Origin of the sequence: Haemophilus sp. UMB1048 (assembly GCF_030218125.1) — a bacterium.
Taxonomy (GTDB): Bacteria; Pseudomonadota; Gammaproteobacteria; order Enterobacterales; family Pasteurellaceae; genus Haemophilus_D.
This window is the reverse complement of sequence record NZ_JASOPB010000002.1, coordinates 1-115343: the sequence shown is the minus strand read 5'-3', so window position 1 is coordinate 115343 and position 115343 is coordinate 1. Positions and strand designations below refer to the sequence as shown.

General features: G+C 38.8%; 107 protein-coding genes, 5 tRNA genes and 1 riboswitch (1 of these 113 running past the window's edge). Of the genes, 35 read left to right on the top strand and 77 right to left on the bottom strand.

The window, feature by feature from the left end; all coding sequences use genetic code 11:
- Positions 1-1184, bottom strand: the 5' portion of a protein-coding gene (malQ, locus tag QP437_RS02340) for a 4-alpha-glucanotransferase (RefSeq protein WP_285266811.1). The gene continues 337 nt to the left of window position 1, outside the view; the window shows 1184 of its 1521 coding nt (coding positions 1-1184); its start codon is at positions 1182-1184; the stop codon falls past the left edge of the window.
- A 195-nt stretch (positions 1185-1379) separates the two neighbouring features.
- Here malQ and QP437_RS02335 point away from each other — a divergent pair, with 195 nt between their 5' ends.
- Positions 1380-2093: a UTRA domain-containing protein gene (locus QP437_RS02335; protein ID WP_285266810.1), complete on the top strand. Its 714-nt coding sequence runs from the start codon at positions 1380-1382 to the stop codon at positions 2091-2093.
- 78 nt (positions 2094-2171) lie between these two features.
- Here QP437_RS02335 and tehA read toward each other — a convergent pair whose 3' ends face one another.
- Positions 2172-3116, bottom strand: coding sequence for a dicarboxylate transporter/tellurite-resistance protein TehA (tehA, locus tag QP437_RS02330; protein WP_285266809.1), 945 nt, complete (start codon positions 3114-3116; stop codon positions 2172-2174).
- Positions 3117-3272: 156 nt separating this feature from the next.
- Positions 3273-4562 (bottom strand): serine--tRNA ligase, encoded by a 1290-nt coding sequence (serS, locus tag QP437_RS02325; protein ID WP_285266808.1) that lies wholly within the window; start codon positions 4560-4562, stop codon positions 3273-3275.
- A 238-nt stretch (positions 4563-4800) separates the two neighbouring features.
- On the opposite strand from serS, the gene QP437_RS02320 reads away from it, so the two are divergent.
- A complete protein-coding gene (locus tag QP437_RS02320; RefSeq protein ID WP_111315434.1) occupies positions 4801-5019 on the top strand; it encodes a YdcH family protein in 219 nt (72 codons plus the stop codon).
- A 51-nt stretch (positions 5020-5070) separates the two neighbouring features.
- Here QP437_RS02320 and QP437_RS02315 read toward each other — a convergent pair whose 3' ends face one another.
- Together QP437_RS02315 and QP437_RS02310 are read right to left on the bottom strand one after the other, a co-directional pair.
- The gene (locus QP437_RS02315) at positions 5071-5949 is read right to left on the bottom strand and encodes a DMT family transporter (protein ID WP_285266807.1); all 879 of its coding nucleotides are present in this window, start codon (positions 5947-5949) and stop codon (positions 5071-5073) included.
- Complete coding sequence (locus QP437_RS02310) at positions 5949-6749, bottom strand: hypothetical protein (RefSeq protein WP_285266806.1); 801 nt, start codon at positions 6747-6749, stop codon at positions 5949-5951. The genes QP437_RS02315 and QP437_RS02310 overlap by 1 nt, the downstream gene beginning before the upstream one ends.
- Before the next feature lie 132 nt (positions 6750-6881).
- On the opposite strand from QP437_RS02310, the gene QP437_RS02305 reads away from it, so the two are divergent.
- Positions 6882-7544: a trimeric intracellular cation channel family protein gene (locus QP437_RS02305; protein ID WP_285266805.1), complete on the top strand. Its 663-nt coding sequence runs from the start codon at positions 6882-6884 to the stop codon at positions 7542-7544.
- A gap of 15 nt (positions 7545-7559) precedes the next feature.
- Entirely contained in the window at positions 7560-8813 is a 1254-nt protein-coding gene (gene proA / locus QP437_RS02300) for a glutamate-5-semialdehyde dehydrogenase (protein ID WP_285266804.1), read from the top strand.
- Positions 8814-8879: 66 nt separating this feature from the next.
- Here the strand turns inward: proA and QP437_RS02295 are convergent, their stop codons facing one another.
- From QP437_RS02295 to seqA, 10 genes are all read right to left on the bottom strand, one after another.
- Complete coding sequence (locus QP437_RS02295) at positions 8880-9728, bottom strand: DUF808 domain-containing protein (RefSeq protein ID WP_285266803.1); 849 nt, start codon at positions 9726-9728, stop codon at positions 8880-8882.
- 40 nt (positions 9729-9768) lie between these two features.
- Positions 9769-11928 (bottom strand): DNA polymerase III subunit gamma/tau, encoded by a 2160-nt coding sequence (dnaX, locus tag QP437_RS02290; protein ID WP_285266802.1) that lies wholly within the window; start codon positions 11926-11928, stop codon positions 9769-9771.
- Positions 11929-11944: 16 nt separating this feature from the next.
- Positions 11945-12487, bottom strand: coding sequence for an adenine phosphoribosyltransferase (gene apt / locus QP437_RS02285; RefSeq protein ID WP_005698770.1), 543 nt, complete (start codon positions 12485-12487; stop codon positions 11945-11947).
- 113 nt (positions 12488-12600) lie between these two features.
- A complete protein-coding gene (gene lpxM, locus QP437_RS02280; protein WP_193451169.1) occupies positions 12601-13560 on the bottom strand; it encodes a lauroyl-Kdo(2)-lipid IV(A) myristoyltransferase in 960 nt (319 codons plus the stop codon).
- Positions 13561-13569: 9 nt separating this feature from the next.
- Positions 13570-14337 carry a TSUP family transporter gene (locus QP437_RS02275; RefSeq protein WP_285266801.1) on the bottom strand — a complete coding sequence of 256 codons (768 nt, stop codon included), beginning with the start codon at positions 14335-14337 and terminating at the stop codon, positions 13570-13572.
- A gap of 10 nt (positions 14338-14347) precedes the next feature.
- The gene (gene mepA, locus QP437_RS02270; RefSeq protein ID WP_014065622.1) at positions 14348-15220 is read right to left on the bottom strand and encodes a penicillin-insensitive murein endopeptidase; all 873 of its coding nucleotides are present in this window, start codon (positions 15218-15220) and stop codon (positions 14348-14350) included.
- 63 nt (positions 15221-15283) lie between these two features.
- Positions 15284-16357 carry a chorismate synthase gene (gene aroC / locus QP437_RS02265; RefSeq protein ID WP_285266800.1) on the bottom strand — a complete coding sequence of 358 codons (1074 nt, stop codon included), beginning with the start codon at positions 16355-16357 and terminating at the stop codon, positions 15284-15286.
- A 15-nt stretch (positions 16358-16372) separates the two neighbouring features.
- Positions 16373-19717 carry a mechanosensitive channel MscK gene (gene mscK / locus QP437_RS02260; RefSeq protein WP_285266799.1) on the bottom strand — a complete coding sequence of 1115 codons (3345 nt, stop codon included), beginning with the start codon at positions 19715-19717 and terminating at the stop codon, positions 16373-16375.
- Positions 19718-19730: 13 nt separating this feature from the next.
- Positions 19731-21083 carry an o-succinylbenzoate--CoA ligase gene (gene menE, locus QP437_RS02255; protein WP_285266798.1) on the bottom strand — a complete coding sequence of 451 codons (1353 nt, stop codon included), beginning with the start codon at positions 21081-21083 and terminating at the stop codon, positions 19731-19733.
- Positions 21084-21087: 4 nt separating this feature from the next.
- Complete coding sequence (gene seqA, locus QP437_RS02250) at positions 21088-21729, bottom strand: replication initiation negative regulator SeqA (protein ID WP_285266797.1); 642 nt, start codon at positions 21727-21729, stop codon at positions 21088-21090.
- A gap of 70 nt (positions 21730-21799) precedes the next feature.
- Here seqA and QP437_RS02245 point away from each other — a divergent pair, with 70 nt between their 5' ends.
- From QP437_RS02245 to fur, 3 genes are all read left to right on the top strand, one after another.
- Positions 21800-22585 carry an alpha/beta fold hydrolase gene (locus QP437_RS02245; protein ID WP_285266796.1) on the top strand — a complete coding sequence of 262 codons (786 nt, stop codon included), beginning with the start codon at positions 21800-21802 and terminating at the stop codon, positions 22583-22585.
- A 125-nt stretch (positions 22586-22710) separates the two neighbouring features.
- Positions 22711-23235, top strand: coding sequence for a flavodoxin FldA (gene fldA, locus QP437_RS02240; RefSeq protein WP_049383420.1), 525 nt, complete (start codon positions 22711-22713; stop codon positions 23233-23235).
- Positions 23236-23266: 31 nt separating this feature from the next.
- Entirely contained in the window at positions 23267-23701 is a 435-nt protein-coding gene (fur, locus tag QP437_RS02235; protein ID WP_197542205.1) for a ferric iron uptake transcriptional regulator, read from the top strand.
- Between the two features lie 96 nt (positions 23702-23797).
- Here the strand turns inward: fur and argG are convergent, their stop codons facing one another.
- The 3 genes from argG to QP437_RS02220 all read right to left on the bottom strand — a co-directional run bounded on the left by argG (position 23798) and on the right by QP437_RS02220 (position 26947).
- The gene (gene argG / locus QP437_RS02230) at positions 23798-25132 is read right to left on the bottom strand and encodes an argininosuccinate synthase (RefSeq protein ID WP_285266795.1); all 1335 of its coding nucleotides are present in this window, start codon (positions 25130-25132) and stop codon (positions 23798-23800) included.
- 51 nt (positions 25133-25183) lie between these two features.
- Positions 25184-26014: an SDR family oxidoreductase gene (locus QP437_RS02225; RefSeq protein ID WP_285266794.1), complete on the bottom strand. Its 831-nt coding sequence runs from the start codon at positions 26012-26014 to the stop codon at positions 25184-25186.
- 72 nt (positions 26015-26086) lie between these two features.
- A complete protein-coding gene (locus QP437_RS02220) occupies positions 26087-26947 on the bottom strand; it encodes a phosphoribosylaminoimidazolesuccinocarboxamide synthase (RefSeq protein WP_285266793.1) in 861 nt (286 codons plus the stop codon).
- Between the two features lie 331 nt (positions 26948-27278).
- Here QP437_RS02220 and QP437_RS02215 point away from each other — a divergent pair, with 331 nt between their 5' ends.
- The 9 genes from QP437_RS02215 to QP437_RS02175 all read left to right on the top strand — a co-directional run bounded on the left by QP437_RS02215 (position 27279) and on the right by QP437_RS02175 (position 35691).
- On the top strand, positions 27279-28172 hold the full coding sequence (locus tag QP437_RS02215; protein WP_285266792.1) for a YafY family protein: 894 nt from the start codon (positions 27279-27281) through the stop codon (positions 28170-28172).
- 2 nt (positions 28173-28174) lie between these two features.
- Positions 28175-28498 (top strand): hypothetical protein, encoded by a 324-nt coding sequence (locus tag QP437_RS02210; protein WP_285266791.1) that lies wholly within the window; start codon positions 28175-28177, stop codon positions 28496-28498.
- A gap of 8 nt (positions 28499-28506) precedes the next feature.
- The gene (locus QP437_RS02205) at positions 28507-30021 is read left to right on the top strand and encodes a hypothetical protein (RefSeq protein ID WP_285266790.1); all 1515 of its coding nucleotides are present in this window, start codon (positions 28507-28509) and stop codon (positions 30019-30021) included.
- Between the two features lie 8 nt (positions 30022-30029).
- Positions 30030-30917, top strand: coding sequence for a hypothetical protein (locus tag QP437_RS02200; RefSeq protein ID WP_285266789.1), 888 nt, complete (start codon positions 30030-30032; stop codon positions 30915-30917).
- A 21-nt stretch (positions 30918-30938) separates the two neighbouring features.
- Positions 30939-31943, top strand: coding sequence for a hypothetical protein (locus QP437_RS02195; protein ID WP_285266788.1), 1005 nt, complete (start codon positions 30939-30941; stop codon positions 31941-31943).
- 544 nt (positions 31944-32487) lie between these two features.
- Complete coding sequence (locus QP437_RS02190) at positions 32488-32811, top strand: hypothetical protein (protein WP_285266787.1); 324 nt, start codon at positions 32488-32490, stop codon at positions 32809-32811.
- Between the two features lie 30 nt (positions 32812-32841).
- Positions 32842-33501, top strand: a complete 660-nt coding sequence (locus tag QP437_RS02185) for a HEPN domain-containing protein (RefSeq protein ID WP_285266786.1) — start codon at positions 32842-32844, stop codon at positions 33499-33501.
- Between the two features lie 126 nt (positions 33502-33627).
- Positions 33628-35211, top strand: coding sequence for a peptide chain release factor 3 (gene prfC / locus QP437_RS02180; RefSeq protein ID WP_285266785.1), 1584 nt, complete (start codon positions 33628-33630; stop codon positions 35209-35211).
- A gap of 156 nt (positions 35212-35367) precedes the next feature.
- Positions 35368-35691: a hypothetical protein gene (locus QP437_RS02175; protein WP_111315454.1), complete on the top strand. Its 324-nt coding sequence runs from the start codon at positions 35368-35370 to the stop codon at positions 35689-35691.
- A 77-nt stretch (positions 35692-35768) separates the two neighbouring features.
- Here QP437_RS02175 and QP437_RS02170 read toward each other — a convergent pair.
- The 7 genes from QP437_RS02170 to gloB all read right to left on the bottom strand — a co-directional run bounded on the left by QP437_RS02170 (position 35769) and on the right by gloB (position 39169).
- Positions 35769-35843: transfer RNA gene (locus QP437_RS02170), tRNA-Gln, on the bottom strand.
- Positions 35844-35890: 47 nt separating this feature from the next.
- Positions 35891-35965, bottom strand: a tRNA-Gln gene (locus QP437_RS02165).
- A gap of 27 nt (positions 35966-35992) precedes the next feature.
- Positions 35993-36077 (bottom strand) — tRNA-Leu (locus QP437_RS02160).
- Positions 36078-36082: 5 nt separating this feature from the next.
- Positions 36083-36159 (bottom strand) — tRNA-Met (locus QP437_RS02155).
- Positions 36160-36282: 123 nt separating this feature from the next.
- The gene (locus QP437_RS02150; RefSeq protein WP_197542217.1) at positions 36283-37026 is read right to left on the bottom strand and encodes a phosphodiester glycosidase family protein; all 744 of its coding nucleotides are present in this window, start codon (positions 37024-37026) and stop codon (positions 36283-36285) included.
- Positions 37010-38332, bottom strand: coding sequence for a glutamyl-tRNA reductase (gene hemA / locus QP437_RS02145; RefSeq protein ID WP_285266784.1), 1323 nt, complete (start codon positions 38330-38332; stop codon positions 37010-37012). The genes QP437_RS02150 and hemA overlap by 17 nt, the downstream gene beginning before the upstream one ends.
- Positions 38333-38467: 135 nt before the next feature.
- Positions 38468-39169 carry a hydroxyacylglutathione hydrolase gene (gloB, locus tag QP437_RS02140; RefSeq protein WP_285266783.1) on the bottom strand — a complete coding sequence of 234 codons (702 nt, stop codon included), beginning with the start codon at positions 39167-39169 and terminating at the stop codon, positions 38468-38470.
- Between the two features lie 10 nt (positions 39170-39179).
- Here gloB and QP437_RS02135 point away from each other — a divergent pair, with 10 nt between their 5' ends.
- Positions 39180-39896: a class I SAM-dependent methyltransferase gene (locus QP437_RS02135; RefSeq protein ID WP_285266782.1), complete on the top strand. Its 717-nt coding sequence runs from the start codon at positions 39180-39182 to the stop codon at positions 39894-39896.
- Here the strand turns inward: QP437_RS02135 and QP437_RS02130 are convergent, their stop codons facing one another.
- Complete coding sequence (locus QP437_RS02130) at positions 39897-40235, bottom strand: YegP family protein (protein WP_049381360.1); 339 nt, start codon at positions 40233-40235, stop codon at positions 39897-39899.
- 179 nt (positions 40236-40414) lie between these two features.
- Between QP437_RS02130 and ycaO the strand changes: the two genes are divergently transcribed.
- Positions 40415-42178 (top strand): 30S ribosomal protein S12 methylthiotransferase accessory factor YcaO, encoded by a 1764-nt coding sequence (gene ycaO / locus QP437_RS02125; RefSeq protein WP_285266781.1) that lies wholly within the window; start codon positions 40415-40417, stop codon positions 42176-42178.
- A gap of 153 nt (positions 42179-42331) precedes the next feature.
- Positions 42332-44977 (top strand): DNA topoisomerase (ATP-hydrolyzing) subunit A, encoded by a 2646-nt coding sequence (gene gyrA / locus QP437_RS02120; RefSeq protein WP_285266780.1) that lies wholly within the window; start codon positions 42332-42334, stop codon positions 44975-44977.
- A 98-nt stretch (positions 44978-45075) separates the two neighbouring features.
- Here gyrA and QP437_RS02115 read toward each other — a convergent pair whose 3' ends face one another.
- The 6 genes from QP437_RS02115 to sstT are packed head-to-tail and all read right to left on the bottom strand — an operon-like array spanning position 45076 to position 50476.
- A complete protein-coding gene (locus QP437_RS02115) occupies positions 45076-45633 on the bottom strand; it encodes a molecular chaperone (protein ID WP_285266779.1) in 558 nt (185 codons plus the stop codon).
- Positions 45634-45657: 24 nt separating this feature from the next.
- Positions 45658-46263 (bottom strand): NAD(P)H-dependent oxidoreductase, encoded by a 606-nt coding sequence (locus QP437_RS02110; protein ID WP_070582177.1) that lies wholly within the window; start codon positions 46261-46263, stop codon positions 45658-45660.
- Positions 46260-46715 carry an NfeD family protein gene (locus QP437_RS02105; protein WP_070582176.1) on the bottom strand — a complete coding sequence of 152 codons (456 nt, stop codon included), beginning with the start codon at positions 46713-46715 and terminating at the stop codon, positions 46260-46262. The genes QP437_RS02110 and QP437_RS02105 overlap by 4 nt, the downstream gene beginning before the upstream one ends.
- 52 nt (positions 46716-46767) lie before the next feature.
- Positions 46768-47682: an SPFH domain-containing protein gene (locus QP437_RS02100; protein ID WP_049366068.1), complete on the bottom strand. Its 915-nt coding sequence runs from the start codon at positions 47680-47682 to the stop codon at positions 46768-46770.
- 45 nt (positions 47683-47727) lie between these two features.
- Positions 47728-49176, bottom strand: a complete 1449-nt coding sequence (gene modF / locus QP437_RS02095) for a molybdate ABC transporter ATP-binding protein ModF (protein ID WP_285266778.1) — start codon at positions 49174-49176, stop codon at positions 47728-47730.
- Between the two features lie 58 nt (positions 49177-49234).
- Entirely contained in the window at positions 49235-50476 is a 1242-nt protein-coding gene (gene sstT, locus QP437_RS02090) for a serine/threonine transporter SstT (RefSeq protein WP_285266777.1), read from the bottom strand.
- Positions 50477-50749: 273 nt separating this feature from the next.
- Here sstT and QP437_RS02085 point away from each other — a divergent pair, with 273 nt between their 5' ends.
- On the top strand, positions 50750-51199 hold the full coding sequence (locus QP437_RS02085; protein ID WP_075915980.1) for a LexA family transcriptional regulator: 450 nt from the start codon (positions 50750-50752) through the stop codon (positions 51197-51199).
- 79 nt (positions 51200-51278) lie between these two features.
- Here the strand turns inward: QP437_RS02085 and QP437_RS02080 are convergent, their stop codons facing one another.
- The 4 genes from QP437_RS02080 to aceE all read right to left on the bottom strand — a co-directional run bounded on the left by QP437_RS02080 (position 51279) and on the right by aceE (position 58164).
- The gene (locus tag QP437_RS02080; RefSeq protein ID WP_054418623.1) at positions 51279-51830 is read right to left on the bottom strand and encodes an NlpC/P60 family protein; all 552 of its coding nucleotides are present in this window, start codon (positions 51828-51830) and stop codon (positions 51279-51281) included.
- Between the two features lie 163 nt (positions 51831-51993).
- Positions 51994-53418, bottom strand: coding sequence for a dihydrolipoyl dehydrogenase (gene lpdA / locus QP437_RS02075; protein ID WP_285266776.1), 1425 nt, complete (start codon positions 53416-53418; stop codon positions 51994-51996).
- Between the two features lie 92 nt (positions 53419-53510).
- Positions 53511-55409 carry a pyruvate dehydrogenase complex dihydrolipoyllysine-residue acetyltransferase gene (gene aceF, locus QP437_RS02070; RefSeq protein ID WP_285266775.1) on the bottom strand — a complete coding sequence of 633 codons (1899 nt, stop codon included), beginning with the start codon at positions 55407-55409 and terminating at the stop codon, positions 53511-53513.
- A gap of 88 nt (positions 55410-55497) precedes the next feature.
- On the bottom strand, positions 55498-58164 hold the full coding sequence (gene aceE / locus QP437_RS02065) for a pyruvate dehydrogenase (acetyl-transferring), homodimeric type (protein ID WP_285266774.1): 2667 nt from the start codon (positions 58162-58164) through the stop codon (positions 55498-55500).
- 308 nt (positions 58165-58472) lie between these two features.
- Between aceE and mgsA the strand changes: the two genes are divergently transcribed.
- A complete protein-coding gene (gene mgsA, locus QP437_RS02060; RefSeq protein WP_285266773.1) occupies positions 58473-58931 on the top strand; it encodes a methylglyoxal synthase in 459 nt (152 codons plus the stop codon).
- Positions 58932-59004: 73 nt separating this feature from the next.
- Here mgsA and QP437_RS02055 read toward each other — a convergent pair whose 3' ends face one another.
- On the bottom strand, positions 59005-60507 hold the full coding sequence (locus QP437_RS02055; RefSeq protein ID WP_285266772.1) for a YdgA family protein: 1503 nt from the start codon (positions 60505-60507) through the stop codon (positions 59005-59007).
- Positions 60508-60776: 269 nt separating this feature from the next.
- Here QP437_RS02055 and dnaK point away from each other — a divergent pair, with 269 nt between their 5' ends.
- The 4 genes from dnaK to dnaJ all read left to right on the top strand — a co-directional run bounded on the left by dnaK (position 60777) and on the right by dnaJ (position 65929).
- On the top strand, positions 60777-62678 hold the full coding sequence (gene dnaK, locus QP437_RS02050) for a molecular chaperone DnaK (RefSeq protein WP_054418609.1): 1902 nt from the start codon (positions 60777-60779) through the stop codon (positions 62676-62678).
- Between the two features lie 120 nt (positions 62679-62798).
- Complete coding sequence (locus QP437_RS02045) at positions 62799-63197, top strand: GyrI-like domain-containing protein (RefSeq protein WP_054418607.1); 399 nt, start codon at positions 62799-62801, stop codon at positions 63195-63197.
- Positions 63198-63272: 75 nt separating this feature from the next.
- Entirely contained in the window at positions 63273-64541 is a 1269-nt protein-coding gene (locus QP437_RS02040) for an O-acetylhomoserine aminocarboxypropyltransferase/cysteine synthase family protein (RefSeq protein ID WP_285266771.1), read from the top strand.
- A gap of 251 nt (positions 64542-64792) precedes the next feature.
- A complete protein-coding gene (gene dnaJ / locus QP437_RS02035; protein ID WP_111315473.1) occupies positions 64793-65929 on the top strand; it encodes a molecular chaperone DnaJ in 1137 nt (378 codons plus the stop codon).
- Between the two features lie 100 nt (positions 65930-66029).
- Here the strand turns inward: dnaJ and QP437_RS02030 are convergent, their stop codons facing one another.
- From QP437_RS02030 to modA, 5 genes are all read right to left on the bottom strand, one after another.
- Complete coding sequence (locus QP437_RS02030; RefSeq protein ID WP_285266770.1) at positions 66030-67358, bottom strand: L-cystine transporter; 1329 nt, start codon at positions 67356-67358, stop codon at positions 66030-66032.
- 476 nt (positions 67359-67834) lie between these two features.
- The gene (locus QP437_RS02025) at positions 67835-68329 is read right to left on the bottom strand and encodes a hypothetical protein (RefSeq protein WP_285266769.1); all 495 of its coding nucleotides are present in this window, start codon (positions 68327-68329) and stop codon (positions 67835-67837) included.
- A gap of 99 nt (positions 68330-68428) precedes the next feature.
- A complete protein-coding gene (modC, locus tag QP437_RS02020; protein WP_285266768.1) occupies positions 68429-69484 on the bottom strand; it encodes a molybdenum ABC transporter ATP-binding protein ModC in 1056 nt (351 codons plus the stop codon).
- A complete protein-coding gene (gene modB, locus QP437_RS02015) occupies positions 69471-70187 on the bottom strand; it encodes a molybdate ABC transporter permease subunit (RefSeq protein ID WP_285266767.1) in 717 nt (238 codons plus the stop codon). The genes modC and modB overlap by 14 nt, the downstream gene beginning before the upstream one ends.
- Before the next feature lie 94 nt (positions 70188-70281).
- Positions 70282-71046, bottom strand: a complete 765-nt coding sequence (gene modA / locus QP437_RS02010) for a molybdate ABC transporter substrate-binding protein (RefSeq protein ID WP_285266921.1) — start codon at positions 71044-71046, stop codon at positions 70282-70284.
- Positions 71047-71180: 134 nt separating this feature from the next.
- Between modA and QP437_RS02005 the strand changes: the two genes are divergently transcribed.
- On the top strand, positions 71181-71948 hold the full coding sequence (locus tag QP437_RS02005; RefSeq protein ID WP_285266920.1) for a TOBE domain-containing protein: 768 nt from the start codon (positions 71181-71183) through the stop codon (positions 71946-71948).
- A gap of 51 nt (positions 71949-71999) precedes the next feature.
- Here the strand turns inward: QP437_RS02005 and yfbR are convergent, their stop codons facing one another.
- From yfbR to QP437_RS01960, 9 genes are all read right to left on the bottom strand, one after another.
- Complete coding sequence (gene yfbR, locus QP437_RS02000; RefSeq protein WP_041918286.1) at positions 72000-72596, bottom strand: 5'-deoxynucleotidase; 597 nt, start codon at positions 72594-72596, stop codon at positions 72000-72002.
- Positions 72597-72602: 6 nt separating this feature from the next.
- Positions 72603-73625 (bottom strand): outer membrane-stress sensor serine endopeptidase DegS, encoded by a 1023-nt coding sequence (gene degS, locus QP437_RS01995; RefSeq protein ID WP_285266766.1) that lies wholly within the window; start codon positions 73623-73625, stop codon positions 72603-72605.
- A 3-nt stretch (positions 73626-73628) separates the two neighbouring features.
- Positions 73629-74759, bottom strand: a complete 1131-nt coding sequence (gene ribD, locus QP437_RS01990) for a bifunctional diaminohydroxyphosphoribosylaminopyrimidine deaminase/5-amino-6-(5-phosphoribosylamino)uracil reductase RibD (protein WP_285266765.1) — start codon at positions 74757-74759, stop codon at positions 73629-73631.
- Between the two features lies 1 nt (position 74760).
- A complete protein-coding gene (nrdR, locus tag QP437_RS01985; protein ID WP_005695670.1) occupies positions 74761-75210 on the bottom strand; it encodes a transcriptional regulator NrdR in 450 nt (149 codons plus the stop codon).
- A gap of 77 nt (positions 75211-75287) precedes the next feature.
- Positions 75288-78647: an exodeoxyribonuclease V subunit gamma gene (gene recC, locus QP437_RS01980; RefSeq protein WP_285266764.1), complete on the bottom strand. Its 3360-nt coding sequence runs from the start codon at positions 78645-78647 to the stop codon at positions 75288-75290.
- A gap of 37 nt (positions 78648-78684) precedes the next feature.
- Positions 78685-78951: a DUF5374 domain-containing protein gene (locus QP437_RS01975; RefSeq protein ID WP_285266763.1), complete on the bottom strand. Its 267-nt coding sequence runs from the start codon at positions 78949-78951 to the stop codon at positions 78685-78687.
- Positions 78952-78964: 13 nt separating this feature from the next.
- Positions 78965-79645 carry a DUF2572 family protein gene (locus QP437_RS01970; RefSeq protein ID WP_285266762.1) on the bottom strand — a complete coding sequence of 227 codons (681 nt, stop codon included), beginning with the start codon at positions 79643-79645 and terminating at the stop codon, positions 78965-78967.
- Between the two features lie 2 nt (positions 79646-79647).
- Entirely contained in the window at positions 79648-80364 is a 717-nt protein-coding gene (locus tag QP437_RS01965) for a type II secretion system protein J (RefSeq protein WP_285266761.1), read from the bottom strand.
- Positions 80361-80879, bottom strand: a complete 519-nt coding sequence (locus QP437_RS01960; protein WP_285266760.1) for a prepilin-type cleavage/methylation domain-containing protein — start codon at positions 80877-80879, stop codon at positions 80361-80363. Before QP437_RS01960 ends, QP437_RS01965 begins: the two co-directional genes overlap by 4 nt.
- 200 nt (positions 80880-81079) lie before the next feature.
- On the opposite strand from QP437_RS01960, the gene suhB reads away from it, so the two are divergent.
- A complete protein-coding gene (gene suhB, locus QP437_RS01955) occupies positions 81080-81880 on the top strand; it encodes an inositol-1-monophosphatase (protein WP_049355386.1) in 801 nt (266 codons plus the stop codon).
- Between the two features lie 44 nt (positions 81881-81924).
- On the opposite strand, the gene bioB is transcribed toward suhB, so the two are convergent.
- The 9 genes from bioB to ompA form a co-directional block, all read right to left on the bottom strand.
- Complete coding sequence (gene bioB, locus QP437_RS01950) at positions 81925-82941, bottom strand: biotin synthase BioB (RefSeq protein WP_102704187.1); 1017 nt, start codon at positions 82939-82941, stop codon at positions 81925-81927.
- Positions 82942-83014: 73 nt separating this feature from the next.
- Complete coding sequence (gene thiQ / locus QP437_RS01945; protein ID WP_285266759.1) at positions 83015-83644, bottom strand: thiamine ABC transporter ATP-binding protein; 630 nt, start codon at positions 83642-83644, stop codon at positions 83015-83017.
- On the bottom strand, positions 83637-85241 hold the full coding sequence (thiP, locus tag QP437_RS01940) for a thiamine/thiamine pyrophosphate ABC transporter permease ThiP (protein WP_285266758.1): 1605 nt from the start codon (positions 85239-85241) through the stop codon (positions 83637-83639). Before thiP ends, thiQ begins: the two co-directional genes overlap by 8 nt.
- Before the next feature lie 5 nt (positions 85242-85246).
- Positions 85247-86245 carry a thiamine ABC transporter substrate binding subunit gene (thiB, locus tag QP437_RS01935; RefSeq protein WP_285266757.1) on the bottom strand — a complete coding sequence of 333 codons (999 nt, stop codon included), beginning with the start codon at positions 86243-86245 and terminating at the stop codon, positions 85247-85249.
- 35 nt (positions 86246-86280) lie between these two features.
- A riboswitch (TPP riboswitch) is annotated at positions 86281-86373 on the bottom strand.
- 145 nt (positions 86374-86518) lie between these two features.
- The gene (gene grxD, locus QP437_RS01930; protein WP_005699458.1) at positions 86519-86845 is read right to left on the bottom strand and encodes a Grx4 family monothiol glutaredoxin; all 327 of its coding nucleotides are present in this window, start codon (positions 86843-86845) and stop codon (positions 86519-86521) included.
- 75 nt (positions 86846-86920) lie between these two features.
- Positions 86921-87721 carry a YgcG family protein gene (locus QP437_RS01925; RefSeq protein WP_197542246.1) on the bottom strand — a complete coding sequence of 267 codons (801 nt, stop codon included), beginning with the start codon at positions 87719-87721 and terminating at the stop codon, positions 86921-86923.
- Complete coding sequence (locus QP437_RS01920; protein ID WP_014065676.1) at positions 87714-88163, bottom strand: TPM domain-containing protein; 450 nt, start codon at positions 88161-88163, stop codon at positions 87714-87716. The genes QP437_RS01925 and QP437_RS01920 overlap by 8 nt, the downstream gene beginning before the upstream one ends.
- A gap of 9 nt (positions 88164-88172) precedes the next feature.
- Entirely contained in the window at positions 88173-88754 is a 582-nt protein-coding gene (locus tag QP437_RS01915) for a LemA family protein (RefSeq protein ID WP_178164160.1), read from the bottom strand.
- 101 nt (positions 88755-88855) lie between these two features.
- A complete protein-coding gene (gene ompA / locus QP437_RS01910; RefSeq protein ID WP_285266756.1) occupies positions 88856-89959 on the bottom strand; it encodes a porin OmpA in 1104 nt (367 codons plus the stop codon).
- Between the two features lie 406 nt (positions 89960-90365).
- On the opposite strand from ompA, the gene QP437_RS01905 reads away from it, so the two are divergent.
- The 3 genes from QP437_RS01905 to hemH are packed head-to-tail and all read left to right on the top strand — an operon-like array spanning position 90366 to position 94840.
- Entirely contained in the window at positions 90366-93440 is a 3075-nt protein-coding gene (locus tag QP437_RS01905) for an FAD-binding and (Fe-S)-binding domain-containing protein (protein WP_285266755.1), read from the top strand.
- Positions 93441-93455: 15 nt separating this feature from the next.
- Positions 93456-93872, top strand: coding sequence for a hotdog fold thioesterase (locus QP437_RS01900; RefSeq protein ID WP_285266754.1), 417 nt, complete (start codon positions 93456-93458; stop codon positions 93870-93872).
- Positions 93869-94840, top strand: a complete 972-nt coding sequence (hemH, locus tag QP437_RS01895; RefSeq protein ID WP_285266753.1) for a ferrochelatase — start codon at positions 93869-93871, stop codon at positions 94838-94840. The genes QP437_RS01900 and hemH overlap by 4 nt, the downstream gene beginning before the upstream one ends.
- 70 nt (positions 94841-94910) lie before the next feature.
- Here the strand turns inward: hemH and QP437_RS01890 are convergent, their stop codons facing one another.
- From QP437_RS01890 to QP437_RS01845, 10 genes are all read right to left on the bottom strand, one after another.
- Positions 94911-95141 (bottom strand): hypothetical protein, encoded by a 231-nt coding sequence (locus tag QP437_RS01890; protein WP_285266752.1) that lies wholly within the window; start codon positions 95139-95141, stop codon positions 94911-94913.
- A 102-nt stretch (positions 95142-95243) separates the two neighbouring features.
- Positions 95244-96287 (bottom strand): porin, encoded by a 1044-nt coding sequence (locus tag QP437_RS01885; RefSeq protein ID WP_285266751.1) that lies wholly within the window; start codon positions 96285-96287, stop codon positions 95244-95246.
- A 314-nt stretch (positions 96288-96601) separates the two neighbouring features.
- Entirely contained in the window at positions 96602-99466 is a 2865-nt protein-coding gene (valS, locus tag QP437_RS01880; protein ID WP_285266750.1) for a valine--tRNA ligase, read from the bottom strand.
- 90 nt (positions 99467-99556) lie between these two features.
- Complete coding sequence (locus QP437_RS01875; protein ID WP_285266749.1) at positions 99557-99946, bottom strand: hypothetical protein; 390 nt, start codon at positions 99944-99946, stop codon at positions 99557-99559.
- Positions 99947-99948: 2 nt separating this feature from the next.
- Positions 99949-100272 (bottom strand): N(4)-acetylcytidine aminohydrolase, encoded by a 324-nt coding sequence (gene yqfB, locus QP437_RS01870; RefSeq protein ID WP_285266748.1) that lies wholly within the window; start codon positions 100270-100272, stop codon positions 99949-99951.
- A gap of 218 nt (positions 100273-100490) precedes the next feature.
- On the bottom strand, positions 100491-100817 hold the full coding sequence (locus QP437_RS01865) for a YceK/YidQ family lipoprotein (protein WP_285266747.1): 327 nt from the start codon (positions 100815-100817) through the stop codon (positions 100491-100493).
- Positions 100814-101119, bottom strand: coding sequence for a hypothetical protein (locus QP437_RS01860; protein ID WP_054418557.1), 306 nt, complete (start codon positions 101117-101119; stop codon positions 100814-100816). The genes QP437_RS01865 and QP437_RS01860 overlap by 4 nt, the downstream gene beginning before the upstream one ends.
- A gap of 24 nt (positions 101120-101143) precedes the next feature.
- Positions 101144-101452, bottom strand: a complete 309-nt coding sequence (gene yqfB, locus QP437_RS01855) for a N(4)-acetylcytidine aminohydrolase (RefSeq protein WP_285266746.1) — start codon at positions 101450-101452, stop codon at positions 101144-101146.
- Positions 101453-101527: 75 nt separating this feature from the next.
- On the bottom strand, positions 101528-102109 hold the full coding sequence (locus QP437_RS01850; protein ID WP_285266745.1) for a hypothetical protein: 582 nt from the start codon (positions 102107-102109) through the stop codon (positions 101528-101530).
- A 31-nt stretch (positions 102110-102140) separates the two neighbouring features.
- On the bottom strand, positions 102141-102572 hold the full coding sequence (locus tag QP437_RS01845; protein WP_049355404.1) for a DNA polymerase III subunit chi: 432 nt from the start codon (positions 102570-102572) through the stop codon (positions 102141-102143).
- Positions 102573-102810: 238 nt separating this feature from the next.
- Between QP437_RS01845 and fumC the strand changes: the two genes are divergently transcribed.
- Both fumC and QP437_RS01835 read left to right on the top strand, forming a co-directional pair.
- Positions 102811-104205, top strand: a complete 1395-nt coding sequence (gene fumC / locus QP437_RS01840; protein WP_285266744.1) for a class II fumarate hydratase — start codon at positions 102811-102813, stop codon at positions 104203-104205.
- A gap of 112 nt (positions 104206-104317) precedes the next feature.
- Positions 104318-104920, top strand: coding sequence for a chalcone isomerase family protein (locus tag QP437_RS01835; RefSeq protein ID WP_165816463.1), 603 nt, complete (start codon positions 104318-104320; stop codon positions 104918-104920).
- 36 nt (positions 104921-104956) lie between these two features.
- On the opposite strand, the gene QP437_RS01830 is transcribed toward QP437_RS01835, so the two are convergent.
- Positions 104957-105856, bottom strand: a complete 900-nt coding sequence (locus QP437_RS01830; protein WP_285266743.1) for a RimK family alpha-L-glutamate ligase — start codon at positions 105854-105856, stop codon at positions 104957-104959.
- 130 nt (positions 105857-105986) lie between these two features.
- On the opposite strand from QP437_RS01830, the gene QP437_RS01825 reads away from it, so the two are divergent.
- Positions 105987-106250: a GrxA family glutaredoxin gene (locus QP437_RS01825; protein WP_005695639.1), complete on the top strand. Its 264-nt coding sequence runs from the start codon at positions 105987-105989 to the stop codon at positions 106248-106250.
- A gap of 57 nt (positions 106251-106307) precedes the next feature.
- Here QP437_RS01825 and QP437_RS01820 read toward each other — a convergent pair whose 3' ends face one another.
- The 6 genes from QP437_RS01820 to rsgA all read right to left on the bottom strand — a co-directional run bounded on the left by QP437_RS01820 (position 106308) and on the right by rsgA (position 114551).
- Positions 106308-109334 carry a glycoside hydrolase family 2 TIM barrel-domain containing protein gene (locus QP437_RS01820; RefSeq protein WP_285266742.1) on the bottom strand — a complete coding sequence of 1009 codons (3027 nt, stop codon included), beginning with the start codon at positions 109332-109334 and terminating at the stop codon, positions 106308-106310.
- Positions 109335-109455: 121 nt separating this feature from the next.
- Positions 109456-110655: a mannose-6-phosphate isomerase, class I gene (manA, locus tag QP437_RS01815; RefSeq protein WP_285266741.1), complete on the bottom strand. Its 1200-nt coding sequence runs from the start codon at positions 110653-110655 to the stop codon at positions 109456-109458.
- A gap of 72 nt (positions 110656-110727) precedes the next feature.
- The gene (crr, locus tag QP437_RS01810) at positions 110728-111228 is read right to left on the bottom strand and encodes a PTS glucose transporter subunit IIA (RefSeq protein WP_285266740.1); all 501 of its coding nucleotides are present in this window, start codon (positions 111226-111228) and stop codon (positions 110728-110730) included.
- A 59-nt stretch (positions 111229-111287) separates the two neighbouring features.
- On the bottom strand, positions 111288-113015 hold the full coding sequence (ptsI, locus tag QP437_RS01805; protein WP_285266739.1) for a phosphoenolpyruvate-protein phosphotransferase PtsI: 1728 nt from the start codon (positions 113013-113015) through the stop codon (positions 111288-111290).
- Between the two features lie 78 nt (positions 113016-113093).
- The gene (gene ptsH, locus QP437_RS01800; protein WP_005695633.1) at positions 113094-113351 is read right to left on the bottom strand and encodes a phosphocarrier protein Hpr; all 258 of its coding nucleotides are present in this window, start codon (positions 113349-113351) and stop codon (positions 113094-113096) included.
- Positions 113352-113513: 162 nt separating this feature from the next.
- Positions 113514-114551: a small ribosomal subunit biogenesis GTPase RsgA gene (gene rsgA / locus QP437_RS01795; RefSeq protein ID WP_285266738.1), complete on the bottom strand. Its 1038-nt coding sequence runs from the start codon at positions 114549-114551 to the stop codon at positions 113514-113516.
- Positions 114552-114626: 75 nt separating this feature from the next.
- Here rsgA and orn point away from each other — a divergent pair, with 75 nt between their 5' ends.
- Together orn and QP437_RS01785 are read left to right on the top strand one after the other, a co-directional pair.
- Positions 114627-115175, top strand: a complete 549-nt coding sequence (gene orn, locus QP437_RS01790) for an oligoribonuclease (protein ID WP_049370207.1) — start codon at positions 114627-114629, stop codon at positions 115173-115175.
- 93 nt (positions 115176-115268) lie between these two features.
- Positions 115269-115341, top strand: a tRNA-Gly gene (locus QP437_RS01785).
- The last annotated feature ends 2 nt before the right edge of the window (positions 115342-115343 follow it).

Below are 115343 nucleotides of genomic sequence, written 5' to 3'. Positions count from 1 at the left end.
GTGCCGGTATAAACAATGGAATGCGGAATGCAATAGTGCGGGCTATCTAAGCTTTTTCCGCTAACATCTTCAAAGCCAAATTGCAGAATCTTCATGCCCGGATAATTACAATCTGCAAGTAGTTTTCTGGCTTTATCATCAATATTACCTAAATCTTCGGCAATGATCGGTAAATCACCTAATTGCTCTTTAACGGCTTTAAATAAGTCATAACCTGGACCTGGCTGCCAGCTACCATCTTTAGCAACCTCTGCTTTTCCATCTACTTGCCAATAATCAGAGAAACCTTTGAAATGGTCAATACGCAGTACATCATAAATCTTGAAGCTTTCTTCAATACGGTGAATCCACCAAGTATAGCCTTGTTTTTTATGTTCTTCCCAATCGTAAAGCGGGTTACCCCAAAGCTGCCCCGTTGCACTAAATTGATCGGCTGGAACCCCCGCAACAAAAAGCGGATTACGTTCTTCATCTAATTGGAAGAGTTCTGGTTTTGTCCAAACTTCTACACTATCTGCTGCCACGTAAATCGGCATATCACCGATAATCTGAATGCCTTTTTGATTTGCGTAATTTTTTAATTCAGTCCATTGTTTGAAGAAGAAATATTGCGTCACTTTAAAGTACTGGATTTGCTCCGCTAACATGCTGCGATATTTTTCCAATGCACTTGGATCACGAGCCACAGCTTTTTTATCATCCCATTTTTGCAATGCTTGATTGCCGAAATGCTCTTTAATTGCCATAAACTCAGCAAAATCGTCTAACCACAAGCGGTTGTTTTTTTCAAAATTTTGGAAATCCGCTTGGAATGATTGATTCGCTAAAAAATTTTTCACTGCCGTTTCTAAAATTGGACGGCGAGCATAGAAGATACGTTCATAATCCACACTAGTTGGATCTTCACCAAAATTGACTGATGCATAATCCGCTTCTTTCAATAACCCCATTTGGGTTAATAGATCAAAATCAATAAGGTGAGTATTACCTGCAATTGCAGAGAAAGATTGATAAGGTGAATCACCATAACTGGTGGTGGTCAGTGGAAGAATTTGCCAATAAGTTTGTTTAGTTTCAACTAAAAAATCGACAAAATCATAAGCCGATTGCCCAAAACTACCAATTCCTAATGCATTTGGTAGTGAGGTAATGTGCATAAGAACACCACTTGAACGAGTAAGCATAATATTTCCTCTAGGAAGTTATCATTTTGGCTCATTCTAACCTAAACGTATTTTTATGCAACAACTTATACGTAAAAGTTAATAACATTTTCGTAAATATGTGACTTTTGTCACATTTTATACGTATAACATTTATGATTTTATGATATGCTATGACGACACCTATGGAACGAACGGTCGATAAAAGGATTAAAAATGAGCAAGTACAAGCAGGTCTATAACGAGATAAAGACCCAAATTAACAATGGTAATTTCGTACCATTGCAAGAGCTCCCGAGTGAAAATGAACTCATGCAAAGCTATGGTTTTTCCAAAGACACTATTCGAAAAGCACTTTCTTTACTTGAAATTGATGGCTATATTCAAAAGCAACAAGGCCGAAATTCGATTGTTTTAGAACATGATTTATCTAAACCACAAATGCTTTCTGAAATTAAAACCGTTAGCGAATTAAATAGTGCCTCAACCCATCAAGTGAAAACCACATTAACCAGCTTGTATATTGTGCAAGGCGAAGAAGAATTGATGGATATCTTTAATGTCAATGATCAGATCGATTTCTACCGCATTGCTCGTCTGCGTGAAATCGATGGCGAAGCGGTTGAATATGAGGTTTCTTATTTTGATCGCCGCATCGTGCCGTTTATTAGTCGAGAAATCGCAGAACACTCTATTTATCACTACCTGGAAAACGAATTAAAATTAAAAATTAGCCACTCACAACGAAAAATTGTCTTTCGCTATGCGAACGAAGAAGAAAAAAATGCGATCGATCTTGGTGAGTATGACATGGTTGTGAATGTGACGAGCACCACTTATTTGGCTGATGGGCGACCGTTTCAATATGGGAGTATTAGTTATCGACCAGATAAGATTGCATTTACATCAACCGCAAAACGACATGTCTAGTTTTTTTGTAAATGACAAGTTGTGATTAAAAATTCATAAAAAAAGTGCGGTCATTTTTAACCGCACTTTTTGTTTAAACTACTTTAACCAAAATTGTCCTTTTAAGAGCTTTCCTAGCGTCATCAGTACTAACCCACCAATCATCAAGTTAGCAAAGATAAACGCACCGTTTGCCAACCCGCTCAGTACGTTATGATGAACAAAAGAAACTGCCCCGTTTGCTAAAGAGGCTAATCCGAATGAAAAAGACCAAAAACCAATATTCATCCCTTTTTCACTAATCCAAGGGAAAAGGCGAATTAAAAAGAACATTTGTAAAAAGCCGTATCCCCATAAGAGCTTAACGAAAAGATCTATCTCTCCCCCATTAAGCGATAAGTAAGCCGACGATCCCACAAATGCCGGTGCTAAAATGATCCCCATGGTTGGACGAAATTGAGGTTCAATCTGCAACACACGTAAACGCTGTAATAATGCCGGTTCATAAATAATCCAAGCAATCATCCCCGCCCCTAAGAACAAATAGCCTAGATCTTGATATCCTAATAAGGCTAATGATGAGGCACTGGTGAAATTAGTCGCGACAGAGGGTAAATAAAATGGTGGCAATGTCGATTTCTGCTCAAATGTGCCATCTTTCCATAATGCACTAATACGCACAGAAGCAAATAACAATTGCCCAATCGTCCCGATCCAAATTAATCCCTCACCAATGAGAGGATACCAACGATATAGAATATCCCCGCTTAACATCGTTGTAATCGGTATTAAGGCAAGAAAAGAAAAACGTATCGGACAGCAATATTCATCGCGTACTTCGTGAGAGAAATAAATCATTTTATAAATATAAAGCAAGACGAAAAGTGCCCATACTGAAACAGAAATTAATCCAATAATATCACTTACATTCCGAGAAAAAGAGAGCGTATCGCCCATATGCAGCCAGGCTAAAGACAAGGCACCCAAGCCTAATGGAATCGCAAAATACCCAGTTGGCAAAGGAAAAGGTCGTTTATCAGTCATTATTATTCTCCTAAAATTGGTACCTTATAAGATTACCCATAAATGCGTGAATATTGATGTGGATTTATCTCAAAGACTAGAATAAAAATCTCATTTCTCTAGATGAAAGAAAGGGCTAATAAACATTAGCCCTAAATTAAATTAATATATTGTTAATTATTTGCAGATCACTTCTAATCCGCCCATGTAAGGACGTAATACTTCTGGCACAGTAATTGAGCCGTCTGCATTTTGATAGTTCTCAAGCACAGCCACTAATGTACGGCCTACCGCTAAACCAGAGCCATTCAATGTATGCACTAAGCGAGTTTTCTTATCCCCTTTCGCTTTGCAACGAGCTTGCATACGACGAGCTTGGAAATCCCACATATTAGAGCAAGAAGAAATCTCACGGTAAGTATCTTGTGCAGGCACCCACACTTCTAAGTCGTAAGTTTTGCAAGAACCAAAGCCCATATCACCAGTACAAAGTAATACTTTACGATATGGTAGATTTAAAAGTTGTAATACTTTTTCTGCATGGCCTGTTAATTCTTCAAGTGCTTCCATAGATTTATCTGGATCCACAATTTGTACCATTTCCACTTTATCAAATTGGTGCATACGAATTAAGCCACGGGTATCACGACCATAAGATCCCGCTTCAGAACGGAAACATGGTGTATGCGCGGTCATTTTGATTGGTAAATCTGCTTCATCAACAATCACATCACGAACAAGGTTAGTTACCGGTACTTCTGCTGTTGGAATTAATGCGTAAGGTTGTTCGCCTTCTAGCGCTAAAGTATGGAATAAATCTTCACCGAATTTTGGTAATTGACCTGTTCCATAAAGAGTCGCATGGTTGACTAAATAAGGTACATAAGCTTCTAAATAACCATGCTGTTCGGTATGAAGATCTAGCATAAATTGTGCTAATGCACGGTGCATTTTAGCAATTTGACCTTTCATTACTGCAAAGCGTGCACCTGCTAATTTAGCTCCTGCTGCAAAATCTAAGCCATTTGCATCTTCACCTAATGACACGTGATCTTTGATCTCAAAATCAAATGTACGCGGTGTCCCCCAACGTAAAATTTCTTTATTTTCAGTGTCATCTTTACCTAATGGCACTTCATCCGCAGGGATGTTTGGAATGCTTAACGCGATTTGATTGATTTCTGCTAACACGGCATCAAGTTTAGTTTTCGCTTCGTTAAGCTGTTCACCCATGTTATCCACTTCGGCCAATAATGGCGCAATGTCTTCACCACGTGCTTTTGCTGCACCAATAGCTTTGGAACGCGCATTACGCTCTGCTTGTAATGTTTCAGTTTTTACTTGTAAATCTTTGCGTTGTTCTTCTAATGCGGTAAGTTTTTCCGTATCAAGAATAAAGTTACGTTTTACTTTTAATTTTTCTGCTACTTCAGCCAGATTATTACGGAGTAAATTTGGATCGATCATTGGAATTCCCTATTTTTCATTATGAAACAGATACCTTTATTCTAGCGCGCTTTCGCCAAATAAACCAGTTAAAAGCCTGATTTTTCTTTTATTAACTCTTTCAAAAACATCAAATTTTATGACCGCACTTTGCCATGATTTAATTTTGTGATCTCTGTCAAATTCTGAGAATGAGACACTAGAAACAGCAAAAAAAAGTTCTATAATGAAAATGAACGTTAACCAAGAGGAGTAACCTATGTTTCCTGAATTCCGCGATTTAATCACTAAGCTTAAAAACAAAGATGCTTATTTTGATCGCTTGTTTGAAAAGCACAATGCATTAGACCAAGATATCAAAAATAAGATTGATAACATAGAACTCGCAACTCATACGGAAATTGAGAACTTGAAAAAAGAAAAATTACGGATTAAAGACGAGCTCTATCAATACTTGAAAAAGAAAGCAGCTGAGTAATTGGTTTAATGTAAAGACAAAGTGCGGTGAAATTTACCGCACTTTTTTATTTTAAGCGGTTTTGTTTTTTTGAGAGCCAAGATAAATTGCGACTAATGTCAGCACTGTCCCCGCCCATTGCCAATGATTGATGGGCTTATCTAATCCAAAATAATCAATTACGAGCGCCACCACCGGTTCAGAAAGAAGCAACAAACCAGTTAAACCTAACGACAAATAAGGAATGGTATAAGCAATCATGCCCCAGGCGACACATTGCATCACCGCCCCATAAATAAACACCAATCCCCAATCGGTGAAAGTGGTGGGATAAAGACTATCAGGATTAAAAATTAGCGAAGGAATAATTAAGACGAAAGCACCACTTAAGCTCAGAATAAACATGAGTGAGAATAAAGCCGTTGGTTCTTCTTCGTGTACTTTTTTAATCATAACCATTGAGGCTGCAAGCAAGCCAGCAGAAATGAGCCCAATGATAATGCCATACATGCCTTCAAAATTATGCTGTAGCTCTTCCCCTGAGATTAAAACAACACCAACAACTGCTAAAAAAAAGCTTAATATTTGTAACTTACTTTGGCATTCACCAAAGAAAAAATAGCCAATTGCTGACAAAAAGAAAATCTGCAAGCTATTCAGCAACGTTGAAATACCCGGCCCTACGGCATATACACTTTCATGCCAAAAAGATAAATCAAAAGCTAAAAAAATTCCGGCTAATACAGCATACATCATCGCTTTACGACTTTTAGGAAAACGCTGTCTTTTTAATTTCATTAAAAACCAGAAAATAAAAGAGGCAATGAGTAAGCGCCAGAACGCAATGGCATAACCTCCCACTGGCACAAACTTAACAATTAGGCTTCCTAAACCGAATAGCACGCAGCCCACGACTAACATCGGGGCGGCGTAAGATTTTATTTTGTCCATTAAATAAACATCGCCCAGACTGGCAAGCTACTAGCCATAAAGAATAAAATGAGTAGGCTGTTATAGCTGAGTTTCCATTTATTTACACTGTGTAAGAGCAATACACCCGCTATCACTAAGTGAAGCAGAAAATAAATGCCGTATGCGAAAACGTTCGAATAAACGACCGCACTTGTGCCTTGATAAACAATAAAAATCAGTACTGCCAACGCATTAAGGGCAAGCAATAAAATCATCAATAATGGTAGTAATGCAATGAAACCTTGCAGACGATTACGAGAAACAGACAAACATAAATTCGCTAACAATACGCCCATTAAAGCTTGTGCCAGTGGGTTATATTGCACGAAATTCGGTGTTGGATTGCCGAAGAAAATCATCAAATAGGCAATGACACCAAATCCACTCACCAAAGATGCCATTAAGAGAAAACCACGACGAGCAACTTCATCTTTAGGTTGTTTCCATACTGCATATACAGCAGATAATCCGCATAAACTGACAATATCAGTCATCACGTAATGATGTGGTGAGGCCAAGCTCATCCCTAGCCAAACGAACCAATAAAGTGCAAAACAGACATTTGCTTTAATTAAACGTCCACGCTGCCCTGGGCAAATTTCGCCTTTAATAAAGGCAACTAAACAAAGCAATTGGGCAATCAGCACGCCAAAGGCTAAATGAGGAATCAATTTTTCAGCAAGTTGCAAAGATTCTATAAAAAAATCGACCATTAATAGCAACCCAATTGGCAATATCGCAAGAAATGCGGCCAAGGGTTTGGATTGTTCTTCTGACATAAAATTCTCGATTAGAAAAAGAAGGCGTCATTATGCCAAAATTTACGGCTTTTTTTAATGGCTTTCGTGCATTTTGCCTCATTCCCTTTTAAAATAAGCAAAATGATAACCGCACTTTAGGAACCACAAAAAATGCTATTAAGCGTACTTTATATTATTGGAATTACCGCCGAAGGAATTACCGGCGCATTAGCCGCTGGACGAGAAAAAATGGATATTTTCGGGGTAATTATTATCGCCTGTGTAACGGCGATTGGCGGTGGTACAGTACGCGATGTATTATTAGGGCACTACCCTGTTGGCTGGGTTAAACATCCTGAATATTTCATCATGGTAGCTGGTGCGGCAGTATTAACCGTTTTTATTGCGCCCTTCATCAAACATTTTATGCGCTACTTTCGTACCATTTTCTTGGTGTTAGATGCCTTAGGATTAATCGTGTATTCCATCATCGGTGCGCAAATTGCCATTGATATGGGTTATGGCTTTACCGTGACATCCATTGCGGCAACCGTGACAGGGGCATTTGGTGGTGTGTTGCGTGATTTACTTTGTAACCGCATTCCCCTTGTATTCCAAAAAGAACTTTACGCCAGCGTGTCATTCTTCTCCGCGGCTATGTATATGGCATTCCAACACATTCAATTAGATCATACATTTACAATTTTACTGACTTTATTCAGCGGTTTTTCATTGCGTTTACTTGCTGTTCGATTTGGTTGGGGACTACCCGTTTTCGATTTCCAAGAGCAAGAAGAGGAAACTCATGATAAATTACCGAAGAAAACGAAATAATTAAAAGGAATAATTATGTTAGAACAAATGGGCAAACAGGCCAAAGATGCAGCCTTTATTTTAGCGCAGTTAAATACCACTGAAAAAAATCATGCGCTCAGTATTATTGCGGAACAATTAGAACAACAAGCTGACCGTATTCTAGTCGCAAACCAAAAAGATATTGAAATTGCGAAACAAAATGGTTTATCTGAAGCCTTAATTGATCGTCTTTTATTAACCGAAGAGCGCCTAAAAGGCATTGCAAATGATGTGCGCCATGTGATTTCGCTCGCGGATCCTGTGGGGAAAATCATTGATGGTGGCACCTTAGATAGCGGATTAAAGATTGAACGAGTTCGTACTCCACTTGGTGTGATTGGTACTATTTACGAAGCACGTCCCAATGTCACCATTGATGTGGCGAGCCTTTGCTTAAAAACGGGCAATGCCGTAATTTTACGTGGTGGAAAAGAAACACAACATTCCAACCAAATTTTAGTAGAAGTGGTACAAAATGCCCTTGAACAAGCGGGATTACCACGCCATGCAGTCCAAGCCATTACGGATCCGAATCGTGAACTTGTGATGCAACTGCTTAAATTGGATCGCTATGTGGATATGATTATTCCTCGTGGCGGTGCGGGCTTACATGAGCTTTGTAAACAACATTCTACTATTCCGGTGATTGTCGGTGGTGTTGGTGTTTGCCATCTTTTTGTGGAAGAAAGTGCTGACCAAGAAAAAGCCCTTGCGGTGATTGCGAATGCAAAATGCCAACGTCCAAGCACATGTAATACGTTGGAAACGCTTTTAGTTCAACGCTCGATTGCAGAAACCTTCCTACCAAAACTCGCGAATTACTTAGCCGAGAAAAAAGTGAAATTCCATGCAAAATCGACCGCACTTTCGATTCTTCAAGCTGCAAATATCGATGTGCAAGAAGTGACTGAACAAGCGCTACGCCAAGAATGGGGCTCATTGGATCTCAATGTTGTGGTGGTTGAAGATATGGATGCGGCGATTGCTCACATTCGTGAATATGGCACACAACATTCAGAAAGTATCTTGACGGAAAACCAACGACTAGCCACACAATTTATCAATCAAGTGGATGCAGCAGCCGTGTATGTGAATGCAAGTACTCGATTTACCGATGGCGGACAATTTGGTTTAGGTGCAGAAGTGGCGGTAAGCACTCAAAAACTTCATGCTCGTGGCCCAATGGGATTAGAAGCCTTAACCAGCTATAAATGGGTTTGTGTTGGCGATTACACTTTCCGCAAATAATCTGTTCCATCCATAAAAAAACCGCACCTTGAAACAATCAAAGTGCGGTTATTTTTTATCTCGTTTTTAGTGTTTATCGAATAATTTCATTGCTGGTAATACAATTGCACAAGCAATCGCGCCTACAATCACACCTACGACTAACGTCGCCACATTACCTAATAAGCCATCTGCTAATTGATAATCAGCGAGCAAATGATGAATGAAATCGACATTATGTACGAAAATACCACCACCGACTAAGAACATTGCGAGTGTACCGATAAAACTAAGTGAACGCATAAATTTAGGCATAATCACTAAAATTGCGTTCCCGATTGACTTCGCTACGCCACCTCTTTTGATAAGGTATAAACCGAAATCATCTGCTCTAACAATCAATGCGACCAAACCATAAACAAAAATAGTGATTCCGATACCGACTATTGAAAGGGAAATAATGCGGGTCAGCAAGCTCGCTTCAGTTAATTCACCTAATGCAATAATGATAATTTCAGCGGAAAGAATAAAATCGGTACGAATTGCCCCTTTAATTTTAGCGGCTTCATTAAAGGTTGTTTTTTCTTCATGCTCTTCGTGAGCAATAAATTTATGTAGAATTTTCTCTACACCTTCAAAACACAAATACGCCCCACCAATCATCAGAAGCGGCACGATCAACCAAGGTAAAAACGCAGAAAGCAATAAAGCAATTGGAATTAAAATGATTTTATTGACTAACGATCCTTTGGTGACAGCCCAGACAATGGGTAATTCACGATCGGAAGATGCCCCTGTTACCTGATTAGCATTTAAGGCTAAGTCATCGCCTACCACACCAACGGTTTTCTTGGCTGCCATTTTGGTCATTAAGGCAACATCATCAAGAATCGATGCAATGTCATCAATAAGGGTAAAAAGAGAGCTAAACGCCATATTCTTTCCTTTATAAAGTTAAAATTTAGAGAAATGAGTTTTAGACTGGTCGAATGCTTTCGACATCCAACTTCGCATCAAACTCTTTTTGTAATAAAAGCAGTTTTTTATCTTGCTGCAAATCAGTACGTGCCTGTTCACGTAAGTCTTGATAAACTTTTTTACGGTAATCCATCGGTGTTAAAACATCGGAATCTTCAACAAAAATAGATAATTTGACTGGTTTTTCATATAAACGTTCAAGATGATCCACTAGATTTTTAATATTTCGATCTTGTTTTAAATGCGCTTTTTCAGAATGAAGCCCGAGTTGAATTTCATCTTCTGTTTGCGACTTAATGAAGCAATTTAATGCTAACTCTTTTGAAAAGCCAATCACACCAGAACGTTCGACAATATCCGTCCAAGGATCTTGTTTTTGCGTAATTTGAATAATTTTCTCACGCAATTCTGGTGTCACATCTTTCAACATTGCCTGTTTAATATCAGAAGGACGCACACCACTATCTACTTTGGCTAAATCCGGATTACTCCACTCCCAACGGTAGGTTTCCGCATCGAGAATTTCTTGCTCTTCCGCATCCATTTCAGCATTGTCATCAATGGTATTTTCAACCGTCTCAATACCTTGCTTTAACTCGTCAGCTTGTTGAGTCATTGGATTTAGTACCGCTACTTTCGTTTGCGTCGCTTTCGTTTGCGCAGCTTTCGGTGGTGTCATCTCTCGCACAGGAAGTGCGGTCATTTTTGGCGAATTTTTTTGCTCATCTAACTCTTGGAGGTAATGCAAGGTTTCTTCCACTGCGGCTTGCTGTTCATCATGATGATGCTGGCGCTCTGATTGCTCAATTTTCGTTAATTGATTCAATGCCTCTAGCGCAGCAAGGCTGGCTAAATTCAATGAAGATGAGGTTTGAGTGGAAACAGGTTGAGAAGTTGAAGAATGCATAGCCGCTGATTGAACCATTGGCTTTTGCACTTGTGCAGAATAATTTGCTTTGATGTTTTGCGACAGCACCGGCATATCCACATAACCAGAAACAGGCTGATTTTCAACCGCACTTTTCTGTGTATTTTGTTCAGGGGATAGCCCGCCTTGTTTAGGCGTTTGTGCTGCCGTAAGGAACTTTGGGTGGAATGCCAATGCCCTCAATAATGTCATTTCTGCACCAATTCGACGATTTGGTGCGGAGGCCAATTCTTTTCGACCCGATACAATTACTTGATAGAAGAATTGTACGTCTTCCGGTGAAATATGTTTGGCTAGAAAACCTAAGTGATCGTTTTCATCTGTCACACTTTTAGCGAGCAACTGCATTAATGCAATTTGATGTAATTTCTCAGCCGTTTCTGCCAGTAACTCATCCCAATCGCCCGCTTTTTCTGCCACCGTTTGGATGGTTTTCATTAAACGCTCACCGTTACCTTGATGTAAGGCGTAAATGATTTCAATCGGTTGGTCTTCATCTAATAGCCCAAGCATGGTATTCACCACATCGGTGGAAACTTTACCGTTGCCCATGGCTATCGCTTGATCCGTTAAACTTAAGCTATCACGAATACTACCTTGTGCCGCTTTGGCTAATTTATCTAATGCTGGCGCATCAAAAGGAATATTTTCGGCAGTAAGCACGTGATTAAGATGTGCTGAAATTTGCGGTTCATCTAATGCTTTAAGATGAAATTGCATACAACGGGATAAAATCGTAATTGGCAATTTTTGCGGATCCGTTGTCGCGAGTAGGAATTTCACATATTCAGGTGGTTCTTCCAAGGTTTTTAACAACGCATTGAAAGAATGGCGAGAAAGCATATGGACTTCATCGATAAGATAGACTTTATAACGCCCCACTACCGGCTTATATTGCACATTGTCTAATAGCTCACGGGTATCTTCTACTTTAGTACGAGAAGCCGCATCGATTTCAATTAAATCAATAAAGTTGCCCGCTTCGATCGCTTTACAGTTTTCACATTCACCGCAAGGATCGGCAGTAATACCATTTACGCAGTTCAAGCCTTTCGCAAATAAACGAGCAATGGAGGTTTTACCCACGCCACGGGTGCCGGAAAATAAATAAGCATGATGTAAACGGTTTTCTTTTAAACCGTTTTCTAAAGCAGTGAGCACATGACTTTGTCCCACTACTTCAGAAAAGTTTTTTGGTCGCCATTTTCTGGCTAAAACTTGGTAGCTCATCGCATCCCTTTAAAAATTAATGGCCTTCAAAATTCACTAAGGTGTAGCAATCAATGCCTAAATCACGTAAGCGTTTTTCGCCCCCTAATTCTGGCAAATTAATCACAAAGGCAGCATGTTTCACTTCACCACCTAAACGTTGAACTAATTTCACGGTAGCTTCAACTGTTCCCCCCGTTGCTAACAAATCATCAATGATTAACACGTTATCACCTTGTGAAATCGCATCTGTATGCAATTCAAGGGTGTCTTGACCGTATTCTAATTGATAAGACTGTGCGATCACTTCACGCGGTAATTTGCCCGGTTTACGAACGGGGATAAATGGCAAGCCTAATGCTAATGCAACTGGCGCACCAAAAATAAATCCACGAGACTCGGTACCAATTACTTTTGTGAGACCTTGATCTTTATACTTTTCAACGATCAAATCGATTGTCGCTTTGAAAGCCGCAGGCACTTCGAGTAAGCTCGTGATATCACGGAAAATGATGCCTTCTTTTGGATGATTTGGGATAGATTTGATAGAAGATTTGATTAATTCAAGTTGTTTGTTCATAAATAATTGCTCAAAAAAGAGTAAGAAAAAATCCTGTTTTTAGGCTCGCATTCTAGCATAGAAAAATACAAAAGTGCGGTGAATTTTGACCGCACTTTTGTAAATAAAATGAATTAATCTGGGTAAATATCTTCCCCGTCTTTTCGGGTACGAAGAAGCTGTAAAATCCAGACATATTGTTCGGGTGTTGGTGTAACGAAATACTCAATTTCCTCGTTCATCGCACGGGCTGATTGCTCAGGATCGTCGCTTAATTGCATCGGTGGACGAATTTCCATTTCATACTTGCCATTCTTAGCGTTATAGCGTGGGAACATCGGAATAACCACCGCTTTTGCCAATTTCGCCATTTTGTTTAGTCCTGGAAGTGTGGCTTTATAAGTGGCAAAGAAATCCACAAAGACACTTTGCTCTGCACCAAAATCTTCATCAGGAAGATAATACCCCATTTGACCTTGTTTGATGTGTGCTAAAAATGGCTTAATCCCATTTTGGCGTGCATGCATTTTTCCGCCAAAACGCTGACGCGCTAAAGTCCATAACCAATCCACCAACGGATTTCGGTGTGGGTTATACATTGATGTCATCGGCATGCCGTGTGTATGTAAAATAATGCCAGATGCATCAATCGCCCAACCATGTGGTACCATCAAAATAATGTTATGCCCTTCTGCTTTGGCCTGTTTGATATGCTCAAGGCCAATGAATTCGCTACGTTTTTGTAAATGTTTTTTTGAACGAATAGCAATTTCACCGATACCGAGCATTACTTGAGCAACCGTCACAAACATGTCTTCAATTACTTTGTTACGTTTCTCTTCTGTCCAATCTGGGAAACAGAGTTTCAAATTAATTTCTGCACGAATACGTGGTTTACCGATTTTTTTCGTGAGTGCACGAGCCAGTTTCTCTGCTAATTTATCGCGTAAACGAAACGGTACAAAAGCCAATAACAAAAGCACAAAAATACCAAGCCAAATCCCCCAATTTTTAGGGTGCAAATATGACCATGAAAAATGTGGTTCATAGCCCGTTCGTGCTGTAATACGTAATTTTTTTTGAGAATCTGTCATAATTAATTGTTAAAAATGAAACCAACCTTGATCATACGCCATTTTTATCGTCATGATAAATGACATAATCACCACCATCGGTCTGATCAGTTGTTTGCCTTTTGCCATCACCATTTTAGCCCCTAAATTGGCACCTATCAGACTTCCTGCCATCATCACTAAACCGACAGTCCAAATCACATGACCACCAATAAAGAAGAAAATTAATGAAGCAAAATTAGAGGTTAAATTCATCACTTTGGCATGCGCAGTCGCTTTAGTGAGGTTAAATCCAAGTAACGTCACACAAGCCAGATTCATTAATGAACCCGTCCCTGGTCCGAAAAAGCCGTCATAAAAACCCAGTAATGAACCAAAACATAACGCAAAAACAGCGTAAGAAATGCGTTGTTTACGATCACTTTCGCCCAATTTAGGCGTAAATAAAAAGTATAGACCTATCGCTAAAATGAGAAATGGAAGCCCTTTTTTAATTAATGACGCATCTAAACTTTGAATAAGCAAGGTACCAATCACCGAGCCGATAAAAATCACCAGTAAGATGAAAGAAAACTCCGATAAATTGACCGCTCTTTTACGCAGAAAGTAAATACTTGCCGACAACGCGCCACCAAACGCTTGTAATTTATTTGTACCTAACGCCATCGCAGGTGGCATGCCTGTCATTAATAAGGCAGGGATTGTAATTAAGCCTCCACCACCCGCTATCGCATCAATAAATGCGGCAATAAAGGCAGCAGCAAAAAGCATGGCTAATATATCAATCCCCAATTCCATTATTTCACTCCTACTCTAACCATTCGCTACTATTTGGCGAACTCAACACTTGTTGGCACAAAAACGGTTCTGGTGGTGTCACTTTTGGTTTAGAAGAGCCTGAACCTGGTTTTGCAGGCTCAAACCAAGAATAAAGTTCATCGCCACAACCATCGCCTGCTGGTACCGGTGCTTGATCTTCACAATAAGCGGCATCTTTCGGACAAGCAATACGCACATGGAAATGTGAATCATGCCCAAACCATGGACGAATTTTGTGTAACCAAGCACGATCGTCTCCCGCAGTTTGACAAAGTTTTAATTTAATCGCGGGGTTCACAAAAATACGCGTGACTTTTGGATCTTGTGCTGCCAGTTTAATTAACGTTGCATGATTGTTATTCCACACATTTTCATCAACACGTTGTGTTTGACGGTTTACAACAAGCAGGCCTTTTCCATCAGAATTTAACGCTTCACTGTCTGTCATAGTGCCCATACGCAACCAAATATCCGCATCTAACCCCATTTGATGGCTTGCATGTCCTGTTAAAAAGCGACCACCACCTGGCATAGCAATATCCCCAACTAACATCGTTGGTAAGCCTGCTGACTTCGCCTTTTGTCCAAGGCGCTGTAAATAGGCAATCATATCCGGATGACCATAGTAGCGATTTTTATTCATACGAATAACTTGATAGCCCTCACCTTTATAAGGCAATGGCTCCGCCCCGATAATACAACCATTTGAATAGCTGCCGATTGGATTCGCTTTACCGTCTGTTGCTGGAATTGGACGTTTAATTCGTTGCCAGTCTTGTGGCGAGGCCGTTGTTTGTAGCGAGAAAAAAACACTCCCTAAAACAACCGCACTTGAAAGTAATTTTGCTAAAGATTTATTCATAAGATTTCCTAAACGAATGACCTTATCTTCAATAAAAGAAAAAATAAGCTTAATTTAAAAGAGTTATCTACATTGCGCCTTAAAACGCAATAAATGGTCGAGTAACACAATCGCAACCATTGCCTCTGCAATAGGGACTGCTCGGATACCTACACAAGGATCATGACGGCCTTTTGTTACCACTTCAACAGGCTCACCTTCTAAATTAATCGAGCGTCCAGGAATAGTAATACTGGATGTTGGTTTTAGAGCAATGGTCGCAATAATTGGCTGACCTGAGCTAATGCCACCTAAAATCCCCCCTGCATGGTTGCTTTCAAAACCATTGGGTGTCATTTCATCACGATGTTCACTTCCACGCTGTTCAACCACGGCAAAACCATCGCCAATTTCTACACCTTTAACGGCATTAATCCCCATTAAAGCATGGGCTAAATCTGCATCAAGTCGATCAAAAACAGGCTCACCTAAGCCAACAGGGACATTTTCTGCAATCACCGTTAGTTTAGCGCCAATCGAATCCCCTTCTTTTTTCAATTCACGGATTAATTCATCGAATTTTTCGACCGCACTTTCATCTGGACAAAAAAATGGATTACTGTTGACTTTATCCCAATCAATTTTGCCGACAGTTTGTGGCGCAATCTTTACTTCGCCAATTTGGCTTAAAAAACCACGCACTTCAATGCCAAACTGCTCACGTAAATATTTCTTCGCAATCGCACCTGCAGCAACACGCATGGCGGTTTCTCGTGCAGAAGAACGACCACCACCGCGATAATCACGAATACCGTATTTTTGTTGATAGGTAAAATCTGCATGCCCAGGACGGAAACGATCTTTGATATCACCATAATCTTGTGAACGTTGATCACCATTTTTAATGATCATTCCAATGCTGGTACCGGTTGTTTTACCTTCAAATACCCCAGATAAAATCTGTACTTCATCGTTTTCACGACGCGGTGTGGTATAACGTGATGTACCGGGTTTACGACGATCTAAATCAGGTTGAATATCGGCTTCCGATAATTCAAGATTCGGTGGCACACCATCAACGATGCAGCCTAATGCAATACCATGTGACTCCCCAAAGGTTGTCACACGAAAAAGTTGTCCGATAGTATTCCCTGCCATATTTTCTCTCTTTAATTAATGATTTTGGGCTAATTTTGCCACATCAATAAATGGAATTTCTTCGCCTGTATCTTTATTCTTAATAAAGATATCTAATTGATTGAATGCAATATCAATATTATTTTCTGCAAATAACTCATTCACACGGCGATTGAGTGCATCAAGCGTATCATTTCGCTCAGATACTTGCCCTACATAAACACGTAATTCGTGATCTAATGTACTTGCCCCAAAGGTCAAGAATAATGCTCTTGGTTCTGGATCTTTTAAGACACTTGGTTGCTCATGCGCGGCTTGCAATAATAAGCGTTTCACCAGTTCTAAATCTGATCCATACGCCACCCCAACGGACACGACTAAACGAGTAACGGTATTAGATAATGCCCAGTTAGTCACTTGTCCAGTAACAAAAGATTTATTTGGCACAATTACTTCTTTTCGATCCGGATCAATCATGGTAATAGCGCGAATACGGATTTTTGCCACAGTACCCGTTACATCATTGATGGTTACGGTATCGCCCACACGAATTGGACGTTCAAATAATAAAATGATACCGGAAACAAAGTTCGCAAAAATTTCCTGCATACCAAAACCGAGACCAACGGAAAGGGCGGCAAATAACCACTGTAATTTAGACCATGACATCCCTAGCGTTGAAAATGCCCATGCGCCACCCACTGCAACCAAGATATAGGTTAATAATGTTGTAATGGTATAAGGCGTACCTTGCGAAAGTTTCACTCGCGAGAAGAGCAATATTTCTAAAATACCTTGAATGTTACGCACTAAAATATAGGTAATCACAACAATGATTAACGCAACAATCAAGTTAAAGAGTGAAATCGTTTCTGTCACCACGCCAGCTTCAGTTGTTGAAGTTTGTTGCCATAAAGTAATATCACGCAAATAGCTTACAACGGTCACTAAATCTGACCAGACATAATAGAAGATGGCAAAAAGTGCGGTCCAAATAAAGAGATCGGCAAAGCGTAGTAACTGGCTACGTACTTCATTTAAGGCTAATCCCTCTTCTTGTTCGGTAATCACGACCACATCATCAGAGGCTGAAGCATCACTTGAATCTTGTTGTTTTTGCTGACGCTTTTCTTGTAAACGACGATAAGCTAAACGTCTTGATGCAACAGTCACACCGCGATAAATCGTATGACGCACCAACGACCACACAACCCATGCAATGTAGGTATTAATAATATGCGTAATTAAATTTAAGGCGGTGTAATAATAGCCTAAAGCAATTAGCGCAATTAAAATAACAGGGACCAATTGCAATAAAACGCGCATAATTTTTAAAAGCGTTCTATCACGCTGATCCGTTGTGCTTGAACTCAAGGATTTTTCTGTACGAACAAAACGTGGTGCAATAATCACAATACAGAAAAGCAACGCAACAATGGTATTTATTTCACCCAATACGTCATTTGCTAAGCCTGTATCCATTACATTACTGAAAATTGATGTATTCAGTAATAACACAACAGAAACAATAATACGTTTCGTAACATCTTGTAGGCTAGCTGCACTCTCTTTAGCAAAACCAAAATGGCGCACTAAAATACCATTCGGACGAAGAATAGCTAAAACAAAACTAAAGAACCACCAATAGCCCGCCATGCTAAGCGACCACTCCCAAAACTCTTGTGGATTTTTCACAAAGAAAAAGCCTAAAAGTTGGCAAGTCGCTAAGAACCACAGGGTGCCTGATAACGATAAAAGCGCCGTATAAAATAACGCAAGTGGCGTATGCCATTGGCTATCCGAACGAAGCGTGTTAATCTCACCATTAATCACAGCTAAGCGTTGTTTAATCGACTCTTTAAATTTAAAAATCAATCCACCAATCACAAACAAAATAAAGACGTAAGTGAGTAAATATGGCAAATTATCAAAGTTTGTCGGAAAGCCGATTTTCTTTCCAATGCCATCAAATTGTGCTTTGAGTGACATCGGTAATTTCTTGAACCAATCAAGATTAATTGGATTATTACTTTTTACCCAGAAACTTTGTTGGTCGAGTTTAGACTGAATCTGATCACTGATTTGAGTAATTTGCTGTTGGGTTAACTCTAAGGAAATCGCCAAATTCAATTGGTTATTCAACGACTTAATTAAATCTGACCCTACTTTACGACGTTCAGTGAGTAAATTGGTTAATTGTGTTTTTTCTGCCGGTGTAAACGATTTATTTTCATCCTGCTCTATTTTACTGATGTAAGCATCAATATCATAAAGCTCATTACGTTTCTGCGTAATATCGAAGATCTGTACACGCAAATCCGCAATTTGCTTTGAAAGACCTTGAATATTTAAATTGGTCGGTAATTTTTGTTTTTGTTGCTGAATAATGCGAGAAAGCACCAACGTGCCTTGTAACGCACTGATTTGCTCATCAATGGTACGCTGTGTCTGCGTCAAGTTATCCAATACATTTCGCATGCGCAATTCATCTTGCGTTAATGTATTGGTTTTCTCAGTTTGCTCAAGTAAATATTGGCTAAGCTGTGCATTCAAATTCAATTCTTTCTGAATCAACGGATTTTGCTCAACATTTTGGCTTTGTTGTTGTGCTTGCTCAACTTGGTTTTGTGTTTTAGCCAAATTCTTTTGATTAATCACGTCTTGAATGGCGGCAATTTCTTTCTGTAGCGCTTGAACACGCGCATTCAATAGCTCATATCGACTTTGATAAAGTACTGTCAACTGATCACTATTTTTTAATAGCACTTGATTATAGATATTTTTTAGTTCTATCAGTTGCAATTCAAGCTGAATTTGCTGTTTTAATAGCGAACTAGTTGTTGGGTCAGCCAATTTCTGATTCAATTCTTGCGTACGTTTAACATTATCTGTTAAGGCTGTTTGGGCGCGTTCGGATACAGCGCTTTGCCCTGCAAGTTGTGCATTCACTGCACTTAATGCAGATTGAGCATCTTGTTGTTGATTGGTCAGTTTCTCAACCTGAGCCTGTAAAGTCGCTAAACTTTGCGAAGCATAATCGGTGTTATTTGGCGTGCTTAGCTGTTTTTTAAGATTTTGAAGATCGGCATTATTCTTCTGAATTTCAGAATCTGCATCAATAAGCGTATCTTGCAAATCGTTATTATTTTTTTGCTGTGTTTGAATTTGTTGCAAGAAATCAAGCGAAGCCTGGATTGTCGTGACGTTATTTGTTTTTTCATCACCATCTGGTAATTTTTGTGCCTCGGCTAATTCACTTTTTAGTGTTTTTTCCGTCGGTAAATCAGCATTATTATTCTCTGCCCAAACAGGCTGAGAAAGCGCCAGCGTAAAAACAAATGAAAGACCAAGTGCGGTCAAAACTCGAGAGATATTTTTCATTAAACTAACTTTCCTATTGTTGCGACAGCCAATCGGCGAGTGCTTTGCGAGAAATCTTTATTGCCTCTTGGATTAAATCCTGAGGGAGTTCATAGTAGGCAACGGGTTGTTTAAATCGCTCCAATCGCCCTTGTAAAAAAACGTTGAGAGATTCGACCGCACTTTCAGTAAACGGCATATGAAATTCCACCAACGCTACTGGGCGTTGACCAAATTCCTCATCATGTTTAGGTAAAACAAAGACTTGTTTCACCAAATCTGATTGTGCAATCACCTTTTCAATTTCTTCCGGCTGAATATTTTCACCGCCAGAAATAAACATATTATCCAATCGGCCTTGAATAACTAATTCGTCATCAAGCCATTGAGCTTTATCTTTTGTTTGGAACCAACCTTCGGCATTGGTGAGTGGAACAATATGTTCTTCTCGCCAATATCCCATGGCAAGTCCAGCACCTTTTAGCCAAACTTCTTCATTAACTAACTTGAACTCTCGCCCAAGTAAAGGTTGACCTACACCAATTTTTCCATCCGATTGTTTAGCGAATACGGTAGAAGCCATTTCTGTCATACCATAACCGGAATAGCTTCGAATACCTAATTCACTTAACATTTGGGTTAATTTTACAGGGATTTGTGTCCCACCTAATAACACGGCTTGTGTTTGAACTGGCTGAGGATGCTCCGTCAAATAATCAAACCAACGCTGTAATTGCGTTGGCACGAGAGAAACATGGGAAACTTCACCAATAGATTGATAAAAATCTTCTTTCGGTAGTACCAAGGTTGCTCCCGCATACAGCCAACGCCACACAATGCCTTGTCCGGAAACATGATAAATCGGTAAGGAAAGTAGCCATGATTGATCTTTGCCAAAATTCATTAAGGCACAAACGCCTTCCGCATTAGTTAAATGAGCAGAAACATTATGCACAACAGCCTTAGGCAAACCAGTCGAACCCGATGTTAAGGTCATCGTTGCCGCTTTTGTAAAATCCACTTTATGTTCGGGTAATGCTTTAACAGCTAAATAATGAATATCTTCGGTTTGATAACAAAAATCCACACCATACACTTGGCACAACTCTTCTCTTTTTTCTTGAAGAAATGCCGGATTGATACCTAAAATTTTTGCGCCTAGCTGAATAACAGCTAAATAAAGAAATAAGATCTGTTCTGAATTTTTACCACAAAAAGCAACCGCACTTTGAGCTGTCACACCTTGTTGTAAAAGAAAGGCTTCCACTTGATTAATTTTCTCAGCAAGTTCCCCCCAAGTAAAAGGATTGCCCTGCGAATTTCGCAACGCGATCTGATTTGCATATGCTGAATTTTGGGCAAATGCTTGCCAAGGGAATTTTTGCATTGACTTAGTTGCTAACGAAATAAGGGCGAACTTCGTCGATTAAATATTCCGGCAAATGCATAGATTGCATCGCCCCTTCTAGCATAAGCATCTTACGATTACTATTGGTATTGGTAATCACCCAATATGGTGTGTCAGGAATTTGTTTTGGTTTCGTGTGATTACCCGCCACTAGTAAAGTCCCTTCATCACGAGCAAAATACACACGAGTACGGCCTTGTAAGCTTTCAGTTGCCTGTGCAAAGCTTTCTGGATTGGTACGATAAAGCGTACGCAATATACTTAAAAAACGCACAACGGCTTTTGGCTCTTCTTTAAATTCAGCAGAATTCAAGAGTGCACGGACTTTATCAACAATATGATTAATTGCTTCGTCCGATTGTTTTTTCACTGCTTTTGGCGGTTCGACAGGTTCAACTTTTGGCTGAGATGCTTCGGTTGTTTTTTCCGCTAAAACAGGCTCAGAATGCACCGCACTTTTTGTGTTTTCAGTTGATACGTCTGATTCAAAGAAATCAACCTTGCTTGTTGCGTGAGCGGGTAAATTCAACAAACGGCGAAGAATATCAGAAGCACTTTCTCCAATAGACTGAGTTTGTGCAGCAATGTATTGATATAATTCTTCATCAACTTCAATTATCTTCATTTTTTTCTCTCCGTTTGCTAAAATTTTCACCCATTATAACGATTTCTAACCAAATTCTCACGCAAAATATATGTCATCTTCCCAATTATTAAACTATCAATTTCATCAAACAAAACAAGTAATTAATTCACCTACCTTAGTTTTTATTCACGGCTTATTTGGGGATATGAATAATCTTGGGGGTATCGCCCGTGCATTTAGCGATAACTATAACATTTTACGAGTAGATTTACGCAATCACGGACAAAGTTTTCATTCAGAAACAATGAATTACGATGTCATGGCTGATGATGTATGGCAACTTATCGATCATCTTAAATTAGATAAAGTGATCTTAATTGGTCATTCAATGGGCGGAAAAACAGCAATGAAAATGACCGCACTTCAACCACAGCGCGTGGAAAAATTGGTTGTCATTGATATTGCACCTGTGGCTAATAGCAGTGCGGGACATGATGATGTGTTTCGTGGCTTGTTTGCAGTGAAAAAAGCTCAGTCACAAACTCGTCAACAAGCTAAGCCTATTTTAGAAAGTGAAATTGCCGAGCCTAGCGTGGTGCAGTTTATGTTGAAATCTTTTGAACCGACTTCAAGCGAATATTTTCGTTTCAATTTGACCGCACTTTTTAAGCATTATGCGGAACTGATGGATTGGCAGGAAGTTTATGCTAATACGCCTACTCTCTTTATTAAAGGCGGGCTTTCCTCCTATATTAAAGAAGAATACACGGATACCATTTTAAAACAATTTCCCAATGCTAGCTCTTTCACTATCAATGGTTGTGGGCACTGGGTTCATGCGGAAAAACCTGATTTTGTGATACGTGCAATTGATAGGTTTCTAAATAAGAATTAATCGTTTTAAATGAGAATTATTCTATTCAAATGAGAATTCATTTGTGGTATAGTTCGCACAAATTGTAGGGCTTTGCCCCCTAATTTTTTTCTATTCACCTAATTTTATTTCAAAAGGAAAGAACAATGGCAGTTGTCGGTTTATTTTACGGTAGTGACACAGGTAATACAGAAAACATTGCAAAAATGATTCAAAAACAATTAGGCAATGAATTAGTCGATATTCGTGACATTGCAAAAAGCACGAAAGAAGATATCGAAGGTTATGATTTTTTACTTTTCGGTATTCCGACTTGGTATTACGGTGAAGCACAAGCTGACTGGGATGATTTTTTTCCTACCTTAGAAGAAATTGATTTTACTGACAAGTTAGTCGGTATTTTTGGCTGTGGCGATCAGGAAGATTATGCTGATTATTTCTGTGATGCGATCGGTACAGTACGTGATATCGTTGAACCACGTGGCGCGATTATCGTGGGCAATTGGTCAACTGATGGCTACACCTTTGAAGCATCAAAAGCATTATTAGACGATGGAAACTTTATCGGTTTGTGTATCGATGAAGATCGTCAACCAGAACTCACAGCAGAACGTGTAGAGAAATGGACGAAACAAATCTACGATGAAATGTGTTTAGCAGAATTAGCTTAACCATCTCTATTTAGCAAATTAAGGGAACATTATGTCTGAAGAAAACATCAAATTACTTAAAAAAGCCGGATTAAAAATTACTGAACCTCGGCTCACTATTCTTGCGTTAATGCAAGATCATAAAAACGAGCATTTTTCAGCAGAAGATGTGTATAAAATCTTGTTAGAACAAGGTAGTGACATTGGTCTTGCAACTGTATATCGCGTGCTTAACCAATTTGATGAAGCACACATCTTAATTCGTCATAATTTTGAAGGTAACAAGTCTGTTTTTGAACTTGCACCAACAGAACACCACGATCACATTATTTGTGAAGATTGCGGTAAAGTATTTGAGTTTACTGATAACATTATCGAACAGCGTCAAAAAGAAATCAGTGAACAACATGGTATCAAATTAAAAGCACACAGTTTATACCTCTACGGTAAATGTAGCGATATCAACAAATGTGATGAGAAAAAGTAATTCTTGCTAAAAAACGAAAACCTTAGGCTAAAACCTAAGGTTTTTTATTATCTCAATCAAAAGTGCGGTCAAAATCGACCGCACTTTTTACATAGATTATTTTTTACCTAATTGTGGCAAAACTGAATCTTTCCCTGCAGTTAATAGACCTACTTGAGAATAGATACTTAATTTTCCGCGCGTATCTGCTACGTCTAAGTTACGCATGGTTAATTGACCAATACGATCGATTGGATCAAATGGTGCATTTTCCACTTTTTCCATACTTAAACGTTCTGCCGCATAAGTTAAGTTTGGTGATTCAGTATTTAAGATTGAGTAGTCATTACCGCGACGAAGTTCTAATGTCACTTCACCTGTAATCGCACGAGCCACCCAGCGTTGTGCAGTTTCGCGTAACATTAATGCTTGTGGATCAAACCAACGTCCTTGGTATAACAAACGACCTAAACGTAAACCATTGATACGATATTGTTCAATAGTATCTTCATTGTGAATACCGGTGACTAAACGCTCATAAGCAATGTGGAATAATGCCATTCCCGGTGCTTCATAAATACCACGTGATTTTGCTTCAATAATACGGTTTTCAATTTGGTCTGACATGCCTAAACCATGACGACCACCAATACGATTTGCTTCTAAGAAAAGCTCTACTACGTTGTCAAATGTTTTACCATTTAAGGCAACTGGCACACCTTCTTCAAAACGAACAGTCACCACTTCTGGTTTCACTTGAACATTTTCATCCCAGAATGCTACGCCCATAATTGGTTTCACAATTTTAATGCCTGTTCTTAACTCTTCTAAGTCTTTCGCTTCGTGAGTTGCACCTAACATATTAGAGTCAGTTGAATAGGCTTTTTCTACTGACATTTTGTAGTCAAAACCATTTTCGATTAAGAATTTTGACATTTCAAAACGACCACCTAACTCATCGATGAATTGTTGATCTAACCATGGTTTGTAAATTTTTAAATTTGGGTTGGTTAATAAACCATAACGATAAAAACGCTCAATATCATTACCTTTAAAAGTTGAACCATCTCCCCAGATATTCACATCATCTTCTTTCATTGCTGCAACAAGCATCGTACCTGTTACCGCACGACCAAGTGGTGTGGTGTTGAAATAGGTTGCTCCACCAGTCGAAATATGGAATGCACCACATTGAATAGCCGCAATCCCTTCATGGGCTAACTGCGCACGACAATCCACTAAACGAGCTTTCTCCGCACCATATTCCATCGCTTTTTTCGGAATTGCATTGTAATCATCTTCATCGGGTTGACCTAAGTTTGCTGTATAAGCATAAGGTACCGCACCTTTTTGACGCATCCAAAGTAATGCCGCGCTGGTATCGAGCCCGCCTGAAAAAGCGATACCAACTTTTTGACCTTTAGGTAAATGTTGCAGAATCGTATTTGACATATTTTATTTCCTTCATTGTGGTTATGGTGAGTGAGTCTTTAAAAAGTGCGGTCAAAAATCACTGCGCTTTTCTAACATATCATCGGGATTTGGATAACGATAAGTGAAGCCTAAATCTCGACAAATTTTATCTGCCATAATGATTCGTTTCGGATCCGAATCACTACAATCGAATTGTGGTATGGATAAATCATAAAATACCGCTGCTTTTGTGTAATATTCTGCTCGAGTAGGATGAATTGGCGCGCAAAGATGGTAAGTTCGCAATCCATTTGGATTCATGAGTAAGGCAGTAATAGCTTGAATGCAATCCTCTAGATGCACCAAATTAACAGGTGAATTACCCTGTTTTAAATTGCGTTTTCCTGCTAAGAATTTAACCGGATGGCGTTGTTTACCAATTAATCCTGCAAGTCGAAGAATATCGCAATGAGATATTTCTGATTGGAATAAACACTGCTCGGCTTGTATCAGTGTTTTACCAATTTCTGTTTCAGCTGAAAGTTGAGAACTTTCATCAAATTGCCCCGAAATATCAGGAAAAACAGAAGTTGAACTGGTAAAAATCAAGTGCTGTACACCTTGTTTCTTTGCTTGATTAGCTAAAAAAGCAAGATGTTCACAATACTGTTGAGAAGAAAAACGGCTAGGTGGTAAGGTGATAATGAGAGCATCTACATTAAAAAGAGTGCAAATATGGTCTGGTAAATGCTTCATTTCATCAGAAAGAGAAAAAGGATAAGTTTCAATACCTAGCTGATGCAATTTTTGAGCATCCTCAGGGGATTGTTTTGATCCTTTTACACACCAACCAAGCTCTTTTAAGTGCAGCGCCAGCGGTAAGCCTAACCAACCTAAACCAACTATTGCAACAGATTTCATACTCTTTTATTCACAATATTTTATCCATAAAAATCCCTGCCATTCTAAAGCATAGCAGGGAGTTTGTTAATGTTATTTTGTTAATAAATCCAACGCCTCTTGATATTTAGCAACTGTTTTTTCAATCACTTCTTTTGGTACTTTAGGCGCTGGCGGTTGTTTATCCCAACCACTTTGCTCTAACCAATCTCGTACAAATTGCTTATCAAATGAGGGCGGATTTGTTCCTTCTTTATAAGTATCAACTGACCAAAAACGACTAGAATCTGGTGTTAATACCTCATCCATTAAAGTGAGCGTACCATTTTCATCTAAACCAAATTCAAATTTAGTATCACAAATAATAATGCCTTTAGTCAGCGCATATTTGGCAGCCTCAGTATAAAGTGCAATCGCTTTTTCTCTGACTTGTGCCGCTAACTCTGCGCCAATTGCTTTTTCACATTCTTCATAGCTAATATTGATATCGTGATTGCCCACTTCTTCTTTACTTGATGGCGTAAAAATTGGTTCAGGTAATTTGCTTGCTTCAACTAATCCTTCAGGTAATTTCAAACCACAAATGGTGCCCGTTTGCTTATAATCTTTTAGCCCGCTACCTGTTAAATAACCACGTACGATAGATTCAATTTTTATTGGTTTCAAACGCTTACATACCACTGCTCGATCTTTCACTAAATCAGCTTCTTCTTTTACTAACACATCATAAACTGAATCGCCAGTAAAATGATTCGGCATAATATGGGCTAACTTATTGAACCAAAAATTTGAAATTTGAGTCAGGATTTCACCTTTGCGCGGGATAGGATCATCTAAAATTACATCAAATGCAGACAAACGGTCACTGGCTACCATTAACATCCGTTTATCATCGATCTCATAAAGATCACGCACTTTTCCCGAATAGATTTTTTTTAGACTAAGTTGTGTCATTGCTTGCACCTTTTATTATAAGAATAAAAAATCGGCACGTATTATATCTCATTTTCTGCGCAAACGTTTGCTTTTTTTCATTTCAATGAGAGAATTTTTCTTAAACTATACGATTTAACAATAAATATATTCATTGTTCTTGTAAACGATAGCTTAAGTTGTTTAGCTATTCAACCTTATGCTGTATTTACACAAATTTACATTTTATTATATTGAAAATAAAAGTAATAACTCTATAATCCGAAAAATTTTTTTACTTTTACATAACCGAACCAACCGTGCAATTCAGCAATATAAACTATTATAAAACTTGCTGAAAGGGACAAAACAAATGACAAGTAAACATGAAAAGCTAGCCGAACGCTTAGCTTCAATCCTTATTGAACTAAATACGTACGGCATGGTTGATATTAAGGCGCTCATGGAGCGCTTTAATATTGGAGAGCGTACTTTACAAAAAGACCTTAATGAACGTCTTGCTTTCCTTAATTGGGAAAAGTCGGGACCACGCTACTACTCTCTTAACCGAAATCAACTCGGTATTTTCAATCAAGATGATATCAACCGTTTTGCTCGTTTTGCTAGCATACAAGATTTATTTCCAAAATTGGATCGTGAATTTTTTCAAAATAGTCTAAACGAAAGTATTAAAGTCAATGGTTTGCAATATGAATCTATCCACCATAGACAAACTGAATTCAAACAACTACAACAAGCCATTAAAAATCATCAAATCATTTCTTTTCATTATAGAAAATATAATCAAGAAACCGGCCAAAGAATCGTTGAACCTTACCTGCTAGTTAATAGAAATGGAATCTGGTATCTCATTGCTTTAGAAAATGGTAAAGAAAAAACTTTTTGCTTCAATCAAATCAGTTTTTTAAACATAACAAAGCAAATCTTTACTCCTAATGAAAATTTTCTTGCTGAAATCAAAAAAAGCGACAGCATTTCTCATGGCAATCAATTAGATGAAGTTATCATTAAAGTAAATGCCCAAGTTGCTCGCTATTTCACTCAGCGCGCCTTATTACCGAATCAAGAAATTATTCGACACATTGAAAATGGTGAACTACTTATCTCTTGCAAAAATATTCATGAAATGGAGATTATTCCCACTGTGCAATACTGGCTCCCATTTTTAACTATCGTCAGCCCAAATGATTTGCAAGAACGAATGATTGCGAAGTTGAAAGAGTATATGGCAAATACTGGAGCTTAACGATGGAAATCACCGCAAATAATTACCGCACTTATTACCAAAATTTAATAAATCAACGTGCTAGCTTTGAAATTTATCAAATATCACTCACCGATATGATTTACATCTGTGGTGAACTAGAAGAATATATCGAAAAACAAAACCTAAAATGCCGAATTTATACAGAAAAACGTATGACAAGCCTGCTATCATCTGTTCTGAATAAACGCTATGGCATTTTATCCGCCGCCTTTATCTTGGCGCATAATCTTTTAACGTGGAGTCCAGATTATGAGATTAGTCGAGATTTGGCAAATAATCGAATCAATGTAACTTATAAGAAATAAGCTTTTCTATGAAAAACAAAAAAACAAATTTAAAAAATTTTGCTATTGCTTCCGGATTGCAAGAGATAGTTAATCGTTATGGTTCAGCTGGAGCCGAATTTATCAAAGGTTATCGAGGAATTGATTATGAAATTCCATACAACAAAATTGAACGAGGATTAAAACAAATAAGTCAATACAAAATAGGAAATGAAAACAGTGTAAAACAACATGCTGGTTTTGCAGCAGAAGTGGCAAAAGTATCTAGAGGTAATGCAAAAAATATTATCAATAAATCTAATACTAGATTTAGCAGAAGTGAAGACTTAGAGGGATTTGGAAAAAATAATCCCATTGTTGATATTGTTGAATATTCTGATGAAAGAATAATTTCACAATCACAAATGAAATTTGTCAATAACCCTAAAACACTTTTAAGAAATATTGCGGAAGGTGAAAATGGGCGTTCAAAAGATTTATCTAGATATCTGGCTAACGATAAATTAGAGCTTCCAACTGAACAGGTTGAAGAGGCAAAGGTTTATTGCAGAAAAAGAGCAAAAGAATTTCTAGAAAATGCGGATGTAGTTGAGAAAAAAGGTAAACATGAACTAGCTCAACGCTATAGAAAACAAGCTAAAAATTATGAAAAACTTGAAACCCAAATTTCTGACGCAGGGATGACACGTGAACAAGCAGAAAATTACTTTAAAAACCCAAAATGGGAAACAACCAAAGACATTGCAAATGTAAGTCATAAAGCTGGTATTGAAGGTGCTAAGTTTGGGGCTGCTATCGGTGGTAGCATATCACTTATAACAAATTCGATTGCGATATATTCAAATGATAAGGATTTTTCGGAAGCATTGTTAGATACAACAACAGATACTTTGACATCTGCAGGTGTAGGATATCTTACATCTTTTTCAGGTTCAACAATCAAAGGTATTTTACAACAATCATCATCGCAAGTTATGCGCAATTTATCAAAATCAGGCTTACCGACTATGGTTGTATCAACCTGTTTAGCAGCGAGTAAATCTCTTTATCAATATTCATCAGGTAAGATTGAGTTAGAAGAATGTTTTACTGAAATAGGAGCAACATTAAATGGTATGCTTTCTAGTGCAACTTTTTCAATGCTTGGACAAATCGCAATTCCAATTCCGGTTATTGGAGGCTTAATTGGAGGTATGGTTGGTCATACGTTAACAAATTCATTTTATCATGAACTAATTAATTCTCGCTATGAAGTAAATTTAACTAAAGCAAGAAGAGAAATTATTGAAATGCAATGTGCTGCAGTTAAAGAACTTGCTGAAAAATATCAAAAAAATATTTCCAAACTTTTCACAAAAAAATTGATTCAACTTCATGAAGAAACAAAAAGTGTATTTGCTGCACTCAATAATCCAATGATTTCAGCTGATGAATTTGGGCAAAAAATGAATAAGTTTGCAGAATTACTAGGCAAAGATCTTCCATACAAAACTCAGGAAGAATTTGATAGTGCAATGTTATCCACTAAAACTTTAATTTTATAGGTGTACTTATGTATTTAAATCAACTTCAATACAACCAAGATGAGTTAAGTATTTTTTATTCTTTAGTAAGAATAATGGCTCTATCCGAGAATATAAACTCTATTGATCTTGTACAACAAAATGAAACTACCCATTCATTGCTAAAGTTTTCATCTTACCAACTAAGAATAATGGGTAGAGATATGCAAAACTCATTTAAAGAAATGAGAAAAGAATTCAACTCTTTATTCGAACCAAACTTTATAGATAAAGTAAAAAACATTTTTACTTCTGATGAGGATAATAAAGAAGAACATGAAGAAATACATCTAGATCTGTCTCAATCAGAAATTAATCAAACATTGATTCATTTTTACAAGAATATTCTTACAAACCAAGAATATAAGAAATTTAGTGATATAGTGTTAGAAACAAGTAATTATCCAATACCTGAACTTTCAGCTATCAATGAAACTAATCACTGGTTAGAATTAAGTATTAATACTATCTTTGGACTTTATAAAAATGATGCTGAATTTATAAATAACAAAATCCTTGAGGGAATGAGAGAAAATAAAATTAACGCACTTACTTTTGATAAAGAAAAAACAAAAGAATTTTTACTCTCATTATTTGATATAAAACATAAAATTATTATAGAGATGGTAAATAGCGTAAATAAATTAGAGAAATTTAATTCATTGAAATTACTTACAAAACAACAAAAGAAGATATTTATATTTAACTTGCAGCTTATTTTTTCATCAAAAGAAAAACTATCTGAATATTCTAATAGTATTCTTAAAGCTATTTGCAAAACAATGGAGCTTGACATTGACTATCTTGATGAACTTTGGGGTGCAGCTAAAAATCTGTCTATTTCTTTAGATTATGCTGATGAATTAATTTATGAATAACTTATAACGAGGAGAAATATTATGCCATTACCACTTATTCCTGTCGCGATTGGCTTAGGCGCAAGTGCATTATTTGGATTATACAAAGGAGGAAAAGCTGTTGTTGATAATAGCAATACCAAAAATTTAAATGAGGAATCAAATAATTTAATTAGCTGGTATGCAAATAAATTAGACAATGCTAGAGCTGTTTGTCAGGTTTCTTTAGAAGAACTAGGAAGGGGAAAATTCAATGCATTAACAGGAAATATTGATCGTTTTCTTCAAGTATTTAGTCAAATAAAAAATGTAGAATTTTCCCACTATTCCTCTTTAGATGAATTAAAAGTTGCTGAATTTAGTAATGAAATTCTTAAGGAATTAAAACAAGAGGTTTCAGTCCTTAAAGATGGTAGTCTTGGTCTTGCTGGTGGTGCTGCCGCTGGAGCAATGACAGCATTTGGTGCATATAGCGGTACGATGGCATTGGCTAGTGCAGGTACAGGTACTGCAATTAGTGCATTAAGCGGTGCAGCAGCCACCAATGCAACATTGGCTTGGTTAGGCGGTGGTACATTAGCAAGTGGCGGTTTAGGCATGGCTGGTGGAGTTTTAATGCTCAATGCTCTAGTTGCAGCTCCAGCATTAGCTATTATGGGTTGGTATATGGGTAACAAAGCCGAAAAAAATTTAGAAGAAGCCAAAACTAATAAAGCAGTTGCAGAAGAGTTTGTTGCAGATGCTGAAGCTAATATTACTTTAATTGACGGAATTACTGATATTGCATTGCAACTCATTGAACTCGTTTCTTACCTAAGAAAGCATTGTCGCAGACAAACTAACTCTTTAACTAAAATTATAGAAAGTTCAGGCAATGATTATTCAAAGTATAGCGATGAAGAAAAGGCAATAACATTTAAAACAGTAAAACTAATTCAATTACTTAAAGCTGTTATTGATACACCAATTTTAGATAAAGATGGTAATTTACTTGGAGATACAGCAAGCCGAATTACTCAATTACAGAAAGACGTAAAAGAAATTTAAGTTATAGGAGAACTTACTATCGGATTATTTGATTCTTTATTTTCAGCAGTTAAATCTAGTGCAGCTAAAGCAGTTGAGACTCAATTTGCAAATCAATGTAAAGAGCTCTCTCAAGCATCAGAAACTCATTTATAAAATGTTATTAAAATCAAACAATTAAACGGCATGATAGAGAAAATAGCAATTATTTTTCTATATCAGAAATATGGTTCATATAAAGTGCAAGAATGCTTATCTCAAAGCAATATTTCAGTCAAAGATGCGAATCAGGCCATGGCAAAAATGCTGAGAATGGATTCTATATTGTTAAGTAAAGATAGCTATGTCGTAATGGTTCGTGAAGCTAGAATAAAGTTTTTAGATGGAGTTAAATAATAATTTTTTAAAAACGAACCAACCTTGCAATCAGGTTCACTATAATCATCACCAATCTGATGTAATTCAGATTGAACTCCTTAGGTCTTGATAAAAGTGCGGTCATTTTCTGTAAGTTTTTTCAGGGGATGATCGCCTTTTTTATTATAAATTCAATAGGACAATAGTTATGTTAGGTAACATTTTAAAAATTGCTAGAGCTGGCGTGTTAGCTTTTGGTGCAAAGAAAATTTATGAATTAATTCAAGGTAAAAACAAGAATCTTCAGAAAGCGAGGAATATTGGGAAAATAATTGCAGAGAAAATTCAAGCTGATACTAAAAATTATCTTGAACAGTTTAAACACTTTATTATTGAAGAAGAATATAAAACTGCAATAGAGAAAATAATGGAAGAGGTACAAGCCAAATCAAAAAATCAAGCGAACTATTCAAACCGACCCAAGCGGTCGGTTTTCTTTTATAATTTACAAATTTTTCAGTCTATACCATAATGGCTGTATTTGATTATATTGGAGCCTATTATGTCACTAACAGAAAAACTCGAAAATCTGACCACTTATTACAAAGAAAATCGTGACAGTTTTAATGATAACTTTCGCTTAAAAATACACCGCACATTAAGTTGGTTAAAAAAAGCAGATGAAGAAGAAAATCTAGATTTCAAATTTATCGCACTTTGGATTGCGTTTAATGCGGCGTATGCCGATGAACTAAGTAAAGAGGAGGCGGAACATAAAGTATTTCGTCAATTTATTACTCGCCTTTGTGAATTGGACTCCGAGAATCTACTTTATGGGATTATTTGGGATGAATTTCCTAGTACGGTGAAAGCCTTACTAGATACACCTTATACATTCCAACCATTTTGGGATGCACATAATGGTTTGTTAGAGGGAAAAGAATGGAAAGCAATGTTTGCGGCAGCGAAGAAGAAAGCTAATTTTGCCTTTGAAGAGCAGAAAACAGCTGAGGTGTTAGAAGTGCTATTTCGTCATTTATACACACTAAGAAATCAAATAATACATGGTGGTTCAACGTTCAATAGCCAAGCGAATCGTAAGCAGCTACAAGAAGCCTGTACACTGCTTTCGCTGTTTGTACCCGCTATGGTAAAGATCATGTTACGTAATGATGCTGAACCAAGTTGGGGAAAACCTTTTTATCCCGTTATCAATCAATAATTCGATTCATATATTCATAAATCAACCTTGCATGTTTCCACCTAAACTATTTATCCAATTTAATTTGAGCTCAATCTGAAAATCAGCGACAATACAGCATTATTTAAAACAGAAGAAACGAGACAAATGAGTTATCCATTAGAAGAAGTGAATAAACGTCGCACATTTGCGATTATTTCCCACCCTGACGCAGGTAAAACCACCATCACCGAAAAAGTATTGTTATACGGCAATGCCATTCAAAAAGCGGGGTCAGTAAAAGGTAAAGGCTCTGCACAGCATGCAAAATCTGACTGGATGGAAATGGAAAAACAACGTGGTATTTCCATTACGACTTCCGTGATGCAATTCCCTTACAATGAGTGCTTAGTGAATTTATTGGATACGCCAGGGCATGAGGATTTCTCGGAAGATACCTACCGCACTTTGACGGCTGTGGATAGCTGCTTAATGGTTATCGACTCGGCAAAAGGGGTTGAGGAACGTACTATTAAATTAATGGAGGTGACCCGTTTACGCGATACGCCAATTATCACTTTCATGAATAAACTTGACCGTGATATTCGCAATCCAATGGAATTATTAGATGAAGTGGAAAGTGTATTAAAAATCCATTGTGCGCCAATTACTTGGCCGATTGGTTGCGGTAAATTGTTTAAAGGGGTTTATCATTTATATAAAGATGAAACCTATCTTTATCAAAGCGGCCAAGGCTCGACCATTCAAGAAGTACGTATTGTGAAAGGCTTAAATAGTCCAGAATTAGACGCAGCCGTAGGCGATGACTTAGCCCAACAACTGCGTGATGAATTAGAGCTAGTAAAAGGTGCAAGTAATGAATTTGATTTGGATTTATTCTTAAGTGGTGAATTGACGCCAGTCTTTTTCGGTACTGCATTAGGTAACTTTGGTGTCGATCATTTCTTGGATGGTTTAACCGAATGGGCGCCTGCACCACAAGCTCGCCAAGCAGATACTCGTAAAGTTTCAGCAGAAGAAGAAAAATTCAGTGGTTTCGTGTTTAAAATCCAAGCTAACATGGATCCAAAACACCGCGACCGCGTGGCTTTTCTACGCGTAGTTTCTGGCAAATATGAAAAAGGCATGAAACTTAAACACGTGCGTATCGGTAAAGATGTGGTTATTTCCGATGCGCTCACCTTTATGGCGGGAGACCGTACTCATGCTGATGAAGCCTATGCTGGTGATATTATCGGCTTGCACAATCACGGTACAATTCAAATTGGTGATACCTTCACACAAGGTGAAGAGCTTAAATTTACCGGTATTCCAAACTTTGCGCCTGAATTATTCCGTCGTATTCGTTTGAAAGATCCGCTTAAACAAAAACAATTGTTGAAAGGCTTAGTACAACTTTCTGAAGAAGGTGCTGTGCAAGTTTTCCGTCCATTAAGCAATAATGATTTAATTGTTGGCGCGGTCGGTGTATTACAGTTTGATGTGGTCGTTTCTCGTTTGAAATCAGAATATAACGTTGAAGCTATTTACGAAACGGTCAACGTCGCAACGGCTCGTTGGGTGGAATGTGCGGATAACAAAAAATTTGAAGAGTTCAAGCGCAAAAATGAGCAAAATCTAGCATTAGATGGTGGGGATAATCTCACTTATATCGCACCGACTATGGTAAACTTAAACCTTGCACAAGAACGTTATCCTGATGTGACCTTCTTTAAAACAAGGGAACATTAATTGCAATACGAAGTGCGGTCAAAATTTATAGTGAATTAAGTACCGCACTTTATGAGAAATAAAATGAAAAAACGACACTTCATCTGTATCGTTCTTATACTAGTTGGCGCATTAAGCTGGCGATGGCGTAATATTTGTCAAGATATGGAATATTCGATGAACTCGACTAATCATTGTGTAAACCACAGTTTTCCAGAATTCAAACGCAATATTTCTGTTTGTGCAGGTTTCATTCCTAATGGCTTTTCACTTAATTTGGGTTATCGTGCCACAGTTTTTGTGTTTGATCTTAATAAGAATTTACTTGGCTTTTACGATCTTGGCGAAGAATACATGGATGGAATAGGAGATAAGTCTGGTCCATATGTCGATGAAGATACTTTTGATCTTGGTTTACTTGGGCAAGGTAGTGAATTTGATACGACACCATGGTTTCATCGCCGATTAGAAGCAAAACTTATCGAGAGAATGTGTAAATAATATTTTAAACAAAAATAAAACAAAGTGCGGTTAAATTTAATCGCATTTTTTTATACAAAAGAAATTGAAAAATAAGATGGCTGGGGTACTAGGATTCGAACCTAGGTATGCCGAGATCAAAACCCGGTGCCTTACCGCTTGGCGATACCCCAACTGAAATTCTTTGATTTGAAATAAAGAAGATTTTATTTAGATAGTATGGCTGGGGTACTAGGATTCGAACCTAGGGATGCCGAGATCAAAACCCGGTGCCTTACCGCTTGGCGATACCCCAACTACTATTTGACTGCAAGCTGATAAATGGTGCGGGACGAGGGACTTGAACCCACACACCTCTCGGCGCCAGAACCTAAATCTGGTGCGTCTACCAATTTCGCCAGTCCCGCAAATTTGGTGGCTACAGCGAGATTCGAACTTGCGACCCCAACATTATGAGTGTTGTGCTCTAACCAACTGAGCTATGTAGCCATCATTTGCTTTACCTTATCGGCTTTGCGGGGCGTATTATCCTGATTTGACCTATTCTCGTCAATCATTTTTTTGCAAAAAACAGATTTTTTGATTTAGTTGATTATAAATAAAACGCTTTTGCTATTTTTTGTTCACATCAAGAACGGAGATCATTCCAACAAAACGCTTCCAATGCAAGGTGTTAAATTGCCCTGGAATGTACCAATTAGATATTGTTCCATCAAGATATAAAGCATCATGGCAACCAATTTTTAATAAACCTTGACTCAATGTATAAAGGTTAGGTTCACCTTTTATCGTCATCAAGAAAAGTAATTCATTTTGTTTCGTCAAACACACTGCATTACGCTTATGATAGCTTTCTAGGCTTGCTCGAAATTGCGGATTCATTTTTCCATGAATAATCAACATCGGGCCTGATTGCAACGCAAAGTCTGGCTTGAGTTTGCTTTTTTGATACGCGGCGGTTGTTAAAATGTAGGGTTTATTTCCAGCAATGGCGAATACCCCATTAGGCTGCACATGGAAATTACCTTTGCCTGATTTTGTATTTAACGCATTGAGCTCTTTTCCTTGCTCAATCCATAACCCTGCAGGCACATTATTCATGCTATAAATGCCCGCATTCATGATCATTTTCACGTTATAGCTATCTTCTAAGGCATTTTTGAGGCGCGTTAAACTTTGATAATCGTTACCTTCAACATCTTTCCAATGTAGCTGCACTTCTTCAGGTTTAGCTTGGAAAATCCCGTAAGTAATATTGCCATCATTAAAGGTTCGATATTCAGCTAGGGCTGATACACTCATCAATAGCGATAAGCCACCTAAAAGTGCGGTCAAAAATCTAATCGTTTTTTTCATTTAAAGGATGGGTTAAATGCAAAGCATTGGAAAAGGCATGCAAACCTTCCGCATTACCGGATTTCATCATGGCTTGCATAGTTTGGGTTGGCGCATGAATGAGTTTATTCGTTAATTTATAACTCAATTCTTGCAGAATTTTTTCAGCATTCTCACCTTGTTGAATTTGGTGTAAGGCTTTTTCGAGTAATTCTTGGCGAGTATTCTCCGCCTCATCACGATAATGACGAATCAAATTGGAGAACTGATGAACCTTCAACCACTCGAAGAAATCCGTGCATTCTTGTGTAATGATGTCTTGCGCTTGCTCTGATGCTTGCTCACGTTGAGAAAGATTGCGTTGAATAATATCTTGCAAATCATCTACGGTGTAATGATACACACTTTCTAATTCCGAGACGTTTTCATCAATATCACGTGGCACCGCAATATCCACCATCAAAGTCGGTTTAAATTGGCGTGCTTTTTCCGCAATTTCAGCCATTGCTTTGGTGATTAAAACATTCGGACTGCCTGTTGAGCTGATGACTATATCCGCTTGATTTAACGGTGTTTGTAACTCTTCAAGAGAATACACCTCAATCGGTGTATTGGAGGCTAAAGTCTCGACCAACTGTTCAGCGCGAGATAAAGTGCGGTTAGCAATCATCAATTTTTTTACACCATGGCGTAATAAATGACGGCTTACCAATTCAATGGTTTCTCCTGCCCCGACGAGCAAAATTTGTAATTCACGTAAAGATTCAAAAATTTGACGCGCCAAGCTACAAGCTGCATAAGCCACCGATACAGCGCTTTCACCAATATTAGTTTCAGTGCGTACACGTTTTGCCGTAGCAAAGGTTTTTTGGAACAAACGAGAAAGCGTGCTTGAAAGCGGAATATTCGCCGCTTGATAATAATCTTCACTGATTTGGAACGCTTGTTTCACCTGTCCTAAAATTTGCGGCTCGCCCAAAATTAATGAATCCAAACCACAGGCCACACGCATTAAATGATTTGCAGCTTGTTGATTTTGATGGGTGTAAATACTTTTATTTAATTCATCAACAGAAAGCTGATGAATATTAGCAAACCAATTTGTACAGTTCGTTTGCCATTGCTTACACTCTTGGGGGGAAATTTGACGATGGTGGAGATAAATCTCTGTACGATTACAGGTAGAAAGAATAACCGCACTTTCTGCCAAATCTTGTTGGTGAATTTGTTGTAAGGCAAGCTGCCGCTTTTCTTCAGAAAAAGCGACTTTCTCACGAACAGCGACAGAAGCTGTTTTATGATTAATGCCTAGAACAAGAAGGGTCATAAAAACCTAATAAAAACAACCGCACTTTTATGAATATGCGGCTTGAGTAGAAAGTAAAAGTTTTGCTATTTTAATGAATTGTTGAGAATTGAGCAAATTTCAAGATAAAAAACTCAAACAAATAACTAAAACGAGTTAAAACTTATCTTTAGCTAAACGCCATTGTGTAAATTCGTCTAAATTTTTTGCTTGTAAAAACGGGTTAATTTGTTTCTCTAATCCAATTGTTGTTGGCAAACTCGGTTTACCCTCTGCTCGATAACGATCCACTAAAACACGTTGATTTTTGACCGCACTTTTATCCGCCAATATGGTTTCCGCAAAAGCTAAATTACCCCGCGTATATTCATGAGCTGGGCAAACCACGGTTTCATTCGGTAATTGATTAAAACGTTGCATAGATTCAAACATTTGAGCAAAATTTCCCGTAAATACGCGACCACAGCCACCGGAAAATAACGCGTCACCGCAAAATAGATGCCCATCCACCAAATAGCTGACATGCCCTGCCGTATGACCACCGCTTGGCAAAACTTCAATATGATAATGTGTCGTATTAATCACACCACTATCCACGATATTGGTTGCCCCTTTATTTGCACATTCTGCTGGACCGAAAACAGGCACATTAGGATAATATTCCTTAAACTCCGCGACACCTTGCACATGATCATCGTGATTATGGGTTAATAACACCGCTTCTACGTCTAACTTATTCGATTCTAAATACGGAATTAAACGGGTTATTTCTGGGATATCGATCACAATTACGGGGAAATTTTCTCGTCTATAAAGCCAAATATAGTTATCATTGAGCGCAGGAATAGGAACTAGCATAAATTACCTTATGAAAATAGGATTAACATTGAATTGGAAAGCCAAATGGCACAAACCACTTCTTTCACCTGAAAGTTGGCAAGCGTTACCACAAGGTGAAGCCTATTGTAACGTATTAACACTTTATTTTGCCCAATGGACACCAAAAATTTTAGGCTATCAAATTCTGAAAGTCGGTGCATTAAGTGGCGAAATTGCCTTTGACTTGCCTTTACGTCATCAAATTGTATTATCTGAAAAAACAGCGCATTTTCCTACCGCACTTTTAAATGAAAGTGATAGCTTGCTCCAAGCATCGCCATTAACCTTACCTTTTATTGAAAAAGAAATGGATGCCTGCTTATTGGCAAACACCTTAAATTTTGCGCAAGACCCTCATCAAATATTACGTGAAGCACATCGTGTTTTAAAGGATGACGGCTGGATGTTCATCACGTTATTTAATCCGATGAGTCCATTACTTTTCAAATCTAAATTAGGTAACTTTAAATTCCGACAATATGCCACTTGGCGAGTCATTGACTGGCTATCGTTATTAAACTTTGATGTGATTGCAGAAGAAAGACTATCCATAAAACAAGAAAAGAGCACGCTCTGCTCTCCTCTCACCGTGATCGTTGCTCAAAAACGAACCTATCCGTTAACACTGAATCCTGAGAAAGCGCGGTCAAAAATGCCGGCGTTTTTAGAGCCGGCAGGTGCATTTAAAGAAATAAGAACAGAATGATTATTCTGTCACTTCTTTGATTACTGCAGAAGATGCATTATTCATTACAGACTCAACGCCTTTTTCTGCTGCAGCTTGAGAAGAATAATATTGGCTACGGCCAATTTCTTGGTGGTTAGCCGCTTTTAAAATGAAGTAAGGTTTATCATTTTTCGCTACGCGATATTCAAAGTTTTTCGCATCCACACCATTTTTTTGCACTGAAGCAATACCGTTTTCAGCTGATGCTTTTGTTTTATAAAGTTCGCTAGTTAAAATAACTTGTCCGTTTGCTGCTTTTAAGTTGAACATAAATTGTCCGTCTTTAGCCACTTTTAATTCATAAAATCCTTGAGCCATAATGTCTCCCAATTGATTGATTTGTTTATAATTTTACCTACACAGAAAATGCCTTTCTGCGCCAAGCTAATTTACCCTTAAAAATAAAGGAAAACAAGAGCTAAAGCGTATAAATTTTATGCTTGATTAGCCCACTAAACTCCCCTATGATGCGGGAGCTTTTTATAACAGGAATAATTATGACTGAACAAACATTTATTCTCGGCAAAGATGCCGCACTTGAAGACAGTATTTCAAAATTTCAACAAAAATTGACCGCACTTGGTTTCAATATCGAAGAAGCCTCTTGGCTTAATCCTGTGCCAAATGTCTGGTCTGTACATATTCGTGATAAGGATTGCCCACAATGTTTTTCTAACGGTAAAGGCGCGAGCAAAAAAGCCGCATTAGCATCTGCATTAGGTGAATATTTCGAACGTCTCTCTACCAACTATTTTTTTGCTGATTTCTATTTAGGGCAAGAGATTGCCAATGGCGATTTCGTCCATTATCCCACTGAAAAATGGTTTCCTATTGAAGATGAAGACCTTTTACCTCTAGGGATTTTAGATGATTACTTATGGGATTATTTCGATCCAAATCAAGAACTAACCCCAGAATTGCTTGTGGATCTGCAATCCGGTAATTACGATCGCGGTATTGTCGCGATGCCTTATGTGCGTCAATCCGATCAAGAAACCGTCTATATTCCACAAAGTATCATTGCGAATTTGTATGTCTCTAACGGGATGTCCGCTGGTAACACAAAAAATGAAGCACGCGTGCAAGGGCTTTCAGAAGTTTTTGAACGTTACGTAAAAAATCGCATTATTGCAGAAGCCATCAGTCTTCCTGAAATTCCAAAATCTGTGATGGATCGCTATCCATCCATTCAAGCCTCTATTGCAAAATTAGAGGAAGAAGGCTTCCCAATTTATGCCTTTGATGCGTCACTAGGTGGCAAATATCCTGTCATTTGTGTTGTGTTGCTTAACCCAAATAACGGCACTTGCTTTGCTTCTTTTGGTGCACATCCAAACTTTCAAGTGGCATTAGAGCGTACCGTAACGGAGCTTTTACAAGGTCGCAGCTTAAAAGATCTCGATGTATTCTCTCCTCCATCATTCAATAATGATGATGTGGCGGAGCATGCTAACCTTGAAACACACTTTATTGATTCTAGCGGTTTAATTTCTTGGGATTTATTTAAAAATACGCCAGATTATGAATTTGTAGATTGGGATTTCTCAGGTTCAACGCAAGAAGAATATGAAAACTTGATGGCAATCTTTAATGCAGAGGAAAAAGAAGTCTATATCATGGATTACAACCATTTAGACGTTTACGCTTGCCGCATTATCGTACCAGGCATGTCTGATATCTATCCTGCTGATGACCTCATTTATGCCAATAATAATATGGGTATGGATTGGCGTGAGATCTTATTGGATCTACCGCACCATCATCATGATGCTGAAACTTATGGAGAATTATTAGCAGAATTAGATGAGCAAGATATTGACGATGCCACACGCGTTCGCGAATTTATCGGTATCGTTGCACCAAAAGCAAGCGGTTGGACAACATTACGTGTTGGTGAACTTAAATCCATGCTTTACTTAGCATTAGGTGAATTAGAATTAGCCTTAGATTGGGCAAACTGGACGATGAATATGAACAGCTCGGTGTTTACACCAGAGCGTGCAAATTACTATCGTGCCTTAATCAGCATCATTGAATTACATTTAGACAATACTCGCGATCCACAACAATATCGCAGTGTATTTGAAAGAATGTATGGCAAAGAAGCCGTTCAACAAGCTTGGGCTGCGGTGGCGGAAAAAGGTAACCCGTTCTATAACTTGCCAGCCAGCGATGAAACGCTTGAAAACTTCAAAGAACACCAAGCTTTACTTGGTGCCTATGCTAAATTACAAAAAGCCAAACGAGAAAATTGGAAATAGACGATTTTTTCTCAATCATAAGGCGGACTTAATGTCTGCCTTATTTATTTCTGCATTAAAAAAACGCTTTAAAATCAACCGCACTTTTCACACAAAAACGCTTAAATTTATGCTATAATCCGTCGCAATTTTTTGATCAAAAAAGGAATAAAAATGACGGATTCAATCCATTCCTCTATTACCCCAGTCAATATTGAAGAAGAACTCAAATCTTCTTACCTTGACTACGCCATGTCGGTGATTGTTGGGCGTGCTTTGCCCGACGTACGTGACGGTTTAAAACCGGTGCATCGACGTGTGCTTTTCTCCATGGATCAATCTGGCATCACTGCCGGCAAAAAATACGTAAAATCTGCCCGTGTGGTAGGTGATGTAATCGGTAAATATCACCCACATGGTGATTCTGCAGTGTATGACACCATTGTGCGTATGGCACAGCCGTTCTCATTGCGCTACATGTTGGTAGATGGGCAAGGTAACTTCGGTTCAATCGACGGTGATGCGCCAGCCGCAATGCGTTATACCGAAGTCCGTATGCAAAAAATCACCCAAGCGTTATTAACTGACTTGGATAAAGAAACCGTGAATTTCTCGCCAAACTATGATGGCGAATTAATGATTCCGGACGTATTACCAACCCGGATTCCTGCACTTTTAGCAAACGGTTCTTCTGGTATTGCGGTGGGGATGGCAACGAACATTCCACCACACAACTTAAATGAAGTGTTAGATGGCTGCTTGGCTTATATTGATAACGAAAACATTACCATTGATGAATTAATGCAATATATTCCTGGCCCAGATTTCCCGACAGCGGCATTAATTAATGGCCGTAAAGGGATTGAAGAAGCTTATCGCACTGGTCGCGGCAAAGTGTATGTTCGCGCTCGCGCTAGCGTAGAAACCACAGATAAAGGCAAAGAGCAAATTATTGTGACCGAATTGCCTTATCAAGTGAACAAAGCCAAATTAGTGGAAAAAATTGCTGAGCTTATCAAAGATAAAAAAATCGAAGGCATCAGCAATATTATCGACCTTTCGAACAAAGAAGGGATCCGTATTGAAATTGACATCAAACGTGATGCCGTAGGCGAAGTGGTATTAAATCACCTCTATGCGCTTACCCAAATGCAGGTAACCTTCGGGATCAACATGGTGGCCTTGGATCACGGTCAACCACGTTTATTCAATTTAAAACAAATCATTGAAGCCTTTGTGATGCACCGTCGCGAAGTGGTGATTCGCCGTTCTTTATTTGAATTGCGTAAAGCCCGCGAGCGTACCCATATTTTAGAAGGTTTAGCGGTTGCAACATCAAATATCGATGAAATCATCGATATCATCCGTCAATCGAAAGAGCGTAAAGAAGCGGCAGAAAAATTAATTTCTCGCCCTTGGAAACTCAACGGTGAGATCTTAGGCTTACTTGATGCAGCGGCACGCCCAGCTGAATTAGCCGCTGAATTTGGTATTAAAGGTTCTGATTACTACCTTTCTCCAGAACAAGTTGATGCAATCTTAGAACTTCGCTTACACCGTTTAACCGGTCTTGCTACCGAAGAAGTCATCAATGAATACAAAGAGTTATTGGTTAAAATTGCAGAACTTCTCCACATCATCAACAGCCCTGAACGCTTGATGGAAGTGATTCGTGAAGAACTTGAACAAGTACGTGCACAATTCGCCGATGAACGTCGTACCGAAATTACTGCAGCCTCCGGTGATATTGATTTAGAAGATTTAATCGCTCAAGAAGATGTGGTAGTGACCCTTTCTCACGAAGGTTATGTGAAATATCAACCGCTTACCGACTACGAAGCACAACGTCGTGGTGGTAAAGGTAAATCTGCAACGAAGATGAAAGATGAAGACTTCATCGAAAAACTCTTAGTGGCGAATACTCACGATACGATTCTCTGCTTCTCGAGCCGTGGTCGCTTATATTGGTTGAAAGTCTATCAATTACCACAAGCGAGCCGTGGTGCGCGTGGTCGTCCAATTGTAAATATTCTACCGTTACAAGAAAACGAGCGTATCACCGCAATCCTGCCAATCTCTGCTTATGAAGAAGATAAATTCGTTATCATGGCAACCGCTGGTGGTATTGTGAAGAAAATTGCACTAACCGAATTCAGCCGTCCACGTTCCAGCGGCATCATCGCCTTGAACTTACGTGATGAAGATGAATTAATCGGCGTCGATATCACCGACGGTTCTAACGAAATCATGTTGTTCTCTTCTCAAGGTCGCGTAGTACGTTTCGCTGAAAGCGCAGTACGTGCAATGGGTCGTTTAGCAACAGGTGTACGCGGTATTAAACTTGCCCTCACTAATGATATCGCTGACGATGAAAGTGCGGTCGAAATTGAAGACGTTTCCGATGATAATGCGGAAGAAACCCTCGATCTCAACATCGATAAAGTGGTTTCCTTAGTTGTACCGAAAAATGATGGTGCAATTCTTACCGCGACACAAAATGGTTACGGTAAACGCACGCAATTAAGCGAGTACCCAACCAAATCGCGTAATACCAAAGGGGTGATTTCGATTAAAGTGAGCGAACGTAACGGTAAAGTCGTTGCAGCGACACAAGTAGAAGAAACCGACCAAATTATGCTTATCACCGACGCAGGTACCTTAGTGCGTACTCGTGTAAGTGAAGTGAACATCGTTGGCCGTAACACCCAAGGAGTTCGTTTAATTCGTACTGCTGAAGATGAGCATGTTGTGAGCCTTGAACGTGTTTGTGATGTGGATGATGAAGACGAAGGCACAGAAGATGTGACTTCTGAAGAATAATTGATCTTCCATTAGATAAAAGCCCCACGTTTTGATTCGCGGGGCTTTTTTATTGGCATCTAAAAATCTCTTTTAGAGATCTATTCTATTGATGAAAACTATTCGCCTTCTTCTAACTCATCAGCCATTGCAGCCAAGATTTCACGGGTTAAATACGCTAATGAACGATAGAAAGGAAGTGTTGCATAAGTTTCTACTTGGGTTAAGAATTTCGCTGCACAAGGTAATAAGAAATCACCGAATAAATCTTGTTGAGCAGATAGCGATTCCGTGTTGTCTTCTAACCAAGAAGCCGTAAGCAATAGCAAAGCGAAATGATCCACATCCTCTGCTTCAGGCACATTACGCGCACGACGAAAATCCACAAAACGTTGTACATCTATATCATAACTGGAAATAGCTGTCGGCACGTTACCGTTTGGGCCAAACAATTTTTGATATTCTTGATCAAGCAACGTTAAATCAATTTTCATTTGTAAATTATCAATGGCCGCTTCGCTTTCTTTATCCGTAGAAAGTGCCCACACTTGACTTAAACCTTGTTGCTGCAACCAATCAAATACCCCACTCAAAATGGGATCCGTAGGGCTGCGATAAAATAAATTGCCAAATAGGCGGCTTATTAAAGAAAAATTATTCACTTGAGTTTCTGACATCTGTTTGCTTTCCTATGATTGTGCTCACGATTGAGCTAAAAGTGCGGTCAATTTTGCCGTTGTTTTTTCGGCGGCTTCATCAAGCATCGCTTGGCGAGCAGCATTATCGATAATATGAATATCACCGAACAAAGTGTAATCCACATTCTCAATACCACAATAATTAAATAAACCATTGATCAAACAATGATTGAGGGACTTATCCACGCCGTATTCTTGATATTTTGCTACGCTGCTACCAATAGTGATAAATTGTTGCATCGCTTTACCTTGAAGCAGACCTTTGGATTCGCCATTTTCTGTTTTATAAGCAAAACCATGACTTAATACACGATCCAAATAGCCTTTTAGCATCGCTGGAAAACCCATCCACCATAAAGGATAAACCATCGTAATCAAATCTGCTTGGCGAATAAAATTATGTTCCTGCTGAATTTCCGCTGGGATAATCCCTTTATTCGCCGATTGTAATTCTTCAAAGGAAATAATCGGATTAAATTCCATGGTGTAAAGATCGCGCAAATGGGTTTCAACACCAAGTTGTTGGCTTGCTTTTACAACGCGATCTACGATAGCACGACCAAAACTTTTTTGGCTATTGGGATGTGCAAAAATAATTAAATGATTCATTCTGTTACCTTTTTAACTAACAGTGTAATGCCATCAACGCGTTCTACCACCACTAGATCATTCACCGCTAAATGCTCACCTTGAATACGCCATGTGGTATCGCCAAAGGCACCACGACCAATCCCATTAGAACCAATTTCTAATACCGTGCCTTTTTTACCTAACAAAGTATGATCTCGTTGGTTTAAAGTTGTACGTGATTGGTCCTGATTATCTTTGCTATGTTGATATTTCCACCAGAGCAACGAGAATATAATCGCTAAAATCGCATAAAAAACAGCTAACACGGTTAAGGATAAACTTGGCACCAACGCCATCACGCCTGCCGTCACAATCGCAGCCAAGCCCCACCATAATAAAAACACGCCGGGTACAAGGGTTTCAGCAATTAACAATACAAAACCTAATACCAACCAATGCCAAACCGACCAAGTTGTTAACCAATCTGCCATATCAACTCCTTGAGAGAAAAAGTGCGGTCATTTTTAACCGCACTTTAGGAAATTACGCTTTTTTGTCGCCTTTTAACAGTTCAGCAATGCCCGCTACCGAGCCGATTAAATTACCGGCTTCAAGTGGCATCATGACCACTTTGCTATTTGGTGAACCACCGATTTGTTTTAAGGCTTCTGTGTATTTTTGTGCGATGAAGTAATTGATCGCTTTGGTATCACCGCTGGCAATCGCTTCTGATACCATTTGAGTTGCTTTAGCTTCCGCTTCTGCTGCACGTTCACGTGCTTCTGCTTGTAAGAAGGCTTCTTGACGCTCCCCTTCTGCTTTCAGAATGCGGGCTTGTTTTTCCCCTTCTGCACGTAGAATTTCAGCTTGACGAATACCTTCCGCTTCCAAGACTTCCGCACGTTTATTACGTTCAGCTTTCATTTGTGCGTTCATTGAATCAATCAATTCACGTGGTGGACGCACATCGCGAATTTCAATACGGGTGACTTTAATCCCCCAAGGATTGGTCGCTTCATCCACAATTGCCAATAAACGACCATTAATGGAATCACGTTGAGAAAGCATTTCATCCAATTCCATCGAGCCTAGCACGGTACGAATGTTGGTCATGGTTAAATTGATAATCGCCTGTTCTAAATGATTCACCTCATAAGCAGCGCTACGGGCATCAATCACCTGGACGAAACAAACCGCATCAATGGATACGTTCGCATTATCCTTAGAAATAACTTCTTGTGAGGGAATATCTAATACCTGTTCCATCATATTAATCTTACGACCAACACGATCCACAAATGGTACAACAAAGTTCAAGCCCGGCATTAAGGTGTGGGTATAACGTCCAAAACGCTCAATCGTCCAGTTATAACCTTGCGGTACAGTTTTAAGTGCCGAAAATAGCACAACAACAACTAATACAATAAAGACGATTGCGGCAATAGATAAGCCTTCCATAGATTGCTCCTTAATGATGAGGAAATATGAGAAAAGTCTATCAAATTAGACCGCACTTTGTACATAAATATATTTATCGTTTTCTCTTATAAATTCAAAAAGATGCGTAATGCAATTCGGGGCATCTAAATCTTGATGAGAAACAAATAAAAGCTGCGTTTCACTATTATTAACGAGTTGTTCAATAAAATGTTTCACTAGCTTACGATTTAATCCATCAAGCCCTTGAAAAGGCTCATCTAAAATTAAAACAGGTGGATGCTTTACCATCGCTCGTGTGATTAAAAGCAAACGTTGCTGCCCCCAAGAAAGTGAACGAAATGGCGTTTTTGCTAAATGAGTCAGATTTAAACGAGCTAACCACTGCATGGCTTTCAAACGAATTGCTTCTGGTACTTGTTGATAAATTCCTATACTGTCAAAAAAGCCAGAAATAATCACATCAAGCACAGAACAATTCACACGATAATCTAAATGCAGTTGGCTACTTACGTAACCAATTTTTTGTTTGATATCCCAAATGGTTTCGCCTGAGCCTCGTTGTTTACCAAAGATCACCACATGATTCGAAAATGCTTGTGGATGATCGCCTGTAATCAAAGAAAGTAAAGTTGACTTTCCTGCACCATTTGGTCCTTTAATCCACCAATTTTGATGAGGTTGAACAACCCAATTTAAATGATCTAAAATCACTTTATCACCATACTGAACCGTGACATTTTTAAGCTCAAAGTGCGGTTGGTTTCCAGGCAGTTTTAGTAATGGTGACGCTGGTTCTGGCAAAGCCACATCAACAGATTGCTCCGCATAAACTAATTGTTGATAAATACTTTGTTGCTCAATGGATTGACGTTCACCTTCTAGTACTACTTCTAAATTTTCCAACATAGCTAAATGGGTCGCTTGTGCTGGAATATCCGCGAGACGATTAACGATTAGAACGATTGCACATTCTTTTTTCAGTTCGTTCAGCATCGCCATCCAATCTTGCACTGATTGCTGATCTAGCCCTTCAAAAGGTTCATCTAAAATCAATAGGTCGGGCTTTTGTAATAATGCTTGTGCCAATAATACTTTACGCGTTTCGCCAGTGGAAAGTTTGATAAAGAAACGATCTAAGAGATAAGTAATCCCTAATTTTTCTGCAATCTCTTCGCAAAAATCTAGCGATGAACTGCCATTTAAGATCATTTCCCTTGCGGTTTTACCAAAAAAATCTGGATCGGTATCATCATTATTTAAATTCTTTAATGTTGCTTCAAGAATTTCACGTTGTTTTTCAAAAGAGAAGGATTGAACCCGTTGAAAGGAATTATGATACTTCCCTTCCTGCAAAGACAATTCATTTTGCAAAGCGAGAGCAAATGCTGATTTTCCACTCCCATTACTGCCTACCACAACCCAATATTGTCGTGGCTCAATCGCAAAGTGCGGTAAGTTTAAGGTCTGTTTTTGATGAAGTTCAAATTTTGCTTGCTGAATTAAAAGTGTCATTCGCTTTCCCTTAAAAACAAAAGGCGAGCAATTTGCCCGCCTTGTCAGATTAATTTAATTAACCGTTTTTACGCTTTTCTTCCATACATACTGCCGCAGTAAATAATACGTCAGTTGAAGAGTTTAGCGCGGTTTCTGTTGAGTCTTGTAAGATACCAATCACAAAACCTACACCGATCATTTGTGCCGCGATGTCATCACTGATACCAAATAAGCTACAAGCTAATGGGATTAATAATAATGAACCACCTGCCACACCAGAAGCACCACATGCACAAAGCGCTGCCACAATACTTAATAACACCGCACTGATGAAAGATACTTCGATGCCTAATGTATGAACAGCTGCTAAGGTTAATACAGTAATTGTAATTGCCGCACCTGCCATATTGATATTTGCACCTAATGGAATTGCCACAGAATAGGTTTCTTCATCAAGATTTAAGCGTTTTGCTAATTCAATGTTTACAGGAATGTTTGCTGCAGAACTACGTGTAAAGAATGCCGTTACACCACTTTCGCGTACACAAGTCCAAACTAATGGATATGGGTTACGACGGATTTTCCAATAAACGAGAATTGGGTTTAGCACAAATGCAGTGAATAACATTGTACCGATTAACACGAATAGTAAGTGTACATATCCACCTAACGCCGCTAATCCTCTGTCAGATAAAGTTTCAGCCACTAAACCGAATACACCGAAAGGCGCAAAAGAAATAATGATATGAACAATTTTAGAAATGCCTTCTGCAAAATCAGCCACCACTTGTTTAGTTGCATCAGAAGCATGACGAAGTGCTAAACCTAAACCGATAGACCATGCTAATACACCGATAAAGTTTGCTTTGAAAATCGCATTTAATGGGTTATCCACCACATTCAATACTAAAGCAAGCATTACTTGGCCAACTGATTGAGGCGCAGAGCTCGCATCTTCTTTTACCGCAAGCGCCACCTCTGACGGGAATGCCATACTTGCAATTACCGCAGCAACAGCGGCTAAGAAGGTTCCCACAAGATAAAGCACAACAATTTCTTTCATGTTGCTTTTAGAGCCCACTTTCTTATTAGCGAGCGCAGCCATAACAAGGAAGAAAATCAAAATTGGTGCAACTGCACGCAATGCTTTAACGAAAATTTGACCCAGCACGCCAAAGCTAGATGCAAGATCAATGCCTGATGAATTCTTAACACTCTCATTCACCAATGCAACAAGGATCCCGAGTACCAAACCAACGGCAATTCGTTTTACCAAATTACCTTGGAAAAGAAAATGAAATAAACGTGATGTATTCATAATAATTTTAAATAAAGATTAAGTTGAACTTCAGATCGTTACGATCCACCGAAACAGAGTAAAGATAGCTTAAATTTTGTTTAAAAGAAAATTTTTTCTTTATTATTTTGCTAAAAAATTGAACTTTTTAAGCTAGGAATGAATTTTTTCTAAAATTTTCGCCTATAAAAAAATTTTTTCTATGCCCTATTGACACACTGTATCTAACCACAGTATATTACACCTGTATAAACAACCACTGATTAAAAACTCATTAACTAAAAGGAACACAAGATGATGAACTACGCAAATACAGTTGCACAAAATGATATGACGTTTTCTTATCATCCTATGCCATTTTTCAATGATGTTGAAAGTAAATCGACATTTAATAAAAAATTAGATCTCAACCTTTATTGCATCAAACGTCCACAACAAACTTGCTTTATTCGTGTTACCAATCCGAATATGCTTGCTTGGGGAATTGAAATGGGTGATATGTTAGTGGTTGAAAAAAATGACAGCCTTTTCATCGGTGATCTTGTAGTATTGGAAAAACAAGATGAATTCCATATTTATGAATTTGCCGGTGTAAGCGGTAATGAATTTGTATTCATGGCATTAGATTCCAAAGTGGAGAATATTAAAACAACACAATGGACAAGCCTACCATTGGTTGGAACAGTAACAAATACCATCCACCAAATGAAACCAAGAAGAGATTTAATGAAATTTGCGGCTTAATCCAATAAACAGATAATCTACGCAAAGAAAAAGTGCGGTTAATTTTAACCGCACTTTTTGTTGAAATAAAAAATTGTTATTACATCACTCGACGTGATTGTGTGTAAGTTCTTGCCCAGTAATCTTCATCTAATGAACTAATTGTTACACCTTGGCTTGAACTTGCATGCATAAATTGGTTGTTACCAATATAAACGCCTACATGGTTATTTCGACGGAAGAATACTAAATCGCCTTTACGTAATTCATGTTTTTGGATTTGGCGACCTAAATAGCGTTGTTCTGAAGTTGTACGAGGAAGTTCCACACCATAAGCATCAAGGAAAGCGGTTTGCATAAATGCAGAACAGTCAATACCACGTTTTGTGCTTCCGCCCATTCTATAACGTGTACCACCCCATTCGTTATAAACTTGAGCAAGTGCTTTATCACCAATTAAACCAGATTTAGGACGGTTTGTTCTTAATTTAGGGTGAAGTCCACCTTGTTTCCCATCTAAACCTGCAATTAACCCCGTTAGCTCCGCATCATCGCTCTCTGTAATGACTCCATTATGAGCCTGCCTAGAGCCATTAGAACAGGCTGTTGTCAACACTGCCAATCCTACAATAATCAAAATCTTCTTTAACATAGCTTTTAAATAATAAAAAAATATAAAAACAAAACTGTTCGGATTTTATCAAAAAGTCATTTTGACCGCCAGTTTTTATTGAATTTTTATGCAATTTTGTGAGTTATCTCTCAAAAAATAAAGGCCACTCATTCGAGTAGCCTTTATGGAAGATTTCAATCAATTATTTTTTCTTCGCTTTTGCGTTTGGAAGGTCAGTAATTGAACCTTCAAACACTTCAGCCGCAAGACCAACAGATTCGTGAAGTGTTGGGTGAGCATGGATGGTTAATGCGATATCTTCTGCATCACAACCCATTTCGATCGCAAGACCGATTTCACCTAATAATTCACCACCGTTAGAACCAACGATTGCCCCACCAAGTACTCGGTGAGTATCTTTATCGAAGATTAATTTAGTCATACCTTCAGCACATTCTGAAGCAATCGCACGACCTGAAGCTGCCCAAGGGAATTTAGCCACTTCGTAGTTTAAACCTTCTTGCTTACATTCTTTCTCAGTTTTACCTACCCAAGCCACTTCTGGTTCAGTATAAGCAATAGAAGGAATAACTTTTGGATCAAAGTAATGTTTTTTCCCTGCGATCACTTCCGCCGCAACGTGACCTTCGTGAACACCTTTATGTGCTAACATTGGTTGGCCAACGATATCACCGATTGCAAAGATGTGAGGCACATTGGTACGCATTTGTTTATCAACATGAATGAAACCACGCTCATCCACTTCAACACCGGCTTTACCTGCATCGATCAATTTACCATTTGGTGTACGACCGATTGCAACTAATACTGCATCATAACGTTTAGTATCGTTGCATGCTTTGCCTTCCATTGAAACATAGATACCATCATCTTTTGCTTCAACTGCAGTCACTTTAGTTTCAAGCATTAACTTGAATTTTTTCTCAACTTGTTTGGTATAAATACCCACCACATCTTTATCTGCTGCTGGAATTACTTGGTCAAACATTTCAACCACTTCAACTTCAGAACCTAATGCATCATATACGGTACCCATCTCTAAACCGATGATACCACCGCCCATGATTAAGAGTTTTTTCGGTACTTCTTTTAATTTAAGTGCATCCGTTGAATCCCAAACGCGTGGATCTTCATGTGGAATGAATGGTAATTGAATTGGGCGAGAACCCGCTGCGATAATCGCATTGTCAAATTTAATTGTGGTTGGTTTACCATCACGATCACGAGCCACTAATGTGTGCGGATCAGTAAACGCCGCTAAACCTTCAACAACGGTTACTTTACGTTGTTTAGCCATACCTGCAAGACCGCTAGTTAATTTCGCCACAACTGCTTCTTTACCTGCGCGTACTTCATCTAAATCAATGCGAGGCTCTGCGAAATACACACCATTTTTGCTTGCATGTTTCGCTTCTTCAATTACTTTCGCTACGTGAAGTAATGCTTTAGAAGGGATACAACCTACGTTTAAACATACCCCACCTAATGTTGAATAACGTTCAACAAGTACTGTTTCTAAACCTAAGTCCGCACAACGGAATGCCGCTGAATAACCTGCAGGACCAGCACCAAGTACCACAACTTGGGTTTTAATTTCTTTACTCATTTTTACCTCGTAAAAACGTTCAAATTTTTGACCGCACTTTGCGATCCTTTCTGTAAGATGTGAGCCTAATCACTCACATCTTACCGCGTTAATTACATCACTAAGCGACGTAAGTCAGCTAATACGCCATTGATATAGCTTAAGAAACGAGCACCATCAGCACCATCGATCACACGGTGGTCGAAAGATAATGATAATGGAAGCATTAAGCGTGGCTCAAATTCTTTACCATTCCATACTGGTAGCATTTCTGATTTAGATACACCTAAGATTGCTACTTCTGGTGCATTTACGATTGGTGTAAAGTGAGTTGTACCAATACCACCTAAGCTTGAAATGGTGAAACAACCACCTTGCATATCAGAACCTGAAAGTTTACCGTCACGTGCTTTTTTGGAGACTTCCATTAATTCACGAGAAAGTTCGATAATACCTTTTTTGTTCACGTTTTTAAATACAGGTACAACGAGACCGTTTGGTGTATCTACCGCTACGCCAATGTTGATGTATTTTTTAAGTGTTAATTTTTGTCCGTCTTCAGAGATAGAGCTATTGAAACGTGGGAACGCTTCTAATGCTTTCGCTACCGCTTTCATAATGAACACAACTGGTGTAATTTTCACATCCAATTTTTGTTTTTCAACAATCTTATTCTGTTCTTTACGGAATGCTTCTAAATCGGTGATATCTGTGCGATCAAAGTGAGTAACATGTGGAATCATTACCCAGTTACGATGTAAGTTCGCACCAGAGATTTTGTTGATACGGCTTAATTCAACTTCTTCTACTTCACCAAATTTGCTGAAATCAACTTTCGGCCATGGTAATAAGCCTAAGCCTGCGCCGTTTGCCACACCATTACCCGCTGCTGCAGAAGATACAGTGCCTGTTTCAAACGCTTTAACAGCGGTTTTTACGTAAGCTTGGATATCTTCTTTCACGACACGACCTTTACGACCGGTACCTTTTACGCGATCAAGGTTGATTCCATATTCACGCGCTAAACGACGAATCACTGGAGTTGCATGTGCATAGCCTGCGCTTGCGACAACTTGTTCTTGGCTTAAGCCAGATACATTACCTGATTGTGCTGCCGGCGATGCTGCAGGTGCTGCTTGAGGAGCAGGAGCTGCTGCCGCTGGAGCCGCTGCTGGAGCGGGTGCTGCACCTGCCACTTCAAATTTCATAATTAATGAACCAGTTGAAACTTTATCACCTGATTTCACTAAAATTTCTTTTACCACACCCGCAAATGGAGCTGGCACTTCCATTGAGGCTTTATCGCCTTCAACGGTGATTAAAGATTGCTCTTCAGAAACGCTGTCACCAACGGCAACCATGATTTCAGTTACGTTAACTTCATCGCCACCGATATCAGGTACATTCACTTCTTTAATCGCTGAAGCTGTCGGTGCTGCTGCAGGTGCCGAAGCTTGTTGAGCAGGCGCTGCGGCTGGTGCTGCACCTGCCACTTCAAATTTCATGATTAATTTGCCAGTAACAACTTTATCGCCCACGTTGATTAAAATTTCTTTTACTACGCCAGCAACAGGAGCAGGCACTTCCATTGAAGCTTTATCACCTTCAACATTGATGATTGATTGGTCAACTTCAACGGTATCGCCTACTTTCACCATAATATCAGTCACATTTACTTCGTCTGAACCGATATCGGGTACATTCACTTCAACGACACTTGCAGCTGTTGGTGCGGCTGCCGGTGCAGGTGCTGCTGCAGCAGGAGCAGGCGCTGCCGCATCCGCTGACTCTAAAACAAGCATTGGTGTGCCAGTTGTGACTTTATCACCCACTTTTACTAATACTTCTTTTACCACACCAGCTTCTGGTGCTGGTACTTCCATTGAAGCTTTATCACCTTCAACATTGATAATACTTTGATCAGCAGTAATGGTATCACCTACTTTCACCATCACTTCTGTTACGGTAACTTCATCACTACCGATATCAGGAATTTGAATTTGTTTTGACATGTTATCTTACCTTTAAAAAACGCAGTTAAAATCAACCGCACTTTATTTGTAGATGCTCCTGTGTGCTCTCACACACAGGATGTTTTTATTAAGCGTAAAGCGGATTTAAAATTTCAGTTTTTAAACCAAATTTCGCGATTGCATCAGCCACCACTTTCGCATCAAATTTGCCTTGTTTTGCAAGCTCATGTAATGCTGCAACCACAACATAACGTGCATCCACTTCAAAGTGTTCACGTAAGTTTTCACGGCTGTCTGAACGACCGAAACCGTCAGTACCTAATACGTGATAGCTTTGTGCTGGGATGAATGCACGAACTTGTTCTGCAAATAATTTCATGTAGTCAGTTGCTGCAACAGCTGGAGCATCGTTCATTACTTGTGCAATGTAAGGTACGCGTGGTGTTTCTGTTGGGTGTAACATATTCCAACGTACTGCATCCGCACCTTCACGAGCCACTTCAGTGAATGAAGGCACGCTATATACATCTGAGCTTACGCCATATTCATTTGCAAGGATTTGTGCTGCTTCACGAACGTGACGGAAGATCGCACCAGAACCTAATAATTGAACATGACCTTTGTTGCCTTTCGCTTCAACGGTTTCAAATTTATAAAGACCTTTACGAATACCCTCTTCTGCGCCTTTTGGCATTGCTGGTTGTTCGTAAGTTTCGTTTAATGTGGTGATGTAGTAGAACACATCTTCTTGTTTTTCACCGTACATACGGTTGATACCGTCTTGTAGGATAACTGCCACTTCATAAACGTAAGCAGGATCATAAGATACACAGTTAGGAATAACAAGAGATTGAATATGGCTGTGACCATCTTCGTGTTGTAAACCTTCACCATTTAATGTTGTACGGCCAGAAGTACCACCGATCATGAAACCACGTGCTAATTGGTCACCTGCTGCCCACATTAAGTCACCCACACGTTGGAAACCAAACATTGAGTAGTAGATGAAGAATGGAATCATCGGAAGGTTATTTACAGAATATGAGTTCGCTGCTGCTAACCAAGATGATGCCGCACCTAATTCATTGATACCTTCTTGTAATACTTGACCATCTTTCGCTTCACGGTAATAAGCCACTAAATCACGGTCAGAAGGCACATAGTTTTGACCATGTGGGTTGTAAATACCGATTTGACGGAATAAACCTTCCATACCGAAAGTACGTGCTTCGTCAGCAATAATTGGCACAATTTGTTTACCAATGTTCTTATCTTTCAATAAGGTATTTAAGAAGCGAACAAATGCCATTGTGGTTGAAATTGGACGCGCTTGCTCTTCCAACAATGGGGCAAACTCTTCTAATGCTGGCACTTTAAATTCAGTGGTGAATTTTGGTAAACGTTTTGGTAAATAACCGTTTAACGCTTTACGTCTGCCGTGAAGATAATTATACTCTTCCGAACCTTCTGGGAAGGTGATGTATGGATAGTTAGGAATATCTTCATCTTTAATATCTAATTGGAAATGATCGCGGAAAGATTTTAAGCTTTCAAGTGACATTTTTTTCGATTGGTGTGCAGTGTTTTTACTTTCTGCTTCAGGAATTTTATAACCTTTAACCATGTGCGCTAAAATCACAACAGGTTTGCCCGCAGTTTGCGCTTTCTGGAATGCCGCATAAAGTTTTTCTGAGTCGTGACCACCACGTCTTAATGCCCAGATTTCATCATCTGTCATATCAGCCACTAATGCAGCGGTTTCTGGATAACGACCGAAGAAGTGTTCACGAACGTATGCACCATCTTTAGATTTGAAGGTTAAGTAATCACCATCAAGCACTTCCATCATTAATTGGGTTAATTTACCGGAAGTATCTTTAGCGAATAATTTATCCCAGTTAGAACCCCACATAACTTTGATTACTTCCCAACCGGCACCAGCAAATAAACCTTCTAATTCTTGAACGATTTTGCCGTTACCCGTTACTGGACCATCTAAACGTTGCAAGTTACAGCTTACAACGAAGATTAAGTTATCTAAGCCTTCACGTGCGGCGAATGTTAAATCACCTTTTGCTTCGATTTCGTCCATCTCACCGTCACCAAGGAAAGCATACACTTTTTGATCTTTGGTGTCTTTTAAACCACGGTTATCTAAGTATTTTAAGAAACGAGCAGTACGGATTGCATTTACCGGGCCTAACCCCATAGATACGGTAGAGAATTGCCAAAATTCAGGCATTAATTTCGGGTGTGGGTAAGAAGAAAGGCCTTTACCTGGTTCACATTCCTGACGGAAATTATTCATTTGATCTTCAGTAATACGACCTTCAACAAATGCACGAGCATACATACCTGGTGCTGCGTGGCCTTGGAAGAAGACTAAGTCACCGCCGTTTTTATCAGTCGCCGCTTTGAAGAAGTGGTTAAAACAAACTTCATACATACTTGCTGCAGATTGATAAGTTGAAATGTGACCACCTAATTCAAGATCTTTTTTCTGGCCACGTAATACCGCCATGATCGCATTCCAACGTACAGCACTACGAATACGACGCTCAATAGCTTTATCACCTGGGTATGCTGGCTGCTCAGAAAGTGGGATGGTATTAACATAAGGGGTTGTTACGCCACCTTTTGCAATGTTCACGCCACCATTACGTGCCTGATCAATCACCTGATTGATGATGTAATGCGCACGCTCTGCGCCTTCTGCACGAATTAATGAATCAACAGCTGACAACCAATCCTGTGTTTCAATTGGGTCAATATCGTTTACTAAGGTATCTGACATAGTCTTTCCTTATTTTACTGAGTGAAAATGAAGTTTGGTCATAGCCAAACACGAAAATCAAGCTTGTTAATCAATGTTACAAACATTTAACAAATCCTGTAAATTTTAGAAGATTTTTTGCAAGAAAGATAGTAGATTTTCACCGTTCTCATGCATTTCTTCCTGTTATTGCAATAGTCTTCATTAAAAGTGCGGTCATTTTTAAAAGATTTTTAGGTTTAAGTTAAAGCATACTTTATATATTGCATTCCCTACCCGCTTTGATCTAAAGTGCTCACATACTTTTTTAGCTTTTTAGAGGATAAAATATGAACACGACAACTCGCCCAATCTTTTCTCATAAACGAATAGCGCTCGTTGCACATGATAGCTGTAAACAAAACTTGCTCAATTGGGTAAAGAAACATAAAGAAGCTCTCGCTCCCCATCAACTTTATGCAACAGGTACAACTGGCCATCTATTATCTAGAGAAACGGGACTTGAAATAGCCTCATTATTAAGTGGCCCGATGGGAGGAGATCAACAACTTGGCGGACTAATTGCTGAGAAAAAAATTGATATGCTGATTTTCTTTTGGGATCCGATGAATGCCGCGCCACATGATCCCGATGTAAAAGCCTTAATGCGTATTGCAACCGTTTGGAATATTTCGGTGGCGATTAATCAAAGCACCGCTGATTTTCTTTTAACATCAAGCTTATTTGAGCAAGAAATCAATATTGATATCCCCGATTATGACGGGTATTTAAAGGCACGTTTAGATTAAAACTCAAATAATCTCAACCTAATAAAAAAGGAGATAAATCACTTTATCTCCTTTCTAATTATTTCGTTGTTAATTACCGGCCCTGTGCCGCAGCTCCCATCATTAGCATAAATAACACGCCTTGAACTTGCTCTTCAGGAATCACTTGACCATTAAGTTTTAGTTCGCCCTTTTCAAGCACTAAGTTAAGCGTCACATTTTTATCATTATTCACCACAATATTTTGTGCTGCCGCTTGTTTAGCTTGCTCTTCAATTTGTGCTTTAATCAACGCTTTATCTTCTTCTGGATCTAATTGTGTCATAAGTTTTTCTACAGCTGCTTTATCCACATGAATATTCACTGCAAAATCTGTAAACTGTTTATATAAACTCCCCGCCATTAAATCAAATTTCGGATCTTTCGCTAACGCCACATTTAAATCTAATGAGACTTTACCCTGGCTATTTGAAATTGAAATAGGGTTGAGTTTAAATTGAGGTTGATTATTAAAAATAGCCATACCATGATTTTCAACCCATGAGCTTAAAATTTCAGAGACCATTTCCTGATTAGCATTTTCATCATCACTGACTGATTTGAAAGCAGTGAAAAATGCTTCAATCAATGCATTAGCTGCATTTGCTTCAATATGGTTTAATTCGCTATTGTTAGTTAGTTTTCCAAAATCCTTCCCATCAATAACTATCGAGTCTACCGTATTTTCACCTTTAAGATTCAAAAAATCACCATTAAGTGAAATATCAGATGTTCCTTTAGTCCCCTTGTAAATAATAGAAACCGTATCGTCTAAAGAATTAGTGTTAGTCATTTCGATACTTTCAGCTGAAGAAACGCTTTTTCCCGTATAAATATAAGCCCACTTGGTTGGGTTGAATGAGGTTTCAAATTTCAAGCCTTTCATTTTCATTGTTACTGATTTGGGCATAACAACATCTTTGCTCTCTTCTATTTCAATATTATCAAAGTTTGAATTGAAGCTTATTTCATCTGAAACCAGATCATATTTACCCGCACGATCTTTATCAACATCAAAACCTATATTGATATTTGACCAAGCTAATTTATTTTGTGGAGAATTTGGATCTGTCACTTCCCCAGCAGCTAGTTCAACTTTACCTTTTGTTGCTAAGCTATAGCTAGTAGAGGCTTGATATTGAACTGGCTTATCTGATTTAAGTAAATCAAATAAAGGTTGGGTTGTTTCATTTTTACCAATCACACCTTGTGCTGAAAACATAGTTGGAACAAAGTTGAATTTTTCTAGCTGATTAAGCGGAAATGGGCCATGATAAAGTTTAGTTGAAAGGGGAATAGTGAATACTTTCCCTTCTTTAGGTAAAGAAATAACCACTTCATCTTCTACTTGAGAGGTAAAGAAACCGCGTTCAAACTGTTTATTTTGATAAACAACTTTAAATGAATCAGATAAGCCTAAAGCTTGAGCTTGTTTATTTGCTAATTCAATTTGGCGTAAATATTCAGTTTGTGCTTTTTCCCCGGTAAACCAAGCCCCACCGACACCTACCGCACCGAGAGCCACAATCACACCTAATGCTACGACTGATTTTTTCATTTCGATTCCTTTGTTAAATTAATAGATGATTAAAATTGTCGACAATTTACCACAAAACACAAATTTTTTCTTATTTTTTCAAAATAATTTTATATTTCCCCCTTGAACTTTGTTCATCTGGACTTATTTTGTGAAACAAGAACGGAAATGACCGCACTTTAAAAGGAAGAAAAAATTTAAATCTTGCCTCTTGAAATGCGGAAAAGTATCCACATCTTATTCATCGTAATGATTTACAACGAATTTAAAATTTACTTAGGAGTAACAAAATGGGAAAAATTATTGGTATTGACTTAGGTACAACAAACTCTTGTGTGGCAGTAATGGATGGTGATAAACCACGCGTAATCGAAAACGCAGAAGGTGATCGCACTACTCCGTCAATTATTGCTTATACAAATGACAACGAAATTTTAGTGGGTCAACCGGCAAAACGCCAAGCAGTGACCAACCCGAAAAATACATTATTTGCAATTAAACGTTTAATCGGTCGTCGTTTTGAAGATGCTGAAGTAAAACGTGATATCGACATTATGCCATTTGAAATCACCAAAGCAGACAACGGTGATGCATGGGTAAATGTAAAAGGTGACAAACTTGCGCCTCCACAAATCTCTGCAGAAGTATTGAAAAAAATGAAGAAAACTGCAGAAGATTTCTTGGGTGAGCCAGTAACTGAAGCAGTAATCACTGTTCCCGCATACTTTAACGATGCTCAACGTCAAGCAACAAAAGATGCAGGTCGTATCGCAGGCTTAGAAGTTAAACGTATTATCAACGAACCAACCGCAGCAGCATTAGCTTACGGTTTAGATAAAGGTCAAGGCAACAAAACTATCGCTGTTTATGACTTAGGTGGTGGTACATTCGACTTATCTATCATCGAAATTGATGAAGTAGGTGGCGAAAAAACCTTTGAAGTATTAGCAACCAACGGTGATACTCACTTAGGTGGTGAAGACTTCGATAACCGTGTAATCAACTACTTAGTGGATGAGTTCAAAAAAGAACAAGGTGTTGATTTACGTAATGACCCACTTGCAATGCAACGTTTAAAAGAAGCAGGTGAAAAAGCGAAAATTGAACTTTCATCTGCACAACAAACTGATGTGAACTTACCTTACATCACTGCAGATGCAACAGGTCCTAAACACTTAAACATCAAATTAACTCGCGCTAAATTAGAATCTTTAGTAGAAGATTTAGTGGCGAAATCACTTGAACCTGTAAAAGTTGCATTAAACGATGCTGGCTTAAGTGCATCACAAATTGATGATGTTATCCTAGTGGGCGGTCAAACCCGTATGCCATTAGTACAACAAAAAGTAGAAGAATTCTTCGGTAAAGCACCTCGTAAAGACGTGAACCCGGATGAAGCAGTTGCTATCGGTGCTGCAGTTCAAGGTGGTGTATTAGCGGGTGATGTAACTGATGTCTTATTGTTAGACGTAACACCATTATCTTTAGGTATCGAAACCATGGGTGGTGTGATGACTACCTTAATTGAGAAAAACACGACGATTCCAACTAAAAAATCACAAGTGTTCTCAACTGCAGAAGATAACCAAAGTGCAGTAACCATTCACGTATTACAAGGTGAACGTAAACAAGCATCTGCGAATAAATCTTTAGGCCAATTCAACCTTGAAGGCATTAACCCAGCTCCACGCGGTATGCCACAAATTGAAGTAACCTTCGACATCGACGCTGACGGTATTATCCACGTTTCTGCGAAAGATAAAGGTACTGGCAAAGAACAACAAATCACCATCAAAGCCTCTTCAGGTTTAAGTGATGAAGAAATTCAAAAAATGGTTCGTGATGCAGAAGCAAACGCTGAAGCAGACCGTAAATTTGAAGAATTAGTACAAGCTCGCAACCAAGCAGATCACCTTGTACACAGCACACGTAAACAATTAGAAGAAGCGGGTGATAAAGTTCCAGCTGAAGATCGTGCAGCAATTGAAAGCGCATTAAGCGATTTAGAAACTGCAGCGAAAGGCGAAGATAAAGCAGCAATCGAAGCTAAACTTCAAGCACTTGCAGAAGTGGCTCAAAAACTTGCTCAAGCTGCACAACCACAAGCTGATGCACAACAAGCTCAAAGCAACAGCAAACCAAATGATGATGTTGTTGATGCTGAGTTTGAAGAAGTGAAAGATAACAAATAATTTCACTTGAACCAAAATTAAAGGGCGTAGCAATACGCCCTTTTAGCATATTCATTAAATGCCGTTTTTCCTGACTTTATTTAAAAAAGTGAAGTCAGGAAAAATAAACTAGGAGGATAAATGGCGTTAAAACTCTACCCAATCGTACAACAACGCTTAAATAACAACATAGCAAATGAGATAATCTCAACCCTTTGGCAAAACAATTTCGACAAACTACCACAAGGTCACTGTTGTTATGGTATCTATTTTAATTATGCTACGAATTACCAAGCAGACTATGATTTTGCGATTGCAAGTGAGGTTGTATTAGAAACAGATATCCCGGTGATTGAAATTGAAGATTTGAGTTTCTACGAAGTTTTTCATTGCAAAGTAGATGAAATTTATCAAACATGGCAACTGATCTGGGAAAAAGAACAACAAGGTTTACTTAAGCGGGCTTATTCGGTAGATTTTGAAAAATACCACCCTGATGGTTTGGTAGAAATTTATATCGCTGTTGAACCTCATTGCTAAACTCAAAGTGCATAAAATTTTATAAAAAACGACCGCACTTTATCCCCAAAACAAACACAACTAAAGGAAAAAACAATGAAATTCGAAACGAAATGCCTCCATGCTGGCTATAGCCCTAAAAACGGTGAGCCACGTGTTCAACCTATCGTGCAAAGCACAACTTATACCTACGATTCTGCAGAAGAAATTGGCAAATTATTTGATTTACAAGCAGCAGGTTATTTCTATACTCGCCTAGCAAACCCAACGACAAATGCCGCGGAAGAAAAAATCACGGCACTTGAAGGTGGCGTGGCAACAATGTGTACAGCTTCTGGTCAATCTGCGGTTTTCTATGCGATGTTGAATATTTTAGAAGCAGGCGATCATTTCATTTCCTCTTCTTATGTGTATGGCGGTTCCTACAATTTATTTGCCCACACATTCAAAAAAATGGGGATTGAAGTGACTTTTGTAGATCAAGATTTACCACTTGAAGAACTCAAAAAAGCAATCCGTCCAAATACAAAAGCGGTCTTTGCTGAAACCATTGCAAACCCCGCTTTACGTGTGTTAGATATTGAAAAATTTGCTGCCTTAGCGAAAACTGCAGAGGCGCCATTATTAGTTGATAACACCTTCGCTACCCCCTATTTTTGTCGTCCAATCGAATTTGGCGCGAATGTGGTCATTCACAGCACATCTAAATATTTAGATGGTCATGCTATTGCCCTTGGTGGTGCAATTACAGACGGTGGTAACTTTAATTGGAATAACGGTAAATATCCGCAACTAAGCACACCTGACCAAACTTATCATGGTTTAGTTTATACAGAAACCTTTGGTCCTGCAGCTTACATTGTCAAAGCGCGTGTTCAATTAATGCGTGATTTAGGTGCAACGCCTGCCCCACAAAATAGTTTCTTATTGAATGTCGGTATGGAAACCCTTGCACTTCGTATGCAACGTCATTATGAAAATGCACAGGCCGTAGCCGAGTTTTTAGAAAAACATCCGCAAGTCGCTAAAGTGAATTACCCTGGCTTACCAAGCTCACCAGATTACGCTCTCAAACAAAAATATTTACCTAACGGTTTGTGTGGTGTCATTTCCTTTGAGATTAAAGGTGGCAAAGAAACCGCGGCAAAATGGTTAAACGCGTTACAAATGACCTCACGTGAAGTACACGTAGCCGATATTCGTACTTGTGCGTTACATCCAGCGACTTCAACACATCGCCAATTAAGTGAAGCTGAACTAGAACAAGCTGGTATTTCTGCAGGGCTTATTCGTCTTTCTTGCGGTATTGAAAATATTCAAGATATTTTAGCTGACTTAGAGCAAGCATTCGCTGCAGCGAAATAAGTATTATAAGGCAGGCAAATTGCCTGCCACTTTAAATAGAGAGATAAAAGCGTTCAGCTTATCGCTTATTTTTATTTGTTTACTTATCTTAATAGTAAGCAAACAAAAACAAGTATAAATTAACGTATTTACCCTTGATATTTCTGCCTTCGGCATCATTTTTATTGTTAGGTATGTTGTTAATGCAGTACCACACAATAACAAAATAAAATTTTTTAAATTTATATTTTTAAACGGAAAACGAAAACATTATGGCAAAGAAAGATTATTACGACGTTCTTGGTGTTGAACGTGGCGCAGATGAAAAAGCAATTAAACGTGCTTACAAAAAACTCGCCATGCAATATCACCCTGATAGAACCAAAGGTGATAAAGCCAAAGAAGAAAAATTTAAAGAAATCCAAGAAGCCTATGAAATCTTAGGCGATAAAGAAAAACGTGCGGCTTACGATCAATACGGTCACGCAGCCTTCGAACAAGGTGGCATGGGAGGCGGTGGCTTCGGTGGCGGATTCAGCGGCGCTGATTTCGGTGATATTTTTGGTGATATGTTCGGCGATATCTTCGGCGGTGGCGGACGTGGTCGTCAGCGCGTAGTGCGTGGTGAAGATTTACGTTATGACATCCAAATTACGTTAGAAGAAGCCGTAAAAGGTACAACCAAAGACATCCAAATCAATACGCTTGCTCACTGTGATAGCTGTGATGGCTCTGGTGCAGAAAAAGGATCAAAAGTTGAAACATGTCCAAGCTGTCATGGTTCTGGTCGTGTTCGTCGTCAACAAGGCTTCTTCGTAACTGAAGCGGTTTGTCCGACTTGTCATGGTTCTGGTAAGAAAATTGAAAAACCATGTAAAAGCTGCCATGGCGAAGGTCGTGTTCACAAGAAGAAAAACCTTTCCGTTAAAATCCCAGCAGGTGTGGATACCGGCAACCAATTACGTTTAAGCGGTGAAGGCGCAGCGGGTGAAAATGGCGCGCCAGCAGGCGATTTATATGTGGTGATTCACGTTAAAGAACATCATATCTTTGAACGTGATGGAAACAACCTCTACTGCGAAGTGCCAATCAGTTTCTCAATGGCAGCGTTAGGGGGTGAAATTGAGGTCCCAACCTTAGACGGTAAAGTGAAACTCAAAATTCCTGCGGAAACCCAAACAGGCAAACTCTTCCGTATGCGTGGTAAAGGGGTAACCTCTACACGTAGCGGCTACGCAGGTGATCTCATTTGTCGCGTGGTGATTGAAACACCAGTCAACTTAAATAAAGAACAAAAAGAATTATTAGAAAAACTGGAAGAAAGTTTGAAAGGGCAAAAATCTCATAGCCCGAAATCTTCAAGCTTTTTAGACGGTGTGAAGAAATTCTTTGATAACTTAGGTAAGTAAGCCTAAACAGAAAGTGCGGTCAATTTTAAAACTATTTTGAAATTGACTGCACTTTTTTATTGATAAAAAAGGACCTATCCATGGGTCCTTTTTCTCTCTATTATTCTTTAAGCTTTAACCATTTGCTGGACAATGTTCCGGCTGTCATTGCACCATTCACATTCAGTGCTGTTCGTCCCATATCAATTAATGGTTCAATTGAAATCAATAAACCGACTAATTCTAACGGGAGATTTAAAGTCGATAACACCACAATCGCAGCAAAGGTTGCGCCACCACCCACTCCAGCAATACCGAAAGAGGAAATCGCTACCACTAATACTAATGTTGCAATATAGCTCACCGTAAATGGATCAACACCCACCGTTGGTGCCACCATTACCGCTAGCATCGCAGGATAAATCCCCGCACAACCATTCTGTCCGATTGTTGCCCCAAAGGTAGCAGAAAAGTTTGCTACAACAGGATTATTACCCAGTTTATCTGTTTGAGTTTCAATGTTTAATGGAATACTCGCCGCACTTGAACGAGAGGTAAAGGCGAAACTCAATGTTGGCAATGCTTTTTTGAAGTAAGTGATTGGGTTAATACCAGATAAACCAAGTAATACGCCATGCACAATAAACATCAAGATAATCGCAATATAGGATGCAACAATAAAGCTACCTAAATTCAGAATATCTTCCCATTTTGATGTAGCCGCCATTTTAATCATTAACGCAAACACACCGTAAGGAGTTAAACGAATGACAAAGCGCACTAAACGCATGACTAATTTATTTAATGTATCAACCCCTTGTGCGATACGATCACCGAGTGATTGATCTTCTTTGCGTAAACTTAATGCTGCTACACCTAAAAAGGCAGAGAAAATCACGGTACTAATAATCGAGGTTGGATTTGCTCCGGTTAATTCTGCAAATGGATTTTTAGGAATAAAGGAAATCAACATCGCTGGAATAGAAAGGTTGCTGACTTGGTCAACTCGTCCTACAACTTTCGCCTGTGCTGCTAATTCACGCTCACCTGCCACTAAGTCTTCTGCAGTTAAACCAAATACTTGTACCATAATGATACCGATTAATGCGGCGATAGCGGTGGTGACTAAAAGCACAGAAAGTACGCTAAAACTGATTTTGCCTAATGAGCCGGCTTGATTTAAACGCGTAATCGCAGAAAGGATCGACACAAACACCAACGGCATTACAATCATTTGGAGTAAGCGAACATAGCCACCGCCGACTAAATTGATCCAATCTAAGGCTGTTTTCACGGTTTCTTGCTCACCTAAGGATTGTAGCAATGCACCGCCTACAAGCCCTAATAACAAACCAACAAATACCGTTTGACCTAATTTTTGTGTGCTACGATAGAGATAATTGAGCCCTAAAAGCACTGCAACAAAAAGTACTAAAGTAAGAAATAACATTTTTGTTCCTTAAGAAGTTGATAACTAAGTCTATTTAATGGTTTTTATCAAAGGAAATAAAATGTTTTTTAGGAATGAGATATAACTAAATGGAATTTAGTAAAAATGTTACTCTATCCGTAATTATTTTAGCTATAAAAGAGTGAAGAACAGCATTTAATTCTTATTTTAGTATGAAGATAAGTATTACAAGTTTATCTCATCATATTAATTAGTTATAGTAATCATAGAGACTTATAATGAAACGAAGAGTGCCCAGTAAGATTCTATTATAACATTTAGATGCCTCAGAAACTTTTCATTAGCATTCCAATTTAGAGTCAATAACTCTATATCTTTCCCCTATTTAGTTTCACTAGCCAAATGATATTTGAAACAGTAAAGAGTAAGCCAGTAATTAGGATAATAAAAATTAAATGGCAAAAAAGCATAATGGAAAAGATGAGCGATTAAGAAACCTAATCGCCAATTCATCTTTAATTAGACTTCTTAAATCTTTTAATAAAATCTCTCAATTTTAAGACATTTTCAAAAACAAATTTATGAAATAGAAATAACCATAGCATAAACTCAGCGACTGAATAAGAGATATCCCCCTTCTCCCCTATAAAAAAGCCAGAGATATCGTCAAACATACTTCCTCTAATAGAGTTTGATAGACCCTCTATAATTTTAGTATCAGGCATAATTAAAACGATAAATATTAAAATGGAAAATACCACACTTATAACAAACTCAAAAATATCATACACTATACCATTGTTATTATTATAGAAATGAAAACAAAGAAAACAATACAACACAATAACTACTAAACACAAAAACCAAGCACCACATGGAAGTAACAATAAAGGAAAAACAATACTAATAAAAAGACGTATTCCAGATATAATATTTCCATTATAAATTTTATCACCCTGTTCAAGCAAAGCTAAAAACATAGATTTAATAGATTTAATACAATTAATCACAAGAAACCCCCATTCAGTTTTAAACTTAACGCATTATTTTAAATATTAAATATAAATTTATTCAAGTAAAAAATGTAAATATACTTCAAGAACTCTTCTCTATATCACCGAAATAGCTTTTATTTGTACATAAACATCCATTCCTTGAGCAAAATGCAATTCATTAAACGCCCATTTACTGATACTTGCCCAAACTTTATGTCCTTCCACCAACACCGCAATGTCAATGCGATTCTCTTTTGGAACGATTTGTACAATTTGCCCTCGTAAGATATTACGAATACTCGTTTGCTCTGGCTTACTGAGTGTAAGTGACACATCGGAACTATAAATACAGACACGCACTTTTTCATTCGCTTGATGATGTACTTCGTTAATCCAAAGCTGTTGTTCGCCCAAAGAAAGTGCGGTCATTTTATAGGTTGGATTATGTAAATATACTGGCAACGCCAACACACTACTCTGCTCCGATTCGCCTTTCCAAGGGGCAAATAACGGACTGTTCCACACATTTTCTAAGGTGTCATAGGCTTTCACTTTGCCATTTTCCATCAGCACAACACGATCGGCCAAACGCAATAATTCATCTAAACTGTGCGTCACATATAAAATCGGCACATTAATTTCCTTGGATAGACTTTCCAGATATTGCATAAGCTCACGTTTGCGAGGCACATCTAAAGCTGAAAGCGGTTCATCCATTAACAAAATATCAGGATCTATTAATAAGGCTCGCCCAATCGCCACACGTTGTTTTTCGCCACCCGATAAAGTAAGTGGATAGCGTTTGAGTAACGGTTCAATACCAAGTAGCTGAACAATATAGTCAAAGTCTTCACGGCTGACATGCTTCATGCCATAACGTAAATTGCCTTTGACGTTGTAATGCGGAAATAAACGGGCATCTTGGAATACATAGCCAATTTTGCGCTGATGCACGGGGAGATTCTCACCGTTCTCCACGTCCACCAAAGTGCGGTCATTTAAACGAATAAATCCTTGATCGGGATGAGTTAAACCACTCACCAAATTAATCAATGAGGTTTTACCCGAACCTGACAAACCAAAAATAGCCGTCACACCTTGAGTTGGCAGTTGCAGATCCGCACGTAAGGTCAAGCGACCTAATTGTTGTTGTACATTAATGTGTAGCATCGCCCTGCCCCAATTTTTTCTGCATCCGTTTGCTCAATGCTTCGGAAAGCAATAAAGAAATTAATGAAAGGATCACCGCAAACAAGCAAAGGCGTGCAGTTTGTGCTTCTGCGCCTGGTGTTTGGATAAACGAATACATTGCTAAAGGAATGGTTTGAGTTTCCCCCGCAATATTAGATACGAAGGTAATGGTTGCGCCAAATTCCCCTAAAGAACGTGCGAAACCTAATACTAAACCCGCCAATACGCCAGGTAAAGAAAGAGGCAACGTGATTGTAAAAAAGACTCGCCAAGGCGAAGCGCCAAGCGTTTGTGCAGCTTGCTCTAACTTAAAATCGATGCTTTCTAAGGAAAGACGAATTGCCCGCACAACCAACGGAAATGCCACCACCGCTGAAGCTAATACCGCCCCCTTCCAACTAAAGCCGAAGGATAAGCCAAACCATTGATATAAATACTTGCCAATAAAGCCATTACGCCCCATGGCGACTAATAATAAATAACCGATTACCACTGGCGGTAACACCAAAGGCAGATGAATAATTCCTGTAATCATCGATTTACCGTAAAATTCCTTACGAGCCAGTAACCAAGCAATAAAAATTGCGAAGGGCAAACTCCAAAGCATAGAACTCAATGCGACACTCATGCTTAAGTGAATCGCATCCCATTCCATCGGGCTTAATTGAAACCAAGAGAGCAAAATATTTCCTTGTGTATATATCGATATGACGAAATTTCTTTAGAGATAACAAAAAGGACAGTTGCCTGTCCTTTCTTTATAAAGTCTGAGCTCATTATTTCACAGAGAAACCATATTCAACAAATATTTTTTTCGCTGCGCTCGATTCTAAGTAATTAAGGAAATCACGGGTATCCGCGTTGTCATGATCTTTTAAAATCGCAACGGGATATTCAACTGGTTTATAACTGTCTTTCGGGAATATGCCGACTGTTTTCACTGAGCTACTCACTTTCGCATCGGTGCTATACACAATACCATAAGGGGCTTCAGCGCGTTCAACTAAGGCTAATGCACCACGCACGTCTTTCGCACGCGCTAATTTATCTTTAACTTGATCCCATAAATTTAATTTGGTTAATGATTCTTCTGCATATTGTCCTGCAGGAACATGTGCAGGATCACCTACAGATAAATAGCTGTCTTTTAAACCTTTGATCCATTCACCTTTTACAATATCTACTGAATTAGCGGCACTTTTAGCTGGTGCAATTAACACTAATTCGTTGCCAGCTATAACCTTTTCAGTCTCTTTAACAGTAAGATTCTTATCAGATAAATATTTCATCCATTTGTTGCTTGCTGAAATAAATAAGTCTGCAGGTGCACCTTCTTCAACTTGTTTTGCAAGGGTGGAAGAAGAAGCAAAAGAGAAAACAACGGTATTATTTGGCTTTTCAGTTTGATATTGATCCGCAATTTGTTTTAACGCATCAGTCATTGAAGCTGCAGCAAACACAGTCACTTTTGCTGATGCAGCAAAAGATACCCCCATACCCGCAATTAAAAGTGCGGTTGCAAATTTAGTTAATTTCATTATTTATCTCCTATATAAATGAAACTATATATAAAAAAATATACTGCGTATAAATTATAACTTGAATTTTTAAATAAGCATACAGAAAAACTTAAAGATCAAGTAAAATAAACAGAATTGTGTATTAGGAGGAGATGATGAAACAAACTGAAATTTTACTGACGATCAAACTTCATCAAGAATTATTTATTGATCCAAAACGTGTTCGCCTCTTAAAAGAAATTAAAGAATGTGGCTCAATCAACCAAGCAGCCAAAAACGCAAAAGTAAGCTATAAAAGTGCTTGGGATCACCTTGAGGCGATGAATAAAATCAGCCCCAAACCGCTTTTAGAACGTAATATCGGTGGAAAAAATGGAGGGGGGACTTCATTAACTACTTACGCAGAACGTTTGCTCCAGCTTTATGATTTGCTCGAACAAACACAAGAGCACGCGTTCCATATTCTGCAAGATGAGACGATCCCGCTAAACAGCCTACTTTCAGCAACGGCAAAATTCTCCTTACAAAGTAGCGCACGCAATCAATTTTTTGGTAAGGTGGCAAGCCAACATATCGTGGACTCCCGCTGCATTGTTGCAGTAAATATTCAGGATTTAGCTCACCCATTACACGTTTCGATCACAATGCGCAGTGCTGAGCGTCTCAGACTCATTACTGAAAAAGAAGTGATGGTCATGTTTAAAGCCCCTTGGGTGAAAATTAGTGCCACTACATTAGAAGAAAAAAATAACCTCTTCCAAGCGACTATTCTTTCAATGGAAAACGAAGAAGCCATTGTGCAATTAAAGGACAGCTCAATTGAATTTTGCGCCAGCATTCATAGCAAAGATGGTTGGAAAGTGGGACAAGATGTGTGGTTACACGTGGATCCAGAACAGATTATTTTGGCAACATTGAAATAATCCTAGAAACGAAAAGTGCGGTCAAAATTAACCGCACTTTTTTATTTTCGCTTATAACGCAATCTCATCAATCGAGCGCCCAAAACTTGGCAAAAAGACTTGTAAAAAATAATCCATTTCTTGGCTGTGCCATTGTTCCATTAAATTTTCTAAGCGTTTCTTCGCTGTTTTAAATTCATGGTTACCGTGCTCTAATTCAAATTGAGCTTTAATATACGCACAAATCAAATCCGCTTGTTTTACTATATGCTTTTCTTCTGGACTAAATTGCTCACTATCTAAATATGGTGCAAAACTCTCTTGCAATTCAGTCGGGAGCAAACTAATTAAATGTAATTCAGCTGCCGCTTCAATATCTTTATAAGCATGCGTTATTTCAGAGTTGAAATACTTAATTGGGGTCGGCAAATCACCAGTAAAAATTTCAGAAGTATCATGATACATCGCCATCACTGCAATACGCTCAGGATTCACTTCCCCACCAAAAAATTGATTTTTAATAATGGCTAAGGCTTGTGCCACAAAGGCAACTTGCAGACTATGCTCCGCCAAGTTTTCCTTTTCAATATTGCGCATCAATGACCAACGCTGAATTAAGCGAAGACGATCTAAACAGGCAAAAAAGTGACTGGTTTTAACTTCCACAATATATCCTTAGTTAGATGGCAACTCTTCAATAATCACGGGAAGATCAATTATTTTACCTAAACGCGAAATTGTGATGATGACTTCTGTATTCGGTTTAGTATCACTAATAATTTGCATCATTTCACGGATAGAGAGGTTATCTTGTTTATTTAAACGTAAAATCACATCCCCCACTTGGATGCCTGCTTTCGCTGCAGGGCTATTGGCGGTCACGCCTGTAATCACGATACCACCGTTTGAGTTAGCGGTGATTTCACTTTGTACCCCAAAATAACCACGAATCACGCGTCCATCGCGAATAATTTTATACAACACATCATTGGCAATACTGATTGGAATCGCAAAATTCAGACCTTCTGCAATTTCATTGGCTGTTTTACCAATACTTAACGTGCTGATCCCGACTAATTCGCCTGCTGAGTTAATCAACGCGCCACCAGAGTTACCGCGGTTAATCGACGCATCTGTTTGAATAAAGTTTTGACGACCTAAAGAATCCCCTACGGCACTACGCCCTACCGCACTGATAATCCCTTGGGAAACACTTTGACCGAGGTTATACGGGTTACCAATAGCCAAAGCTATATCCCCAACTCGTACTTGGCGTTCTTTATTTTGTGGAATGGTAGAAAGATTGGTTGCTTTGATTTTTAATACCGCAAGATCCGTCAAATTATCCGAACCGATTAAATTCGCTTCATAAATATTGCCGTTTTGCAGTGCGACTACAATTTGATCGGCATTTTGGATAACGTGTTTATTGGTGAGAATATAACCGTCTTTGGTCATAATCACGCCAGAACCTAAGTTATTTACCTGTAATTGATCGCTATCATTAATGCTGGCAGAAGAAAAAGATCGGTTGTACACGTTAACCACAGCAGGCGAAGCAATTCTCACAGCACTATTAAACGAAACGATATCATCCGCAGAGAAAAGGCTGCTGTTATTGAGCTTAGGAACGGCAAATAAAATAACGCCTGCCGCAGCAAGCCCCCAAAGGGCGGAGTGGAAAAGTTTTTTAAACATTTTTTATTCTTTTATTAATAAGTTAGGTAAATAACTGAGCTTTAAATCATCCCCAATTCTTTCACATTCTTGCAATTGCCACAATGGGGCATCCGCAAGTTTTTCCAAATGTGGGAGTTTGCATAATCCTCGAGCGTTATCTCCCAAGAGTTTCGGGGCGACATAAATGATTAATTCATCTACAGCATGTTGTTCAATCAAGCTACCCGCTAAATTGGCGCCGGCTTCAACCCAAACAGAATTCACTTGTCTCTTGCCTAATTCTGTCATCAATAGATCAAAATCATAGTTTTCTGGCAGTAACATTTGCTCACAGAAATCAGGGAATACAGACATATCTCGTGGAATTGAACCCACAAGCCAAACTGGCGAATGGGTATGGAATAATTGATGGTTTGGTTGAACTCGATTTTTAGAATCTAAGATTATGCGAATAGGCTGACGTACAGTATCTTCAGCATATTCCGCTTTTAGATCATCGGGAAATTGATTCCAACGCACGTTCAAGCTTGGATCATCGGCTAACACGGTAGCACTTGTTGATAAAAGTGCGGTCGCTTTGGCTCGCATTTTTTGTACATCTGCACGAGCTGCTTCACCCGTGATCCACTTGCTTTCACCGCTTGCCATGGCTGTTCTGCCATCTAAACTCATGGCTAATTTTAGCTGCACATAAGGCTTGCCAGCTCGCATACGTTTGAGAAAACCTTTATTTAAAGCTTCTGCTTGTTCATTCAATAAATTGACCGCACTTGGTATGCCTGCATCGGCTAACATTTTTAAGCCCTTGCCTGCCACTTGAGGATTAGGATCTGCCATGGCTGCGACAACTCGACTGATACCAGCTTCAATTAAACCTAATGCACAAGGCGGTGTGCGTCCATAATGAGAACAAGGTTCAAGTGTCACATAAGCAGTTGCGCCTTTCGCTTTCTCACCGGCATCTGCCAATGCCATTCGTTCTGCATGAGGCTGACCGGCTTTAAAATGAAACCCTTTCCCGACAATTTCACCGTTTTTAACTAACACACATCCTACGGATGGATTAGGCGTAGTGGTGTACTGCCCTTTTGCCGCAAGCTCAAGAGCGAGTTGCATAAATTTCACATCATCAGGGGAAAAGGTATCACTCATATTAATCCTTTAAGCTTTCAATTTCTTTGGTGAATTCATTAATATTATCAAAGCTCAAATAAACGGACGCAAAACGGATATACGCCACTTTATCTAATTCTTTCAGCTCATTCATGGCTAATTTACCTACGAGATGACTTGGCACTTCACGCTCACCCGTCGCACGTAATTGGATAATAATATGGCTGATGGCTTTTTCCACATCATCCGAACTTACAGGGCGTTTTTCTAACGCATGTTGAATACCGCTACGCAATTTATCTTCATTAAACGGCTCGCGTGACCCATCATTTTTAATAATTTTTGGCACCACTAATTCGGCCGTTTCAAAGGTGGTAAAGCGTTCATGACAATTCCCGCATTCCCGACGACGACGCACTTGATACCCATCAGAAACCAAACGGCTGTCAATCACCTTAGTTTCTTCAGTTGAACAAAACGGACAACGCATTTTAGATCCTTTTCAAAATTATTCTTAAGCCAGTATCTTATCAAAAATCCAGGATCTTTTCGATCTGAAGATCCGCTTTAAGACAACATTTCTCCAAACCAAGAGGTGGTTTGTTTCACCAACTGCAAGAGACCATCCTGCGATTTAAATTGTTCTGTTTGACCCAACACCCTAGCCCAATAAGGATCAGCTTTTCTATAACCATAGTTATCATCTTTCGCAAGGGATTCAATATTCGTCAAAACATTGTCAAAATTGACTGCACTTTCATCTTTTTCAATAAACTTCGCGATATTTTCCGTTGGAATGAGCTGAATTTGTTGCTGGCTTTGTAAATAAGCCTCGACATACATTTTCAGTTTCTCAAGTGCGGTTGATTTTTCTATTGTTTTTAATGTTAAATCCTTATCTTTAGCAATAATGCGTGGTGGCAGTGCGTTCTCTTTTGTCGCAAGCTGAATAAGATAATAAAGCCATGGGCGAATACGATAACGATCTTTATATTTTGCAAATCGCCATTCGATTATCTGATTTTCATCACCAAATAATGGCTCCATATAGCCAAACAAGCGAATGTTGCCTTGTGCCGTTTCCACCACAAAATCAACACTCTCACTATGTGGTGAAGAATAATCCTTAATTTTCTCTTTAAAAGCCAATACATCAGCACGAATATCTTGTTCACAAACCTCCGCAAACTCGCCGCGTGGCATGATGCCTTTCACTCGCTGTTTGGCAAAATAATCGTTAAATTGCGCTTCCTCTAAATGCAATAACTCATTATTAATGCGATAACGATCCAAGCCATTTAATGTGAAGTTTTCACTTTCTTCAATGCGATCGTCTTCATCTCGGAAATACACACCAAGCTGCTTTTCAAAAAAGAATTTCACTGGATTTTCAACAAAACTCACAAAACGATCGAGTTCAATTTCCGTTATTAGTTCTTGATTTTCGCCCATCGGCACAACAAATTCATGACATTTTCTTTCTTGGAATTGGGCAATTGGTAGCCATTTTTTCGCAAAAGAGCGGTTAATTTTCCCTTCATTTTGGAAATTACTTGGACTAAACGCCGTCATTGGATGTTGTTCAATCCTTAAACCATTTTCTGAATAATGATTAATATAATCAATTAACTGACTCACCAATACTGAAGGTTCTTTAGGTTGATTATCAATAATTGAAGAGCCCACATAACTCACATAAAAATGGGATCTTGCGGCCAGTAAGGCTTCAAGGAATAAGTAACGATCATCATCTCGACGAACACGATCGCCTTTTTGATGATGATATTGCATTAAGTCAAAACTATTTGGTGTATGACTGCGTGGGTAATCCGCCTCATTCATCCCAAGCAAACACACCACTTTGAAAGGAATGGAACGCATTGGTAAAAGTGTGCAGAAATTCACTTTCCCCGCTAAGAAACGAAGGCTGTTTGGTGTTTCTTCTAAACGTGCAGACATCACTTCCGCAATCACATCCGCTTGCAAGGTTTCTTCAAAATTGACGGACTGCAAATCATCGGCAAAGGCATTGATACAATCTTGAATATAAAATAAGGTATCTGCAGTTTCTTCATTTTGCACAAAGAAATCCGTCAAAAGTGCGGTCAATTTTTCACGCCATTTTTCAATGCTGTGTGCCTTTTGCAAATCTTGATGCCATTTATTTAAGGCCGTAAAAAATTGATTCACCGCACCGACTAACTGTCCTTTCAATCCATAGCTACTATCAAGTCCAAGACTGTCTTGCCAAACGCCTTGTTCTTCACGCATCGCATAGCCTAAAGTCATACGTTCAAGCCCCGCCTGCCACGCGTTAAAATTCAGTGTATTCTGCAATTTTTCTAAACCAAAGCGAATACCCGACTCTTTCACCCATTCGCGAATTTGTTCGAGATCTGCAAGCGCAATATTAAAACGTTCACGAATAGCGGGAATATCCAATAAAGCCAGTACTTCTTCCGCGCCAAACTGACTTTCTCTTAAATTTAACAGGGAAAGATAGCTCGACACGATCACATCACTTTCAGACAATTTACTGTCAGAAATTGAGAACGGAATAACGGGTGCATCCGCACTATTCGCACCAAAGACCGCCTGAATATAAGGCGTATATTGGTTAACATCGGCCACCATGACCACCACATCTTTTGGTGTAATCTGTTCTTCTTTTGGCTTATGCTGATTTTGATTGAATAAATCCAATAAATAATCATGCAGCACTTCAACTTCTCGCATCGCGCTATGGCAAGATTTCACAATCAAAGAGCGGTCATTTTTCGCTACATTTAATGCACCATGGCTTAACGTCAAAATTTGATTTTGAATCTGTCCTAACAACGTTTTTTCGGGAAGTTCTGCATAGTAATCACGGGAAATGGCTTGAATATTCTCCTCATCTCGTACTAATTGATAGAGAAAATCCCGCCCCATTTTTCCCCAAGAGGCTAAAAGCGGATTCCCGCTGAACAATTCTTCTTGTTGATTGGTGTAATCAAGGTCGGCGGGTTCCCATGACACTTGCTCGGCTGAAATTAAAGGCTTCACATCATCACTTTCTTGCACGAAACGCTGTCTTTCTAATAAATAGGATTTACTCAGATCTCGCAAGTCGCCCCAATATTCTTGACATGGATTGTTGAAGAATAAATGTACATCTGTTTTAGCTGAAATACCTTGGAAAATATTGAGATAAACCGTTGGCAATGCTGGAATACCAAAAATAAAAATACGTTCTGGTAAGTTGAGTGTCGCATTGGGATCACGACATAATGCTAAAAATTGTTGATTGAGTGCAGCACGATGTTTTGCTTTTCCACCGAAATCACGTTGGACATCATCCACTAAGGCTCGCCATAAAATTCCCTGCCAGTGAATATTGCCTTTAATTTGAGAAAGAAAGGTAGGATTTAACGCCGAAAGCCCCTGCTTTTGCTGATTAATTTGAGCCAAGATCTTTTCATCGTTATTTTCTTCCCATGCGGCAATCCATTCGGGACGATAGACGAGATATTGGTCAAATAAATCGGCAACTTTTAGGCTTAATTGATAAAGTTTTTGCTGTTCTGATGCTGGCGAGGACGCTAAATATTTTTTTAACGGTTCAAATTCTTTTTGCTGTAAAAAGGTTGGGATTAATCGCATTAATCGCCATAACGTTGAATCTTTTTCAAAAGGGTTTTGCGTGGAAACATTCGGCAAATTATCGGCGTAAAGTTTCCAAATAAAACTGGAAGGCATGGGGAATTGGAAATTCGCTGCAACACCGCGTTTTTTAGCAATTTCCATTTGCAACCATTGTGCCATACCCGGACTTTGCACCAACACAATGTCAGATTGAAACGGATCATGTTGCGGTAAATTTTCCAACAGCGAAACTAAAATATCCTTTTGAATTTCTGGTTGGTTTGAATAATAAGTAACGAACAAAATAACGCCCTTTTGAAAGCAAAAACAATGCGTTATTTTACTCGGTTTTCAATAAAAATTCACCTTGAGGATAGCGTATATTCACCTGATGATGACTGCATTGAATTGCAAATTGAATGCCATTTTGTTCTACGCTATTTTCACAAGACAAGCCTAAAAACTGACGTTGAGCCTGATTTTCAGCAATTTGAATCGCCTGAAATTCTTGAAAAACGCTGACCGCACTTTTCCGTTGCTCAGTCGTCCATCGGTTAAAGATCAAAAATAACCCGCTGAAAATCGATAAGGCTAATAAAAGTGACATTAACGACATGCCTTTATTCACTTTGCTCTTGCGCACTTAAATCACTCCAACTTTTATCCACCAAATGCCATTGGCTATATTCTTGTACGAGTTTTGTCACCACGGCTTTACCGTAAGCCACCGTCACGTCTCCCTCCAACTTAAGTGAGCCTCCAGTAATCACAGCACCACTAATACGCCCTCTGCCGGTTAAACTTAAATCTCCTTCTGCTAGCAGAATACCACTCACATTCCCTTTAATTTCTAATTGGCTTTGCGTTATCCAATACACTTGTGGTGTTTTTTGAGCAGTTAAAGTCGTATCGACTTTCACAAAGTGCGGTTGAAAATCAGCTTGTTTTTCGCTGGAAATAAAATCTCGCAGCATATTTTCATTAATACCTTTTGTGGGCGATTTCTTAAATAACTCTGCACGTTTACACCAAACAGAATAGGCGACTTTATCCTCTGCCCCTGAAGACTCGAAAAAGACTTGTTTTACTTTTTCAGCACCATTTAAAGGCAAGTTTTGGCAAATGTTCGTTTGTTGTTGCTGACTGATTTTCTGTAAAGGAAGACTCTGTTCTACATAATATTTTCGCTGACTCATTTGAGATCGAAAAAACGCAAAGATCTGTTCATCAAATAATAAGATCAATGCCAATAATCCCGAAAGTAAAATCAGTGCCGTCAGTGTCACAATCCCTTTTTTCATGATCACTCTTCTTGATTTAATAAAGGCACCACAAGCGAAGTTTCATATTGAATATGCTTATGTGTTGCAAGATTTCCCGCGAGTTTGATTTCAATCCCTTTCCCTGCCTTTAACCAATCAAAGCGTAATTGAGAAATCTCAAACTCTTTTTCATCCAATAAATCTGTCCATCCACCACCGGCGTTACAAGTAGATTGCGTTAAAGCACGCTGACACTCTGCTGAACGGCAATCCGCATTTACCGCATTTTTATAAGTTTGTTTAGTTTCGATCATTTTGCCGTTAAGTTTGTAACCAAATAGCTCTTTTTCGATATTTTTTGCCACATTTTTAACGCCATTTACGCAAGTGTTTTTTGTGTATTTTTCACCAATACAACCATTACTATTCAAATCATAAAAAAATAATACACAGCTATTTGATGGAGCATTGTCTGCTTGAGCAATAGTTATTGCTGTGCCCTTTTCGTCTAATTCGAATAAAGCCAGATTATCTTCAATGAGTTTTTGGTTTGCGGCTCGAAAGCCTACGCGACGCAGATCTTTCCCGATGAGTTGAATTGTTCGTTGTAATTCCGCTTGTAATTTGAGTTGTAACATTAAACGCTGATTTTGCTGTTGAGTTTGGGCATAAAACTGTGCAACCAATAACAATAATAAAGCGGATAAGCCAAGTGAAATCAACAAACTCACCAATGTTTCGCCTTTTAATGATTTCATCTTGTACACGCACTCGCCGCTTGATCAGACTTTAATTTAATACTGCCCACATTGAAAAAAGAGAACAATGTACGATGTTCTTCAGCCTGTAACATAAAACAATTTGTTTCCATGGTATTTCTGGCCCCATTAAATTTCACTGCCACTTCTGACGGATATAATTTAGGGCCTAGCAGCATCGTTTTTCCTTCAAAATAAGGATAGTAAAAATGCGCATAAAGGTTTTTAGGGCAATTCTGGGGCTGAAAACAATCACAAAAATGATCACTTTTTACTTGAGCTGTAATACACCAACGTTGATTTGCCCTATCTTGATTGGCCAAAATAAACCAAATCGCCGATGAGATTTCTGCCCTCGCTTGAATATTACGTAAGAAAAAATAAAGCCGTTGTTGCTCTTTTTCGAGAAAATATTTGGGATCATTTTTCTGCCATTTAGGCAATGCAAACGCTAACGTTAAGCTTAAAATAAATAATGCAATCAAGGTTTCTAATAAGGTTATCCCTCTATACATAAAATGCCTTCTTTTTTGACCGCACTTTAAAAGTCCTTTAGAAGAAAGCCAAATTGGCTGCTTTATTTTTGCGATACTGATCGCAAATTTCCTTTAAAAAACGGGAAAAACCGTGAATTAAACATTTTCAACTGGCTATTTACTAAAACTCCCTTATAATAGGCGACCTATTTATCTGTTCTTTAAAATCTGGTGGAAATATGAATCCAATGTTAAATATCGCTATTCGTGCGGCACGAAAAGCGGGCAACGTGATTGCTAAAAACTATGAGCGCCGTGATGACATCCAAACAAGTAAAAAAGGTATTAATGATTATGTGACTAGCGTCGATAAAGCCGCTGAAGCTGAGATCATTGAAATCATTCAAAAATCTTATCCTGATCACACAATTATCAGTGAAGAACGTGGTGCATTAGAAGGCAAAGACAGTGATATTCAATGGGTGATTGATCCACTAGATGGCACAACCAACTTTGTAAAAGGTTTGCCACATTTCTCTGTTTCTATTGCTATCCGTGTAAAAAACCGTACCGAAGTCGGTGTGGTTTACGATCCTATTCGTAATGAATTATTCACTGCTGTGCGTGGTGAAGGCGCAAAATTAAATGAAGTGCGTTTACGTGTAGATAGCCAAAATGAACTTAACGGGGCGATTTTAGCCACCGGTTTCCCATTCAAACAACCAAGCTTGATGCCAACTCAATTTGCTATCATGAATAACTTAATTGATGAAGCAGCAGATTTCCGTCGTACGGGTTCCGCCGCATTAGACCTTTGCTATGTAGCATCCGGTCGCGTTGACGGTTATTTCGAAATGGGCTTAAAACCTTGGGATTGCGCAGCGGGTGATTTAATCGTGCGTGAAGCAGGCGGTTTAGTGTGTGATTTCAATGCGGGTCATGGCTATTTACGCTCAGGCAACATCGTGGCTGCACCAGCGCGTATTTTAAAAGAAATGCTAAATAAAATTCAACCTTGCCTAACTGAACAAGTGAAGTAAGCCTCAATAAAAAGTGCGGTGGATTTCACCGCACTTTTTTATGACTAATTTCTGTCGAGTGGCTTTCTATTTTCTTCCGTTTCCGGCTCAAGATCCAATTTTGCCATAAGAAGCTGATCGCCATCTTCTTCCGGATTACCTGTGACTAACAACTTGTCACCATAGAAAATGGAATTCGCTCCCGCCATAAAGCACATCGCTTGCATTTCTTCACTCATGCCTTGACGACCTGCAGAAAGACGAACATAACTTTTCGGCATAGTAATACGCGCAACAGCAATAGTGCGAACAAACTCTGTCCAATCTAAATCAGCTGCATCTGCCATTGGTGTACCTTCTACTTTCACTAATTGGTTAATTGGCACGGACTCTGGCTGCGGATCAAGATTTGCCAAACTTGCAATGAGACCAGCTCGCTCTTTACGGGTTTCGTTCATGCCCACAATACCGCCACAGCAAACTTTCAAACCGACACGACGAACTTTTCCTAACGTACTTAAACGATCATCAAAACGGCGTGTACCAATGACATTGTGATAATTCTCTGGCGCGGTATCAAGATTGTGGTTGTAATAATCCAATCCCGCATCTTTTAACTCTTCCGCCATACCATCTTGCAACAACCCAAAGGTACCGCAAGTTTCTAAACCAATATCTTTTACCGCACGAATAATCGCCGTCACTTTTTCCATATCTTTAGGCTTAGGACCACGCCATGCTGCGCCCATACAAAAACGTCCTGCACCACGTGCTTTAGCAATCTTGGCTTTTTCGACAATTTCATCAATATCCAAGATCTGCTGATTTTGTACGCCTGTTTGATAACGTGCTGATTGTGGGCAATAACCACAATCCTCTGGACAGCCACCCGTTTTAATCGACATCAACGTCGATAACTGTATTGCACCAGGGTTGAAATGCTCTCGATGCACTTGAGCCGCACGATAGACTAATTCTAAAAAAGGTGTTTCAAATAACGCTTCGACTTTACAAACAGACCAATACTCTACTGATGGATGGGGCGTAATAGATGAAAGCTGTACTACATTTGTTGTGGTCATTATATTTTCCTCGTTTAAGCTATGTAGCTTTTATTAAGTTGAGCATATTACTCTGTAATATGATAAAAAGAGATCAGATCACTTTTCCTTGATGAATTTCAATCACTCGATCAATATGCCGTTCAATTTCTTTGGGTTGATGCGTCACCAGTAACATGGTGAGTTTTTTCTCTTCACATAATTGATCCATTAAATCCTGCATTTCAATTCGTAGTTTAGGATCGAGTGCAGAAAATGGCTCATCCAATAATAAAATGGGTTTATCTCGTAGCAAACAGCGCGCCAATGCCACACGCTGTTTTTGTCCACCTGAAAGTGCGGTCGGTTTTCTTGTTAAAAAATCCTGTAAATTGACCGCACTTGCAGCTTGTTCAACAAGGGCTTTTTCTTCTGCATTTAAGGCTAAATTCGGTTTTAAACCTAAGGCAATATTCTCTTCCACAGAAAGATGAGTAAAGAGATTATTTTCCTGAAATAGCATGGAAACGGGGCGGTCAAAAGGTGCCGTTTGGGTATGATTTTTACCATTGAGCCAAATCTCGCCACTATCGGCATATTCAAAGCCAGCAATTAAATTCAGTAAGGTACTTTTTCCTGCGCCACTTTCACCAATGATGGCGATTTTTTCCTGGGCTTGAATCTGTAAATCAAATACCATCGGCATGGATTGATAATTGAAGACCACATTATCTAATTTAATCATGTTGTTCCTTCTGTCCTTCAATAAACATAAATAAACCTAAACATAAGCCCAATAAAATTAATGCTGTCACTGCCGCTTCTTGGCTTCGATATTGTCCGATTTGTTGATAAAGCAAATGAGGCAACGAAGTGAAGTCAGGGCTACCAAATAAGGCTATCGCTGTAAAATCACCGAGTGATAAGGTCGTCGCGAGCGCCAAAGCATATTTCAACGGGGCTTTTATTAGCGGATATTCAATTAAACGAAAACGCTGCCAGCCTGTAATATTCAGCGATAAACAGAGTTTTTCATAATATTGCATCGATTGATTCATTGGTATATTGAGAATTTTGATCACAAATGGCAAGGCAGCCAAGGCGTTACAAACAGATACCACTACAAATAAATGCCCTGCTGAAAAATCAATATCTTGCAACCAAAGGAATAAGCCTACCGCTAAAACGATTGTAGGAATGGCTAAAATCATCATGCCCCCCGTTAAAATTAAGTGAGCTAATTTCGGGTGATATAGCCATTGTAGCTGACGGGAAAGTAACAATAAGAAAAATCCAAATAATACCGATAAAATCCCTGCAGTCGGTGCCATGGTTAATGAATAAGTAAGTGCTTTCCATAATTGTGGATTTTGCCAATAGCCAAATAATTGGGTCGCAGACAAACCTTGGAAAACAATATTGAATAAGGGACTTAAAATAAATAAGCACACCGAGAATAAGACAAAAATATGTCCAAATTTGACCGCACTTGAAGAAGGCAAAACCCATCGATAACGTTGCGAAATCTGCGTTTCAGGTGCTTTTGCCCAATATTGTGAAAGCGAAAATAACGCAAAACAAAACGCAAATTGTACAAGCGCAAAAAGTGCGGCTTTGGGTAAATCGAATTCAAAGAAAATAGCTTGGTAAATCGCAACTTCTAATGTGCTGTTTTGTGGCCCACCACCAAGTGCCAATACAATCGTAAAGCTGGTGAAACACAGCATAAAAATCAGTACAAAGGCTGACACGATTTGGCTTTTCAAATAAGGCCATTCAATTAAGCGAAAAAATGTGAAACCTTTGATATTCAATTGTGCCGCGAGTTGATGCTGTTCGGTCGGTACACTTTGCAAAGCCTGCAAACTCATTCGTGCCGCTAAAGGAATATTAAAAAATAAATGAGCAATAAGAATGCCACTTAAACCATAAATGGAGGGTTTCCACGAAATACCTAAGGTTTGTAGCAGTTGTGTTAGCCAACCTGCCGTGCCATAAATCCCAATCAAACCGAAAATAGCCAGTAATGCTGGCAAAACAAAGGTGAGGGAAAAAATGCGTAAAATGAGCGATTTGCCTTTGAAATCTAAATAGAAAAAAGCACGCGCAAATAACATACCAATTATGCTAGAAAGCAAGGCTGACAAGAATGCCTGACCGAAACTAAAAGCGATAACTTGATGCAAATAATCGTCTTTTAAGAAATCAGATAAGGCATAATCACTTCCAACTGAAAAAACAGCAGAAAGTGAAAATCCATAGAGTAAAACAATGAAAAAAATGACCGCACTTCCGCCCAAATAATGGCGAGGACGAAAATGCGGATGTTGCAATAAGCGCATTAATACTACTTAGATAAGGCTTTTTGCCATTGATTGATCCAGCCTTTCAGCTGCTCACTTGTTACCGTTGTGGTATCTAAAATACGCATTGATTTTGCGCGAGAATTAAGCGCATCAATGTGACTTTCGATATTGGTCTCTACCACGGGTAACATCACATTATTTTTAGCAATATCCGCTTGAGCTTGCGGTGAAAGTAAGAATCCTAAAAATTCATCAGCACAGGCATTATTGCGGTTAGCCACTTTGGCTGCCACTTCAACTTGTAATACGCTACCCTCTGCAAATTCCGTTGCCACATAATTGTCTTTTTGTTCAGAAAGAATATGGTAAATCGGTGAAGTATTTACGCTTAAAACCACATCACCTTCGCCTTTTAAGAAGGCTCCATAAGACTCAGTCCAACCTTTGGTGACCGTGACCGTATGTTTAGAAAGGGTCTTCCAGGCATTTGCGACATCTGCTTCTGGATAAACTACATTCATCCAAAGTAATAAACCACGTCCAATACTGCTTGTACGCGGATCTTGATATAACACTTTAAGATCTTGACGCTCAACTAATTCTTTTAAGCTATTTGGTGGATTAGTCAGTTTATTTTTATCATAAATAAACGCGTATTGTGCATAATCGAATGGTAAGAACGTGTGATTTTCCCATTTAATTGGTAAACGTAACTGGCTTAAATCCACTTTATTTGGCTCAAAAATATTGAGTTTTTGAGCATCCTCAATTTGATAACTATCTAAACCGAGCACTACATCCGCTTTAATTTTTTTACCTTCTAGACGAACACGGTTAAACAAAGTGCCATTATTGTCAAAAGCCACATAATTCAGCTTACATTGCGGGAATTGTTGTTCAAAAGCTGCTTTTACTTTTGGTCCAGCACTCCAATCAGCACTAAATGAATCATAAGTATAAACATCTAATGTTTGAGGTGCAGCTTGTGCGAAAGCGGAAAAGGTGAAAAGTGCGGTTAAAATGGGAAGCGTTTTGTTCATTATGCGTTCTCCTTATTTTTGCATAACGAAACAGCATAATGAGATGATTAGTTTCCTACGCCAGCATTATCTGTTTCAGGTTCACGGGTGTTTCTCAGCCATTAATATTGGCACCCCGACTAAGTGCGATGTAGTCTAACGTAAGGGAATTTTATCAACAAGTTATTTAACTTAAAAATGTTAATCTGATCACATTTTTATAACAGGTTTATCATTTTTTAAGCAAAAGAAAACCTGCTAAAAAGCAGGTTTATCTTGGTAATCTATCGTCAATTAAGCTTGATGTTTAGCCGCTACTTCGCTTAATAAAGTTTGAAGTTCGCCAGCTTGATACATTTCTAAAATAATATCACAACCACCAATTAACTCACCTTCTACCCATAATTGTGGGAAAGTTGGCCAGTTTGCATAAGCCGGCAATTCAGCACGAATATCTGGGTGTTGAAGAATATCAACATAGCCGAAAGGCACTTTGCAATTCATTAATGCTTCAGATGCACGCGCAGAGAAACCACAAGAAGGTAATTTTGGTGAACCTTTCATGTAAATTAAGATTGGGTTTTCTGCGATTTGTTTTTTGATTTTGTCTAACGTTTCCATAATGTTCCTTGTTCAAATAAGTATGAATAGGGCGCTATTCTAGCATAAGATAGAACCTGAGTGAAAGACTTGGTCTTACCAACTTCCACCGGCTCCGCCGCCGCCAAAGCCACCGCCACCAAAGCCACCACCGGAAGAACCACCGCCCCCGAAGCCTCCACCAAATCCGCCTCCGAAACCGGAACCGCCACCACGGCGACGAGAAATCGTACTTTGACGAATGATTTTATTCAGTTGGTCACGTTGATTCGGGCTAATATATACTTCATCTTTGTGATATTGGAATTCACCAAATAATACAATAGCAATAAACGCCAATACCATTAAGAATGGGATGTACTTATCGAACGCATCTTCTTCAACTTGTGCCGCATCAAACTCGCCTTTACTTGCCGCAATAATTTGGTTTAAGCCATCATTAATACCTTGGGCATATTGGCCTTGTTTAAATTGTGGCAAAATTGCCGAACGGATGACTTGCGATAAAAAAGCATCTGGTAATACACCTTCTAAACCTTGCCCTGTTGCGATAAAAACTTTGCGATCATTTTTCGCAATCAGCATCAACACGCCATTGTTCAGATTTTTACGCCCAATGCCCCATTTATCACCTAAAGCAAAGGTATAATCAGCAATTTCATATTCACCGGTTGTCGGAACCAAAACAACAGCGATTTGTGAACTCGTTTCTTTACTATAAGCAATCAGTTTATTTTCTAAAATTTGCTTATGTTCTGATGAAAGTGTGTTGGTGTAATCGTTTATGTAATGGAAAGGATTTGGTGTAGGCGGAAATTCTGCCGCAACAACCATTTGAGCAAAAAAAACAAGGCTAAAAACAACCGCACTTTTCATAAAAGATAAAAGCTTAGCCATTAATAATTACCTCATTAGATAATTCATTCACATCATCAGGCTGAATAGGGAAATGGCGAGATAAAATATCACTGATACGATCAATCGCATCGACAATGCCTTGTGTATAAGCTTTTTGTTTAAACTGCTCAATCATTAAATCGCATTGTAACTGCCAATAAGCCACATCAACAAATTGATGAATACCTTTATCACCTACGATTGCACAGAGATGATTTTTATATCCCACATAAATCAACACAGCATTTTGTGCCGCTGTTTTATGCATTTCCAGTTCATCAAACACTTCTAAAGCACGTTCCATTGCAGACAGTTGTGCTGAAGCCTTTGGTACTTTGCGTTCAATATAAACACGTAACTCAGCCGAACTTAAGCTTTCGAGGCGACTAATCGCCGCCTCGATTTGCTTTTTATCTACCGGAATTCTGGAAAAGAATGGCATAGATAAACCTTAGTTAAAGTTTACAGTCGGTGCGTTTTCAGCGCCTGCAGCTGATTTAAAGTAAGGTTTAGCTTTAAAACCAAAAATCATTGCCGCTAATTTAGTTGGGAATTGACGTACTTTTTCATTATAAATACGTGCTGCTTCATTAAATTTATTACGAGCCACATTAATACGGTTTTCTGTACCTTCAAGTTGCGCTTGTAAGTTCATAAAGCCTTCGTTCGCTTTTAATTGTGGGTATTGTTCTACAGTAACAAGTAAACGAGATAATGCTGAACCCACTTGATTTTGGTTTTGTTGGAATTCGTTTAATTGTTCTTCTGTTAAATTAGATGGATCAATTTTAGTTTGTGTCGCTTTTGCACGAGCTTCTATTACATTGGTTAATGTCTGTTGTTCAAAATTAGCTTGACCTTTTACAGTATTCACTAAGTTTGGAATTAAATCAGCACGACGTTGATAAGATGATTCAACATTTGCCCAAACAGAATCAATTTCCGTTTCCGCTTTAACTAAGCCATTGTAGCTAGACATTAAGCCTAAACCTGCAGCAACGGCGATAATAATCAAGATAATCCACTTTTTCATTCAAAAATTCCTTCAATTATAGGTTTAATTTATATAAGAAAAGACCTAAACCGAAGTTTAGGTCTTCTAATGTTAATCCGTTAATGGATAACTAAATAAAATTATTTAGTACCGTTAACTGCGATTTCAACACGACGGTCTGGTGCTAAACAAGCGATAAGCGCTTTACGACCTTTAACCGCGTCACAAGTAGAACCTGTAACTGGGTTAGCTTTACCGTGACCAACTGCAGAGATGCTTTGAGCTGGAACACCTTTAGCTACTAAGTAGTTAGCTACAGAGTCTGCACGACGTTGTGATAATTTCACGTTTGGTGCATCTTTACCGATACGGTCAGTGTAACCAGCAACAGCTACGTTAGCGTTGTTAACTTGAGCGATTTCACCGTAGATACCGTCTAAAGTTGCTTTAGCTTGTGGTTTTAAGTTAGCTTTACCGAATGCGAAAGTTACATCAGAGCTTAAGCTGAAAGTTTTGCTTACAACTTCAGGTGCAACAACTGGAGCAGCACCTTGACCGAAACGGTAAGATAAACCAGCGTTGACAGAACCGATCCATGGGTTGTAGTCTACTGAGCTATTTGGACCTGTTTGAGTACGTAATTTACCCACGCGAGCTAACCATTGATATTCAAGACGTAATGCTAACTCTGGTAATGAAGGTAATGCATATTCGAAACCAGCAGCGAACACTGGAGAAACGCGTAGGCTGTGACGACCATATGCGTGCTCACGAGCACCAGTAGTTTCATCGTAGAATTTATAGTCAGAACGAACTAAAGCTGCACCAGCACGACCGTAGAAGTCTAAACCTTCTAAAGCAGAAGTTAAACCACCAAGACCATAGCTACCTTTTAAACTTAAGTGAGCACCGTGGTTAGTGTGTTTGAATACTACTTTACCAGCATCTTTGAATTTAACACGACCGAAGTCATCATAACCTAACTCTACCGCTAAACCTAAGTTATCACGGTTTAATACTTGGTAACCACCAAATACACCGTAAGTAACAGAGTTACGGTTGTAACCAGTACCGAAATCTAAGCTACGAGGGTTAGTAGCATCAGTGTTAGCTTTGATACCATCGTGGAAAGATGCATAACCAGCTTTAGCACCTGCATAGAAAGTGTTTTCTTGTGGAGCTGCTTGAGCTACTGAAGCTGCTGCTAAACCAGCAACGACTAATGCGATTGCAGTTTTTTTCATTTTGATGTCCTCTATTTAGTCATCGTTATTAATTAAGAAAAGTTTCCTTGTTTATTGTGAACTTTATAAAAAAGAAACACTCTAAACATTGCTTAACTAGGGTTTTGAATTTGCCCTAACTTATCCTTTTGACAAATTCAATTCCTTTGCCATAGCCAAAGGAACGTTCAAAAGTATGGCTATTATCCTATAAAAACATCAAAGATCAAACCTTTTTTACCTTTTTTGATTATTTTATAGACAAACAACCCCTGAAATGAACGTTCATTCACAAAAAACGGGTTAATTTTTAACCCGTTTTCTATTCTAACAAAAAATATCTTTTGTTCAAATCGACTTTTTTTTGAGCTTCATATATCATCAAATTCACTTTCTTCTCTATTTATATTTATGTGTGAGTGATTTTATGTTGCCCCGTCTTTCTAATGTGCCACAACTTAATAACGTGGTAAGTGATTATCTTAGCGAACTCCAAAAACAGCATTTTGAAGGTGATATTGCCTCAAATTATGCCGACCGTTTAAGTCTCGCTACGGATAACAGCGTCTATCAACAACTTCCACAGGCTATTTTGTTCCCTAAATCTGTTGCAGATGTGGTACGCATCACCAAATTAGCCAATAAAGAGAAATACCTTCAGCTGACCTTCACGCCTCGCGGTGGCGGCACGGGCACAAATGGGCAATCTATTAATAACAATATTATTGTGGATCTCTCTCGCCACATGACGGGCATTTTAGAGCTTAATATAGAAGAACGTTGGGTTCGCGTACAAGCAGGTGTAGTAAAAGACCAACTAAACCAATTTTTAAAACCTCACGGCTTATTCTTTGCGCCAGAACTCTCTACCAGTAATCGAGCAACCCTCGGTGGCATGATTAATACCGATGCTTCCGGTCAAGGCTCACTGCAATACGGAAAAACCTCTGATCACGTTTTAGCATTACGTTCTGTTTTAATGAATGGTGAAATATTAGATACAAGTGCGGTCAAATCTGGTGATGTTTTAGAAAACTACCCGCTTGCAGAAAATGGAAAAACGCTACACCAAACGATTTTCCAACGTTGTAAAGAGAAGCGCGCCTCAATCATTCAAGATTTACCACAACTGAATCGCTTTCTCACCGGTTACGATCTTAAGAATGTCTTTAATAAAGATGAAAGTGAATTTAATCTCACCCGAATTTTAACGGGGTCAGAAGGTTCACTTGCATTTATCTGCGAAGCTAAACTCAATTTATTGCCGATTCCTAAATATCGTACCTTAATTAATGTGAAGTACAGCTCATTTGATGCCGCACTTCGCAATGCGCCTTTTATGGTGAAAGCCAATGCCCTTTCAGTCGAAACCGTCGATTCCAAAGTGCTGAACCTTGCTAAGCAAGATATTATTTGGCATTCAGTGAAAGAACTTTTAACAGAAGAAGAACAAAATCCAATTCTTGGTTTAAACATTGTTGAATATGCGGGCAACAATCAAGCTAAAATCGACAGCCAAGTGACCGCACTTTGTCAGCAATTAGATGAAAAAATTGCACAAGGCAAAGATCATATTATCGGCTATCAACTTTGTTCTGACTTGCCTTCTATTGAACGTATTTACGCCATGCGTAAAAAAGCGGTGGGGCTATTGGGGAATGCGAAAGGTGCGGCCAAACCGATTCCTTTTGTGGAAGATACCTGTGTTCCACCAGAACATCTCGCTGATTACATTGCAGAATTTAGAGCCTTATTAGATAGTCACAATCTGCAATATGGGATGTTTGGCCATGTGGATGCTGGTGTATTGCACGTGCGCCCCGCTTTAGACTTATGCGATAAAGAACAAGTCAAACTCTTTAAACAAATTTCAGATGAGGTTGCTGAGCTAACAGTAAAATATGGCGGTTTGTTATGGGGGGAACACGGCAAAGGCGTACGTTCTCATTATGGCGAGAAATTCTTTACTCCCGAACTTTGGCAAGAATTGCGTTATGTGAAATTTTTATTTGACCCAAATAATCGTCTGAATCCAGGTAAAATCTGTACGCCACTTAATAGCGATGCGGAACTCTATTCCATTCTCTCGCCAATGCGTGCTGACAATGATCGCCAAATCCCGATTCAGATGCGAGACGAATTCAAAGGTGCGATGAACTGTAACGGTAATGGACTTTGCTTTAACTTTGATGAGCACAGCATTATGTGCCCTTCCATGAAAGTGAGTAAAAATCGCATATTCTCGCCAAAAGGACGAGCCGCGATGGTGCGTGAGTGGCTGCGATTGATGGCGAATGAAAACGTATCGCCTGATCAATTAGATTTTCATAAAACGCAAGTAAAACTGACCGCACTTGTGGAACGTTTCCGCAATAGCGTGCAGAAATGGCGTGGTGAATATGACTTCTCACATGAAGTAAAAGCGGCAATGGATACTTGTCTGGCTTGTAAAGCCTGTGCAAGCCAATGCCCGATTAAAATTGACGTACCAAGTTTCCGTGCGAAATTTTTCCATTTCTACCACAGTCGTTATTTGCGCCCAGCCAAAGATCATCTTGTAGCAAATTTAGAAGTTGCTGCACCTTATATGGCGAAACAACCGGCATTATTCAATTACTTTACCAAGCTGAAAGTCACTCAAAGCTTGGTTGAAAAAACGCTTGGCATGACTGATTTGCCTCTCCTTTCTGAGCCAAACCTTCAACAACAATTAGTGGAAATTGGTTATCAAGGCAAAAAATTAGAAGAATTGGAAGGTCTCAGTGCAACAGAAAAAGCCAATATGCTCTTTATCGTACAAGATCCTTATACCTCTTATTACGATGCCAAAGTAGTGCGAGACTTTGTCGTGCTCACACAAAAATTAGGATTCTCACCAATCCTTCTGCCTTTCAAACCCAATGGCAAAGCCATGCATATTAAAGGTTTTTTAGCTCGCTTTAGTAAAACCGCAAAAACACAAGCGGAATTTTTAAATCGCGTCGCTAAATTAAATGTGCCTTTGGTCGGCGTAGATCCAGCTATTGTGCTTTCTTATCGTGATGAATATAAAGAAGCATTAGGTGATTCTCGCGGTGATTTCCATGTACTCACAGCGCATGAATGGCTGACCAATCAGTTAGACTGTAACACATTACAAAGTGCGGTGAAAAATATCGCAAAATCTGACCGCACTTTTGAGTGGCATTTATTCCCTCATTGTACTGAATCCACCTTTATGCCAAACAGCCCAAAAGAATGGCAGTATATTTTTGCGCAATTTGGACAAACATTGAACGTTGAGAAAGTCGGCTGTTGTGGTATGGCGGGCGTATTTGGTCATGAGGTTCAAAATCAAACCATGTCAAAAGACATTTATGACGTATCTTGGGGCAAAAAATTACAAGGTAAAGATCCGAATCATTGTCTCGCAACTGGCTATTCTTGCCGTAGCCAAGTGAAGCGATATGAAAAAGCCATCTTAAAACACCCTGTTCAAGCATTGCTTGAGATTTTAAATTAGATCTAGGAAGAATATATGATTTGGAAAAAACACTTTACCCTTGAGCATCTTAATGAAATGGGGAAACATTGTGCTGTTGGGCATTTAGGTATTGAGATCTCAGCTTATGGTGAAAACTGGATTGAGGCAAAAATGCCTGTTGATCATCGCACCACTCAACCTTTCGGTTTATTACATGGTGGCGTATCTGTCGCGTTGGCTGAAACCATTGGCTCGCTGGCAGGATTTCTCAGCATAGAAGAAGGTCAAGTTGCCTTGGGATTAGACATCAACGCCAATCATCTTCGCCCTGTGAAAAAAGGTTTTGTGACGGCAAAGGCAACACCAATTGCTTTAAGTCAAAATACTCATGTTTGGCAAATTGACATTCGCGATGAACAAGATAAACTCTGTTGCGTTTCTCGATTAACGCTTTCTATCAAACATTTATGAATACAACAAAAAAAATCGGCATCATTTTAGCGAATCTTGGTACGCCAGATGCCCCTCAACCCGCGGCGATCTCTCGTTATTTGTGGGAATTTTTAATGGATCCTCGCGTGGTAGATTTACCTCGTTGGAAATGGTATCCCCTTTTAAAAGCCATTATTTTACCTATGCGTTCTAAACGCATTGCACGAAATTATCAATCTATTTGGACTGAACAAGGCTCTCCCCTGCTTGCCATTACCACGCAACAACAAGCGGGTTTACAAGCTTATTTGACTGAACAAGGTATCAATGCACAAGTCGAAATTGCCATGACTTACGGCAATCCTTCTATGCAAAGTGCGGTCAAAAATTTACTTAAAAATGATGTAGAACGCATGATTGTGTTGCCGCTTTATCCACAATATTCTAGCACCACAACAGGCGCATTAATCGATGCGTTTAATCGTGCCATTGCGCAAGAGCGCAATATTGTGCCTTTTGAGTTTATTCATTCTTATCATCTTGATGAAAACTACATTAATGCGTTGGTGGATTCCATCAAAGTGCGGTTAAAACCAGATGAGTTTTTGCTCTTTTCTTATCATGGTATTCCATTACGTTATGAGAATATGGGCGATTATTATCGTCAGCATTGTAAACAAACCACGATTGCCATTGTGGATAAACTCGGTTTAACCGAAAACCAATGGAATATGACCTTCCAATCTCGTTTTGGTCGTGAAGAATGGTTACAACCTTATACGGATCACTTTTTAGAAGAAGCCGCTTCTCAGGGTATTCAAAAAATCGCGGTAATTTGCCCAGGTTTTTCAGTGGATTGTTTAGAAACCTTAGAAGAAATTGAGGTTGAAAATAAAGAAACATTCTTAAATCATGGCGGTGTGTCTTATCACTATATCCCCGCATTGAATGCTGAAAAAGCACATATTGAAATGATGGGGAAATTGGTTTTGGATAAGTTGAAATAATTAAATCTCCCCCTAGTCCCCTCTTTGCGAAAGAGGGGGGATTTTAATGGCAAATAAATGCCCTCAGCTCTTAGCTATCCCTTAAAGATATTTCTAATAAAATCACTAAAAGCAACATCATAAAAAAGCCCCTCTTTTGTAAAGAGGGGTTGGGGAGATTAATTTTAAATAAATTGGAATAGTTAAATCTCCCTCCTACCCCCTCTTTACGAAAGAGGGGGAGCTTAATAGCCTCATAAACGTTCTCCGTTCTTAACTCTCTCAAATATATTCCTAATAAAATCATTAAAAGCAACATCATAAAAAAGCCCCTCTTTTGTAAAGAGGGGTTTGGGGAGATTTAAAAATAAACAAAAAGGCGAACCTTTCGATTCGCCTTCTAAGATTCTTATCTAATCAAAGATTAGAAGAATACACGCATACCTACACCGATAGCTCTGTCTTTAACTTTACCATCGTAAGAATCGTTAACGTACTCTTTAGTAGTCGCATATTTGCCTTCTACAAATAATACAACTTGTTTATGAAGTTTGTAGTCTGCACCAAGTAAGAAAGCGTGAGTTTTGTCTTTATCAGATTCACCTTTCACGCGTTCATATAGGTAGTTACCATATACTTGAGACATAGGGGTAACTTGATATGCAAAACCTGGAGATACATAGAATTTGTTTGTTTTGTCATCATTTTTCTTAGCATGTGCGTAACCAAAGTCACCAGTTAATGTGAAATCACCAAATTTATAGCCTAATGATGCTAAGAAACCATCTACACGGTGTTTATATGTTGCATTAGTTTCAAGGTTAGTGTGACCATAAGCGAAACGCGCATCTAAATCACCCGCTGTGTATAATGCACCTAAACCATATGCATTTTTAAGACCTGTTTTAAGCGGTTCACCTTTGTCATTATGACGTTGACCGAAGTTGTAGTTTGCACTTAATTGTAAACCTTCGATACCTTTATAGTCGTAACGTACTACACCAGTGCCTGAAGTTGGAATATATTTACCTTTTGGAATGAAACCATATTCATAGTCATTAGCTTGGCTTAAATCATCTGCAATAGTTAATTGACGACCGAATGTGATATCACCAGTTGCTTTGCTACCTAAACCTACATAAGCACGTTTAGCATAAAGGCTACCGAATTGATCACGAGATTCTGTATCATCAAAACGGAATTCTAAACGACCTAGCGCATAGAAATCGTTATCTAAGTTGTGTTTTACTGTGATACCGAAACGTGAACCTGCGTTACGTAAAGCAGAGTTAGCTTTTTTGGTTGAGTGGTTAGCGGCGTCGTACTCTTTTTTATCCGCTTTTTCTAAGATTAAACGAAGAGAACCGTTTAATTGAACGTTAGTACCTTCGTTATCATAAACTACTGCTGCGTTTGCTGCTGAAGCTGCAACTGCGGAAACGATTAATGCTGCTAGTGTCTTTTTCATAATTGTTATTCCTTTTGGTTGTTACCGATGATTTTTGATTGAAGCAATTTTTCATAAAAAAGCTCAATCTCCGAAATAGACGCCGCAAATATTACAAAATAAACCTATGGTGTCAATGGGAGGAACCGCACCAATTTTCTAAAATTGGATCAAGATCACATTTTTCGAGTAAAAAAGATTGTTTTTTGAACTAAACAATCAAGTATTTAAAATTATTCATACAAAAATAAGATAAAACGCTGTACAGAATTTTGGCGTATTGTAAAGAAAAAAGCGGCCAGATTTTAAATCTGACCGCTTTCTTTATTTAAAAACTACAACGCTTCAATCGCTTTATACTGCTCTTGGATTTTTTCTAATCCTGATTGGTATTCCGCTTGTTTTTCACGTTCTTTTGCAATCACTGCTTCAGGTGCTTTAGCCACAAAAGCTTCGTTGCTGAGTTTGTTCTCGATACGTTTAACTTCATTTTGATATTTTTCAATCTCTTTGGTTAAACGGGCAAGCTCTGCTTCTTTATTGATAAAGCCAGCCATTGGCACGAGTAATTCCGCATTGCCGACGAGTTTCGCTACCGCAAGCGGTGCGGTTTCGTTTGCAGCTAACACTTGAACGTTGTCTAACTTCGCCATCGCTTTTAAAAGAGCGGTCTGTTTTTCGAGAATTTTTGCGTTTTCTGCGCTTAAATTACGGAATAACAGATCTAAGCCTTTGCTTGGTGCGATGTTGCTTTCTGCACGGATATTACGTACCGCAACGATCACTTCTTTTAACCACTCAATTTCAGCTTCTGCTTCTGGGTCAAAGCCGTTCTCTTCCACTTGTGGGAAAGGCTGTAACATAATACTGTCAGCCGTAATGCCCACAAATCCTTTCACTTTTTGCCAAATTTCTTCGGTAATAAATGGAATGAGCGGGTGTGCTAAACGTAATAATTTTTCTAACACGTGAACCAAAGTTTGACTTGCCGCACGGATTTGTGCTGCATTGCCATTTGCAAATACTGGTTTAGTCAATTCTAAATACCAGTCACAGAATTGGTTCCAAGTAAACTCATAAATCGCATTGGCACACAGGTCAAAACGATATTGGCTTAATGAATTACGGAAAGTTTCTACTGTGCGATTGAATTCAGATTGAATCCAACGATCCGCTAATGAGAATTCGATCTCACCTTCGCTTAAATCTAATTTTTCATTCGTTAAGACGAAACGGCTTGCATTCCATAATTTATTACAGAAGTTGCGGTAGCCTTCTAAACGTTTCATATCCCAGTTGATATCACGACCGTTTGAAGCAAGCGCAGCTAATGTAAATCGCAATGCGTCTGTACCGTGAGCGGCAATGCCCTCTGCAAATTCTTTGCGAGTCGCTTTAGCAATTTTCTCCGCTAATTGCGGCTGCATCATGTTGCCAGTACGTTTTTCAAGTAAATCTTCAAGGCTAATACCGTCAATCATATCGATTGGGTCAAGCACGTTACCTTTCGATTTCGACATTTTTTGGCCTTGCTCATCACGAATTAAGCCTGTTACGTACACCGTTTTGAATGGTACTTGTGGTTTGCCATTTTCATCTTTCACGAAGTGCATTGTAAACATAATCATACGCGCAACCCAGAAGAAGATGATGTCGAAGCCAGTGATTAACACATCCGTTGGGTGGAACATTTTGAGCTCTTTAGTTTGCTCTGGCCAACCTAAGGTAGAGAACGTCCATAAGCCTGATGAGAACCACGTGTCTAATACATCTTCATCTTGTTTAAGTTCAACCGCAGAATCTAAGTTGTATTTTGACCGCACTTCTTCTTCGTTACGCGCAACATAAACGTTGCCTTCTGCGTCATACCACGCTGGAATACGGTGTCCCCACCAAAGTTGGCGAGAGATACACCAATCTTGAATATCGCGCATCCAAGAGAAGTAAAGGTTCTCATATTGTTTCGGTACGAATTGGATTTCGCCGTCTTCCACCGCTTTAATTGCCACATCAGCAAGCGGTTTCACGCTCACATACCATTGGTCAGTTAGCATCGGCTCAATCGGCACGCCACCACGGTCGCCATAAGGCACTTTCAAATCGTGTGGTTTGATTTCGTCTAATAAACCCAGCGCTTCAAAATCTGCCACGATTTTCTTACGTGCAACAAAACGCTCTAAGCCTCGGTAATCCGCAGGAATAGTCGCTTCATAGCCTGCAAGTGGTTTGCCGTCAGTACCGATAATTTCTGCTTCATCACGAATATCTGCATTTAAAGTTAACACGTTAACCATCGGCAAGCTGTGACGTTTACCCACTTCGTAGTCGTTGAAGTCATGCGCAGGGGTGATTTTCACCACACCAGTACCAAATTCACGATCCACATATTCATCGGCAATAATCGGAATTTCACGGTTTGCCAATGGCAGAACCACAGTTTTTCCGATTAAAGATTGATAACGCTCATCTTCAGGATGCACCGCCACCGCTGTATCGCCTAACATGGTTTCTGGACGCGTGGTTGCCACCACTAAATAATCTTTACCATCTGCCGTTTTTGCACCGTTAGCTAACGGATAGCGGAAATGCCAAAGGGAACCTTTGCTCTCTTTGTTTTCCACTTCTAAATCAGAAATCGCAGTATGAAGTTTTGGATCCCAGTTTACTAAGCGTTTGCCACGGTAAATCAACCCTTCTTCGTACAAGCGCACAAACACTTCTTTTACCGCGTTAGATAAACCATCATCCATAGTGAAACGCTCACGTTCCCAGTCGATTGAGTTACCTAAACGGCGCATTTGTTGGCTGATTGTGCCGCCTGAATAGGCTTTCCAATCCCAAATCTTATTGATGAACGCTTCACGACCATAATCGTGGCGTGTTTTGCCTTCTTCAGCCGCAATTTTACGTTCCACCACCATTTGGGTTGCGATACCCGCGTGGTCTGTCCCTGCTTGCCATAAGGTGTTATGCCCTTCCATACGGTTAAAACGGATTAAGGTATCCATTAAAGTTTGTTGGAAAGCATGCCCCATGTGTAGGGAACCTGTTACGTTCGGTGGCGGAATCGCAATGCAATAGCTCGGTGCGTTTTCATTTTCAGACGGTTTAAAATAACCGCTCTCTTCCCAATGTTGATAAAGGGCTTGCTCTACCGCAGACGGATTAAAACGGTCTGCCATTTCGAATTTTTGTGTCATTTATATCTTCTCTTTTTGTAGGATGAGCTTTAGCCCACCGTTTAAATTGAAGTGGTAGGCTAAGACCTACCCTATATTATTAAAATTAAACTAAGAAAAGTTTAACCAACTTAATTCACTTATATTGATTTCTAAGTCTTTTAATAATTTATTTGTTTCAATATATTTGAATGGATTTCTTTGATTATTAGTTATTTTTTGCCATGCATTTGGAATATTAATTTTCGCATAGGAACTAAACTCCAAACATTTACGATTACTATCAATAGCTTTACCAACTATTCCCGTAAGCTTGCAAACCATAATTGCAGTTCCCTGCTCGGCATCGTGAGTAGCCCACTCTTGAGTTAAACAACGAGTTATCACAGCATATTCTAAATTTTCAGCTCTCTCTTGATTAACACACCACCAACCAATGCCACCATCTTCTTTCATTTCTTTTAAGCTTTTTCCACCAAAAATTAAAATTGATTCGCTCATTTTTACTCACCTACAAATTTTAATATAAACTCAATAATGTAAAACCGTCCTTCCTTCGGATAAATCCCCCGAATCACTTCTTTCAATTCATCCAATCCCATATTTTCCTGCTTGGCATGCTGTTCCGTCAGTTCATCCAGAGTAATTGGTGAAACACTTAACACTTCAATGGTGCAGAAATATTGATTATCTTCAAACCGCCCCACTCGCAGAATATCACCTGCTTTAAAATGGCTTTCGGATTTACCCCGAATGGTGATGGTTTTACGCCCTGCGAGAATATCGGCTTCGAAACGTTGGTAAAAAGTGATGTCGTTTGGTTGCATTTTATTCCTTACAAGCGGTTAAATTTAAGCAATTTTTTGCAAAATCACTTACTAGCTGATGTTTGATTCTGCCAAATCTCCCCTAACCCCTCTTTGCTAAAGAGGGGAATGGATTTCAAATTTTTGTGTCATTTATTTTTCTCTTGCTTAGTAGGGTGAGTATAAACACACCGTTATATTAAATACTTGGCACGTTAATATACGCACCCAACAAATAATTAATTTTCTTTTTTATCTTTTATCCAAGGATGTTTATTATTTGGGTCACCGTATTGCCCACACGATTTTCTTACTTCATCATCTGATAGATAGTAACGAGGAATATTGATCGGTAACAATGCTGTATCAGCCACAACAGATAAAGGCCAATCGATAAAATATAATGGTCTGGTCATATGCTTAAAGCCAACACCATCATAAAAATTACCAGCTACCATATTGTAATCGTATCGAGTTCCAATATAAGGGCAAGGATCTTTCAGTGTCGTTAAGGTGCCACATCCATAGAGAAACATACTTAATAATATAAAAACGATTTTTTTCATTTTCGCGCCTTATGCTCTTCATCAGATTCCGTATAGTAACGAATAATATCGTGATATTTATCTTCTTTAATTTGGCTTAAATCAAAAGGTTTATCATCATTCTCTTGTTGTACTTTATTTTTAAAACGTGAATTCAACATTACACCCAAAATAACAAAAACAATAAACGCAACAATGGTATAACCTATTCCAACACCAAGACAGCCTAGACCGCCAGGCCCCATACCAGCATCCATACAAGCAAAACTCATTAAAAAAGGAAAAGAAATAAATGCTAATATGGCTGACAATACAATAATCATAAGAAACACTCTTGAATATCTTAGTTACTTAATTAGGTCAAACTCAATCACCCAAAACTCATTTTCATTGGGATAAATTGTTTTAATTACTTCTCGCAATTCCGACAAGCTCATATTTTCCTGAGCTGCGTGCTGTTCCGTCAGTTCATCAAGAGTAATTGGCGACACACTTAACACTTCAATCGTGCAGAAGTATTGATTATCTTCAAATCGACCAACACGTAAGATATCACCTGCTTTAAAATGGCTTTCGGATTTATCTCGAATGGTTATGGTTTTACGCCCAGCGAGAATATCGGCTTCAAAGCGTTGATAAAAGGTAATATCGTTCATAAAGTGCGGTCACAAAAAATCTATTTTTTATTTTGAGGGCGAATTGAGCACGCCCTCATATTGGCCAGGATGAAATTATTCCTTAATCCCTCTTAATTCATCTTTAATACGTTGAATTTCTAAGAATAAACGGCGTTCTTCTTGACGGCAGAAACTATCACCGCTTACGTTTTTCGCATTGGCAGAACAACGAACTTCTTCGTATTGTTTTTCTAACACATTTAATACGGCTCTTTGCTGTTTACGTTCTGCACTTTCTTTTGGTGCTTTTTCAGTCACTACCACTCGTGGTTTCTGAGGAGTTGTTGCTTGTTGAGCGACAACAGTCTCTTTTTTCTCAGATACTTTTTCTGCCACATCAACCACTTTTGCTTCTTTTTTGACTTCAAATTTGACTACATCAGATTTTACTTCTGCAGTTTTAACGTCAGCTTTAACTTCTGTACTTTCTATTTTCTCAGCCACTTTTTCGGCTGATTTAGTTTCAGCCACTAATTCTTTTGATTTTTCAACCGCACTTTCTGCTTTTTCTGTTGGTGCAGGGATTCTTACTGCTTTCTCAACTTGGGTTGAGGTATTTTCTTTATTGTCACAAGCAGATAATAAGGTGCTTGCGCCAAGAATAAGGCTTAAAACCACTTTAGCGTTTAAATTCATGTTAATTTCCTAGGTTTTAAAGTTAAAAATATTAAGTGTTTTCAGTAGAAAGCGTCCAACCTTGCGAGCGAAGAATTTTATAACGTTCACGCGCTTGGGCTTTTTGTGTTTCTTCTACCGGTACAAAATCAATTAATTGCGTAAAGCTGTGGCTAAAATCCGGCACTTCCATTTGTAAATTGATCAGCAAATCTCGACGTTGGGCATTGCGTTTGCCTTTCCAACTAATCTCAATTGGCGGCGCATATTGTGTTGCTTCGCCTGAAAGATTATGAGGAACAAACTCATTCGGATCCCGTTGCCATAATGCTTCATCAATTAAAAATGCTTGCTCTTCTGTTTCACAAGCGATTAAAACTCGCTTGCCTAAACGCCACGCTTGAGCGGCAAGATCACAGGCAAGTTGCTCAACTGTTATCTTCTTTTCTGGATTTAAGAGATAAAATTGTGCGTTTTTTGCCATGATTGCGACTTCTCCATTTATCGTTTTGTAAACTGGCGGATTTTATCAAAAAAGCAGCAAAAAATAAATCATCAACAAGGCGATTAAAGTAAATAGAAAAAACACGGAAATTTTTTACCGCACTTTTATGATCTACATCACAAAAGTAACTTTTAACCTTTATGTTACATTCCATTCATAATTCGTAGGTGTTAGAATTTTCAAGATTTATTTTTATTTTCGATGATAGGAGTATCACATGGCATTTCGTATTGAAAAAGACACTATGGGCGAAGTTCAAGTTCCTGCAGATAAATACTGGGCAGCACAAACCGAACGTTCTCGCAACAACTTCAAAATTGGTCCGGCAGCTTCTATGCCGCACGAAATTATTGAAGCGTTCGGTTATTTGAAAAAAGCCGCTGCTTTCGCAAACTGTGATTTAGGTGTATTACCTGCAGAAAAACGTGATTTGATCGCAACCGCCTGTGATGAAATCCTTGCAGGAAAATTGGACGACCAATTCCCGTTAGTCATTTGGCAAACCGGTTCAGGTACACAATCAAACATGAACGTGAACGAAGTGGTGGCAAACCGCGCTCACGTTTTACATGGTGGTAAATTAGGCGAAAAATCTTTCGTTCACCCGAATGATGATGTAAACAAATCACAATCTTCTAACGATACCTTCCCAACCGCTATGCACATTGCAGCATACAAAAAAGTGGTTGAACACACTATTCCTTGTGTAGAACGTTTACAAAAAACTTTCGCACAAAAAGCGGCAGAATTTAAAGATGTAGTAAAAATTGGTCGTACTCACTTAATGGATGCAACCCCATTAACATTAGGCCAAGAGTTCTCTGCTTATGCAGCACAATTAGATTTCGGTTTACGCGCACTAAGAAATACTCTTCCACACTTAAGCCAATTAGCACTTGGTGGTACTGCAGTAGGTACGGGTTTAAACACACCAAAAGGCTATGATGTAAAAGTAGCAGATTACATCGCGCAATTCACTGGCTTACCATTTGTGACTGCGGAAAACAAATTTGAAGCGTTAGCTGCACACGATGCGATTGTGGAAACTCACGGTGCAATTAAACAATTAGCGATGAGTTTATTCAAAATTGCAAACGACATTCGTTTATTAGCCTCTGGCCCTCGCTCTGGTATTGGTGAAATTTTAATTCCTGAAAATGAACCAGGCTCATCAATCATGCCAGGTAAAGTGAACCCGACACAATGTGAAGCATTAACCATGGTGTGTGCACAAGTATTCGGTAACGATACCACTATCGCCTTCGTTGGCTCACAAGGTCACTTCCAATTAAATGTGTTTAACCCAGTTATGGTGGCGAACTTCTTACAATCTGCACAATTATTAGGTGATGCTTGCGTATCATTTGACGAACACTGTGCAGTCGGTATTGAACCGAACTACCCTCGCATTAAACAACAATTGGAAAATTCATTGATGTTAGTGACCGCACTTAATACACACATCGGTTACGAAAATGCAGCGAAAATTGCGAAAACTGCACACAAAAATGGTACAACTCTACGTGAAGAAGCAATTAACTTAGGCTTAGTTTCAGCCGAAGATTTCGACAAATGGGTTCGTCCAGAAGATATGGTGGGTAGCTTAAAATAAACTCAGTCAATAATTTGGTGTCAAAGGCAGGTCTATCCTGCCTTTTTATTTGTGTTTTTTTAAAGGGCTTTTTTGTTATAATCACGGCAATATTTTTGACATGAAAAAAACTATGAAACTGAAATTTATTATTGCTGCCATTTCAGCCTTATTTTCCACCGCACTTTTTGCCCAATGGCAACCGGTTGGCAATGCTGAATACACATGGGGGCCATTCCATGTTTATACTGTCGGCTTGTATTCTGAAACGGGTTCGTATGAAAAAAATGAACGTCCGTTAATGTTTTCGATTAAATATGAAAAACCAGTAGAAGGAAAAAACTTCGCCATTGCTTTAACCAAAGAAATGGAATCACAAAATTTAAGTAAAGATGACACCACGGCATGGCTCAAAAAAATGCAGGAAATCTTCCCTGATTTTTCACCAAATGACATCTTAAATTTTGTTGCTTTATCGGATAAAGGCTATTTTGTGTTGAATGATACCGTGTTAGATCACGAATTCGATCAAAAATTTACACAAGCGTTTATTGATGTCTGGCTTTCAGATAAAAGTAGTTTTATCAAATTGCAACCGCAATTATTAGGTAAAGAAAAACCGGCTCACGATAGCAAAGAATTTCAACATCAACCGGCTAGCGAGCCTTTTGATGAAGAAAATACAATGCCGGAATTACCACCAAATTACGATTTTAAACAAGACGCAAAAGGATAAAAACAAGGGCGAACATGAATAGTTCGCCCTTTTATTTTATTGTTTAACTTGCTGTTCTAAAAACAAGATCATCTGTAATGCAATATCAATGCCACTGGTCTTCTCAATCATTTCTAACCCTGGGCTAGCATTCACTTCAAGCACTAATAACCCTTCTTTTGAACGAATCAAATCAACACCGGCTACCGCAAGCCCTAAGGCTTTAGTTGCACGAATGGCGATGGATTTTTCCTCTTCAGTGAGTTTAACTTTTTCTGCAGTGCCACCACGATGAAAATTTGCACGAAACTCGCCATCTTGTCCAATACGCTGCATTGTGGCGACGACTTTATCACCGATCACAAAACAGCGAATATCTGTCCCTTTTGCCTCTTTGACAAAATCTTGCAATAAAACAGGCACATTCGCATCTTTTAACGTTTCTAAAATACTGACCGCACTTTGTGGACGTTCCGCCAAGATCACCCCAATACCTTGTGAGCCTTTTAAGGTTTTAATAATCATTGGCGCGGTTGTTTGCTTAATGGCTTGTTTCGGCTCAACTTCACAACCTGATAAGACTGAATTTGGCACGGCAATGCCTTGTTCCAATAACATCTGCAAACTTCGCCATTTATCGCGAGCGGATAAAAATGCTTGTTCTTTATTAAGGCAATAGACGCCTTTTCCTTGGAAATGTCGCAATACCGCACAGCCCATTTGGGTGCTTGTCGTCCCAAAGCGTGGTAACACAGCATCATAATCAGGCAATAAATAGGGTTCACTTTCTGCATTTTGTTGATAATACAAAGAAAAGTGCGGTTGATTTTTGTCGAGTTTTAAAATGCAACGATTAGGATCCAAAATATCCATTTGATGCCCGCAACTTTCCGCTGCTTCTTTTAAACGCTGGCAGCTATAAAGGCGAGGCTCACGGCAAAGCATCAATAATTTCATTCAGTTATATCCTTAGGAAAAGAGGAGTTGATATATTACACCAATCACAATAATCCTGAAAAATGATTTCTGCTTTTGTGGAAATAGAGTAAAATCATTAGGAATTTTGTTTAAATAAAAGGAAAATTTTATGTTCGTAGTTATTTTTGGTCGTCCAGGCTGCCCTTATTGTGTACGTGCAAAAAACCTTGCTGAAAAATTAAAAGGTGAAGTAGCGGATTTCGATTATCGCTATGTAGATATTATCGCTGAAGGCATTTCTAAGGCAGATTTATCAAAATCTGTCGGTAAAGAAGTGGAAACTGTGCCACAGATCTTTATCGATGAAAAACCAATTGGCGGTTGCACTGATTTCGAAGCATTAATGAAAGAACAATTTAACGTTGTTGCTTAATTTTTGCTAAAAATATAAAAGTGCGGTTAATTTCAACCGCACTTTTTTTATTTAATCTTATTTAATTTGTAACGAGATCGACCAATCCCACTCCGTCTCATTCAAACGATATTGTCCTTTTAATGCGGGTCCACAAGAATTGGAGCCTACCCCACTCATTTTATAATCCACACACAAGATCGTACTGCTACTTTTCTCCAAATCATATTCGTGCTTTTTACTGCACAATTCTTCTTGAGAATAAGGGGAAACATTCATACTAAAAGGCGTATGACTTTGCACGGTAAAGCAATCTGACGAATTCGCCACCTTCACATCAAGACAACCATAATGGCTGCCATTTTCTTGCGGTTTTAAATAAGGTACATGATTGCTTTCTGGCGTTGTTTTATAACGACCTAAAGCCGTGGCGTGATGCTTATCCAGATAACTTTCCGTTGGGCCATAGCCTACATACTCCACTTGATTGAATCCTTGATTAAGGAAAAAACGTAAGCCAAAACGTGGTAAGAATGGCAAGCGCGGTTGTTTTTCAGCATGAATATTAATCTGAAGCAACCCATTTTGTTCAATACGATACACTACATTCAATGTCAAAATTCGCGCTTTTGATACGGCAACCAATCCTAATTTAAAGGTAATTTCAACCGCACTTTCCTGCTCGATTAAACGGTAATCATAAACACGACTCGTCGCACGATCGTAACCAGCGGCAAGCCAATGTGCTTTAATTAAACTATCATTATCCAAAGGTGCTCGCCAAATATTGAAATCAGTAGATTGATTTAACCAAGGATCGCCATCTTTGCTAATTTGTCGAATAGTGCCTTTATATCGATCAAACTGATATTCAACATCTGCCACTTTAACTGAAATTAAATTGGTATATTCTGAAACAGAAATCGATTGATAATTTGGTTTGAGTTCATTTGTGGATAATTGTGATTGTTCTGACAAAATAATCTGATCAAATCCCAAACTATGCCCTTGGGGAATTAAACCTGTTTCTGTTTTTTGATGATAGGTCAAGGTCAAAATTTGTAATGAACCGTTACTTGTTGGCAATGTTAAAGGCAAAAGTGCGGTTGATTTTGGCGCAATGTTTAAATCATCTATTTGACCATCTTGTACAACCGAAAAGTCCTCGGTGATTTGATAATGAATCGAAATAGCCTCTGCCGCATCCGTAAAATCCAAATAATTTTTGAGTTCAATATGACCATTTTTTAAGATAGCACGAAGTGGACGATACACATTTTTGTATTCCAACAAATTGCTTTGAATTTGGCGGTCTGCCGTGACTAATCCATCAGCACAGAAATTACCGTCATTCGGTGTATCATTAAAATCACCACCGTAGCCCATCTTCGCTGAATTTGGTAAATAAGGCGAATGATTGCACCACTCCCACACAAAGCCACCACAAGCGCCAGCGTGTCGTTCCATGGCTTGGAAATAATCTTCTGTATCTCCGCAAGAATTCCCCATCGCATGCAAGTATTCACAGAAAAGATACGGCTTTTGATTTTGGGCATCGGCAAAATAAGCATCTAATTCTTCCGTGCTGGTGTACATTTCGCTATGAAAATCTAAATTAGATGTGTCATTTTGATGCGCTGAATGTTGAAAGATCGCATTTTCATAATGCACTAAGCGACTTGGATCGCGCTGTTTCACCCAAGCTGCTGCTTGCTCAAAATTCTCACCATAACCACTTTCATTTCCCAATGACCAAATCACAACAGAAGGCCGATTTTTATCTCGCTCAACATTGGCATAAGTGCGGTCTAAAATGGCTTGATTAAATTCAGGGCTTCGAGCCATATAGCAATAATTGTCGATTGTTTTTTGACGAATTACGTCATGATCAATCTCTGTTTTTACCCCTAACAAAATACTTGTTTCTGGTGACTCTACATAGACTGCATTCGTGCCGTGTGATTCGATGTCACTTTCCGCAATCACATAAAAACCATATTCATCACACAATTCAGTAAACCAAGGTGCATTAGGATAATGCGCTGTGCGAATGGCATTAAAATTATGCTGTTTCATTAAGCGTAAATCTTGCAATGCTTGTTCGCGACTAATGGCATAACCGGTTTTCGGATCGCTATCGTGACGATTCACACCTTTAAACTTAATGGCTTGTCCATTAAATAGCATGACACCATTCTTCACTTCGATATGACGTAAACCGACCTTTTGGCAAATCACTTCAGAGCCATATTGCAAAATCAACGTGTATAAGCGAGGTTCCTCCGCATGCCATAATTGTGCATTTTCAATTTCAGCATGAAATGCGAGTCCTTTTTGTTCTATTATCAATTTGCCTTGAGGATCAAATAATTGCCAAGAGATGGATTGTTCGCATTCTGTAAACTGACATACCACATACAATTGAGCTTTAGTAAGATCTTGATTCAATTGCATTTGAATGAAGAAATCTTGTAAGTAATTTTTTTCTCGCTCTAACAGATAAACATCACGGAAAATACCAGACATTCGGAATTTATCTTGATCTTCCAAATAACTGCCATCACACCATTTCAACACGAGAACATGTAAGTGGTTTTCTCCTTGTTGCAAAAAGTCAGTAATATCAAATTCGCTAGTGCAATGACTAATTTGGCTGTAGCCCACAAATTGGTGATTCACATACACAAATAAGCAGCTATCTACCCCTTCAAAATTTAAGAGATACCGTTTTTCAGCATTGATTTCGACATTAAAAACGCGATGATACAAACCACAAGGATTTTCAATGGGGACATAAGGGGGATCAAAAGGGAAAGGATAATTGACGTTGGTATATTGATGATTATCGTAACCATAATTTTGCCAGTTGGATGGAACAGGGATTTTATCTGTAAATGAAAAATGAAGGAAATCTTGAGGCAAGTGCGTATAGCTTTCAAAATAAGCAAAATCCCATTCACCATTTAGTAAGGTAAAGTAAGGAGAAAATTCTCGTGTATTTTTGACCGCACTTTCTGCTGAAGAAAAAGGAATAAAATAAGCATGATGTGGTGTGGTATTCACGTGCAAGGTTTGCGGATCTTCAAAATAGCGAGGCAACGACATAAAAACTCCCAATGTAATTTAGGCACATAAAAAAGGGCGCCTGAATGACGCCCACTATACCTAAAATCTTCGACGAATCTAGTGATAAGTTCACAAAGCGTGATACTTATCACATTAATTTTTATGGCAATTTTGCCAAGAAGGCATAACCGCCTTTTTCACTCATTATTTCAACATTAGAATCCGCTGTAATGAATGCTGACTCACCTTGTTTCAAGATAAGTGCGGTTAATTTTTCTTGTATTTTTAGCTCGCCTTGCATCACCAACAAAATACCCGCACTTTGAAGATTCACTTTAGTATGTTGTTGTGGTTCAACACGAATTTGAGCTAAAGCAAAATCGTTTACTGGCGTTTTATAAGTAAATTCTGACTGATTTTGAGGCGCAGCTGAGATAATTTTGGGTGTTACTTCGCGACAATCCACAATTTTTAATAATTCGACAATATCGACATATTTTGGTGTTAAGCCACCACGAATCACATTATCAGAACATGCCATTAACTCCACGTTTTGTCCGCGAAGATAAGCATGAGGAATCCCTGCATCCTGGAAAATACCTTCCCCTTCTTTCAAATGTACGATATTGAAGAGATAAAAACACACCAAGCCGGCATCTAATTTTTCAGGCGAAATCGCCATGGCTTCCATGGTATAAAGCACCCAATAATCGGGGTTATCTAGCCTCAACTCGCCATTTTTATAAGGCTGTTGGTTAGCTTCAATAATAGGTAATAGCCAATTTGCGAGCGTTGATTGATCCGCCAACATCACATCAGCATAAAATTCAGCAAGACTTTGTGTGTCGAGTTTTTTAGCCAAAGGTTGCAAAGAGGGGCGCTCATTTAATGTAGCAAGCATTTGAGATTTTGTTTTAAAACCGTGTAAAAGCCAAAAATCTGATAACGCAATCATCATTTCAGGCTTGTGGTTTCGGTCTTTATAAGTACGAGTACTATCAGTTAATGCCACACCTTTTGCATTTTCAGCTTCAAAGCCCTTTTCAGCTTGTGATTTAGTCGGATGCAATTGAATAGAAAGTGGCTTTTCAACATCTAAAATCTTTAATAAATAAGGGAGTTCATCACCAAATTGCTGACGACTTGCTTGCCCAAGTGCGGTCGGATTTTGCGATAAAAATTCAATAAGGGATTGTTTACCTGTTACATTCTCAATTTCAGAAGGTGCTGATGGATGCGCGCCTAACCACCACTCAGCGCAAGATTGATCTTTCGCTGAATTTAATCCAATCAATGATGCAATATAGTTTTTTCCGCCCCATGCATAATGCTGTACTTGGCCAGTTAATCGATAAATCATTTTTACCTTATTAAAAAAGAATAAGTATAAAAAAATCCGCTTATTTAAAGCGGATCTTTTAATCTATAAATCTTATTTTGTTAAACTTAAAACAACAGATTCTCCGGCAATCACTTCACCTGATTTTTTCTCAATAGATGAAATTTCATCCATGTTAGAGATAACCACTGGTGTTAAAACTGATTTTGCTTTTGCTTCTAATGTTGCTAAATCAAATTCGATTACTGTGTCGCCGCGTTTTACGCTTTGACCTTCGTGTGCGATGCGAGTGAATCCTTCACCTTTTAATTCAACGGTATCAATACCGAAGTGAACGAATAATTCAACACCCTCTTTTGATTCCATTGAAAAAGCGTGGTTGGTTTCAAAAATTTTACCAATTACACCATCAACAGGCGCAACAATTTTGTTACCCGTTGGGCGAATCGCGATACCATCACCCACGATTTTTTCAGAGAAAACAACATCTGGTACATCTTCGATATTTACAATCTCACCAGAAAGTGGCGCATAAATTTCTACTTCCACTGATTTGTTTTCTTTTGAACCAAATAATTTGTCAAATAAGCCCATTTTAATCTCCTATCTATTAAAGATGGCTAGTATTTTAACGTAAAACTCTGTTTTTGTATCTAGTTTAACGACTTTTCTGCTAAAAAAGCTTGAATTAATTGCTCAATTTCAGCTGCTGTTGGTTTTTGTAATGCTTCATCTGCCAATGCTTTCGCCTCTTGGTAACTCACATGGCGCACTAATTTCTTGATATGTGGTACAGAAATTGCACTCATACTAAATTCATCTAAGCCCATACCGAGTAATAATAAAGTTGCACGATCATCACCGGCTAACTCACCACACATACCAGTCCACTTGCCTTCTGCATGAGAGGCATCAATGACTTGTTTAATCAAACCAAGTACTGAAGGTGACATTGGATTGTATAAGTGAGAAATTAATTCGTTACCACGGTCAACGGCTAAGGTATATTGCGTTAAATCGTTTGTACCAATACTAAAGAAATCCACTTCTTTCGCTAAGAATTTTGCATTCACTGCGGCTGATGGGGTTTCAACCATGACCCCCACTTGGATGTTTTCATCAAAAGCTTTACCTTCTGCACGTAATTCAGCTTTTAAAGTTTCAAGCACAGATTTTAACTCGCGAATTTCTTCTACCGAAATAATCATCGGGAACATCACGGCAAGTTTACCAAATGCAGAAGCACGTAATACCGCTCTTAATTGCGCATGTAAAATCTCACGACGATCAAGGGCAATACGTACCGCACGCCATCCTAAGAATGGGTTCATTTCTTTTGGTAAATTTAAATATGGAAGCTCTTTATCACCGCCGATATCCATCGTACGTAATACTACTAGACGACCTTCCATTGCTTCAACCACTTCTTTATAAGCAATGAATTGCTCTTCTTCACTTGGTAATTGATCACGATCCATAAAGAGGAATTCAGTACGGTATAAGCCCACCCCTTCAGCACCATTACGATGTGCACCTTCGCAATCACGAATCGTACCAATATTCGCAACCACTTCAACTTTATGACCATCAAGGGTCACTGCAGGCAAATCTTTTAATTTCGCTAATTCTGCTTTTTCTTCAGCCAGTTTTGCTTCTAGTGTTTTTAATTCATCGATTTCAGCTTGAGTCGGATTCACGTAAACACGGTTGTTCACGGCATCTAAAATAAGATAATCACCGGTATTCACTCGCGCGGTGACATCATTTGTCCCAACAATGGCCGGCAATTCAAGTGAACGAGCCATAATTGAGGTGTGAGATGTTCTACCACCAATATCAGTGATAAAACCTAATACTTTTTCTAAGTTTAATTGAGCGGTTTCTGATGGGGTTAAATCGTAAGCCACAAGGATAGACTCTTCGGCAATATCACCAAGATCAACAATGTGCATACCTAAAATATTTTTGATTAAACGATTACCGATATCACGGATATCTCCCGCACGTTCTTTTAAGTATTCATCATCAATTTCAGACAACATTTCAACTTGTTGATCGATGATTTTACTTGCAGCGACACTCGCATTGACTTTATGTGAACGAAGATAATCAAGAATTTCTTCTTCTAATTCTTCGTCTTCAAGGATCATTAAATGACCTTCAAAGATCGCCGCTTTTTCTTCCCCTAAAGATTTTAATGCGCGTTGATGAATAGAATTAAGTTGCTCAACAGCAGCTTCACGACCAGCATAAAAACGGGCGACTTCTGCGTCGATTTGATCTTCTGAAATTTTTTGAAAATCCAGAACAATTTTTTCTTCTTTTAATACTAAGGCTTTACCAAAAACGATACCTGGCGATGCTGGGATACCTGTAATCATAATTTTACATTCCGAAATAATTTATTAAAGGCTAAATAAACAATAGCCACAGAATAGGAATCCTGTGGCTATCGTCAATTATTCTAAAGTAGGAATTAATGCTACTAAATGTTCAACGGCTTGTTGTTCGTCTTCACCTTCCGCCGAGATGGTGATTACAGTTCCTTGCGTCAAACCTAAGGTTTGTAGCTTAAATAAGCTTTTCGCACTTGCACTTTTTCCACCAGAAGTGACTGTTACATCAGAAGCAAACGCTTTCGCTTCTTTAACAAATTGCGCCGCTGGACGGGTGTGTAAACCATTAGGGGCTGTAATTTCTACATCTTTTGAGAACATAATGTTACCTCTATTTAGTAATAGTAAAATTTAAGCAATTTAATCTATAAATCGTTGGTAGTATCGCTATTAAATGCCCAATAATCAAGGCAAAACACAAAAAAAATTGAGCTACATCACAAAAATTAAACGTTTGAATACCTAGTTTGAATAAAAGATATACTACGCAGAAAAATGGCGTTGTGATTTCGTCTCACTCAAACTTTCAATGAGGCGATGATAATTCTCATAGCGTATTGGTGAAATCCGACCTGCCTCTACCGCTTCGCGTAATGCACATCCAGGATCATTCAAATGTTTACAATCTCGGAATTTACACGTACCTAAGACATATTGAAACTCGCGATAGCCTTTCGTAATCTGATCTGGCTCCAAATGCCATAAGCCAAACTCACGAATACCCGGTGAATCAATCAAATTGCCGCCTTGTGGTAAATGATATAAACGAGAAGAAGTGGTTGTATGTTGTCCCAAGCCTGAGGTTTCACTGATGCCACCGACTTGCGCATTGACCGTTGGTAAAATATGGTTAATTAAACTGGATTTGCCTACCCCTGACTGCCCCACAAAAATGGATGTGCCGTCACTTAAAAGTGCGGTTAATTTTTCCATATTTTTTCCGGTTTCAGCTGAAATGATGATGGTCTGATAACCAATATCACGGTAAATCTGTAATTGGCTTTCCACTTCTTGCTCTTGCTCGGCATCCAGTAAATCGCCTTTATTCACCACAATGACAGGTTCGATCCCCGCATTTTCACACACCACTAAATAACGATCGATAATATTGAGTGAAAGTACCGGCACCACCGCAGAAACAATAATAATACGATCGATATTGGCCGCAATCGGTTTCAACCCATCATAGTAATCAGGACGAGCAATTTCATTTTGTCTTGGGTGAATAGCTTCAATCACCCCACTCACGCCTTGAAGCTGTTCATTGCCTTGTCGCCAAATCACTTTGTCTCCAACCACGAGACTAGAAAGTGTACGACGTAAATTACAACGGAAAATTTCGCCTTGTGCATTTTCCACATCTGCATGAACCGAATAACGCGTAACGACTACCCCATCTTGGCTTTCGCCTAGCATATCATCTTGCCATTCCACTTCTTTCTTCTTGTGACGATACAAGGCTTTCGCGTTATTTGATTGAATTCGACGAGTTTGATTTTGCGTTAGTTTACGTTTGCTCATAGAGTGCGGTCGTTTTTTCCGATGTTTTTCGTTAAAATAAACGGGATTAAAAATATTTATAGGATACCTTATATTATGCAATTAGATAAACAAAATCTGATTTGGATCGATTTAGAAATGACAGGATTAGATCCTGAAAAAGAACGCATTATTGAAATCGCGACCATTGTGACCGATAAAGATCTCAATATTTTAGCTGAAGGACCTGTGATTGCGGTGCATCAAAGTGATGAATTATTAAACAAAATGTCGGAATGGTGCGTAAAAACCCACACAGCAAATGGCTTAGTTGACCGTGTTAAAGCGAGCAAACTCACCGAACGTGCAGCAGAATTACAAACATTAGATTTTTTAAAACGTTGGGTACCGAAAGGTGCTTCACCGATTTGTGGCAACAGCATCGCACAAGATAAACGCTTTCTTTATAAATATATGCCTGATTTAGCGGATTATTTCCACTATCGTCATGTGGATGTCAGTACATTAAAAGAATTGGCTTCTCGCTGGAAACCAGAAATTTTAGATGGATTTAAAAAAGGCAATACTCATTTAGCGCTTGATGATATTCGTGAATCAATTAAAGAGTTAGCTTACTACCGTGAGCACTTTATTAATCTAGGTTGATGAAAACTTAGGCAAACTCAATGATTTGCGAAATCTGCGCTTGCGTTGAATAAATTTTTTCGTATAATGTTGCCTCATTCACCAATGTGAAATGCGGGAATAGCTCAGTTGGTAGAGCACGACCTTGCCAAGGTCGGGGTCGCGAGTTCGAGCCTCGTTTCCCGCTCC

Bases quoted from the DNA above. Each gene is read 5' to 3' on its own strand.
- suhB (WP_049355386.1), top strand. From the start codon at position 81,080: ATGAATCCAATGTTAAATATCGCTATTCGTGCGGCACGAAAAGCGGGC.
- QP437_RS02055 (WP_285266772.1), bottom strand. From the start codon at position 60,507: ATGAAAAAATCAGTCGTAGCATTAGGTGTGATTGTGGCTCTCGGTGCG.
- QP437_RS02310 (WP_285266806.1), bottom strand. From the start codon at position 6,749: ATGTCAGAAGAACAATCCAAACCCTTGGCCGCATTTCTTGCGATATTG.
- QP437_RS02175 (WP_111315454.1), top strand. From the start codon at position 35,368: ATGAACTCGACTAATCATTGTGTAAACCACAGTTTTCCAGAATTCAAA.
- QP437_RS01905 (WP_285266755.1), top strand. From the start codon at position 90,366: ATGTTGCCCCGTCTTTCTAATGTGCCACAACTTAATAACGTGGTAAGT.
- QP437_RS02305 (WP_285266805.1), top strand. From the start codon at position 6,882: ATGCTATTAAGCGTACTTTATATTATTGGAATTACCGCCGAAGGAATT.
- dnaK (WP_054418609.1), top strand. From the start codon at position 60,777: ATGGGAAAAATTATTGGTATTGACTTAGGTACAACAAACTCTTGTGTG.
- QP437_RS02295 (WP_285266803.1), bottom strand. From the start codon at position 9,728: ATGGCGTTTAGCTCTCTTTTTACCCTTATTGATGACATTGCATCGATT.
- QP437_RS02195 (WP_285266788.1), top strand. From the start codon at position 30,939: ATGCCATTACCACTTATTCCTGTCGCGATTGGCTTAGGCGCAAGTGCA.
- QP437_RS01885 (WP_285266751.1), bottom strand. From the start codon at position 96,287: ATGAAAAAGACACTAGCAGCATTAATCGTTTCCGCAGTTGCAGCTTCA.
- rsgA (WP_285266738.1), bottom strand. From the start codon at position 114,551: ATGAGCAAACGTAAACTAACGCAAAATCAAACTCGTCGAATTCAATCA.
- thiP (WP_285266758.1), bottom strand. From the start codon at position 85,241: ATGCGCTTATTGCAACATCCGCATTTTCGTCCTCGCCATTATTTGGGC.
- QP437_RS01975 (WP_285266763.1), bottom strand. From the start codon at position 78,951: ATGTCACTTTTATTAGCCTTATCGATTTTCAGCGGGTTATTTTTGATC.
- QP437_RS02150 (WP_197542217.1), bottom strand. From the start codon at position 37,026: ATGAAAAAAACGATTAGATTTTTGACCGCACTTTTAGGTGGCTTATCG.
- sstT (WP_285266777.1), bottom strand. From the start codon at position 50,476: ATGAATACATCACGTTTATTTCATTTTCTTTTCCAAGGTAATTTGGTA.
- QP437_RS01965 (WP_285266761.1), bottom strand. From the start codon at position 80,364: ATGAAATCATTAAAAGGCGAAACATTGGTGAGTTTGTTGATTTCACTT.
- QP437_RS01915 (WP_178164160.1), bottom strand. From the start codon at position 88,754: ATGAAAAAGTGGATTATCTTGATTATTATCGCCGTTGCTGCAGGTTTA.
- modC (WP_285266768.1), bottom strand. From the start codon at position 69,484: ATGCTACACATTAATGTACAACAACAATTAGGTCGCTTGACCTTACGT.
- thiQ (WP_285266759.1), bottom strand. From the start codon at position 83,644: ATGATTAAATTAGATAATGTGGTCTTCAATTATCAATCCATGCCGATG.
- QP437_RS01850 (WP_285266745.1), bottom strand. From the start codon at position 102,109: ATGAATTTAAACGCTAAAGTGGTTTTAAGCCTTATTCTTGGCGCAAGC.
- QP437_RS02210 (WP_285266791.1), top strand. From the start codon at position 28,175: ATGGAAATCACCGCAAATAATTACCGCACTTATTACCAAAATTTAATA.
- yqfB (WP_285266748.1), bottom strand. From the start codon at position 100,272: ATGCAACCAAACGACATCACTTTTTACCAACGTTTCGAAGCCGATATT.
- QP437_RS01875 (WP_285266749.1), bottom strand. From the start codon at position 99,946: ATGAGCGAATCAATTTTAATTTTTGGTGGAAAAAGCTTAAAAGAAATG.
- QP437_RS02275 (WP_285266801.1), bottom strand. From the start codon at position 14,337: ATGGAATTGGGGATTGATATATTAGCCATGCTTTTTGCTGCTGCCTTT.
- QP437_RS01970 (WP_285266762.1), bottom strand. From the start codon at position 79,645: ATGAAAAAAGGGATTGTGACACTGACGGCACTGATTTTACTTTCGGGA.
- QP437_RS01865 (WP_285266747.1), bottom strand. From the start codon at position 100,817: ATGAAAAAAATCGTTTTTATATTATTAAGTATGTTTCTCTATGGATGT.
- seqA (WP_285266797.1), bottom strand. From the start codon at position 21,729: ATGAAGATAATTGAAGTTGATGAAGAATTATATCAATACATTGCTGCA.
- QP437_RS02110 (WP_070582177.1), bottom strand. From the start codon at position 46,263: ATGAATCATTTAATTATTTTTGCACATCCCAATAGCCAAAAAAGTTTT.
- lpxM (WP_193451169.1), bottom strand. From the start codon at position 13,560: ATGACAGATTCTCAAAAAAAATTACGTATTACAGCACGAACGGGCTAT.
- proA (WP_285266804.1), top strand. From the start codon at position 7,560: ATGTTAGAACAAATGGGCAAACAGGCCAAAGATGCAGCCTTTATTTTA.
- gyrA (WP_285266780.1), top strand. From the start codon at position 42,332: ATGACGGATTCAATCCATTCCTCTATTACCCCAGTCAATATTGAAGAA.
- serS (WP_285266808.1), bottom strand. From the start codon at position 4,562: ATGATCGATCCAAATTTACTCCGTAATAATCTGGCTGAAGTAGCAGAA.
- QP437_RS02185 (WP_285266786.1), top strand. From the start codon at position 32,842: ATGTCACTAACAGAAAAACTCGAAAATCTGACCACTTATTACAAAGAA.
- QP437_RS01845 (WP_049355404.1), bottom strand. From the start codon at position 102,572: ATGGCAAAAAACGCACAATTTTATCTCTTAAATCCAGAAAAGAAGATA.
- prfC (WP_285266785.1), top strand. From the start codon at position 33,628: ATGAGTTATCCATTAGAAGAAGTGAATAAACGTCGCACATTTGCGATT.
- QP437_RS01860 (WP_054418557.1), bottom strand. From the start codon at position 101,119: ATGATTATTGTATTGTCAGCCATATTAGCATTTATTTCTTTTCCTTTT.
- bioB (WP_102704187.1), bottom strand. From the start codon at position 82,941: ATGACCACAACAAATGTAGTACAGCTTTCATCTATTACGCCCCATCCA.
- QP437_RS02315 (WP_285266807.1), bottom strand. From the start codon at position 5,949: ATGGACAAAATAAAATCTTACGCCGCCCCGATGTTAGTCGTGGGCTGC.
- mgsA (WP_285266773.1), top strand. From the start codon at position 58,473: ATGAACACGACAACTCGCCCAATCTTTTCTCATAAACGAATAGCGCTC.
- QP437_RS02135 (WP_285266782.1), top strand. From the start codon at position 39,180: ATGAAAATAGGATTAACATTGAATTGGAAAGCCAAATGGCACAAACCA.
- nrdR (WP_005695670.1), bottom strand. From the start codon at position 75,210: ATGCGTTGTCCGTTTTGTTCAACTGAAGAAACTAAGGTGATTGACAGC.
- QP437_RS02190 (WP_285266787.1), top strand. From the start codon at position 32,488: ATGTTAGGTAACATTTTAAAAATTGCTAGAGCTGGCGTGTTAGCTTTT.
- fldA (WP_049383420.1), top strand. From the start codon at position 22,711: ATGGCAGTTGTCGGTTTATTTTACGGTAGTGACACAGGTAATACAGAA.
- fur (WP_197542205.1), top strand. From the start codon at position 23,267: ATGTCTGAAGAAAACATCAAATTACTTAAAAAAGCCGGATTAAAAATT.
- ompA (WP_285266756.1), bottom strand. From the start codon at position 89,959: ATGAAAAAAACTGCAATCGCATTAGTCGTTGCTGGTTTAGCAGCAGCT.
- QP437_RS02130 (WP_049381360.1), bottom strand. From the start codon at position 40,235: ATGGCTCAAGGATTTTATGAATTAAAAGTGGCTAAAGACGGACAATTT.
- QP437_RS02205 (WP_285266790.1), top strand. From the start codon at position 28,507: ATGAAAAACAAAAAAACAAATTTAAAAAATTTTGCTATTGCTTCCGGA.
- manA (WP_285266741.1), bottom strand. From the start codon at position 110,655: ATGATTTATCGATTAACTGGCCAAGTACAGCATTATGCATGGGGCGGA.
- ycaO (WP_285266781.1), top strand. From the start codon at position 40,415: ATGACTGAACAAACATTTATTCTCGGCAAAGATGCCGCACTTGAAGAC.
- thiB (WP_285266757.1), bottom strand. From the start codon at position 86,245: ATGAACAAAACGCTTCCCATTTTAACCGCACTTTTCACCTTTTCCGCT.
- lpdA (WP_285266776.1), bottom strand. From the start codon at position 53,418: ATGAGTAAAGAAATTAAAACCCAAGTTGTGGTACTTGGTGCTGGTCCT.
- aceE (WP_285266774.1), bottom strand. From the start codon at position 58,164: ATGTCAGATACCTTAGTAAACGATATTGACCCAATTGAAACACAGGAT.
- apt (WP_005698770.1), bottom strand. From the start codon at position 12,487: ATGAACAAACAACTTGAATTAATCAAATCTTCTATCAAATCTATCCCA.
- QP437_RS01820 (WP_285266742.1), bottom strand. From the start codon at position 109,334: ATGTCGTTGCCTCGCTATTTTGAAGATCCGCAAACCTTGCACGTGAAT.
- QP437_RS02105 (WP_070582176.1), bottom strand. From the start codon at position 46,715: ATGGCAGATTGGTTAACAACTTGGTCGGTTTGGCATTGGTTGGTATTA.
- QP437_RS02040 (WP_285266771.1), top strand. From the start codon at position 63,273: ATGAAATTCGAAACGAAATGCCTCCATGCTGGCTATAGCCCTAAAAAC.
- degS (WP_285266766.1), bottom strand. From the start codon at position 73,625: ATGTTTAAAAAACTTTTCCACTCCGCCCTTTGGGGGCTTGCTGCGGCA.
- QP437_RS02045 (WP_054418607.1), top strand. From the start codon at position 62,799: ATGGCGTTAAAACTCTACCCAATCGTACAACAACGCTTAAATAACAAC.
- QP437_RS02005 (WP_285266920.1), top strand. From the start codon at position 71,181: ATGAAACAAACTGAAATTTTACTGACGATCAAACTTCATCAAGAATTA.
- QP437_RS01960 (WP_285266760.1), bottom strand. From the start codon at position 80,879: ATGTATAGAGGGATAACCTTATTAGAAACCTTGATTGCATTATTTATT.
- hemH (WP_285266753.1), top strand. From the start codon at position 93,869: ATGAATACAACAAAAAAAATCGGCATCATTTTAGCGAATCTTGGTACG.
- QP437_RS02225 (WP_285266794.1), bottom strand. From the start codon at position 26,014: ATGAAATCTGTTGCAATAGTTGGTTTAGGTTGGTTAGGCTTACCGCTG.
- valS (WP_285266750.1), bottom strand. From the start codon at position 99,466: ATGACACAAAAATTCGAAATGGCAGACCGTTTTAATCCGTCTGCGGTA.
- gloB (WP_285266783.1), bottom strand. From the start codon at position 39,169: ATGCTAGTTCCTATTCCTGCGCTCAATGATAACTATATTTGGCTTTAT.
- mepA (WP_014065622.1), bottom strand. From the start codon at position 15,220: ATGAATAAATCTTTAGCAAAATTACTTTCAAGTGCGGTTGTTTTAGGG.
- dnaX (WP_285266802.1), bottom strand. From the start codon at position 11,928: ATGAGCTACCAAGTTTTAGCCAGAAAATGGCGACCAAAAAACTTTTCT.
- grxD (WP_005699458.1), bottom strand. From the start codon at position 86,845: ATGGAAACGTTAGACAAAATCAAAAAACAAATCGCAGAAAACCCAATC.
- QP437_RS02245 (WP_285266796.1), top strand. From the start codon at position 21,800: ATGTCATCTTCCCAATTATTAAACTATCAATTTCATCAAACAAAACAA.
- QP437_RS02100 (WP_049366068.1), bottom strand. From the start codon at position 47,682: ATGGAAGGCTTATCTATTGCCGCAATCGTCTTTATTGTATTAGTTGTT.
- dnaJ (WP_111315473.1), top strand. From the start codon at position 64,793: ATGGCAAAGAAAGATTATTACGACGTTCTTGGTGTTGAACGTGGCGCA.
- QP437_RS02030 (WP_285266770.1), bottom strand. From the start codon at position 67,358: ATGTTATTTCTTACTTTAGTACTTTTTGTTGCAGTGCTTTTAGGGCTC.
- menE (WP_285266798.1), bottom strand. From the start codon at position 21,083: ATGCAAAAATTCCCTTGGCAAGCATTTGCCCAAAATTCAGCATATGCA.
- QP437_RS02220 (WP_285266793.1), bottom strand. From the start codon at position 26,947: ATGACACAACTTAGTCTAAAAAAAATCTATTCGGGAAAAGTGCGTGAT.
- ptsI (WP_285266739.1), bottom strand. From the start codon at position 113,015: ATGATTACAGGTATCCCAGCATCGCCAGGTATCGTTTTTGGTAAAGCC.
- argG (WP_285266795.1), bottom strand. From the start codon at position 25,132: ATGTCAAATACGATTCTGCAACATTTACCTAAAGGTCAAAAAGTTGGT.
- aceF (WP_285266775.1), bottom strand. From the start codon at position 55,409: ATGTCAAAACAAATTCAAATTCCTGATATCGGTAGTGATGAAGTTACC.
- ribD (WP_285266765.1), bottom strand. From the start codon at position 74,759: ATGAGTGATACCTTTTCCCCTGATGATGTGAAATTTATGCAACTCGCT.
- QP437_RS01890 (WP_285266752.1), bottom strand. From the start codon at position 95,141: ATGATGTTGCTTTTAATGATTTTATTAGGAATATATTTGAGAGAGTTA.
- ptsH (WP_005695633.1), bottom strand. From the start codon at position 113,351: ATGTTCTCAAAAGATGTAGAAATTACAGCCCCTAATGGTTTACACACC.
- fumC (WP_285266744.1), top strand. From the start codon at position 102,811: ATGGCATTTCGTATTGAAAAAGACACTATGGGCGAAGTTCAAGTTCCT.
- mscK (WP_285266799.1), bottom strand. From the start codon at position 19,717: ATGAAAAATATCTCTCGAGTTTTGACCGCACTTGGTCTTTCATTTGTT.
- crr (WP_285266740.1), bottom strand. From the start codon at position 111,228: ATGGGCTTATTTGACAAATTATTTGGTTCAAAAGAAAACAAATCAGTG.
- QP437_RS01920 (WP_014065676.1), bottom strand. From the start codon at position 88,163: ATGCCATTCTTTTCCAGAATTCCGGTAGATAAAAAGCAAATCGAGGCG.
- QP437_RS02085 (WP_075915980.1), top strand. From the start codon at position 50,750: ATGATGAACTACGCAAATACAGTTGCACAAAATGATATGACGTTTTCT.
- aroC (WP_285266800.1), bottom strand. From the start codon at position 16,357: ATGGCAGGGAATACTATCGGACAACTTTTTCGTGTGACAACCTTTGGG.
- QP437_RS01830 (WP_285266743.1), bottom strand. From the start codon at position 105,856: ATGAAATTATTGATGCTTTGCCGTGAGCCTCGCCTTTATAGCTGCCAG.
- orn (WP_049370207.1), top strand. From the start codon at position 114,627: ATGCAATTAGATAAACAAAATCTGATTTGGATCGATTTAGAAATGACA.
- QP437_RS01925 (WP_197542246.1), bottom strand. From the start codon at position 87,721: ATGGCTAAGCTTTTATCTTTTATGAAAAGTGCGGTTGTTTTTAGCCTT.
- QP437_RS02115 (WP_285266779.1), bottom strand. From the start codon at position 45,633: ATGTCAGAAACTCAAGTGAATAATTTTTCTTTAATAAGCCGCCTATTT.
- QP437_RS02335 (WP_285266810.1), top strand. From the start codon at position 1,380: ATGAGCAAGTACAAGCAGGTCTATAACGAGATAAAGACCCAAATTAAC.
- yqfB (WP_285266746.1), bottom strand. From the start codon at position 101,452: ATGAACGATATTACCTTTTATCAACGCTTTGAAGCCGATATTCTCGCT.
- modF (WP_285266778.1), bottom strand. From the start codon at position 49,176: ATGACACTTTTAATTCAGCAAGCAAAATTTGAACTTCATCAAAAACAG.
- QP437_RS01900 (WP_285266754.1), top strand. From the start codon at position 93,456: ATGATTTGGAAAAAACACTTTACCCTTGAGCATCTTAATGAAATGGGG.
- QP437_RS02320 (WP_111315434.1), top strand. From the start codon at position 4,801: ATGTTTCCTGAATTCCGCGATTTAATCACTAAGCTTAAAAACAAAGAT.
- tehA (WP_285266809.1), bottom strand. From the start codon at position 3,116: ATGACTGATAAACGACCTTTTCCTTTGCCAACTGGGTATTTTGCGATT.
- QP437_RS01835 (WP_165816463.1), top strand. From the start codon at position 104,318: ATGAAACTGAAATTTATTATTGCTGCCATTTCAGCCTTATTTTCCACC.
- QP437_RS02215 (WP_285266792.1), top strand. From the start codon at position 27,279: ATGACAAGTAAACATGAAAAGCTAGCCGAACGCTTAGCTTCAATCCTT.
- QP437_RS01825 (WP_005695639.1), top strand. From the start codon at position 105,987: ATGTTCGTAGTTATTTTTGGTCGTCCAGGCTGCCCTTATTGTGTACGT.
- hemA (WP_285266784.1), bottom strand. From the start codon at position 38,332: ATGACCCTTCTTGTTCTAGGCATTAATCATAAAACAGCTTCTGTCGCT.
- QP437_RS02080 (WP_054418623.1), bottom strand. From the start codon at position 51,830: ATGTTAAAGAAGATTTTGATTATTGTAGGATTGGCAGTGTTGACAACA.
- QP437_RS02200 (WP_285266789.1), top strand. From the start codon at position 30,030: ATGTATTTAAATCAACTTCAATACAACCAAGATGAGTTAAGTATTTTT.